Source organism: Bradyrhizobium sp. AUGA SZCCT0176 (assembly GCF_018130145.1).
In the GTDB taxonomy this organism is placed as follows: domain Bacteria; phylum Pseudomonadota; class Alphaproteobacteria; order Rhizobiales; family Xanthobacteraceae; genus Bradyrhizobium.
The window spans coordinates 964,799-1,080,141 of the sequence record NZ_JAFCMB010000001.1; the positions used below are offsets into that span (position 1 = coordinate 964,799).

Genomic DNA, 115,343 nt, shown 5'->3' on the forward strand with positions numbered 1-115,343 from the left:
CGGGCCTTATCCTTCAGCGTCGCGTAGGAGACGTAGGGCTCCCACACCGCCCATCCGTCGATCGAGCCGGCGACCAGCGCGATCTTGGCATCGACTGGACCCAGCGGCGCGAAGGTCGCGTCGTCGACCTTGTAGCCGGCTTTCTCCAGCGTCGCGTCGATCAGGAACTGGCCCCAGCCGCCGCGCGTTCCGGCCAACCGCTTGCCTTTCAAATCCGCCGCCGTCTTGATCGGCGAATCCTGCCGGACCAGGATCGCCTGGGTGCGGGCATCGGAGCGCGTACCGCCAATCGCCCTGATCGGTGCACCGGTGGCATAGACGGTGAGAAACGACAGATCGCCGGTGTAGCCGACATCGAGCGCGCCGGCATTCAACGCTTCGAGAATAGGCGCCGCGGCAGGAAATTCCGACCATTCGATCTTGTAGGGAAGATCCCTCGCCAATCCCGCGATTTCGAGCAGCGAACGGTTGCCGCCCTTCTGGTCGCCGACGCGCAGCGTCACGGTGTCCGCTGCCATGGCCGAAGCTGTTATCGCCAGCCCCAGCGCCGCGCCGACCAGCGTGGCGCCAAATTTACGGATGCGTGAGCGCGTTGTTGATTCGAGTTTGTTCATGCCTTTGTTCTTTCCGGTGTGATCCGCCGCATTGCGTGAGGCAATCAGCGACGCACCAAGCGTACGAGCGACTGCTCCGCAGTCAATGAAATGGCTGACTGAATATTTTGATGCACCGGCAATGATCGCCTCGCTACTCACGCGCGAATAAAAATTGTCTGCTGTGCGGCTTGAACTCGTTCGAAATCGGAAGAATTGAATCGATGCGGAAGCGCTGCATATTTTGCGAGCGCGCAAAAACCGTTTCATCGCACGTCGATATCAATGTGGAGATAATCTCTCCGTTCGCTTTCACATTCAAAATTCCATTTCATTGACGACGGCGTTGCTGCCGCGCATCATTTGAACGTCAGATCAACGGGGCGAGATCGGAGTCTCGCGGGGATTGAACCGAATAACCGATCGCCAGTGTGGAACATAACGGGCCGCAGCATCCACGTGCTGCGCCGACGGCGGCGCCATGCCGTTTTGAGAGCAGGAGTGCAGGATGTCACGAGATGGAAAGAACGACGTAACGCGGCTGGATCGCCGAACGCTGTTGCGCGGCGGAGCTGCCGCGGCGCTCGCCGCGCCGCTAGGCGTGTTTGGCGCGCAAGCCTTCCCGTTTCGTGCGGCCACGCCCGGCATCGACTTCTCGGAGTTTCCGATCTGCAGGACCGCTTCCAACGCGCCGGCGCTCACCGGGGCGCCGCGAAAGCTGAAACTGTCATGGAATGCCGGCGCGGTCTGCCTCGTGCCGGTTCCGGTGGCGATCGACCAGGGCATCTTCAAGAAACACAATCTCGACGTCGAACTGATCAACTACAGCGGCTCGACCGATCAGTTGCTGGAAGCGATCGCGACCGGCAAGAGCGACGCGGGGCTCGGCATGGCGTTGCGCTGGCTGAAGCCGCTGGAGCAGGGGTTTGACGTCAAGATCGCGGCTGGAACCCATGGCGGCTGCATGCGCGTGTTGTCGCGCACCAATTCCGGTGTCGACAAGCTGACCGACCTCAAGGGCAAGATCGTCGCGGTTGGCGATCTCGGCGGGCCGGACAAGAATTTCTTTTCGATCCAGCTTGCCAAACAGGGCATCGATCCCAACAAGGATGTCGACTGGCGCGCCTATCCCGGCAATCTGCTGCAGCTCGCTGTCGAGAAGGGCGAGGTTCAGGCGTTCCTCGCCTCCGATCCGATTGCCCATATCTGGCTGAAGGACAGCGCCTACAAGGAGGTCGCTTCCAACCTCGACGGTGAATACAAGGACAAGACCTGCTGCATCCTCGGATTGCGCGGCAGCCTGGTTCGCGAAGAACCGCAGGTCGCACGCGCCATCACGCAGGCGCTGCTCGATGCCGCCATGTTCACCGCGCAAAACCCCGACGTGGCCGCGGCTTCGTTCCAGCCTTACGCCCCCAAGACGGCGAGCCTGCAGGATCTGCAGGCGATGGTCCGTTACCACACCCATCATCACCATCCCGTCGGCGAAGTGTTGAAGCGGGAACTGAAGGCTTATGCGGACGACCTGAAGAGCGTTTCGGTCTTCAAGGCCAGCACCGACACGGCGAAATTTGCGGAGCGGATCTATGTCGACGTATTCGGCGTCTAAGACGGTCGCGCTGGCGCAATCGGCGGAAGAAGGCGCAGCACTTTCAGGGCGGCCGCTGTCGCTGGCGTTCTCCCTTCCGGCAGGCGGGACTGGCGTGTTCGCAAGCCTGGCGTGGGTCGGGTTTGGCATATCGTGCCTGTGGTGGCCGGATATCGGCGACTGGACGCGCACCCATCAGCTTGCCGCCGCTGCCTTCGTCATCTCCGGCGCCATTTTCCTGGCGACGGTGGCGGGCAGCCGGCTCGGGCGGTTCAATGCCGGCCTGCAACGGCGTGCGCCGTGGCTGCTGGTATCGGCGTTGTTCCTGACGCTGTGGGAAGTCGCGACCGCAAAGTTCGGGTGGCTGCCGCTGCCGTTCTTTCCGCCGCCGCAGTCCATCATCGAGGTCTACACCGATGATCTGCCCAAGCTGCTCGACAGCATTTTTGCTTCCGTAAAGCTTCAGCTCGGCGGATACGTCATTGGCGCCACCGTCGGCTTCCTGACCGGTGTGTCGATCGGCTGGTCGCGCAGCGTCGGTTACTGGGTGCATCCGGTGCTGCGGTTCATCGGCCCGTTGCCGGCGACGGCATGGTTGCCGATCGCGTTCTTCACGTTTCCGTCGAGCTGGAGCGCCTCCACCTTCCTGATCGCGCTGGCGACCGGATTTCCGGTCACGGTGCTGACCTGGTCCGGCGTCGCAAGCGTCAGCAACGCGTATTACGACGTGGCGCGGACGCTCGGCGCGAAGCCGTCGTTCCTGGTGCTGAAGGTCGCGATTCCCGCAGCCTTGCCGCATGTGTTCGTTGGCCTGTTCATGGGCCTAGGATCGTCGTTTGCGGTGCTGGTCGTCGCCGAGATGATCGGCGTCAAGGCCGGGCTCGGCTGGTATCTGCAATGGGCGCAGGGCTGGGCGGCGTATGCCAACATGTATGCCGCGTTGATCGTGATGTCGCTGCTGTGCTCGGGCGCGATCACGCTGCTGTTCCGGACGCGCGACCGCCTGCTGATCTGGCAGAAGGGAGTCGTCAAATGGTAGCGCATGCCTTGGCCGAAGCGGTCACCTATCCGGCCGTCGGCGCCTCGCTCGATGTCGAACGCATCAGCCACGCCTTTGACATCGACGGCAATGTCTTGCCGGTGCTCGACGATGTCAATTTCAACGTCAAGCCCGGTGAGTTCATCGCACTGCTCGGTCCCTCCGGCTGCGGCAAGTCGACCTTGCTGCGGCTGGTCGCGGGGCTCGAGGCGCCGCGATCGGGCGTGCTCCGCGAGGACGGCGATCCCGTCACCGGACCGTTCCCATCCCGGGTCGTGGTGTTTCAGGATCCAACACTGTTTCCGTGGCGAACGGTCTGGAACAACGTCGCGCTTGGGCTGGAGGCGCAGGGCATCCTGAAGAGCCAGCGGCAGCGTGTCGATGCCGCGCTTGACCTCGTCGGGCTGTCGCAATTTCGCAATGCCTATCCGCATCAATTGTCTGGTGGTATGGCGCAGCGTGTCGCGCTGGCGCGGGCGCTGGTGAACGATCCAAAGATCCTCATCCTCGATGAGCCGCTCGGCAAGCTGGATTCCTTGACGCGGATCACGATGCAGGCTGAAATCGTGGCGCTGTGGCAGCGCAAGGGATTTACCACGCTGCTAGTGACCCATGACGTCGAGGAAGCCTTGTTCCTCGCCAACCGCGTCATCGTGTTCAGTGATCGTCCCGCGCGCATCAAGGCCGACATCGCGGTCGATCGGCCGTATCCGCGGCACCGCGGTGATCCCAGGCTGGCGGAGCTGCGCCGTAACATCCTTGGCCTGCTCGGATTGGATGCCACATGGTGAGCGCGATCAACAGTTCGATACGCAAGGAGCCGCCGGCGGAGGCCGCGCCGGTGCCGTACGATTGCGCGCGGGCGCTGGCTTCCGAATTCGCAGCGCGCGCTGCGCAGCATGATCGCGACGCCAGTTTTCCGTTCGAGAATTTCAAGGAGCTTGCCGAGGCGGGATTGTTGGCGCTGACCGTGCCGACGGCGCTCGGCGGCCACGGCGCGGGTGCGCTCGATACGGCGCGCATCCTCGGCATCTTCGGCAAGGCCGATCCATCGACGGCGCTGGTGCTGTCGATGCACTACATCCAGCATCTGGTGATGGCGCGCAGCACACGCTGGCCGGGGCGTCTCTCCCGCAAGCTGGCGCGGGAGGCGGTCGACGGCGTGGCGCTGATCAATGCGCTGCGGGTCGAGCCGGATCTGGGCTCGCCTGCGCGCGGCGGACTGCCGGCGACGATCGCGCGGAGAACCGAGACGGGCTGGCGGCTCTCTGGCCGCAAGGTCTATTCGACCGGTGCGCCGATCCTGAAATGGTATGCGGTGTGGGCGAAGACGGACGAGCCGGAAACGCGCGTCGGTCTGTTCCTGGTGCCTGCGGGATTGCCGGGGACGCGGATTATCGAAACGTGGGACCACCTTGGCCTGCGTGCCAGCGGCAGCCATGACGTCGTGTTCGAAGACGTCGTGTTCCCGCTCGACCATGAGATCGACGTCCGCGCGCCCGAGGATTGGCGGGTGCCGGATTTCACCCAGTCCGTGGTGCATGCGATCTTCGTCGCCGCGATCTATGACGGTGTCGCCCGCGCCGCGCGCGACTGGCTGGTCGAATTCCTCAGGAATCGGAAGCCGTCCAACCTCGGCGCATCGCTGGCGACGCTGCCGAGGGTGCAGGAGATCGTCGGCGGCATCGAGGCGCGTCTTGCCGTCAATGCCCGCCTGATCGACAGCTTTGCGGGCGATTTCGACGATGGCGTGCAGCTCAGCGCCTCCGAATCCAGCATCGTCAAGCTCACGGTCACCAACAACGCGGTCGCGATTCTCGAAGACGCGCTGTCGCTGACCAGCAATCACGGCCTCACGCGCGCCAATCCGCTGGAGCGGCATTATCGCGATGTCCTGTGCGGGCGGGTTCACACGCCGCAGGATGACGCCACCCGCGTCAACGCCGGACGTCTGGCGCTCGGCGTCTGAATATCAACGAACCAATCCCAAACTCTGGAGCAAGCTCATGTCAGTGGAATTCATCGGATACATCGGCAGCAATTATTCGTCCGAAATCGTCGTGCGGAACGGCCCGATTCTCGATCGGTACTATATCGAGGCCGTTGCCAAGGCGCATCAGAACGCAGGCTTTGATCGCGCGCTGCTGGCGTTCCATTCCACCACCCCGGACGGGCTTCAGATCGGCCAGCACGTGCTTGGTGTGACCGACAAGCTCAACGTCCTGATCGCACAGCGCCCCGGCTTCACCGCGCCGACGCTCCTGGCGCGGCAGCTGGCGACCATCGATCAACTGTCCGGTGGACGGGTTGCCCTGCATGTCATCACCGGCGGCAACGCTACCGAACTGCGGCAGGACGGCAACGTCATCGACGACAAGGACGAGCGCTACGCCCGCACCAGCGAGTTCCTGGACGTGGTTCGCGCCGAATGGAGCAGCGAAAAGCCGTTCACCTATGAAGGAAAATATTATCAGGTGCAGAACGGCTTCTCGCAGCTGAAGCCGTACCGCAGCGAGGGCATCCCGATCTTTGTCGGCGGCGGTTCGGACGCGGCAATCGAGGTCGCGGGCAAGCATGCGGATACGTTTGCGCTGTGGGGCGAATCCTATGCGCAGGTACGTGATGTGACGTCGCGGGTCCGCGCCGCGGCTGCGAAACATGGCCGGCCGACGCCGCGCTTCAGCCTGTCGGTGCGTCCGATCCTCGCCGATACCGAGGAGAAGGCCTGGGCCAAGGCCGATGAAATTCTGGCGCGCGCCACCGCGCTGCAGGACAAGACCGGATATCGCAAGCCCGCGGACGGCCATGCCACCGCCGGCGCGAAGCGGCTGCTGGCGCTGGCCGAGCAGGGCACCCGGATCGACAAGCGGCTATGGACCGAGATCGCCAAACTCACCGGCGCCAACAGCAACACCACGGCGCTGGTAGGCACGCCCGAACAGGTCGCCGAAGTCTTTGGCGACTATTACGATCTCGGCATCAGCCACTTCCTGATTCGCGGCTTCGATCCCCTGATCGATGCCATCGACTACGGCCGCGAACTGATCCCGCTGACGCGTCAACTGATCGCCGGACGCAGTGTTGCCCGGGGAGTGGCAGCGGAATGATGCGCGCCATTCTCGTTGCGGGCCTGCTGCTGGGTGCGATTGCCTCGGCGGATGCCCAGACCACCCTGCGGGTCGGCGATCAAAAGGGGAATTCGCAGGCCGTGATGGAAGCTGCCGGCGTCCTCAGGGATGTTCCCTACAAGATCGAGTGGAAGGAATTCCCGGCCGCGGCGCCGCTATTGGAAGCGTTAAGCGCGGGCGCGATCGAAACCGGCCTGGTCGGCGACGCGCCGTTCACCTTCGCCGCGGCGGCCAACGTTCCGGTGAAAGCCATCGCGGCGATCCGGCAGAGCCGCGAGGGTCTCGCGGTGCTGGTCCAGAAGGACTCAGCCGTCCGCGACTTCGAAAGCCTGAAAGGCAAGAAGATCGCGACCGGCCGTGGCTCGATCGGTCATCAACTGATTCTCGCAGCCCTCGAATCGAAGGGCTGGTCGACCAGCGACGTCCAGATCGTGTTCCTCGCGCCATCGGACGCCAAGGTTGCGTATACGCAAGGCTCCGTCGATGCCTGGTCGACATGGGAGCCGTATGTGAGTCAGGAAGAAGTCCTGTTCCAGTCGCGGCGCGTGATCACGGCTGAGGGACTGACGCCGGGACTGGGCTTCCAGGTCGCGACGCCGAACGCGATCCGCGACAAGCGGCCGGAACTGGAAGATTTTGTCAGGCGGCTGACGGCCGCGCGGGCGTGGTCACAGACCAATGTCAGCGCCTACGCCGAGACGTGGGGCAGGCTGATGAGCATTCCGCCCGCGGTGCCGCTGAACTGGCTGAGCCGGGCGAAAATCCGCGTCGCGCCGATCGATGACGGCGTGGTGGCCGACGAGCAGCAAACCATCGATCTCTATTTCCGCTCGGGCCTGATCAAGCAGAAGCTCAACGCCGCCGACATCGTCGACCGCTCGTTCTCCGGGGCGATCGGCAAGGGCGCGGGTCTTTAGGCTGGCGAAGGCGGTCCGCGCAGGAAGTCTTTCTCCGGCAGCCGCTAATTTCGAAACGGCAGCCAGCTTGTGTGGAATTATTTTCTGAATAGCATTGTCGATAGCAATGCATTTGGAAGAAAGTTTTACATATGAGCGAAGTTGTTACGTCTGGCCCGGAACAGACCCGCCGCATCGATGCGATCGACCGCAAGATCCTGCGGGTACTTCAGGAAGACGCATCGCTGTCGGTAGCCGAGATCGGGGAGCGCGTCGGGCTTTCCTCCACGCCGTGCTGGAAGCGCGTCCAGCGCATGGAGAACGAGGGCATCATCACCGGCAAGGTCGCGCTGGTCGACCAGAACAAGATCGGCCTCGGGCTGTCGGTGTTCGTGTCGGTGGAGAGCGACGATCATTCAGATGCGTGGCTGAAGAAATTCGCGGCCGCCGTCAGCGCCATGCCTGAAGTCATCGAGTTCTATCGTATGGCCGGGGACGTGGACTATGTGCTGCGCGTGGTCGTCGCCGACATGCGGAGCTATGATCTTTTCTACAAGAAGCTGATCGGCGCCGTCGCGCTGAAGAATGTGACCTCGCGGTTCGCGATGGAAAAGATCAAGTCGGTCACCGCATTGCCGGTTCCGGCGTTCGAGGCGGCATAGAAGCCGCCTCGCTTAGAGCGTGTTTAGTTTATGTCTGGTTGCGAGCCACGAAGAAGGTGCGCTCCCTCTCCCGCTTGCGGGGGAGGCGCAGGCGGCCTACGGCCGCCGTCCTTGAGCTTAAGAACGCCGATGCGTAGCATCGGCTATGGGTGGGGGTGTCTCCACAATTGACACTCCCCGTGTGGAGAGAGCCCCCACCCGGCGCTTCGCGCCGACCTAAGAGCGAGCTTCGCTCGTCTCGACCCCCGCAAGCGGGAGAGGTGCAGCGAGTCTGCCGCCACACCATTCAACCCAACATCATGCCACCGGTTCGATCAGTCGCGCTTCGGCGTCCAGATCTTCGCATCGCCCGCGTTGACCTTTACTGGCAGCAATCCTTCCGCAAAGAACGCGTCGGCAATGCGTTGCTGTTCGGACAGGCCGGGCGCTGTGACGATTCCGACCTTGTAGGAACGGTGACTGTTGGCTTCCTTCACCGTCGCCGCATCGATGCCCCAGAGCCCCGACAGCAATTTGGCCGCGTCATCCTGATGCGCCTTGACCCATTTACCGGTCTCGTCGAGCTTGCCGAAGATGGCATTGAGCACGTCACCGCGCCGATCGGCAAATGCAGCCGACGACAGATAGTAGCGCTTGTAGCTCGCAAGGCCGTTGCTGCCGTCGGACAGCACCCGCGCGTTGGACTGGCGCTGGGCGCCGGTCAGGAACGGATCCCAGGCCACCCACGCATCGACATTTCCGCCGATGAAGGCGGCGCGGCCGTCGGCCGGCGTCAGATAGGCCGGCGAGATATCCTTGAAGCTCAGGCCCGATTTGGCCAGCGCGGCGAGCAGCAGGAAATGACTGCCGGCGCCTTTTGTCACCGCGACCTTCTTGCCCTTCAGGTCGGCCAGCGTCTTGATGGGCGATTCCGCGCCGACCAGAATGGCCTGCGCCGACGGGGAAGCGGCTTCCTCCGCGATATAGGCAAGCCTGGCGCCTGCGGCCTGCGCGAACAGCGGCACGGTATCGGCGACATCGGCGCCGAAGTCGATGTTGCCGGTGTTGATCGCTTCCAGCAGCGGCAGGCCGCTGGTGAATTCATGCCAGGAGACGCGGACGCCGAGCGGCGCGAGCGCCTTCTCCAGCTCGCCATTGGTCTTCAGGATGGCCGTCAGCGTCGAGGATTTTTGATAGCCGATGCGAATTGTATCGGACGGCGGCGTCTGCGCGGCCACGGATGTTGCTGAAACGACCGCGATGGCTGCGATGGCTCCGATGATCGATGCGGTGCGGTTGCCCATGGAGTTTGATCTGCCTGACATTAAAGGGATCAAAACAAGCTAGAGGCCGCGCAACCGCGGTCAATAGAACCGTTCGTTCTTGTTGTCACGCGATCCGCATGACGATGCTACGCCGGTCGGCATTCGCAGAGAGAAATTCCAGGCGCATATTTGATAGGCGTTCGTCGATCTCGGCGGCGGTCGCTTATGACTTTGGGTGGATCAGGTTCCGTCGCTGCCCAATTCAAGATTAACGAATTGGCTTCGGGTAAGCGTCAAGAAAAATGCGTCGTTGTAAATCGTGTTCCGGCAATAAACGCGTCGTCGCGAGCCAGACTAACAGTGCCGTCATTGCTATTTTTGCGGAGCACTCGACAGCGTTTCAAAGCGCCACCATCATCTCTTGCATCGCATGATCGCGCACCGCCGCGAGCATGATCGTTCAGGAGAATGTGATGAAGCGTCGGGAGTTTCTCGGATTGTCGGTTGCCGGTGCCGTTGTCGCGCTGTCGCCAGGTGCGCGTGCGCAGGCGCCGGTGAAGGAAATCCGTATCGGCTATCAGAAGACCGGGGTGCTCGTGATCGCGCGGCAGCAGGCTATTCTGGAAAAGCACTTCGCCGCGAAACAAATTGCCATCAAATGGATCGAGTTCACGTCGGGCCCGCCGTTGGTGGAAGCGATGAGCACCGGCAGTGTCGACCTTGGCGCGGTCGGCGATACCCCGCCGATCTTTGCCCAGGCCGCGAATGCGAACATCGTCTATGTGGCGGGATCGCCGATCACCAACGGGCAGGGCATTCTGGTTCCCGCCAACTCCTCGATTCGCACAATTGCCGATCTGAAAGGCAAGCGGATTGGATTTGCCAAGGGCACCAGCGCGCATAACGTTCTGATTGCGACGCTGGAAAAGGCCGGTCTCACCTACGCCGATATCACACCGGTCTATCTGTCGCCGCCAGATGCTGGGCCGGCATTTGCCAATGGAAGCATCGAAGCCTGGGCGATCTGGGATCCATACTTCGCGATCGGCGAGAAAAAGCAGAACGGCCGGATCCTGATCAACGCCTACGAGGTCGCCAAGACCAATTCGTTCTATCTCGCCAACCGCGATTTCGCGAACACCAACGTTCAGCACACCCGCGACATCATCGCGGGCCTGGCGGAAGCCGCCCGTTGGGCGGAAGGAAATCGCGACGCCGTGGCAACTGCGCTCGCCGCCGTGACCGGCGTGCCGCTGGAAGTCCAGACCGTCGCGGCCAACCGCGCTTCGTTCGCGATCGGACCGGTGACGGAGCCGATCATCGAGACCCAGCAGGCCGTCGCAGATCGCTTCTTCAAGCTCGGGCTGATCCCGAAGCCGATCGTGGTTCGCGACATCGTCTGGCGCAATACCCAGACCTGAATTCGAGAAAAGCCATTCCATTCAACGCAGAGGATTTCATCATGAAGCGTTTCATCAAACGCCTGATCGCGAGCGCCATGCTGTCTCTCGCCATCGTCGGCTCGACGGTTGGCCTCAGCTACGGCCAGGACAAGGTCGTCCGCATCGGTTTCCAGAAATATGGCAAGCTGGTGCTGCTCAAGAGCAAGGGCACGCTCGAGGGCAAGCTGAAGGCCGCGGGCTATCAGGTGGTATGGACGGAGTTTCCCTCCGGGCCGCCGCTGCTCGAGGCGCTCAATGTCGGCGCCATCGATTTCGGCAACACCGGCGAAGCGCCGCCGATCTTCGCGCAGGCCGCGGGGGCGCCGATCCAGTATGTCGCCTATGAGCCCCCGGCGCCGAAGGGCGAAGCCATCCTGGTGCCGAAGGACAGCAAGCTCACTTCAGTTGCCGATTTGAAGGGCAAGAAGGTTGCGCTCAACAAGGGCTCCAACGTTCACTATCTGCTGGTGAAGGCGCTGGAGAAGGCGGGCGTCAAATATTCAGAGATCGAGCCGGTGTTTCTGGCGCCGGCCGATGCGCGCGCGGCGTTCGAACGCGGTGCGGTGGACGCCTGGGTGATCTGGGATCCGTTCCAGGCCGCCGCCGAAGCTGCGACCGGCGCGCGGACGCTCGCCGACGGCACCGGCATCGTTTCGAATTATCAGTTCTATTTCGCCTCGAAGAAGTTCATTGGCGCCGACCCGAAGATCGTCGATCTCGTGCTGGCCCAACTCAGCGAAGTCGACGATTGGGCCAAGGGCGACATTCACACCGTCGCCGAACAGCTGGCGCCGGCCATCGGTCTTCCGGTCCCGGTCGTCGAGGTCGCCCTGAAGCGGCAGTCCTACGGCATCAAGCCGATCACCGACAGCGTGATCGCCGATCAGCAGCAGGTCGCCGACGCGTTCTTCGCGCTCGGTCTCATTCCCAAACAGATCAAGATTTCCGACGCGGCACGGAGGCCGGGTTCATGAGCAACCAATCGAATGCCAATATCCTCTGGTTCCTGCCGACCCATGGCGATGGCCGCTATCTCGGCACCACCACCGGCGGGCGCGAGGTGAACTTCAATTATCTGCGCCAGATCGCGCAGGCTGCGGACCAGCTCGGCTATTACGGCGTGCTGCTGCCGACCGGGCGAAGCTGCGAAGACTCCTGGGTGGTGGCGTCAGCCGTCGCGCCCTGGACCGAGCGGCTGCGCTATCTGGTGGCTGTACGGCCCGGCCTGCAATCGCCGAGCGTCGCCGCGCGCATGACCGCGACGCTCGACCGGTTGTCGAACGGGCGGCTGCTGGTCAACGTCGTCACCGGCGGCGACCCCGTCGAGAACAAGGGCGACGGGATATTCCTCGATCACGACGCGCGCTACGCCGTGACGCGCGAGTTCCTCAACGTCTATAGCGACCTGCTCGCGGGCAAGACCGTCAATGTCGAAGGCAAGCACATCCGCATCGAGGATGGCCGTCTGCTGTTTCCGCCGGTGCAGGCGCCGCGGCCGCCGCTTTACTTCGGCGGATCGTCGGACGCCGGCATCGATGTCGCCGTCGACACCGTCGACAAATATCTGACCTGGGGCGAGCCGCCGGCGCAGGTGGCCGAGAAGATCAATCGCGTGAAAGCGGTCGCGGAGGCGCGCGGGCGAAAACTCTCGTTCGGCATTCGCCTGCATGTGATCGTTCGCGAGACCAATGCGGAGGCCTGGAAGGCGGCGGATGAATTGATCCAGCATGTCACCGACGAGACGGTGGCCTCGGCGCAGAAGATATTTTCCCGGATGGATTCGGTCGGCCAGCAGCGCATGGCGCAGTTGCATGGCGGCAGGCGTGACAAGCTCGAGATCAGCCCCAACCTCTGGGCCGGCGTTGGTCTGGTGCGTGGCGGGGCAGGGACGGCATTGGTCGGCGATCCCACGACGGTGGCGGCGCGAATCCGCGAATATCAGGATGTCGGCATCGATACCTTCATCATGTCGGGCTATCCGCATCTGGAGGAAGCCTATCGCTTCGCCGAACTGGTGTTTCCGCTGCTGTCGCTGAAGCAGCCGAACAATGTCACGCCGATCCGCGTCAATACCGGCCCGTTCGGCGAGACCATCGCCAACGAACATCGTCCCCTCGTCAAGGCATCGCAATCATGAGTCTGATCGAAAGTCTTCCGCGTGTCCGACGCCTGCGCTTGCCGCGGGCCGATGGCCTCATTCCATGGATCGTGCCGCTTGCGATCATCCTGCTCTGGCAGGTGGCCTGCGTCACCGGCTTCGTCTCGGCGCGGGTGCTGCCGGCGCCGAGCGATGTGGCGCTGGCTGGATGGAAGCTGCTGCTGTCAGGCGAACTGGTGCGCAATATCTGGGTCAGTTTCTGGCGCGCCAGCGTCGGATTCCTGATCGGCGGCAGCATCGGCTTTACTTTCGGCCTCGCCAACGGCCTGTCGCAGCTCTCGAGCAAATTGACCGACACGACGTTGCAGATGGTGCGCAACATTCCGCATCTGGCGCTGATCCCACTGGTCATCCTGTGGTTCGGCATCGATGAATCCGCAAAACTGTTCCTGGTCGCGCTCGGCGTGTTCTTTCCGATCTACCTCAACACGCTGCACGGCATCCGCACCGTCGATCCGCAGCTGATCGAGATGGGCCGCATTTACGGCATGACCGACGGCGAACTGTTCCGCCGCGTGATCTTTCCGGGCGCGTTGCCGTCGATCTTCGTCGGCCTGCGCTTTGCGCTCGGCATCATGTGGCTGACCTTGATCGTGGCGGAAACCATCGCGGCGTCGTCCGGCCTCGGCTACATGGCGATGCAGGCGCGCGAATTCATGCTGATCGACGTCGTGGTGCTCTCCATCCTGATCTACGCGTTGCTTGGCAAGCTTGCCGACAGCGCTTCACGCGCGCTGGAGCGGCTGACGCTGTCCTGGCATCCCGCCTTCCAGAAACATTGAGGCAGAAACCTTGAGGATTGAAATGCAGGAAGCTCTTCGTTTTCGCCCCGCGGATGCCGAGGCCGTGGACCAGCCCGAGTTCGTCAAGCAGGCGCGGCTGTTGCGGCGGGATGCGGACGCCCTGTTGCGCGGGCTTTCGCTGACGATCCGGGGATTGCGCAAATCGTTCGGCGCCAACGAGGTGCTGCGCGGCATCGACCTGCACATTCCGGCAGGGCAGTCGGTCGCCATCGTCGGCCGCAGCGGTTGCGGCAAGAGTACGCTGCTGCGGCTGATCGCGGGCCTTGAAACGATTACCGCGGGTACCATCAGTTTTGGCGAGGAAACGCGCGCGGAAGACGTTCGCGTGATGTTTCAGGAGCCGCGGCTGCTGCCCTGGGCCCGGGTGCTGTCGAACGTCGAGGTCGGCCTCGGCCGGGAGCGGACCTCGCCGGACGCGCAGGCCCGCGCCGACAGCGCGCTGGTCGAAGTCGGCCTTGACGACAAACGGGCACAATGGCCGGCGGTGCTTTCCGGCGGGCAAAAGCAGCGCGTGGCGCTGGCGCGTGCGTTGGTCAGCCGCCCGCGCGTGCTGGCCTTCGACGAACCGCTCGGCGCGCTTGACGCGTTGACGCGGATTTCGATGCAGCGGCTGCTGGAGCGGGTCTGGCAGGATCAGGGCTTCACCGCGATCCTGGTGACGCATGACGTCGCCGAGGCCGTGGCACTGGCCGACCGCGTTCTGGTGATCGAGGACGGCCGCATCGCGCATGACATTGACGTCAATATCCCGCGCCCAAGGCGTCGGGGTTCGGCGGAACTCGCCGCGCTGGAAGGCTCGATCCTGAAGAATCTGCTGCAAGGCACCGAGGACACTTCCGACCTGTGAGGCCATCATGAACTCCGTTGTCCGCCATATCGCGATCGACCGTCAGGTTTCCCAAGAGGTTTCCCAAGAGGTTTCCCGCGCGGTTTCCCAAGAGGTTTCGTCAGACGATTTCCGCGGCGCCATGCGCCAGTTGACGGGCGGGGTGAGCGTCGTCACGGCCGGGCGCGGCCGGGACATTTCGGGCATGACGGTGACCTCGGTGTCGTCGCTGTCGGTCGATCCCCCGGCGCTGATTGTCAGCGTCAACCGGAACGCGTCCTCATGGCCGCTGGTGCAGCGCTACGGCTTCTTCGGTGTCAGTATCCTGACGTCGGACCAGATCGACGTCGCCGAGCGCTTTGCCGGCAAGGACGGGCTCAAGGGCGCCGAGCGGTTTGCCGGCGCGGAGTGGACGACGCGCGCTTCGGGCGTGCCGCTCCTGGTGGGCGCACTGGCCGCGATCGATTGTGAGGTGGAGGAAATCGTCGAGCGGCATTCCCATGCCATTCTGATCGGCCGCGTGCTGGACCTGCAGCTCTCGACCCGCACCGCGGCGCTGGCCTATTGGCAGGGCCAGTATGTCGCGATCGATCAGAACGAGGACGCGGTCAGGCTGGCAGAGGTCAGCCTGCCACCGCCGCGAGCCGCTCGCGATAATGTCAGCCGGTCTAGTTCAGGATCGCGCTGAGGCTCGCCGGTGAGTCGATGATCACTGTGCTGCCACGCACACCTCGCCACAGAGCGGTAATGGTTTGCGCTGCACCGGCCAACGGTATGTTGACGATCAGCGTGGTTGGTACGCGGCCGGTGTTAGGTACGACTGGCGTGCCGCTCGTGAATCCTCCCACGACCGGCGACACGGCGCCATTGATCGCGATGCCGAAGATTCCGCCAGGGGACGCTGGACCCTCGGCGTAAACATAGGGCAAGTTCAGGATAATCAACGCGGAAGTGCCGACGCCTTCCGGAATGCTGAAGGTGAGCCCGGGAATCGGTACGTACGAATCGGACGTTGTCGACTGCGTCCCGCTCGTCTGCGCATATATGGTCATATCGCTCTCCCGTTGCCTGATGGAAATCTATCAACAAAAGGTTGAGCAAGGCAAATGGAATCGCGGACCGGAAAATGTGAAAATTTGGTGACGGCGGACCGGCGCGGACTGGTCGTGGCCATGGCCTTCAGCGCGCGCAGGGATTAGAAGCCTTGGAGTCGTTTTCCTCCCGATTGGGATATCGTGCCTTGGTACGCAAGCTCCTGCAAATCGTCTTACCGACGCAGTCGTTTCGGCAGCGCCACGCCGTGCGTCTGGTCCAATGCGGCGTGTAATCTGATGAAACGTATCGCGATCTGGGCATTCTACGGCGTCGGCGCGCTTGCGATCGGCTATCTCGCGCTTTACGCCTATGCGGTCTTCACCGGGCGCGATCTGCAGCCCGGCGATCCCATCCACATCTTCCGCAAGCCGGACGCACCGAGTTATTCGCGGTGGGGTTCGCAAATTCTGGCGTCATTGCCTGCGACAAACGCAAGGCGTTTGCGCAAGGGAGCGTAAGCGACGAAGCAATCCATACTGCCGTTGCGGCACGATGGATTGCTTCGCTTCGCTCGCAATGACGGTGATGGCGCTTCGGCTAGCCCGCCGCGGCAAAGCGCTGATAGTCGCCGGCGCCGGCCGGCGTGATCGGGATTCCGCCGTCGGCATATTCGTTCAGCTTGTTGCGCAGCGTGCGGATCGAAATGCCGAGGATGTTGGCCGCGTGGGTGCGGTTGCCGAGGCAATGCTTGAGCGTCTCCAGGATCAGGTCGCGTTCGACGTCGGCCACCGTGCGGCCGACCAGCGCGCGGGTCACCTGTTCGGCGGCGAAGGTGGCATGCGCCACGGCCGGTGCGGTCTTGGCAAGGTCGAGACGGTCGCCGTCCGGGGTCAGGATCGCATCGGCGCCGATTTCGTCGCCCTGCGCCATCAGCACCGAGCGGTGCATGGTGTTTTCCAGCTCGCGGACGTTGCCCTGCCAGCGGTTGGAGGTCAGCACCCGCCGTGCGTCGCTGGAGATCGGGCGTAGCGGCACGCCGTTGGCTTCGGAATATTTCTTCGCAAAATGGTGCGCCAGTTCGATGATATCCGCCGGCCGGTCGCGCAGCGCCGGGATCTTCAGATTGACGACGTTGAGCCGGAACAGCAGGTCCTCGCGAAAGGTGCCTTCGCGCACGGCGTCGGCCAGATTGCGGTTCGAGGTCGCGATGATGCGGATGTCGACCGGGACCGGCTTGGTGCCGCCGACGCGGTCGATCACGCGCTCCTGGATCGCGCGCAGCAATTTCGATTGCAGCCGCACGTCCATCTCGGAGATTTCGTCGAGCAGCAGCGTGCCGCCGGTGGCTTCCTCGAACTTGCCGATACGCCGCGCCACCGCGCCGGTGAAGGCGCCCTTTTCGTGGCCGAACAGTTCGGATTCAAGCAGGTGCTCGGGGATCGCCGCGCAATTGATCGAGATGAACGGCCGCTTGGCGCGGGCCGAGCGGGTGTGGACGTAGCGCGCCAGCACTTCCTTGCCGGTGCCGGATTCGCCGGTGACCATGACCGAGGCGTCCGAGCCCGCGATCTGCTGTGCCAGCTTGACGACCTTGCCCATCGCCTCGTCGCGATAGATCAGGTCGCGGGAATCGTTGGCGACGGCGGCGAGCACGGCGGCGATCAGTTCCGGATCGGGCGGCAGCGGGATGTATTCCTTGGCGCCGGCGTGGATCGCGGCGACCGCGGCGCGGGCGTCGTTGGAGATGCCGCAGGCCACGATCGGCACATGGATGTGTTCGGCCTCGAGCCGCATCACCAGATCGCGGATATCGAGCGCGACGTCGACCAGCATCAGGTCGGCGCCCTTGCCGCCGCGCAGCACCGCCATCGCCTGTTCGATCGTCTCGGCGTGAGTCACCGAAGCGCCGTTGTCCATCGCGATCTTGGTGGCCGTGGTGAGCTGGCCCTTCAATGTGCCAACGATGAGAAGCCGCATCATAGTCTCCTGTTCGTCTGTTCGCGCCGCTTATGCGCGTGCCGTTGTTTAGGTGCGTTCCGCCTTGATGATTTCCGTCATGGTGACGCCGAGCTTGTCTTCCACCAGCACGACTTCGCCGCGCGCCACCAGCCGGTTGTTGACGTAGATGTCGATCGCTTCACCGACGCGGCGGTCGAGCTCGAGCACGGTGCCGGGGCCGAGCTTCAACAGCTCGCCGACGTCCATCTTGGAGCGGCCGAGCACCGCAGAGACCTGCACCGGCACGTCGAACACGGCCTCCAGGTCGGCCGCAATGCGCGAGGCCTGTTCGTCTTCATTGTAGGCCAGGTCATCCGCAGGCTCGGCACTGGCGGCGTTGAGGTCCTGCAGCGGGACATGTGTGTCAGTGTCGCTCATGGTTCAGTCCTCACGGCCTTCCGGCCTGATCGCGGGACGCCATGTAGCGCCCGACAAGTTCGTTGATCTTGGCTTCGATGGCGGCTCGCTCCAGCACCACGCCGCCGTCGGCCCATTCGATCCGGCAGTCGCCGGTTGCAATCCCCGGCTCGGCCAGGATCACCAGCCGGCCCTCGAAGCCGCTCTGCGTTGCCTGCCGCTCGATCTTTTCGCGCGCAGCCTCGTAGAGGGAGTCGTTGATGCGGACCACGAGGTGCGGCGTCGCGACCAGATGCGAGAAGCAATCGCCCACCAGTCCCGTGATCTCGCCGAGCGGCTCGGCGGCAATCAGTTCGCCGCACAGTTTGCGGGCCACCGCGACCGCGACGTCGACCGCCTCGGTCTCCATCCGCGCTTCGATGCCGCCAAAGCGCGAGGCGATGCCCTTGATCGCAATGCCGATCTCTTCCAGCGCCAGCGCGGCGCGGCGGTCGCTTTCCGCCTTGGCCTCGCGCTGCGCGGCCTCGTAGCCATCGCGATAGGCACGGGCCTCGGCCGAGGCGATCTTCTGCGCGATCTCGGCAGGCGTGGCAGGACGCTCGCGCGTCTTGTCCGGCGCGCCGAAGTCCATGTCGAACAGGAATTTTGCGGGTGCGGCCATCAGTACACCAGCTCGTCGTCAGCGCGGTTCTTGGTCAAAGTGATTTCACCCTTGGCGGCCATGTCCTTGGCGAGGTTGACGAGCAGCGCCTGCGCCTCGTCGACGTCGCGGAGCCGCACCGGTCCCATCGCGGCCATGTCGTCCAGCAGCATCTTGCCGGCGCGGGAGGACATGTTGCCGAGGAAGAAGCTGCGGACCTCTTCATTGGCGCTCTTCAGCGCAATGCCGAGCTTGTCCTTGTCGATGTTGCGCATCAGCGTCTGCGCCGAGGCGGAGTCGAGCTTGATCAGATCGTCGAAGGTGAACATCAGCGCCTTGATGCGCTCGGCGGACTCGCGGTTTTCCTCTTCCAGCGAGGTGATGAAGCGGGTTTCGGTCTGGCGGTCGAAATTGTTGAAGATTTCGGCCATCACCTCGTGGGCGTCGCGGCGGCGGGTCTGCGACAGGTTCGACATGAACTCGGTCCGCAGCGTCTGCTCGACGCGCTCGATGACTTCCTTCTGCACCGCTTCCATCTTCAGCATGCGCCCCACCACGTCGAGCGCGAGGTCCTCAGGGAGGATCGCCAGCACGCGGGCGGCGTGCTCCGGCTTCAGTTTCGACAGCACCACGGCGATGGTCTGCGGGTATTCGTTCTTGAGGTAGTTGGCGAGCACCTCTTCCTGCACGTTGGAGAGTTTCTCCCACATGTTGCGGCCGGCGGGGCCGCGGATTTCGTCCATGATGCCGGTGACGCGCTCGCCCGGCAGATATTGCTGCAGCAGCCGTTCGGTGGCGTCGAAGGTGCCCATCAGGGCGCCGGAGGCCGACATCCTTGAGACGAATTCGAGCAGCAGGTCTTCGACCACGTCGGCCTCGACGGTGCCGAGTGTCGACATGTGGATCGACAGTTCGCGCACTTCGTCGTCGTCGAGCAGCGCCCAGACCTTGCCGCCATATTGTTCGCCCAGCGCCAGCATCAGGATGGCGGCGCGCTGCGGGCCGCTCAGCGGCTTGCCCTTGGGCCTTGTCGCCTGACGGCTCGCCAGCGCCGAGATGACGGTGGTGATGTCGTTGGCGTTGGTGGTTTGCGGTACGGCCATGTCAGGTCACTCGACAGGTTCGCTGAGCCATTGACGAACAATGGAGGCGGTCTCGTTCGGATTTCGTTCGGCGAGTTCACCGACCCGGTGCACGGCCTGGGCGTGGACCTGGCCCTGAACCTGGGCGACATCGATCAACGCGGCGGCGCCGCCGGCGGGAATCAGGGCCTGGCCGGGCGCGCCTTCGGCGGTGCCGTCGGCCAGCGCCGGCACGGCGGCGCCGCCGGCCAGCGCGGGAACGGCTTCGGCGGCCAGGATGCGCTTGACCAGCGGGCGGATCACCATGAACAGCACGACGAGGCCGAGCAGCATCATGACGCCGAGCTCGATGACGTACATGACGTCATCCTTGGTGAACTGGAACATGCCGAGCAGGCCGGTCGGCTCGGCGACCGGGGGCACCGACGGGGCTTCGGCAAAGCGCAGGTTCACGACCTCGACCTGGTCACCGCGCTTCTGGTCGAAGCCGATCGCCGAGCGAACCAGGGTGGCGATGCGGTCGAGCATTTCCTTGCTGCGGTCGGAATAGACCATCTCGCCTTTTTCGTTCTTGGTGTAGGCGCCGTCGACCAGCACCGCGACCGAGATCTTGTTGACCCGGCCGGCCTCGGTGACTTCGGTCTTGGTGACGCGGGAAATCTCGTAATTGTTGGTTTCTTCGCTCTTCTTGCTCTGGTCGCGCGCCGGGACGCCGGCATTGGCCTGGTTGCCGGGCAGCTCGTTGTTGACCGTGACCTGGCCGGCGTCGCCGGCGGTCGCCGAGGATTCCTCGCGGGACTGGCTGGAGCGCAGCACGCGGCCTTCGGGATCGAACTTGTCCGAGGTCTGGGTGACCTTGTTGTAGTCGAAATCGGCGGTGAGCTGGACACGGGCGCGGCCCTGGCCGACCACCGAGGAGACGATCGCCTCGACCTCGTTGCGCATCCGTTTCTCGAAGGCGGTGCGGCGCTCGTCGCCGCTCGCGCCCTCGGGATTGCTGCTGGCGCCGTCGGCGAGCAGCCGGCCGCCCTCGTCAACGATCGACACCCGCTGCGGCTTCAGGCCGTTGACGGCCGAAGCGACCACGTGGCGGATGGCGCGGATCTGCTGTGGCTCGAGGCTGCCGCGCACCCGGACCACGATCGAAGCCGACGGCTCCGGGATTTCGCGGGAGAACAGCGGCCGTTCCGGCAGCACCAGATGGACCCTCGCTGCCTGAATGCGGTCGATGGCGCGGATGGTGCGGGAGAGCTCGCCCTCCAGCGCGCGCAGATGATTGATGTTCTGGACGAAGCTGGTGGTGCCGAGCGCGTCGGATTTGTCGAAAATCTCGTAGCCGACGCCGCCGCCCTTGGGCAGGCCGCCTTCTGCCAGCTTCATCCGCAGCCGCGTCACCTTGTCCTTCGGCACCATGATCACGGCGCCTTCGTTGCGCATTTCGAAGGGGATCGCCTGGCGCTCCAGATCCTTGATGATGCTGGAGGAGTCTTCAGCCGTGAGGTCGGTGAAGAGGGTGGTCATCTGCGGCGTCGTGACGCGCATGATGACGAACGCGAAGAAGCCGATCAGGGCTGCGGTCACGGCGACCATCGCCATCAGCCGCGACGCGCCCAGGCCTCTCAGGAAAGCAACGAGACTTTGCACCAACCGCCCCCAGGGATTCGGCCCAAGATCCCAAGATTCGTACCCGGGGACCGACTGGGCAATTATTGCCTAGGGGATGGTTTCCATATGGTTAACGACCGTTAAAGTCGGTGAAGGAAGTTTCGGCATGAAAAAAACCAGCTTCGCAAAACGAAGCCGGTTTTCATCAAATCTTCCGGTTTGGAGAGTTTATTGCCGGTATTGCTGGATGCGGGTGGTCCGCAAGCCTGCAAGGCCATGCTGATCGATGGAGAACTGCCAGGACAGGAACTCGTCCACCGTCAGCGTGTAGCGGCTGCAAGCCTCCTCGAGGGAGAGCAGGCCGCCGCGAACCGCGGCAACGACTTCGGCCTTGCGGCGGATCACCCACCGTTTGGTGCCGGGCGCGGGCAGGTCCGCAATTGTTAATGGACTTCCGTCAGGCCCGATGACGTATTTTACCCTCGGGCGATGGGGTTCTGTCATGGCGTACTCACAAACTCTCAACCACTGAACTCACGGTAATAACCTACGCCGTGCGACTTAAAATTTGCCTAAGCTCAAGGGTTCAATACGAATCTCCTTGAATATGCCGGGAACAGGGGCGGCGGGGCGTCTGCGAGAGGGGCTGGGCAGGGCCGGGCGGAGGAGGAGTGGGGGGTAGGCGGATTGGAGCCGACTACATCGGCGGTCACTCCACGAGCGAGATGGAAGGAGTAATCCGCCATTTGGGCTGTTCGCTGCGGTCTCCGCTCTGAGCCTATTGGAGTTGTAACCGTGCGGCGGATTACGCCTACGGCTCCAATCCGCTTGGAGATCAGGTGTGGCGCCGGCTTCGGCTAACGGTCTCCGCTAGCTTCCTTCCGGCGTCGCGCCCTGCTTGCCAATACGCGTTCCTCGTTGAATTAATGGGATCATACTCTGCGGTCTTCAACGTCACGCGAATTCTGATCAGTGGACCGTGCTCCAACGTTATCAGCATATCGAGCAATCCGAATATGAAGCTGTCCGGATAACCCTCCTCCCGCGCTTTACTGGTGCTCTCCACGAGATCAACCACCTCAAAATGATCCGATGGTTCGACGTATATTGTTACCTTGGCGCACTCCCAAAGCGGGCCTAGACGCCTGTTGCGCTCGCCAGTGATCTCGATCCCAGACTCAACGGTCTGCGCCCAGCGCGCAGTGACGTTGTGCTTCCAAAGCTCAATGTAGTCTTTCATTCTTGTTCCATCGACGCACAGAACTCGTAGGGCGGATTGAGCCGAAGGCGTAATCCGCCATCCAGGTAATCGTCAGGTGATCATCTTCGCTAGAATCTCCGCTGGTCGATCGCGTGACGATCATTCGATATAGAGTGTTTGATAGCACAGACCCCGTTTGCGTATGTAACCGGTGCGGCGGACTACGCCTTCGGCTCAATCCGCCCTACCGACGTGCGTCGCTTCGCGCGCAAGCGGAATCTTGCGGCCAGCCTGCGACAAGTCAACCCGACGGGCAAATCAGTTCCGATTATCGGAATTCGTGTCAAGTCCTGAAATGAAAAATATTTCTGTTTACCAGAATACAAATCAGGGGCATATATCTGCCCATCCCGTCCTACTCAGAAGGGCGTCGGCCGTCGTCACGGACGTTGGGCGGGTTGCGGTGGACGCTGGTTTACGCCTAGACGACGGCGTGGACGGGCGTACGGCAAAACCGTGTGGTCCTGGCGCCCGTTGCAGGCGTCAAGCTGTCGGAGAAGCGCAAGCGGGAACGGCAGCGACGGAGTCAACCAAGAACTCGTCTCCGGGGAGAGCACGGCATAAGCCGTAAAGCCATTGCGCAGGGAAGGCCGGGTGTTCTCCGCTGCCCTGTATGCTCGTGTGCATTTTGTTTTGTGCAAACCGCACGCGAGACCGCGGGTGCAGCGCGCACCCGGTCTTCCCTGCGCCCTCTCATTCTGGGGGCAAGGAATTTCTGGCAAAGCTCGGGCGCAGTGCGCCGCAAGAATGCGGACGGTCGTCTTTGCTGTTTGAAAATTGAATCGAAGATTTTTTTCGTCGTCCCGGCGAAGGCCGGGACCCATACGCCGCGGCCTATCGGTGAGAGTGCTGGCGTTAGCGACCCTCTTCAACAACAACGGTCACGGAGTATGGGTCCCCCGATGCGCAATTGCGCATCTGAGCTCAAGGCCGGGACGACGAGGACGAGAGAGCGACCCGTCAGCTCGCAGCGCTAGCTTGTCGTCGACGGGCGCACCACGCGCTTGATCTTGTCGGTCGTGTAGCTTTGTCCGCCGATCGAAAGCAGCGGCGGGGAGGCGCTGAGATCGACCGAATCCACGACGCCCTGGACTTCGGTGGAGATCGCCACGTTGTTGCCGGAACTGTCCTTGCCGGTGGCGGTCAGCGTGTAAGTGCCGGCCGGCCACTGCACGCCGTCATTGCCTTTGCCGTCCCAAACGAAACTGCTACCGCCCTGTTTCAGCGCGTAGTTGCCGCTGTAGGCAGTCTGTCCTGCCGAGTTGGTGATCGTGATGGTTGCCGAGGTGTCCTTGTCGCTCTGGAAATTCCAGGTCGCCGACTTGTCGAACGCCGCCTTGCTGCCGTCGACCGCAACCGTGTTGCCGACATAGACCAGCGCCTGCGTCGCCTGGGCGCTCTTTTCGATTTCGAGCAGCGACTTCAACTGCTCGTTGGACTTGAGCTGCTGCTCGACGCCGGCGAACTGCACCAGCTGCTGGGTGAACTGGTTGGTGTCGAGCGGATCCAGCGGGTTCTGGTTCTGCAGCTGCGTCGTCAGCAGCGTCAGAAAGGTCTGGAAATTATCCGCGATCCCCGTCGTCGCGGTCGAGCTCGTGGAGCTGCTGGAGCTCGAACTGCCCGTTGCGGGCGCCGAGACGATCGTCGTCGGCATGGTTGCATCGACTGCCATAACGCTCTCCGTTAAATCCTGATGTCCACGCCGCCGCTCGCTCCGAGCATGCGGCCATAGTTGCGGCCGGCAACCGCTGCCGGAATGCTGTCTTCTTCGCTGACGACCAGGCGATGGGCGTTGGGATTGGACTGGTTGCCGTCGTTCTGGCCCTGCGAGGATTGATCGCGCAGGCTGAATTGCAGCCCGCTATTGCCGGTCGAAAGCCCGGCATTGTCGAGCGCGCGCTGCAGCTGGTTGGCGTCCTGGCGCAGCATCGACAGCGTCTCCGGCCGCTCCACCGTCAGATGCGAGGTGACCTGGCCGTTGCGATCGACATCGATGCGGACGTCGATGCGGCCAAGCTCGGCCGGATCGAGCCGGATTTCGAAACGGCTCTTGCCGCTCTTGGCCGACGCTGCGATTTCCATCGCAAGCCCGCTGAGCGGCACCGCTGCTGATGTCGCGACGGCGACGTTGAGCTGGGGTGCCGGGACTGGTGCGGTGGAAGATGCCGGCTGCTGCGTCAGGATCGCGCCCGCGGCCTGCAAGCCGTTGTTGGATGCGCCAGCCAGCGTCTGGCTGGCGTCGGCTGTGACCGGATGCGCATGCGTGGCCGCATGGGCCGATGGTGCCGGGGCGCCGTTGCCTGCGACATCAGCTTTGGCGGCGTCGATGACACCGTTCTCGGCTTTCGGTTGGCCTGTGACCTCGGCCTGCGGCGTGACTGATGGAACGATGGTGCCGGGCGCCGGAGCCGCGGGGGCGGCGATCGTGCCGGCTGCCTTGTCCGGTTCGCCCGATGTTGCAGTGGCTTCCTTCGTGGCGACCGGCGTCTTGGCTTGCGTTGCGGTTTTCGACACGCCGGCAGCCGTCGCGGCCGCGGATGCAGCCAATGCGATGCCTGACGTGACCGTGGTGTCGGCGGGAGCGACCTGCGCGGTGACGGCTATGCTGACCTCGGTCTGGGCATCGATCTTCGCGCCCTCTGTCTTGGCGGCGTTGGCGGTCGCAGCCGGATTTGCGCTGGCATCGGCCGCCGGAGCGGTTGCCCCGGTGAGCGTGGCGGTGGCGACAATGGCGGCGGCGGCGATCGCAAGCGGCGCCGTCGCGGTATCGGTGGGAGCTTTTGCGATCGAGGCTTCCACTGTTGCCGTGGCGACAGGAATCACGGTGGCCACGGCGCTGGCCGTTACCAGTGCTGCCGTATCCTGTTTCGCTTCGGTCTGATCGGTGGCCGCAGCGTCCTCGCCGGAAGCGGGCTTGCCTTCCGCCTTGGTCTCATCCGGTTTCGAGGTGTCGGACTTGGAAGAATCCGATTTCGTCTTGGAGCGGCGGGTTGCGTCGGTCCTGGTGTCCGCCTCGGCGTTGTCGCGGGCGTTGCTGCCGGCATCGCGGCCGCTGGAATCCTGGCGCGCGTCGCTGCGCGCGGCCTTGTCGGATGCCGCTTTGTCCGAAGCCACCTTGTCCGATGCGCTGTTGTCGCGCGCCCGGTGGTCCGCCGGGCTTTGCGAATCATCGGCGCGGCGCGGCGCAGTGTCTTGGGGACGGTGGTCGCTGTTGGCAGCGGCCTTGTTGCTGTCGACCAGCGCCGCAAAGCTGTCGTTTCCGGCCGTCTGGTCGGAATCCGGCCGCCCCGACCTCGCCGTCGCGCCTTGAAAAGACACGTTTGCCATTAGTTCTGACGTGACACTAACCACGGCCGACCCTCGCGCTGAAACCTTGGCTACCTCTGAGCAAGGACCGGGCCACGCTGGGTTTCCCAAAAATATCGTTCTATTTCAATATCTTATGGTGGCGCCGGGCCGCCAGCGGAGGCCCTGGACCGGCCCCCTTTTCTGCCCGGCGGCAAGATTTGCCGTCTATTGCCGGCCCAAAACCCGGTCCGGCTGATTGCCTCCCGGGAACGCGGCCTATATTAAAGAGCGGGCTTCCGGTCCGGCCTGAAAGGGCCGAAACGGGCCTTAAGGCCTTAAATATAAAAGGCTTTTTTGAACTCTTGCCGCGCGGCGCTGCCTCGCGATTGAAGCCGATTGACCTGCCATGCCGAACAGTCTGGACCTCGAAGGCCGCCCCCAGGACACACGGATCGTGGTCGCCATGTCTGGCGGCGTCGATTCCTCGGTGACGGCTGCCTTGCTGAAGTCCGAGGGCTACGACGTGGTCGGGATCACGCTGCAGCTCTACGACCATGGCGCGGCCACCCATCGCAAGGGCGCCTGCTGCGCCGGCCGTGACATTCACGATGCCCGCAACGTCGCCGAGCGGATCGGCATTCCGCATTACGTGCTCGATTACGAAAGCCGTTTTCGCGAGTCGGTGATCGACAATTTCGCCGACAGCTACGCGCTCGGCGAAACGCCGGTGCCGTGCATCGAGTGCAACCGCTCGGTCAAGTTTCGCGACCTGCTGTCGACCGCGCGCGAGCTTGGCGCCAGCGCACTCGCCACCGGACATTATGTCGCCTCGCGGCGTCTCGCTGACGGATCGCGGGCGCTGGTGTGCGCGGCCGACGCCGATCGCGACCAGAGCTATTTCCTGTTCGCGACCACGCGCGAGCAGCTCGACTATCTGCGCTTTCCGCTCGGCGACATGACCAAGCCGCAGGCGCGCGAACTGGCGCGGCGCTTTGGGCTCGAGGTCGCCGACAAGCAGGACAGCCAGGACATCTGCTTCGTCCCGACCGGTCGCTACACCGACATCATCGGCCGCCTGAAGCCCGGCGCGATCGAGCCCGGCGACATCGTCGATCTCGACGGCCACGTCATCGGCCAGCATCAGGGCATTGTTCATTTCACCGTCGGCCAGCGCAAGGGGCTGGGCATCGCGTCAGCCGCGCCGCTCTATGTCGTCAAGCTCGATGCCGCCAGCCGCCGCGTCGTGGTGGGACCGCGCGAGGCGCTGCGGATGGACCGTATCCAGCTGCGCGACGTCAACTGGATCGGCGACGGCGCGCTGGAGCGCGTGATCGGCGCAGGCATCGAGATGTTCGTGCGCGTGCGCTCGACGCGCCCGCCGCAGCCGGCGTGGCTGCGCGCGGTCGATGGCGGCTATGAAGTCGAACTCGTCGCCGGCGAAGAAGGCGTTTCGCCGGGCCAGGCCTGCGTGTTTTACGACGCGCCCTCGGGGCAGGCGCGCGTGCTCGGCGGCGGATTCATCAGGAGTGCGACCGCACGGAAGGTTGCGAGGGCAGGGGTGCAGGATATAACGGCGCCACCGCTCGCCGAGGTGATGCGCGGCTAAAAAAATGCGGGGCATAAGGGCGGGGGCTTAAGGGAATGACTGCGGACATCGACCGCGAGGGGGTCGAAAAGGCTTATGGGCGCTGGGCGCCGGTCTACGATCTCGTGTTCGGCAAGGTGTTCGAGCACGGCCGTCAATCGACGATCGCGGAAGCCGACAAGATCGGCGGACGCATTCTCGACGTCGGCGTCGGCACCGGATTGTCGCTGTCGGATTATTCGCGCAGCACCAAATTGTGCGGCGTCGATATTTCCGAACCGATGCTGCGCCGGGCGCAACAGCGGGTTCGCGCGCTCGGCCTTTCCAATGTCGAAACGCTCGCGGTGATGGATGCCAAGAATCTGGCGTTCAAGGATTCGTTCTTCGATGCGGTGGTGGCGCAATATGTCATCACCGCGGTGCCGGATCCCGAACGCACGCTGGATGATTTCATCCGCGTGCTGAAGCCCGGCGGCGAACTCATCCTGGTCAATCACATCGGCGCCGAAAGCGGCCCGCGGCGCGTCTTTGAACTCGCCTTCGCACCGCTGGCGCGGCGACTCGGCTGGCGGCCGGAATTCCCCTGGGAACGATTGACCAATTGGGCCGCCAAACATGGCGGCGTCAGCCTGACCGAACGGCGGCCGATGCCGCCGATGGGACATTTTTCGCTGATCCGCTTCCGCAAGTCCTGAAATTGCAAGTCTTGAAATTGCAAGTCTTGAAATCAGCCGGGAACCTCCGCGGCTGCGGACCGTTTTCCTTGCATGGCAATAAAACGCTCGCTCTTTCTGTCGTGTGTTCTGATGGCGGCCTCCGGCGTGGCGGCGGCGCAAGCCCCGCCGGGTCCGGCCACTCCCCCGGTTCCGACCGCGCCGCCATCGGCTGCGCGGACCGCCAATTGCGCGCCGATGCATCCAGCGCCGCATTCCGGCGCGGCAGCACCGGAAGGCACCACCACCGGCCAGCGGGCCGAACCGCTCGGCGAAAGATTGGCCCGTTCCGATGGTGTGCTGTGCCCGCCCGCCGGCATTGATCCCGAAATGCATGCACCGGCGCCCGGTGGGGGCAAAACGCCGGTGATTCCGCCGCCCGGCAGCCCCGGCGGCGATCCTTCGATCCGGCCCAAATAGCGCCGTTTGCAGGCGCTTTTCGAGCCGGGCGGGTTTGCTTGACAGGCCCCCGACCGACTCCTTATATGCCGCGCGTTCGCGACTGCGGTATGTTGAGCCGTGACGGTGAACCGTGGCGAGGTAGCTCAGCTGGTTAGAGCACGGGAATCATAATCCTGGGGTCGGGGGTTCGAGTCCCTCTCTCGCTACCAACTGCCAGGCAGCTCCAAACTGCCGAAATTCTTCAATGAATTCAACGAAAATGGCTCCGTTTCGTCAGGGCGGCGTGAGCTGTGTCTCATGGTTTGGACACAGTGGGGTTTTTCGTTGTCACGCTCAGCATTCATCTCTCGCCGCGACGGCAGATATCTGTTTAGAGCGCGGCTGCCTGCTTGCCTCTCGCCAAAATCGGGGTCAGCGTTTCGGATCAGCCTGCGTACTGCGGACTACAAAACCGCACAGTTGCGGGCAGCCAGAATTGCCTCGTGGATGCTCAGCGTGAAGGTGGCGGAAGACCCGGAATCGGCTTTGCTCGTGCTGTGGCCCAGGCTGCAGGCGCTGGCGGTCGAGCCGGTTCGCGGCGAGGAGGACCTGGTGGATCGCACCGCGTTCCAAGGGGTCGCGTTCGAGGCGCAGTATCGGGTACGGCTTGGCGGGCGTAAGCCTGACGAGGTGGTACCGGGTTGGGGCGAGCACTTCCTCGCCCTGGTCCGGGAAAACTCACGCGCGAGCCATGAGCGCGAAAAATCGTCCACCGTCTTGTACCGGCTTGAGCAAAAGCGCGCGCTGTCCGCGGCTGCGGTTTCTCCCACTCTTTCGACGCCGGTGACGGTCGCCGCGACCGATATGCGGCCCCCGGCGACAAGCACGGCTTCGGTGGATCGCTACACCCGTCGAACGATGTCCGATGTTTTGACGGAATTCCTCGATGCCCGCGAGCAGCAGGAAGGCGATCGCCGCGCCGACAGTGACATCGAACCGGTGGTACGATTTCTGATCGAATTGCTCGGCGATCCGGTGATGCTCGACTTCAATGGCGAGCACTTGCTCAAGGTGAAGAAGGCGCTGCCCGCGATCCCTACAGCGCGGGGATTTTCGCCGTCGGAGCGTAGCCTCTACTTCCGCTGGCAATGGGCTGCCGAGAACGGCTGGACGCGGGAGAAAAATGGAAAAGCGATCAAGCTGAAGCGTGTCAGCGAAGCTGCACTTCCGCTATGCGCCGCTGTCGATCGATCAGCAGGAAAAGGACCGATTCGATCCGCAGACAGGTGGCACCCGGGGCAAGTCGCCGAGTGCATTTCGCTGGGTCACAATCCACTGGCTCATTGTAAGGCTCGGAATCGTGGAGCGCCGGGACGCCATAGTGGCTGCCTTCATCGACCGCAAAGTCGCCGAGCTCGGCGGTCGCCAGAAGCTTACAGCCGAGCAGCTCGAGGACATTGAAATCGAAGCCCATGAGCAATGGCTGTTTCCGGACTGGAAAGTCTACGTCAAGAACACCGGCGAGATTAAGTGGAGCCACGTCCTGACCAAGGCCTTCACCTACGGCATCGAGAAGCTGGAGATGGATCGCGCGGGTCTCGTCAATTATTCGGGCAGGCATACCTTCAAGGGGTTTCTGGATGACCTTGAAGGCCTCAGCGAGCGCTCGCGGCTTGTTGTCTTCGGGCACTCCACCAAGAAAGACGTCTCGTCGCGGTATGGGCCGAAATTTATTTCTGAAGAGCAATCGGAGATCGTCCAAAAATTGTCGAGCAGGCAAATTTGGCGGCTTGCGCTGATTTTGGTCCGAGCGAAACGAAAAGCAGAACGCGGCGATCTAAAAACAGTTCACGCCTGGCGCGACGATCAGCGAGCGCAAGACGTCAAACTGCAGAAGGCGCTTGCAAAGCGCAAAGAGCAATATTCGTGAGTAGGCTGCAAGTGGGGTAGAGAACGTCTCCCTCTCCGCCAGCTTATTTGTCCATCCGCCACTTTTTCGAACCGCGATAACCCTCGCAAAACAACGCTTCCGGCCTGCCGAGGGCGCAAGCGTCGATCGGGTGCCCGCGGAGATCAATCTCATTCCCTGGGTGGCGGCGCCTCCTAATGACGCACGTCGGCGTGACGACGTCCGACAGCAAGTCACCGAAGTCGGCGTGCGAGCTCTCCGAGGGCGTCGTCGTCCTCTTCAGCATGCAAGCTCACTCCCAATGATGCCAAGCGCTTCCTGATGTTCCTGGCAGTCATGATGAACCCGCCGGACTCTGTATCGTCCCCGGCTTCCAGGGCAGCGAGTTGGGCCACCACTTCGCGGTAGTTCAGATCCTCGATGGATGAACGTACGTGAGACCTAGCGAGGGCCGGCAAAGATTTCTGCAAGGCCAAGGACCAGGATTCGCGGCTCCGTATCGAATACCAGAGAGATCTGGCGAGCTCTCGCTCGCAAAGAAGCACTCCTGTAACCGACCGGCAGTAGCGTCAATCGCGTCGCGGCCTCAGAACTCACAACCGCGATGGCTTTTGGAATAGCCCGCCGACTCAACCCGGCGGGTTTTTCTTGCGCGCTTGGCTGCGCCCCATTTAGGATCGCGCCGGGGCGATACACTGGAGAACGAACGTGGCGATAGGTACTGTGAAATGGTTCAATCCGTCCAAGGGCTTTGGTTTCATCCAACCCGACAATGGCGGAAAGGACGTGTTCGTACATATTTCGGCGGTGGAGAAGGCTGGCTTAAGCAGCCTCAATGAAGGTGCGAAGGTGAGCTATGAGGTCGTGGCAAACCGCGGCAAGGAGTCGGCTGAAAACCTACGGGTAGGGTAGACCGTCAGGTCAGCCTGATAAGCGGCCCGCGGCCCTCACGCGGGCCTAGCAATCATATCTCCACGCCCCGCAGTGGCGATGATCGGCATTGGTGGTTGGTCTGATAGGAACGGACACGGACACCTCAGCCGGCCTCGGCGGACTTTCCCCTTAGAGCGCCGAGGCTGTTTTTTTGGGCCCGCGACCATATCGGCCAGGTGCATCAACCCGATAATTGCGGCGAGGGTCACCACGCCGCAGAGCGTTGCGACAACCGCGAGCATGGGTGCCTCATTCAGTTCGGCATGCGGCTCCTCAGGAATCGCGCCATCGGTCAGAGTTGTTCCGAATGAGGGATGCTGGCCTGCCGGTCAGTTCGCCGGGCAATGCCGCACCGGTTGACGCGAGAAGCAACAGTGCAGCGATCTTTTCGCGAGATCATCGAACGATCCGATACTTCCTCGCGGCCATTTTTGCGGGCCCGCCCGCGCGGCGAGATGCGAACGTCATGAAATTACCATCTAGCCGGACATGCGTCGGATATGTCAAAATCGATGCGATTGACCCGCAGCCGACATTGGCTGATGCTAACGCTCTCTCTTACCTCCGCAAGCGGGAAATAATGGTCGGTCGGGCCGAAACGCCGCCTGGTTCAACTCCTGAGCGCCCACCGATCGGGGCATATTGATCGAGAAGAATCTCCTCGACTTCGAGATGCATGGCGTCGTGGCATTCGCAGGCTGCCGCCGCGAGTCGCGATCGGTCGATCTCGATTCGGCCTCGTTGATCAGACCTGATCGCCCCACGCGCGCGCAGTTTGCGCATTAAGAGCGTCACCGTCGTTCGTCGCACACCAAGTATTTGCGACAACGACTGTTGAGTGAGCGGGAGTACGTCGTGGTCGATGCGGTCGCGAAACTGGAGCAGCCAGCGGGCCATGCGGGCTTCGACCGGGTGCAGCGCATTGCAGGCCGAGCCGAGTTGGAACTGTACCAGCATCGCTCTGGTATATTTCTGGACTACGTGCCGGATCGCAGGGCTGCAGTTGAAAGCGGCGTGAAATCGCGATGCAGAGATCCGCGCGGCGGTGCCCGCCGCATGCACTACGGCGGTAGCGGCTGACGGGGACGGCCCCAGCACCGAGAGCATGCCTACTGCCCCCTCGCGTCCGACTGCGGCTGTGGCAACCGTCTGTCCGTCCGCCATGTCGATCATCAGTGAGATGGCCCCGTCATGAGGGAAGAAGACATACTCTATCGGCTCGCCCGCGCGCGAAAGGACCACGTCCTGATCGAGCGCGACCATCGCTAGCTCGGGCCTCAGCAGATCGAGGTCCGTCGCCGGCAGCGCTGCAAGAAGGACGTTAGAAATTCCGCCTGGAGCGGTCACTGCGAGGAACCAGCGGTGAAACATCCGCAGCCTCCATTTGGAGCGTAGCGGAGCGGCGGTCTCAACATAGGTTTAAATCTGCTTCCTCTAAGCGCACGATATCGAACTCACTTTACCAGACGCTTTCACTCAGAAAAACAAACTCCAAACGCTTGGTCGCGAGGACGGATTTTCTGCACGCAGCATCGCGAGCGGGTTAGATGCAAATGGCTGCCGGACGCAACTATTATATCTGCATGGGTAGTGCCCGAGGCGTGCGAGAACGCACGAGTTTGATGAAGTGAGTGTTTGAAACAGCGTTTGAAACAAAGCGTCTAGCGATGTCTTAGTTCGGCAGGTTGGTCACTCCGTCGCAGGCCATCGAACGGGCAACGCCGGCCGTTGGCACCTTTCGGACGTAGCGCGATGTCCGAGTTAGGACCGGCGAGGAGCGAACATTGATTGATCGTTGTGATCATGCCCCCGCCGCGCGAACTTCTTTGTCCGCACCACGGGCCGTAATCCGCGGCGCGTCTCCGCCAGCGGCCGTTGCAATGCTTCGCCTCATCCCACGGCGCGCGCATCCAGTTATCGCGTTTTCCTGGTGGTCAGGATACCGGCATAGCCTTCGGTATTGGATCGGCGCGCCTATCGCAGACCGGCGCGGGCGCGATTAGCGCTTCATCTGAAGACCTATGTGAACCCGATGCGAAACAACTCGCAACCAAACGCGCCTTCGCCGAGAACCTAAAATTTAGTTCTGAATCATAATCATAATGACTCCGAAGCAAAAATAAAAAATAGGGTGGGAAAACGACAGGGAGGATGGGAATGGAAACTGTACGCCGCTTCCGGGCGATGGCGTCTTTGTGTCGGCAGAGTGCTGCATATCATCCTGACAATAGCTGGAAGCTGCTCGCCGAGGCAGAGTATTGGGAGCATCTGGCAAGTGCCACGGTCGTTGAGCACTTCCAAGATTGCACTAGCTTGAATGACCAGGCGCACAGACAATCAACCGTAAACGCGACGAGGCCGGACGCAAGGCTTTTGCCGGTCGCCTGAGCACTCTCATGCTAGCGGCTAACTTGGCGTGCGGATGCGGCGTTTGCTCTGGCGAGGAGACGAAGAGGGCCGCCTGTCCTTGCTTGTTACCGATGGGCGTTGGCATCATCCGAGCAATCGAACGGCATGCAACGTCGATCTTGCTGCTTGCTGACGAAGTTATTGAGTAACACGTGACTTCCGTTTCGGGCACGAAACGGACTAGCGGCGCCGGTCGGTAAATGTCCGTTCGTCGAAGCAAAGCGGAAGTGGCGTTGCGGGGCTGTCGAGGCAGCTTTTGACCCGCATCAGACATTCGGTAAGCCGCGTAGCGAACGAAACCCGACACACCTGTCATTATAACCCCCCGGCCTCGGATGAAATCCCGAGGCTTACCTCTTCGAACCAGAATTTGTCTTCTTCGATGACAATGAGGCCCAATCCGGATTCCTGCGGTCCGGTTTTCGACTCGATCGTTAGGCCGCCCAGATCCATTTCAAATGTCATGGAAGAACTTTTTGTTGCTATCCATCACCGCACGCCAGTTGGGCCACCTCGCACAGTACATTTGTCCCCGCGGCGCATTTGCTCCGAGATCAACTTTGACACGCTCCCGTTGCTCACGTACGTCGCCATCACGCTTGTGGTAGTAGTAAAAATCGGCGTCGAGCGGGTATGCGTCCAGCGGCATCGCTGCCGCAGAGAGCATCGGCTTGGAAAATCGCCGTCCATAAATCTCTCCTTTGCTGTAGAACGATCCGCCACCACTGCTACGGAGCAGTCCGTTCTCCGTACTGCCCAATACTTAGTGCTCGGACGAAGTCACCGGGTGGAGACAGAACGATAGCGCCTTGCATCCTGTAGGAGCGTTGCGCAACACAGTTCTTCGGCGCCTAGAACCGCGGGCGATCAGCCGGCCAGTTCGCGCGAACATCATCTTTGATTGAATCTGGAATCGGATACCGCACCAATCCGTAGCAGCCGATCGAGCCATACTTCGCTGTGCCAGGATCCTGCCCGGGAGCAACGCGAATATACCGCCAGTCGGTGCTGCTGGCGTCCGCCTCAAACGGATCCTTGCCGCGAACGACGATGTTCCGCGGAGCCGATCGCGTCCACGCCTCGTACTCCCCGACCGAAGCTGGGACGATCGTTACCGAACGAAGTTTCAGGTGCGCCGAGGGGTGTTGATATCCCGCGTCAGACGTGTACGCCGTGAGGAATTCCAGATCATCCGCTTTGTCGGCCCAAAGGATCAGTGGCATAAAATCCGCAGGAATACGCTTGATGATTTCTGCCCCGCAGGCGTTGGGCGTTTGAACAAGAACGGCATGACCAGCTTTTGTCTTGATGCCATAGATGTATGGAATACGGATCGGGAAATAGGCGCAGCCGACCCGAACGGCTGACGAACCGTCCATCCGCATTTCACCACCACATCGATGTCGATAGCTTCGTCGTTGTCCACCACGACCGAGGTTGTCAGGCGGAAGTAAGTATCAGGCGCCTTTGGCAACGCATTCGCCGGAGCCGATCCAATCGCCTGGACGACGAGAACAGCGGCGAGCGATCCGGCGATGATCATTCCTTTAGACAATGGTTATCCTCGCTATGATTTCCGCTTATGGCACCTTTGAGACATGCTCGGCTATGCTGAGAATGTCTGTTCCCTGGGGTAGATCGGAAGTCGCCGTGGTCCGGTCAAACCGACGCGAATGACCCCACAGCGGACTATTAGTCGCGGTCAAGCGGCCTTGAGTCTGTTTTCATCCAGTATCAAAATTGCCCTGTCGCAGCTACCTCAAGCGCTATGTGCTCCTCACGCGTTAAGGGTGGAAGTAATGCCCGTTGAGCAATCTCGCGATCCCGAGCAATTCACCGCTTTCGAGCTATCAGGCTGGGAGACTAATATTGGCGGATACACTGCGGCCTTTGGTGCAGTGGCGCGGCAGACGGTAGGGGCGATGCTCAATGCAGCGGGTGTGGCGCGTGGCATGCGGGTGTTGGATGTATGTTGCGGCCCCGGAATGTTAGGCGCGGGGGCTTTAGAGCGCGGCGCGGAAGCCACCGGACTCGATTTTTCCCTGGAGGCGGTCGAACTGGCCCGCAATTTGGTTCCCAACGGCCATTTTGAGCGAGGCGACGCACAAGCCCTGCCGTACCCGCCGGAGAGCTTCGATGCCGTGCTCTGCGGCTACGGCCTCATGCACTTACCGGAACCAGCCGCTGCACTACGGGAAATGCTGAGGGTATTGCGCCCTGGTCGTCGAGCGGCCGTGAGCGTTTGGGACGCTACCGGCTTTGGTTTTGCCTTGGTTTATGAGGCGGTTCGGGCCCGAGGCAGTATGGAGGTTGGTTTGCCGCACGGGCCAGATTTTTTTCAGTTTGGGTCGCCCGAGCGAATGTTGGCAGCACTGGAGGAGATAGGCTTTACCGACGTCAAAGCGCATTCTTTCCATCAGGACTGGCACGTGGCGAATGCGGACCGCTACATTGAGTCTATACTTACCGGCACCGTCCGTGCGCGCGCGGTCCTTGCTGCTCAATCAGGTGCTGCGTCAGATGGTGTCCGCTCCTACATCGCAGATTATCTGACCCGCTTTCGAACACCAGCCGGCCAATTAGTTGTGCCGATGCCTGCGATCATCGGCAGCGGTGCTCGGCGCGGCTAAGCGTGAGCCAATTGCCGATCGTTTGTATTTTCCGCTATTGGCACATATCTAAGACATGCCTGCCGATCCTGAGAATGTCCGTTCACCGGGGGAGACCGGAGTCGCCGTGGTCCGGCTAAACCGTCGCGAATGACCGAACAGGACATCGAGCAGGATCGGTTGAGGCGGACGTTGGTCAATCTTCGCTAGGCAGTTATCCGCGAGGTGCTAACTCGCGGTTGAGCTTGCCTTTCGTGAGCGGCGTTCTCTTATCGCTTGATTGAGCCTCAGAGTGACTCCCAGTCGACGCCATACTCGTCGACCTGTTGATTGATCCAAACCAGAGCAGCTCTGCTATCGAAGCGGACTAGTCGTTCTTCTTGGACAACGTCGTCGGACGTCATATGCAGGAGAAATTCGTTCTCACCAATTCGCAAGAGAGTATCCCACGCTTGTCGTTCTTCAAGCGTTTGGGTATCGAGAAAGGGATAGGTTCGAGAACAAATAAGCTGCATGACGAATCGATGCCGCCAAATCATGAATTATGCGACTGTGGCGAGCACCTATTAAGAAGTTCTAAAACAGTCCCCGTTCCGCAGGTCGCGTCACCCAACGTCCCGCCCTCGCAAGCCTGGACGTCAGCGGAGTACGGACGAATCTCGAGCGAGCCTAAGAAGTTGTCACAGCCGTTTTCTCGTGCTTTCGACCCGATATTCCACTGATCAGAAGTTCTCGCGTCAACGACAGTAGATCCAACGGAGGTCGTGATTTCTGATCCGAATTGCCACGCAATTCATGATACGCCAGCGCCATCTGCCTCACGAAACGCTCTTTGAAGCAAGGATCTGATTTCGATAACGTTTCCACCATGCAGGCGACGAGTACTGCGGTGCTCTGCTTTAGGTGATCCAGATCGCTAGTTTGGTCGGCCATCTCTTGCTCCGTCATTACCGCCCGGGCCTTCCCCCTCCGCCGCGCGCTGCGCCCCAGATCCCGTGCCATTGCCGCCGCTCTGTCGCGTTCTTGCTGCAGAGATCGTCCCAGTTCCGCCATTGCGCGCTCCGCAGTCTGCTTGACCTGCGCCGTTTCGTCGCCCGCCTTGCACAATTGCGCCGCCTGGCTCTCGATTTCCCGCCGCTCCGTCGCTAGTTCGCTCGCGAGTGCGGAACCGCGCGCGCGTTCTTCCTCGAGCGTTTGACGATATTGCACCGAGCTTGCGGTTAGTTCCTGCAGCACGAGGGCGGCCGCTTTCCCGCGCTCCTTATCGTGCGCTTGAGCGGAATTCGCGATCTCCGTCCGCAACTGCAAAGTGAGCAGGTGGATAGCGCGGCGGGTCTCAGCAAGCTCATTCGCCAAGCTGTCAGTTGGTTGTTCCTGCTCCAGAGAGTGTCGCGCTTCCGGCGCGGACGCCTTCCCAGCTTGCTTGGCCGGTGCGCCTGCAGGGTCTCTGGCCTGATCAGCTTCGGCCTGTTGCTGAACCGCCAATAAATCGGCCGGCGACTTGGTGTCTCGATCGACTTGCAGGCGATCGATGCCGAAGACATCCTGGCCACCGGCGTACTGGCCAACAAAGCCGATGACATCGGCCCTGAAACAAACGCCGATAATCGCCATCGCGATAAGAGACGCTGTGATCGACCAAGCCGCAAATCGCCTCGGCGATCTGTCATTCTCTCGCAGGCGAAATATCTCGTCCGGCATTGGATACCAATGCGTCGGTGTAAGCTTGCTCGGCTCGCCGTTTTCACGCACCCATCGATACGTCTTGCGAGACCAGTGAGCAGTGTCATAGGTGCCGGTCGCGTCATCCTCGAGAATGACGATTTTTCCGTCTCCTGGTGCGGTCTCGATAGTTTTGCGCATACAAAGAGACTTCCTCTGCGCTATCGAGCTCCGTGCTCAAAGTTATGGGTAACACTATGTGATGAACATATGCCTCACGCTGCATCGAAACTACTTAACGCTTCATTTGAAGATTTTCTGAAGGGCCTCCGTAAGAGTACAAGGTCCTGAAATGGATGCGACCAAGGTCCCGAACTCGTCAAGCCGAGCGATGTCCATCGGCTAGTCCATGGCCGCCGGCGGACGACCTCGGCCTACCAACCGGAATGGTGCGTGCGAGAGAAGAATGGCAATCACCCGCGCCCCTCAACGGCTCTCCTAGTTTTCGTGCCGTTATTTGTAAGTTTAGGGAGACACCTTGTGTGCTGTATTGTACATTAAGACTGGAACGAATGTCCGGCTTCAGCAGGTCACCGGACCGGTAGTTTGTGAGGCCACCATCGTGATTGGCAGAGACTATTTCACGCGTCGGGCGGAAACGCTTCTTCAGCTCGCCAGGTCAGCTACTGACCCTCAGGTTGCGGCCAACCTGATTGAGCAGGCCGCCGATCTTCACACTTTGGTTCAAGAGTTGGGAGCGGCGGATACGGCGCTACAGCCGCCAAATGTCGAATGATGGTAAGACCGCTTTGCTGACGCAATATCCGGTCTCGGTCGATCTCAATCAGTGCAGGCCGTCGATGTGATGCCGACGCGAACGAGTTGATTGGCGCGTGAAAGCGAGCAGCGCGCACGCTACAGCCGCGTGACAAGTGCGCGTCAAAGTCGAGGAGGGGGCATTCAGCAATCCGCCCAGGCCGGCGGTTCTCCATCAAAAGAGTTGGCGCGGCTGCGAAGCGTCTACCTCACGATCGCTGAGGGCTTGTGCGGCAATAACAACTTCGAGGCGGTTACGGGCGTTGAGCTTCTGCATCAGGATCGTCATGTAATTTTTGACGGTCTTCTCGCTGATTTTTAGCGAGGTGGCGATCGCTTTGTTGGTAAAGCCCCGCAACAACAATCGAACGATCTGGTCTTCGCGAATGCTGAATCTGACGGCTTCGGCCGCCACTCGCCGCAGCGAGGCGTTTCGCAGTCCTGCGATGACCTGGCTTGCAAAGCTTTGTGTAATGTACGTTTCGCCATGCCGAACCGCTTCAACAGCCTGAATGAGCTCTTTCGCGCTGCTGCCTTTCAGGACATATCCGTTTGCGCCAGCATCCAGCGCGCGGATCGCGGAGTCGACGCCGGTCGCTGCAGTGAACGCGACTATCTTTGTGTTTGGAGAGAGCTTAATAGACGTTGCGATTGCCTCGTAGACGTCGCCCGCCATGCTTAAATCGACGATGATGACGTCTGGATGGAACCGCAAGGAAATGTCGATGATGTCTTTTGCCGTCGAACCCGTCGACAAAATTTCAAGACCCTGAGCGCGCGATAACAGCGAGACGATGCCCTCAATCATCAATGGGTGATCGTCTACCAAGCCAATGGAAACCGTACTCATAACGTCCCCTGCAGTTCACCGCATTGAAAACATAACGCAACCAGAGATATTCATACATCCTTGCTTAAGGGCTACCTCGAATGATCCTATCCTCGCATGTGCGGTAGAGGGAACCGAACTGAAGGTTCCGCGCCAATCATCGCAATTCTAGTTTTCTGTTCGCGCGACGGGCAGCTTTGCTTGTATTTGCGTCCCAATGCCGCGCCGCGATATCACCTCAAACGTGCCCTTAAGGGCCTCAACACGGTTGCGCAAACCCGCGATGCCAAGGCCAGTCCTGCTGCGCCCGTTCGCAGGATTGTTGTCAACCAGCCCCGGGCCGCCATCGCTCACCACAACGACAATCGATTGCGCGTCTGCCCACACCTCGACGCGCTGTTCCATTGCTTTCCCGTGATGAAACGCGTTGTTCAATCCTTCCTGTACGATCCTGTACAGGCATACTGTCACCGGTAGCGTGAGATCGTTGGGCAAGTTTCCAATCTGACGGTCGACCTTTGTTCCGGTCGCATCCTCGTGGTTCTGGACAGCAAGCCGGAGTATTTCATTGGGCGTCAGCCCCTCCAATTGGGGGAGCACAAGTCCGGCCGAGATATCGCGGAGTTCGCTAAGTATCCGTGCAGTCAGGCCTTCGGTGCCGGCATTGTCGGGGCCGCCACAGCCGATCTCGGCTCTGTTCGTGCCGCTCGGTTCGGTCAGCTTGAGCATTAAGAGGCTCACGAGTTGGATCGGCCCGTCATGCAGATCTTGTCCAATCCGCGCAAGGAGATTCTCGTTGGATTTCGCGGCCTCCAGACGGGCAGTATCTGCAGCTCGACGCAATTTTTGGTTCTGCGCGGCAAGCTTCTTCGCCTCCACCACATTCTTCATGAGAGTTGCCTGGTAGTCGGCGACCAGGTTTGCGGCGCGGCGAACCATCAGGAACAGTATCAGCATCATCGGAGCGGTGACCGCACCAACGATCCCCATTGATATGAGACGGATCGAAGCAAGATCATCCGCAAGTCGTCTGCCATCAGCATAGACCTCGCCGACGGCGATGATCGTCCTTGTCCCTTTGCGGAATAGCGGGGCATAGATTTCGACGAGCGGAACTCGCAGGCTGCTACGGGTGGCATTCTCTGCGGCGTCCAGATAATCGAACTCGCTGCTTACCTTGCCTGCGGCGGCTGCTGCGATGTGAGGCGAAGGAAATTGCTGCCCGACTGCTTCCTTGTTGGTCGAGTATACAAGCGTGGCATCCGGCAACCATATCTTGATCAGTTTTACGCGCTCGCCCAATTTCCCTGCAAGCAAGTCATCGAGCTTTTTCACACTCTCTGGAGACAGACTGCGGGAAGTGGCCAGGTCTTGCGCTGATGGACCGAGGAAAACTTCAGTGAAGAGGGCGCCTTCTTCGGCAGCTGTTTGCATCATACTTATTTCGATGCGTTGCGAGATCGCCAGAGCAAGCATAGCCATCGAGGCAGCTATCGTGATCCCGGCAGCCACGAAAAACTGCCGAGCAAGTCCGAATGAAAAGCGTTTGAATCGGATCTTGCTCGACGGCCAGTTCAATGTCGTGTGTCCTTGCGCAAAGCGAGGAGCTACCTTTGACAATCCCGCGCCACTTGACGAGTGCTCCCCGTCTCCATTCATCGTCGAGTAATATGGACCCATCTGTAGCATATTCATCGGCCTGAAATACATCCGACTGACCTGAAGCGCCGTTAACTCTAACGAAGTCGGTCGTAATCGATCAAAGAAAGCACTGCGGCCGGAAGATGTCTCGGGACCTTAGTCCCGAGTTTTTGCGGGACCTTGTTCTCCGTTCATCGGGGGACCTTATGCCTCGTATGTCCCGGGACCTTGTCCCCTTATCCGCGCGCTCCGAAAAATCTCAGATGGCATCGTCGAGGTCTGAGCCAGTGTTGGCATCACATCATGAGCGACATTGGTTTCAACGACCCGGCCGCGGCTGCGGTCTGTTCCAACAACAGGTGAGGGTGTCATGGTTGCCTATATCAAAAGCGATCTGGAATTCATTCTCGAGCAGATCAAGATTGCTGAGGCCCATGCGGCCGGTCAGCCCCTGTATGGGGTCGGCGGCCTGATTCCGGCCTACAATCTCTCGATGGGCTTGCGCACCGTCGACGGCAGCTACAACCACTTGCTGCCGGGACAGGAGCAGTGGGGCGCGGCCGGCAACCAGTTTCCGACCCTGCTGGATCCGACCTACAGGCCCTCGACCGGCCAGGTCGACATGGATGGCCCCGGCCCGGCGCCCGCGATGGGGCAGTTGAACTACAACCCCTCGAACAATCCCGGCTCGCTCGTCTTCGATTCGAGCCTGCGCACCATTTCCAACCTGCTGGTCGACCAGACCCTGGCCAATCCCGCCGCGATCCTGACCGCGCTGCAGCGCGCCGGTTCCGCCGATGCGATGGCCGATCTTCCGGCGGTGACCGCGATCTACCAGACCTTCAAGCCGGCCTTCGACGCCGAGTACCAGGCGCGGGTGGTGATGCAGAACGCGAAGGCCGCTGCGGAGGCGCTCGGCGATGGCGATCCATTGACGATTCCAGAAGCGGCTGAGCAAACCGCAATCGACGCATGGACCGCGGCGACCGCGACCCACGCGGCCGCCGTGGTGGACCTGGAAGCGGCGCGCGTCGTGCGCGACGTGGCCCTTGAGCCCTACGGCATCGAAATGCAGGGCGACAACGTCTACCTGCCCGCAGTAGCGCCGGACGAAGGCCTATCGGCGCCGTTCAATTCCATGTTCACCCTGTTCGGCCAGTTCTTCGATCACGGTCTCGACCTCGTCAACAAGGGCGGCAGCGGCACCGTGTTCGTCCCGCTGGCGACGGACGATCCGCTCTACGTCCCCGGCAGCCACACCAACTTCATGGTCCTGACGCGCGCCACGGTATTGCCGGGTCAGGACGGCCTCATGAACACCGCCGACGACATCAGGCCGGTGAACACCACGACCGCCTACGTCGACCAGAACCAGACCTACACCTCGCATTCCTCGCATCAGGTGTTCCTGCGCGAATACGAGCTCAACGGTGGTGTTCCGGCCGCCACCGGCAAGCTGATCGAAGGCGCCAATGGCGGCATGGCGACCTGGGGCGAGGTCAAGGAGCAGGCCAGGACCATTCTCGGCATCAACCTGACCGACTTCGACGTCGGCAGCGTTCCGCTGCTGCGCACCGACGCCTACGGCAACTTCATTCCGGGAGCGAACGGCTTCCCGCAGCTGATCACCGGCGTCGGCCTTGACGGCATTCCCAACACCTCCGACGACGTCGTCGTACAGGGCAATCCTGCCGCCCTGGATCCCATCACGGGCCTCCCGGCAGGCATCTCGACGGCCGGTGCGCTACGCACCCAAAGCGCCTTCCTCGCCGACATCGCGCACGACGCCGTGCCGGTCGGCAAGATCGCCGACGGCGACATCACGATCGGCCTGGCGAATCCCGGCAACGGCGACACCGAATACGACAACGAACTGCTCGACGCGCACTTCATCGCCGGCGACGGCCGCGTCAACGAGAACATCGGCCTCACCGCGGTCCATCACGTGTTCCATGCCGAGCACAACCGCCTCGTCGGGCACACCATGGAGCAGGTGCTCGCCACCAACGACCTGGCCTTCATCAACGAATGGCTCGCGACCGACATTGCCGCCCTGCCGGCCAACCCGGCGGCGGTGGCCGCCCTGGTGTGGGACGGCGAACGCCTGTTCCAGGCCGCCAAGTTCGGCACCGAGATGCAGTATCAGCATCTGGTCTTCGAGGAATTCGCCCGCAAGGTCCAGCCCAACATCAACGTCTTCCTGGTGCCGGACGGCTTCGACACCTCGATCAATCCCTCGATCGTCGCGGAATTCGCCCATGTGGTGTACCGCTTCGGCCACTCGATGCTGACCGAGTCCATTGACCGCTTCGACAGTTCCTTCGCCGCGAACCACATCGGGCTGATCGAGGGCTTCCTCAACCCGCTCTCCTACGATGGCGGCGGCACCAGCACCGCCCACACCCTGACCGACGAGATCGCGGCGGGCGACATCATCCGCGGCATGACCCGCCAAGTCGGCAACGAGATCGACGAATTCGTCACCACTGCGCTGCGCAACAACCTGCTCGGCCTGCCGCTCGATCTCGCGACCATCAACTTGGCGCGCGGACGCGACACCGGCGTGCCGTCCCTGAATGCCGCCCGTCGTGATTTCTACGAGGCGACCAACCAGGAGGAACTCCTCAAGCCGTACGACAGCTGGACCGATTTCGCCGGCCATCTCAAGCACGAGGCGTCGATCATCAACTTCGTCGCCGCCTACGGCACCCATACGCTGATCACCGGCCAGACCACCCTGCAGGGCAAGCGCGACGCCGCGCTCACCATCATCACCGGGGTCTCGGTCGGCGGCATGGAGGTTCCGGCCGACCGCCTGGACTTCCTGAACGGCCTCAACGCCTATTCCGGGGGCGATCTCGGCGGCCTCGAGAACGTCGACCTCTGGATCGGCGGTCTCGCCGAGGAGATCATGCCGTTCGGCGGCATGCTCGGCTCGACCTTCAACTTCGTGTTCGAAGTGCAGATGGAGCAGCTGCAGAGCGGCGACCGCTTCTACTACCTGCAGCGGCTCGACGGCCTGCATCTGTTCAGCGAGATGGAGAACAACTCCTTCGCCGCCATGATCATGCGCAACACCAACACGACGCATCTGCCGTCGGACGTGTTCTCGACCCCGGGCCTGATCCTCGAGGTCGACCGCGTGACCAGGCAGTTCAACGACCTGGACGGCGACGGAACCCTCGAGAACGACGATCCGACGGGCACGAGCCTCCTCACCCCGCTCGTTCTGCGGGACAATCCGGCCACTCCGGGCGCGGAGGCCAACTACCTGCGCTACACTGGCGACGAACACGTCGTCCTCGGCGGCACCGACCAGGCCGATACTTTGATCGCCAGCATCGGCGACGACACCCTGTTCGGCGACGCCGGAAACGACCGGCTCGAAGGCGGCTTCGGCAACGACATCATCAACGCCGGCGACGGCGACGACATCATCAAGGATATCGGCGGCGACGACAACATCAAGGCCGGCGCCGGACATGACGTGGTGCACGCCGGCCCGGGCCTCGACCTGGTCATGGGCAATTCCGGCCAGGACTTCATCTTCCTCGGCACGGACATGGGCTCGGAGGTCTTCGCCGGCGAGGGCAACGACTTCATCTACGGCAACAGGAACGCCGAACGGATCCTCGGTAACGAAGGAAACGACTGGATCGAAACCGGCACCTTCGACGGCGCTCCGGGCGACAACTTTGACGAAATTTTCGCGCGCGACTCGATCGACGGCCACGACGTGTTCCTCGGCGACGGCGGCTTCGACGAGTTCATCGCCGAGGGCGGCGACGACATCATGGTCGGCAGCCTAGGCCGCGGCAAGATGGCCGGTATGTCCGGCTTCGACTGGGCGACCTACAAAGACAGCAACATGAAGGTGGACGCGGACTTCACCCGCGGCATCGTGTTCGACGAGAACCCGAACCCCCCAGGGTTCGGGACGCTCGATGCCTACGAGTCGGTGGAAGGCCTCTCGGGTTCCAAGTTCGACGACGTGCTGACCGGCGCCGACACTCTTGCGGAGGAACGCGGGCCCGCTTCTGCCGGTGGCTCGGAAGGATTCCGCGGCAGTGCCCTGACCAAGGAAGGCATCGAGCGCATCGCCGGACTGCAGGCCGTCCTCGGCCTCACCAACGCCCAGATGGCGGCCCTGACGACCAACGCCATCGCCTACAATGCCGGCGAGATCATCCTCGGCGGCGCCGGCAGCGACACCATCATGGGCCGCGCCGGCGACGACATCATCGACGGCGACAGCTGGCTCAACGTCCGGATCGCCGTTCATGCGGAGGCTGGTCCCGACGGCGGCATCGGCCCGATCCTGACCTACCACAGCAGCATGACCACGCTGGCCGCCAGCATGTTCTCCGGCGCGATCAATCCGGGTCAGCTCGAGATCGTCCGCGAGATCACCACCGACGGCGTGAATGCGGCGGACGTCGATACCGCCAGGTATCAGGGCAACCGTTCGGAATACGCCTTCTCGGCTACGGCGGCCGGCGAACTCATCGTGTCGCATGCTGTCGAGGACTCGCTCGACGGCACCGATCGGCTGCGCAACATCGAAAGGCTGCAGTTCGCCGACGGCAACCCGCTCAACATCATTGTCGGGACGGCGGGCAACGATACGCTCACCGGCACCGCGCTGGACGACCTGATGCTCGGCCTGGCCGGCAACGACGTGCTCAACGGCGGACTCGGCAACGACATCCTGGTCGGCGGCCCGGGTGGCACGACGACGACGACGACGTCGGCGACGTATGCCGACAACTTCAACACCAACAACTTTGGCAATTCCACCGGCTCAGCCACGTGGGGGCCGGATTGGGCGGAGACGGGCGACAACAACAGCCCAAGCAATGGTCAGATCCAGATCGACGACGACGTCGCCAATGTCCTTGTCTTCGTCACTGGCGACGGCGCGCAAATCCAACGCACCGTCAATCTCGCCGGGGCGGCGACCGCCAGCCTGAGCTATTCGATTGTCGAAAACGGCCTGGATGCGAGCGACGACTCGATCACGGTGTCCTTCTCGCGTGATGGGGTGAACTTCGTTCAGGTCGATCTGATCGACTCTGCGACGAACAACGTCCCCACCCGGACGATCGACCTGCCCCTGTTCGGTACCGGTCCGTTCACGGCAAACGCGGCCATTCGCTTCGTGGCTTCCAGCTTGGAAGCTGGGGACAGTGTCAACATCGACAATCTTGTCGTCAACTTCACCACCGTCAGCGTCGCCACCGGCGTGGATACCCTCAACGGCGGACTCGGCGACGACACCTACTCGTTCAGCCTCGGCGACGGCAACGACGTCATCAACGAAGGCGTCTCCGCCACCAGCGGCGGAGCCGCCGATCGGATCTCGATCCTCGCACCGAGCACCGGCATCGACCCGGTGACCGGCCTGCCGATCCTGACGATCACCTCGCTCAATGCCAGCGACAACAACGGCGGCACCCAGACCGGCGACCTGGTGATCGACTACACCCTGCCCACCGGCACCCAGCAGACCATCACGGTGGCCGGGCACTTCACGGGCGGCAATGCCCAGACTGGCGTCGAGCGCATCAACTTCAACGGCGCCAATTTCGCCGGCTACGCGCTCGGAGCCGACGACTACCTCGTCAGCCGCTCCGATCCGGGCAACCGCGACAGTGGCGGCGTCAATCTAGCGGCCTCGACCGCCAACAACTTCATCGTCGGTGAGACCGGAACCTCCGACGAAATCGTCGGCGGCAGCGGCAACGACCTGATCTTCGGAGGCGCCGGTGCGGGCTCCAACGACCTCGTCGGCGGGCTCGGTGACGACCTCCTGGTCGGCGGCACGGGCAACGACGACCTCGACGCCCGGGACAACGACGATGACGACAATCTGGATCTGGTAGGAGCACTCGGCGCCGACACGATGGTCGGCGGCGCGGGCAACGACACCTACGGCGTTGATGACCTGCTGGACGTCGTGGTGGAAGCCGCGAACGAGGGAACAGACACGGTCGAGACCTTCATGGCCGAACTCTCCATCGCGAACATGGCCAACGTCGAGAACCTGGTCTACAGGGGCGCCGATGCCGACCAGTTCGTCGGCACGGGTAACGACGGAAACAACATCATTTCCGGCGGCGACCTCGCTGACACCCTCAACGGCGGACTCGGCGACGACACCCTGAACGGCGGACTCGGCAACGACACGCTGAACGGCGGGGACGGCATCGATACGCTCAACGGCGGCGACGACGTTGACACGCTGAACGGCGGTATCGGCAACGACAACCTGAACGGCGGCGCCGGAGCCGACGTCATGGCGGGCGGCGCCGACAACGACACCTACGTCGTCGACGACGCCGGAGACGTGGTGACCGAACTTGCTGCCGGCGGCACGGACACGGTCCAGTCCTCGATCTCCTACACCCTCGGTGCGGAGCTCGAGAACCTGACGCTGACCGGCGGCGACGACATCAACGGCACAGGCAACGCGCTCGCCAACACCATCAACGGCAATGGCGACAACAACCAGATCTTCGGCGGTGGCGGCAACGACATCATCGATGCCGGCAACGGCACCGACCTGGTCGACGGCGGCACCGGCGACGACACGCTGAGCGGCGGCACAGGAAACGACACCGACACCATCATCGGCGGAGCCGGCAACGACACCATCAACCTGCTGCCGACCGACGGGGGCAACGACGTCCTCATCTACAACAGCGCCGGCTTCGGCAACGACATCGTCAACAACTTCGATGCGAACGCAACTGGCGGCCAGGACCTGATCAACCTCAGCGCCCTGGGCATCACCGCCGCCAACCTGGCCACCCGGGTCATCGCCACCCAGGTGGGCGCCAACGTGGTGCTCAACGTCCGGGACGCGTCCCTGGCGACGATCGGCACCATCCAGGTCAACAACACGACGGTCGCCGCCATCGACGCGACCGACTACATCCTGTCGGCGGCGCCGACGGGCACGACGATCAACGGCAACGACACCGGTCAGACCCACACCGGGACCGCAAATGGCGAGACGATCAACGCCGCGGGCGGCAACGACATCGTCAACGCCTTGGGCGGAAACGACGTGGTCAACGGCGGCGAGGGCGCGGACACCCTCAACGGCGGCGACGGCAACGACACGCTGAGCGGCGGTGCCGGCAGCAACAGCGGAACCTACGTCGATGCCTTCGGAACGGCGTCGTATTCGAACAGCAACGGCACGGTCGCCCTGGCTACGTCCTGGATCGAGGGCGGCGGCGAGACCACCAGCCCGACGGCAGGCGACATCACCATCTCCGGCGGACGCCTTCAGTTCAACCAGAACGTCGATGGCGGCGAGACGATCGAACGTGCCGTCAACCTGACGGGAGCGACGGCGGCGTCGGTGACGTTCGCCTACGAGGACGACAATCTCGGAGCGGGCCAAAGCGTCATCGTGCAGGCCCGGAACGTCAACACCAATGCCTGGGAGACGCTGACGGGTGGTACGCTCGGAAGCACCACGGGCAACGGCAACGGCACTTTCAATGCGACTTTGACTGCCAATCAGATCGGCTCCAACTCGGCCATCCGCTTCCTGACCGCCGGAGACGGCAACAACTGGGACAATAGCGACAACTTCTACATCGACAACTTCACGGTCAACCTGACCGTGCCAGGCCTCAACGCCGGGGCGGACACGGCCAGCGGCGGAACCGGCGACGACACCATCGTCTGGAACGCCAATGCGGTGGCTCCGACCGATGGCCGCGACATCGTCGACGGCGGCACCGAGGGCGCCGCAGGTGACACCTTCGTCATCAACGGCAACACCTCCAGCGAGGTCTTCAACATCTACACGCTGGCCGCCTGGGATGCCGTGGTCGGCAACGACCTCGCCAGCTTCGCCGGACGGACTCCCGAGATCGTCATCACACGCAACGGCACGGGCTTCGCCAATGTCATCGCGGAACTGAGCGAAATCGAGGAAATCCGCATCAACAGCGTCGAGCCGACCGGAACGAACGGCGGCGCGGGAGCCGGCGATACGTTCAACGTCATCGGCGACTTCGCTCCGACCAGCCTGCGCCTCAACACCATCACGATCGATGGCGACGACGGCGACGACACGATCGACATCTCGGCCCTGACTTCGGCTCATCGCATCGTGTTCAAGTCCAACGGCGGCAACGACACCATCATCGGCGCCCTGCAGGCCGAGGATGTGATCGAGCTTCCGGAGGGGACGGATCTCACGAGCTACCACCTGGTCGAGAACCAGAATGGTACCAAGACCGTCTCGAACGGGACCCATTCGGTCACCTTCACCGGCGTCGTGCCGTCCCAGTTCCAGACCGAGGCACCGGACGAAGACGAGGACGAGGACGAGAACGAGACGCCGCACGACGACGACGACGAGGAAACGCCGACCGCCGGCGGCGACGATGAGGAGACCACGGCAACCGGCGTGATCCGGACCGGAACGGCGCAGTCGGACACGCTGGTCGGCACGACGGGCAACGACAACATCGTCGCCTTCGCCGGAGACGACATCGCCATCGGCGATGCCGGGGAAGACGCGATCGTGGCCGGCGAGGGTGCCGACTTCGTCAGCGGCGGCAGCGGCCGGGACGTGATCTCCGCAGGAGCCGGCGACGACCACGTGTTCGCCGGGGCCGACGCCGACATGGTCTACGGCGATGCGGGAGCGGATCGCATCTTCGGCGAGCAGGGCAACGACCTGATCAATGCCGGCGCCGGCGACGACACGGTGTTCGGCGGTGCCGGCAACGACCTGATCGTGGCCGAGGCCGGCGACGGCAACGACGCCTACTTCGGCGACGAAGGTACCGGAGGTTCCGGCATCGATACGCTCGACATGTCGGCCACGGGTGCGGCCGCCACCGTCAACCTGGGCTCCGGCCCGCTGATGAACGGTAGCGCGTCGAGTTCCCTGACCGGCAACGACACCCTCTGGGGCATCGAGAACGTCAACACCGGCTCCGGCAACGACGTCATCGTCGCCGGCACCGCGGCCAACGTGATGAATGGAGGGCTCGGCGGCGACACCTTCGTGTTCAGCTCGGTGGAGGCGGCGAAGGGCGACACGATCGTCGGCTTCGAGCCCGGCGACCGGATCGACCTCAGCGGCATCGACGCCAACTACGCCACCGACGGCAACCAGAGCTTCACGCTGGTTTCCGACGCGGCCTTCACCGCCGCGGGCCAGCTCGCGGTGACCTATGAGACCCGCAACGGCGAGGACTTCACCGTCGTCCAGGGCAACGTCGACGGCAACGCCGCCGCCGACTTCAAGATCGAGATCGCGGGCCACCAGAACCTCGGCTCCAACGTCACGCTTTAAATCGCGACCTCAGCCGGAACGGGAGAACTCCTCCCGTTCCGGTGCCTTCCGTTTTCCTCGCACCAGACGGCACCCTGAAAAATGGCCAAACCGAAAGAACTCACCCCCGCGAAGCGCCAGCGCCTCGCCGAGCTGACCCAGGGCTTCCGCGGCATCGTCGTGTTTCTCTTCGTGATCTCCGGCATGATCAACGTGCTGGCGCTCACCGGCTCCGTCTACATGATGCAGATCTACGACCGCGCCTTGACCAGCGGCAGCATCCCGACGCTGGTGGTGCTGTCGGCGCTCGCGATCGGGCTCTATCTGTTCCAGGGCGCCTTCGACGTCGTCCGCTCCCAGGTGCTGGTGCGGGTCGGCGCCCGCATCGACCGCAAGATCGCTCCCCTGGCGCATCGCGTCGCCATCGACATGCCCCGCTTCGGTTTCTCCACCTCCGAGGCGCTTGAGCGCGGTCGCGACGTCGACACGGTACGCGGCTTCCTCGGAAGCCAGGGCCCTTCGGCGCTGTTCGACCTGCCCTGGATGCCGATCTATCTTGCTTTCATTTACTTCCTCCACCCGATGCTCGGCGCGCTGACGTTCGCCGGCGCCCTGGTCCTCGTCGTGCTCACCGTCGTCAGCGAGATCATGACCCGGCGCCTCACCGTCTCTACGCGCAAGGCCGCGATGGAACGCAACGGCATCGCCGACTGCAACGCCCGCAACGCTGAGGTCCTCAAGGCGATGGGCTTCGCCGGCCGCGCCGTCGGCCGTTTCAACGAGGCCAATGCCGAACATCTCGACCTGCAGACCAGGGCCAACGACATCACCGGAAGCTTCGCCGCGGTCTCGCGCGTGCTCCGCATGGTGCTGCAATCGGCCCTGCTGGGACTTGGCGCCTACCTCGCCATCAAGGGCGAGCTTTCGGCCGGCGCCATCATCGCGGTCTCGGTCGCCTCGGCGCGGGCGCTGGCTCCCGTCGATCTCGCGATCGGCAACTGGAAGGCCTTTATCGCCGCACGCATGGCCTACCAGCGGCTACGCGACACCGTGATAGCACTCGCCGGCGCGGACGAGCCGATGCGGCTGCCGGATCCGGTCGCGCGCCTTTCGGTGGAGAAGATCACCATCGCGGTGCCGGGATCCGGCCAGGTGGTGCTGAGCGAAGTCGCCTTCGAGCTCGAGGCCGGCCAGGCGCTCGGCATCATCGGTCCCTCCGCCGGCGGCAAGACCACGCTGGTGCGGGCGCTGACCGGCATCTGGCCGGCGTTGCGCGGCAGCGTCCGGCTCGACGACGCCGACCTGACGCAATGGCGCGAGGAGGACCTCGGCAGGCACATCGGCTATCTCCCCCAGGAGGTCGCGCTGATGGACGCCACCATCGAGGACAACATCTGCCGCCTCGAGCCCGAGCCCGACTACCGCAAGGTGATCGGGGCCGCCAAGGCCGCCGGCGTCCACGAGATGATCGTCAAGTTGCCGGACGGCTACCGGACCAGGCTGGGCCCGCAGGGCTGCGCGCTCTCCGCCGGGCAGCGGCAGCGCATCGCGCTGGCGCGTGCGCTCTACGGCAACCCGTTCGTGGTGGTGATGGATGAGCCGAATTCCAACCTCGACGGCGAGGGCGAGGCGGCCCTCACTGCGGCCATCGAGGGCATCCGCGCCCGCGGCGGCATCGCCATCGTGATCGCGCATCGGCCGAGCGCGCTGGTGGCGGTCGATCTCGTCGCCATCGTCCAGGCCGGCCGCATGGTCGCCTTCGGCAAGAAGCAGGACATCATGACTCCGGTCCGGCAGCCTGCCGCGGCCGCACCGGCCGACACCATTCTCGAGACCCAGCTGCGGAGGCCCGCATGACGATCAATGTCCAGGCCACCCGCCAGTCCACCGCCGAGACCGCTCCGGGCCGCAAGGACTACGAGGAGAAGGACGATCGTCGCCGCCGCATCGTGCCGCTGTTCTTCCTGCTGTTCGTGGGATCGTGCTCGGCCTATCTTAAGAGCTTCCTACCCGTGAAGCTTCAGGCCAGCGAGGACCGCGGCCAGGCCCGTAGCTCGGGCAACGAGGAGGAGACCGTCAAGGAGGACGCGCTCGCCGCGGCCGACGAAACCGACCCCGAGGAGCCGGCGGCCAAATCGTCCGGCCGGACCGAGGAAGTCAGGATTTCGGCGCATGGCGACGAGGAGCGCGCCCCGGTCGGATCGACGGATTTCAGCGCCCGAGCGCGCACCGACAAGCCCAAGGCGGACACCGGATCGGGCGAAAGCCCGAAGGTCGCCAACGACAACCGTCCGTCGCCGCGCCAGGAGACCGGTGGCGGCGGTGGTGGCGGCGGAGGCGGAGGCGGAGGCGGAGGAGGGGGAGGCGGTGGCGACAACAGGCATCCCACTCCGCGCGACCCCCCGGCACCCGATCACCGCAACCGCGCTCCCCGCGTCTCGGGGGCCGTGCATCTTCCCGACGTCGTCGCCTGCCATGGGCTGGCGATATCGATGGCGGCGCTGCTGGCCGGCGCCACCGATCCCGACGGCGACCGCCTGACCGTGGTCGGCATCTCCTCGTCCTCGGGCACGCTGACCCGGACCGCGGACGGTGGCTGGGAGTTTGACCGCGCCCAGGACATGCTCGGCGAGGTCAAGCTGACCTACGCGATCAGCGACGGCCGTCACATCGTGATGCAAACGGCCTACTTCAATGTGGTCGAGGCGCCGCCGATCATCGGAACCGAAGGAGACGACATCCTGCTCGGCACCCAATGTGCCGAGACCATCGTGGGGCTCGGCGGCGACGACAACATCGACGCCCGTGGCGGCAACGACCGGATCTCGGGCGGCGATGGCAACGACCACATCCTGGCGGGCGCGGGCAACGACGCGGTCTATGCGGGCGCCGGCAATGACATTGTGTTCGCGGGCGCGGGCAACGACGTGGTGTTCGGAGGTTGCGGCGACGACCGCCTGTTCGGCGAGGACGGCGACGATACGCTGCAGGGCGAGGACGGCAATGACAGTCTCGACGGCGGCGCAGGCCGCGACATCCTGCTGGCGGGAGCCGGGGACGACACCCTCGATGGCGGCACCGGCAACGACACCCTCGACGGCGGCGACGGCGCGGACCGGATGTCCGGCGGCGACGGCAACGACGTTCTGGCCGGGGGCTCGGGTGCCGACATGCTGGCCGGCGACGCCGGCAACGATGCCATTTCGGACGGCGGCGGATCCGACTTCGTGACCGGCGGCATGGGCAACGACCATCTGGTGGCCGCCGCCGATGCCGCAAACGACAGTTTCGCCGGCGGCGCCGGCAACGACACGCTGGACTACTCCTCGGCGGTGCGTGCCATCGACGTGAATCTGGCCACGGGCCAGGCTTCCGGCACCGACATCGGCAACGACACGATTTCGGAAATCGAGGCCGTGGTCGGCGGCGCGGGCGACGACACCCTTGCCGATGGCGGCGGATCCGACGTCGTGACCGGAGGCACGGGCAACGACCTTGTCATGGCTTCGGCCGACGCCGCGGCCGACAGCTTCAACGGCGGCGCCGGAACGGACACCATCGACTACTCCTCGGCTGAGCAGAACCTCGCCCTCGATCTTGCAACTGGCCATGCGTCCGGCGCGGACATCGGTAACGATGTAATTGCGGAGTTCGAGAATGTCATCGGCGGCGCGGGCGACGACACAATCGCCGCCGGCGCGTCCTCGGCCTCGATCGCGGGCGGCTGCGGCGACGACGCCTTGACGGGCGGAGCCGGCGACGACGTGCTGGCGGGCGACGCCGGCAACGACACTATCGCCGACGGCGGCGGATCGGACACGGTCGACGGCGGCTGCGGCGACGACGTCGTGCTGGCGGCGGCCGACGGGACCGACGACAACTATGATGGCAATTCGGGCCACGACACGCTGGACTATTCGGCGACCACCATCACCATCACCATCGACCTGCGCAACGGCACCGCCCGCGGCGTCGAGATCGGTGAGGACCTGATCGAGGACTTCGAGGAGATCATCGCGGGCTCGGGCGACGACATGATACGCGTCGACGGCGGATCGGTGGTACTGACTGGCGGCGCCGGCAACGACACATTCGAGTTCCAGCCGCCGTGCGACGACGGCGGCGGTTCGGAGCAGGACACCGTGAAGAAGATCACCGACTTCACGGTCGGCGACCGGATCGTGGCCGCCACCTACCAGATCACCATCAAAGACGGCGACGAAGCCGTGGAACAGGTCGCCGACCTGTTCCAGCAGCTCTATCTCGACGAGGACGGCGACCATGGCCGGCCCGTTCGCTTCCGCTTCGAGGAACTTGCCGACGGCAAGTACACCGCAATCGACGTTTCCCACGGCTCCAATGCCGAGGACGTCATGACGATTGAGGTCGCCGGCCACCATCATCTGCAATTCGCCGCGATCCATTCCTGAGGGGGAGAGAAGCCATGATGCATGTCGACGCATCCGAATTCGTACCGCAGCCGGCCCCGGCCCGGAGCGCGCCCCGCGAACGGGCTCTGCGCCTGTGGCCCCGTATCCTGGCCGGCCTGGTGCTGAGCGCGCTACTGGTGGCCGGGTGCGGCGGCTGGGCGGCCTGGGCGATGCTGGAGGGCGCGGTGGTCGCAGCCGGCACGGTCAAGGTCGATCAGAACCTCAAGGAGGTGCAGCACCGCGACGGCGGCATCGTCAAGACGCTGGCGGTGCGCCAGGGCGACCAGGTCAAGGAAGGCCAGGTGCTGGCGACGCTCGACGACGTCCAGATCAAGGCCGAGCATCTGATCGTGCGCGCCCAGATGGTCGAGGCGCTCGGGCGTCGCGCCCGCCTGGTGGCCGAACGCGACAACCTGGCGGCCGCCGAGTTTCCCGCCGAGATGCACGCCCTGTTCCCCTCGACCGCTGGCGCCGTGATCCACGGCGAGACCCGGCTGTTCACCGGCAACAAGACTGCGCGCGACAGCCAGAAGGAGCAGCTCGAGCTCTCCATCGCCCAGACCGGCGAGGAGATCAGGGGCATGGGGGCCCGCCTCGCTGCCAAGGAGGAGGAGATCAAGCTCGTCGGCGCCGAACGCGAGAAGTTGCAGTCGCTGTTCGACCGCAAGATAGTCGAGTACCAGCGCGTCTACTCCGCCCAGCGCGACTATGCGCGCATCATGGGCGAACAGGGCGAGATCCAGGCGAGCATCGCCCGCGCCAAGGTGAGGACGAGCGAGATCCGCGTGCAGATCATCGCCGTGGACCAGAACGCCTCGACCGAGGCTCAGAAGGAGCTGCGCATAGTGGAGGCGCGCATCGCCGAACTCCAGGAACGCAAGCTCGCCGTCGAGGACCGCCTGTCGCGCACCGAGATCCGCTCCCCGGCCTCGGGCTACATCAACGAACTGTTCGCCTACACGGTGGGCGGCGTGATCACCCCTGCGGCCAAGATCGCCACCGTGGTGCCGGAGAATGCCGACCTCAAGTTCGAGATCCGTATATCGCCGGCCGACATCGACCAGGTCAGGGTTGGACAGCCGGCGCGCGTCCGCCTCTCCGCGTTCAACCGCACCACCACGCCGGAACTGAAGGGCAAGGTCGCGATGGTGTCGCCGGCCTCGGCCCGCGACCCTTCCAACGGCCAGGAGCACTACATCGCCCACGTCCGCCTGCTTCAGGCCGAGGAGGACCTCATCCAGCAGAAGGGACTGAGGCTCGTTCCCGGAATGCCCGCCGAGGTCTTCGTCTCGACCCAGGAGCGCACCGCGGCATCCTATCTGGCCAAGCCATTCACCGATCAGATGAATCGCGCATTCCGCGAACGCTGATCTGGCAGCGGCCAGAGGGGCGAGATTGTGTCATGTCTCACGGAGGAACAGCTCCAAAGGATTGTGCGAATGCATGTTATGTCCGGCTTCGGATGCCCGATCTCGACTTCGGTGAAGCCTGGGACAAGATGGTCCAGTTCTATCGGGAACGTGGCGAGGCATTGCTCATCGGGTGTTCAGAAGCGCGATCCGATCACGGGGTGTGGATGATTTTCAACTTCCAGAATCTGAAGAATGCGGAAGACTTCGCAGAACGATTTGGCGGAGAAGTGATTGAATTTTAGAGGTGCAGGTCTTGAACGCGAACAAAAAGAATCGCCGTATCGGAAGACCGACAGCGTTGGCCAGCCTTAGTTTGACGTACCGCCGTGTAGCTCACTTCCTGTATCGTCTCGCTTTCACGATTGCCGTCTCTATCATTGGTTACGGATCGCTCCCATCGGTCGCCGTGTCGGAGGAGCAGATGCGCTTGGGCCTGCCGGTTAACTGCAAAATGGGCCTAGACTGTTTTGTCCAGCAAATGCCAGACATTGATCCTGGCCAAGCTACGCTCGATCCCTTGTGCGGTCAGGCGACTTACCAGGGACATACCGGGTGGGATATCCGGTTGCGGACGCTAAGCGATATAGCCCGGGATGTTCCGGTGATTTCCGTCGCCGACGGAACCGTATCCCGAATTAGGGACGGCATCCCTGATCAGATTTTTGATGCTGCGAATGATCGCCACGATCTGCACGATATGGCATGCGGCAATGGGATAATTATCGATCATCAAGGCGGACTTTCCTCGCAATACTGCCATCTCAAGACCGGCAGCTTGGCCGTTCGTTCGGGCATGTTCGTTCGAAAAGGCGAACGTATCGGATCTATCGGTTCTTCCGGCGTCGCGGAGTTTCCGCACGTTCATCTGTCGGTGCGTCAGGATGGCAAGTTGGTTGAGCCACTCACCGGGAAGGCGTTGCGAAGTGAATCCCCTGTTTGTGGCGACCTGTCGGGAAGTCTGTTTGATGCCGCGTCCAAGCGGGCGTTGGTTCAAGCTCCTGTTACGATCCTTGATGTTGGGCTGGCTAATGCTCCGCCCGAGTTGGGTAACCTTGTCCGATCGGGTGGGCCCCCTCTCGCGACGGGCGGGGGCAATTCGACCATCGCATGGGTGTGGGCAATCAATGTAGATCAAGGGTCACGATTCAGAATCAAGCTGGTGGGGCCGGGCGAAACTACCTTGATTGATCACGCAACCACGGAGTTACCGCGCCGCAAGGCGAACTATCTGGCTTACGTGGGTCGGAAAGCGGGCGTTAAAGCAGGGACATATCTGTTGAGTGTAGAAATTACCGACGGCGAGAAACGGATTACATCGAACATTCGCTCGTTCACTGTTTCGGAATAGGGGTTCACTGCCTGTGGCGTGCGTCGGCACGTTTCGGAACATCAAGGAAACTGATTGCTCCGAAGATTGACTCAAATCCGACCTTACGAAAAACCCCACGGCTGGTTTGCGGGTCCGTAATTGTCGCGGGGAGATGTACAGGCGATATGACGCTGTCCGCAAAAGACAGAGAAGCCTGGCGCGTAGTGCCAGCAGACGAGTCCCCGAAGCGGCCCTAGTGTTCCCCCGAGGCTGGGCCGTTTCTCTGGTGGTTGAGCATTTGTAAGCACGCTACTGTCGGTGCATGGGAATTCAGCCGCCAAAAGCGGTACGTATAGCAAGTGTGATCATCCAAGCTAACAAGTCGGCTATCGTCGCGATCATGATGTCATTTTCCCGAAAGGGGCCCACGATCATGCCCTCATGCGCGGCAAGACAAGGTTCAGTTTCTTCGCCTTGGCTTGGACGCCCATAAAAGATCTGCCAAGCTGTTTGCCGATGCTGCGGGCGTCCTTTCCGGCCTGAGCCATTGACCGCAGTGCGGCCAGCTCGGCTTCCGTCCAGCGGCGCGTTTTGTATGGCGCCCGCTGCGTTATCATTTGCCCTTACCTGACATTAATCGAAATCAGGATGGCCAGTTGATGGGCGAGTGCTGCATTCGCCGCTTGATCATTTCTTGACGTAGCTTATCCGCCCGTTGCCGAACGCTCGGGCTAGCCGTGAAATGCTCTTTATGCTTTCGATCGGCGTCGGCTTGTTCGCGTATGCTCTCGTAATAACGTGCGATGCTAGCGTCAGACATTCTCTCGAAACTCATAATCAAGTACCTGCTTTGAGTGGCGGCCGCCGACTGTCACGGGTGAGCGGTTGGGCAGTAGAGTTTACCACTTTTTCCCGATGTGTGAAATGGCACCCAGGGTAACAGCCGACGTGATTATCTTAGCGGCAGGGGCGGCAATTTTGATCGTGCTGGCCTAGGGCTTGGCAATCGCGCCCACTTTTGCGGTTAGGCGAGTAGCTTTGCATCGGGCGCTTCACTGCAGAGACTTCGGGTCCCACTGAAAGATAACCTCGCAAACTGGGCCCTTAGCGGTTCGCACTATTATCGACAAGTGTGCGATTGTCCGCTCTAAGCGCAGATCGTCGCGCGCAATTTCAGCTAACGTTCGGGAAGCCTCTTGTCGAGCCGACCCTACGTCAAGAAGGAGTTCACCCTCTTCATCGACCGTTACATCATCATCTATGACGATGTCGAAGTAGTAGCGGATCATCGCGCACTCTCCGGTTCAGCGGGAGCGCTATCGGGTCGCTTGCAATCTTACACAGCTAAAACGCGCAATGAACTAATTAAGCGCGCCGGTCCTGGCCGGTCTGTTCACTTGTGAACCCTTCGAGTTTGATTCCTTTACCTTTTGAGCGTTCGTTGGCCCAGAGGGAGCAGCGCAGCCATCAGGAAGTTAATTGCCGACGCGGTCGATCGGACCGGGGGGCGGGCTGGCCCGCTATGAGCTGCTGCTACCGGCGGGCTTTATTCGTTAGGACTTAAGCACCGGAGCAAATCACTCAGAAAATGGCGCTGCCCTGGCGTCCCCACAACGGAACTTTTCCTTAATTTCCCAATTTTGGCTTGGGATAAATTAGGAGGACTGGACCAATGCCTCGACCTTGGACGCGCTGGACAGATGAAGATGTTTCAAAGCTCAAGACCATGGCAAAGAAATATCCCGTAGATCAAATCGCTCGGGACTTAGACCGCGGGATTTCTTCTGTTTATACGAAGGCGCACGAACTCGGCATTTCGCTGCGGCGAGTACCAGCATCGCAAACAAATCCATCGGCTCTAGATCCGACTGGCTAAACAGCCCGGTGCCTTCCAGACCCGCGGGCTCTAGCTCAGAGCGCGAGTTCTAGCCAAGACAGCTCGCCGGTTCGCGCCGGCGGTTTTTTCTTTGATATTGGGAACGATCAGGCGCCGGAGGAATCGATTCTGCGCTCCCGGGAATGCCTCTACTCCAACCGGGAGAAAACCCTCCGCAGGGTTGGCGGCCTTGGTTCGTGGCGTTCTCCGCGCCGGGGCCGTTTGCGCGATCCAGAGGCCTTTCGAGAACCGAAGATGTTCGAACTGCTCACGAAACGCGATTGGGCACTGGTGGCTGGAGTTGCAGGGCTAGGGGCTGTAGCTGTTTATTGGATGGCCTTCGCCGACTGATCACGCCGCCGGAGTTCATTTGTGATTTCCACTGTCGGCTAACGAAGCTGAATTACGATCAGCTTCGCTGGCCTCTAATGTCGATAGACTGAGCCGTTCAGGCTGATACAATTCCGGATGGCCCTATCCCCGGGCCACACGCAAGGATGACCCTTTGACTTAGCCCCGCCTTCACCAGGCGGGGCTTTTTCTTGGCGTTAGGAGCAAACCGGCGCCGCAGGAATCGATTCTGCGCTCCCGGTAGACTCCTCAGCCTGCGACCGGGAGAAAACCCCCACTGGGTTGGCGGCCCCGCGTTGGCGTGCACCTACGCGGGCGCCGTTTGCGCGATCGGCCATCGATCTGACACGGCCTCCGATGGTGCGTAGGCGGCCTAGTTTGAGTTGTGTTCACTGCGCGACGGACCTTTTGATGACGGCGTGCGTTAATGAACTACCGCAGACCGGACCCCGGCTTTCATCTGTGATGAGAACGCCACTTGCGCTCCCGCCCTTCCTCTCAGGAGCAGCGCATGTTCAAGCGCCGTTTCAATCAAATGAAGCCCCTCAAAGACCGTCTGCTCGATGAAGCACGTTCCCTTAGGGAGCAGGCCAATCTTCTGCCCGTGGGAGCCGTGCGGGATGCGGCCTTGAGGAAGGCTCGTCAAGCCGAAGCGGCTGCACATATGGATGACGGGCTGGCTTCGCCGGGTCCGCAGCCTCCGAAGCAGACCGACGTGCAGAGTCCGACCTGACGGAACAAGTGAGAGCTGGAACTGTTGCCTGCCATTCGGCCTATACCGGCCAAGGGTAGATTGTAGTGCGCTTTCATTTTCAGGTCCGGACCGGCACCCATGTGATGTTGACCGAGGTGGCGGACTTATCGGATACGGACCATGCGCGGATCGATGCTGCCAAGCGCATCGGATTGCTTCTTCACGAACACGCCAGCAGTCATTGGGTGGAGGAAGACTGGCAGATGGACAACGAGGGTTTTCGTCATCCGCCATGAAAAACTCGGCAACTGCCGCCCGCAGCAAACCTGAACCTGCCGCCTAACTGGCGGGTTGACTCACCGTTCCTGTTTCGTTCTAATTCGGCCCTCACGTTTCTCAGGGCGGAAGAATGCCGGACCTCGACCATGTCAGGGCTGAGATTGAGCACATGCGTGTGCAAGTCAGCCGTCACCGCAGGGAAATGCTCCAGCTTGAACGGGCCGGGATATCGACCGTGGCGGCGGAAGCGTTGCTTCAACGGATGCTCGATAAAATCGACGGGCTTTGTCAGCAGCGCGACAAGCTGAAGAAAGAACAACCCGCAAAGCGTGTCGGGGCGTTGGGAGGGCGGAATTGGTGAGCCAGCCCCTTAGATATTTTCATGAAGACCCGCACGCCGACGCTTGGCTGAAATCATTGGACGAGACCCGCCGTCTCGCGACCCGGCAGGGTTGGTGCTATCAGCATGTCCAAGCGCTCATCGTCGCCATTGACCAATATGCGGAAGCCGCCACCGGCAACCGATCATATTTCTTGGACAAACCAAAAAGCATCGGCGGCAGCCGTAGGAACTCTGATGTCCCGTGATTGTTAGAGACTCATAACCTCGCAGAGGTTTAAACTGCGCCCTGTCGTCCGCTCCCCCTGCGGCGGCGGGGCTTTTTGTGAGTTGCGTGTGATTAAGCGTATCGAAATGCCGGGGTTCATTAAGCCCCAGCTTGCGACCTTGAAGAGCAAGGCTCCCAAGGGCGAGCAATGGATTCACGAAATCAAATACGATGGCTACCGCGTCCAGCTCCATGTGAATGGTGACAAAAGGCGCGTGTTTACCCGGAATGGGCTGGATTGGACCAAGCGGTTCTCCACCATTGCCGGTGCCTTCGATATCTCCGGGCAAGCCATCATCGATGGTGAAGTTGTCGTCATCCATGAGGGCCGCACCAACTTCTCGAACTCCAGGCCGAACCCGCCGCTGGAAAGCAAGGAAGGCTGGTCTATTACGCCTTCGACCTTCTCTGGCGTGATGGCGACCTGCGCAAACTGCCTCAGCTTGAGCGTAAGCAGCTTCTGGGGGATTTGATTGGCGAGAACGATATCGGCCTCCCGGTGCTCTACAGCGGGCATCTGACCGGTGACGGGCGGGAGATGTTTGAGCATGCCGCGAAGCTGAATTGGGAAGGCATCATCTCCAAGAACGGCGACGCGCCTTACCGCTCCGATCGCAACGAGGGCTGGCTCAAAATCAAAACCGTGATGAAGGGAAAATTCCCCGTCATTGGTTTCGTCAAAGATCCTACCGGTGTCGCCGCGCTCTACCTCGGCAAGCGCGAAGGGAAGGATTGGGTTTACATGGGAAAGGTTGGGACGGGATGGTCCCGCACGGTCTCCAGCCAAATCCGCAAGCAGCTCGATACGGTCGTTAGCCCAAAGTCGAAGTTAACCAAACAGGTGAAGAAGCCCCGCGCGACCTGGGTGGACCCGGTTTTCATGGCCGATATCGAATACCGACACATTACCTCGGAAGGCTTGCTCCGGCAAAGCTCATTCAAGGGGCTGAAAAAGGAACGATAGAGCCTAAGGTGTGTTTGAGATTCATGACCGAACCTCTTCCAGCTCTCATCGAAAACTCGCTCCAAATCGCCTGGGATTACCTGGACGGGATAGGTGAGCTTGCTGACCAGCAGCAGACCGCCGAATTCCTTCTCAGGGACATTCAATCTCAAATGCTGAGGGGCGAGCGGCGGCCTCTGATGCTTTCAAACCGCGCGATCGAGAGCTTCCGCAAACAGCCAAACCATCTGCAACTCGTCAGGTGGGGCTAATGGAATACATTTACAAAGACAGGCAGCCGTCCACTAAGGAAGAGCGTGTGGCGAAGAAGGAAAAGCCCGCTGGGACGCTGAAGTAAACCTGACCGCGCGCAAGAAGGTGGACGATGCCTTTCGGTCCAACTTTGAAAGATTGAAAGCGGAGCGTTTTGCTCGGGAAAATAAGGAATAGAGGTACCGGCCTTAACCTCCAAGGAGGCCGTCATGAGGGCGCGCGGAATGCCTGCGGTCTTTGGAGCAGGGGTCGCGCGTTCCTCATAACAGGACGACCCATGCTGCCAGTCCGATCAGAAACGCTATGCACACTGCAACGACCGCCAGGCAGGCCTTACCTATCACTTCTCACGTCTGACGCCCTTAAACTTCTTCGCGCTCTTCTTAACGGCCATAAACTGCCCGCCCGCCTTATTGCGCTTGGTGGATGTCTTCGTCAGCGGATTCTTGAGCTGCGTACGCTTCTTCACGGCTCTCTTGCGTGCGTTGTCGCCTTTGGGTTTGTTGACTGCCATTGGTGTCTCCAAAGAAACACCAAGTGCTGAATCAGCAGGTAAGTTCCAGATGGAGCGCGCGATTGCATATCTGAGGGTCTCTACGCAACGCCAGCACCGCTCTGGTTGATAGGAACACTAGTTCCGCCAACTGGTTTGTTTCTCAGTGAAACCCTCACGGAGGAAGCCATGGGCTTTTTTACCAAAGACATCAAAACCCTCGACGATCTCTTTGTCCATACTCTGCGCGATATCTATTACGCAGAGCAGCAGATCGCGAAAAATCTTCCGGACATGATCGAGAAGGCGACTGACCAAGCCCTCAGGAACGGCTTTGAGACCCATCTTGCCGAGACCGAGGAACAGATCGTCCGCCTCGAGAAAGTATTCCAAATGCACGGCGTCGAAGCCACGGGCGTCGATTGCCCTGCCATCGATGGCATCTTGGACGAAGCCAGCGAAGTTGCTGGCGACGTTGACGACAAGAGCGTGCTGGACGCAGCCCTGATTGCTGCAGCCCAGGCAGTCGAGCACTATGAAATCACACGATACGGAACGTTGATCGCATGGGCGAATATGCTCGGCCGCAGTGACTGCGCGTCAGTTCTGCAGCAAAATCTCGATGAGGAAAAGGCGACTGACAGCAAGCTGAACACGATGGCACTCAAAAGTGTGAACCGCAAGGCAGCGTAATTTTTAATGAGGCGCAGGAGTACAAGGGCTGTCAGATTCCAGTCGGGCAGCCCTCTTGCAAGAGATCGCGTAAGCTCTCTGCCCCGGAATTGGGTGACATTATCCGCAAGACCGGCAACTCGCTTGCTGCGATTACCAAAGAAGCAGCCGCCACCCGGCCTCGTTAGAACGCTTCTTGCATCATCCAGCCCGGCGGCGTGCATTGGGTTGGGATACGCACGTCAGTGGGAGGCCGGCTTGCACAACCGCCTAGAAAGCGAGGTAAGAAAGGCTCGCGAGGACATGGCGAAGCTCCCGCCCAGCATCGAGAGAGACGCTCTGCTCTATAAGATTAAGGAGATCGAGGGGCGATCTATTTTAATTAGGACGCTTGCCGCGCCGAAGTTCTAGGCGGCAAATCCAGCAGGGTGCCTAAAACGGCCGGCGAATTAAGGGTGGCAAGTTTCTCGCGTGGGCTAAGGAATGTGGCCGCCTCGTCGAAGGTTTCGGCGTCTTCGATCTTGGCGCGCGCGATCGCGAGATGCGGATCGACCTCACCGCGATTCCGCGGCCTAGGGCCGGACAGATTGTCGAGATGCGCCTCGCGCAGGTCGGCGTCACGGCGGAGTTCGAGAAGCGGGCAGGATACCGTCCGGTGCGAGGCATTGGCCAGTTCGTTGGCCCGCAGCATGACCTGCGGTGGCGAGGTCTCCTCCGGTGTCTTGAACAGGCTGGAAGCAGCCCCTTCGCTGGCCGAGGAAGACAGCGTGGCAAGCGGAATGGCAAGCAGGAGGCCGAGAATGACTGGCATCATCCATAGCAGCAACGGCAACGACACCGCGTAGGCGCTGATAGCCATCGCGACGCCAAAGAATGTCGGAACCGAATATTTGCGAAGTGTCTCTTTACGCGACACCACGCCGTCGTCGCGGCGTTGAACCTGCCAGCCCGCATCGCGTCCCAGCAGGATCTCTCCGACCGCGGACGATTGGAAGACCATCATCACCGGTGCCGTCAGGCCCGAAAGGAATGTCTCGGCGACAATCCCCGCAAGGGCCCGAAAGCCGCCGCCGAACTTTCTTCGCTCGTCACGACGGGTGAGCATGACGATGTAGGCGAGCAGTTTGGGCAGAATCAGCATGCCCATCGTGGCGACGAATACCCAGGCCGCCAAGATCGGATCCTGTGCGGGCCATGTCGGAAACAGCGAGAACCCCTTCGGAAAATATTCGGGCCTGACAAACTGCGCCTGCAACGAGACCAGGATGCCGAGGCCCAGAAAGATGAACCAGAGCGGCGCCGTCAGGTAGGATCCGATCCCGGTCAGGAGATGGAGCCGCGAGACCCAGTGCAGGCCGCGCGACGGCAGCACCGCCAGATGTTGCAGGTTGCCCTGACACCATCGCCGGTCGCGGGCGGCAAAATCCAGCAGCGATGGCGGGCATTCCTCGTAACTGCCGCCGAGCGTGGGCGCCATATGGATGGCCCAACCGCCACGGCGCATGAACGCGGCCTCGATGAAATCATGGCTGAGGATGTGCCCGCCGAACGGCTTGCGGCCCCTCAGTTCCGGAAGGGCGGCGTAGCGGGCAAATGCGCTGACGCGGATGATGGCGTTGTGGCCCCAGTAATTGCCTTCGGATCCATGCCACCAGGCAATTCCGGCCGCAATCAACGGGCCGTACAACCGCCCGGCAAACTGCTGCCACCGCGCGAACAACGTTCTGGCGTTGACCACGATCGGCAGCGTCTGGATCAGCGCAACGTGTCGGTGTTGCTCCATCGTAGCGACCAGCCGCACGATGGTATCCCCTGTCATCAGGCTGTCCGCATCCAGAATGAGCATACATTCATAGTCGGAGCCGAACCGCCTGACCCAATCCTCGATATTGCCGGATTTGCGCGCGGTGTTTTCCGGACGGTGACGATAGAAAATCCTGGCTGCTGGCCCGGCTTCATGTCGGAGTTGAAGAAAGCACTTTTCCTCGGCGATCCAGATCGCGGGATCGGTCGTGTCACTCAGAACGAACCAGTCGAACTGGCCAGCGTATCCGGTTTCCTCGACCGATTCGCAGATCGCGCGCAGCCGGGCCAGAACGCGATAGGGATCCTCATTGTAGGTGGGCAGCAACATCGCGGTGCGGCTTTCGATCGCCGGCAGGGCCGCGCTGGCATCGATGCCGAGTTCGTCCTTGCGTCGAAACAGCAGCACGAAGAAACCGGCAATCGCCGACGTGAAGGAAAAGGCGATCCAAGCAAACAACAGGACGAACAGCACCAGGATCATCCACTCCAGGATCGTCACGCCTCCGACCTGGAGCACCTGGTACATTTCGTAGCAGCCGGCCAGGGTCAGCAAGACGGTGCCGGCAAGGATGCATGCGCGCCTGGGCCATGCCGTCGTGAAATCCGCGGCTTGGGGTTGCGGTTGGCGCTGCTGCTGCCGGAGCGCCATTTCCATTGGCGCCTCCCGGGGCAGGAATTGATTGAAGGGATCGCTGCGCTGAAGCGATCCGTGGACCTTCCCTAAGGTGTCCATCGATAGACCCAAACCTCCGATACCGCCTCGTTCTCCTGCATCAGCGACGCGCGAAGCTCGACGGGATTCTTCTCCTTCACAAGTTCGAAACTCAAACGCCAGCCGCCCGATGCCGGATTCGGCTGGGTGACGATGTTCTGGATCTTGGCCTTCTCCGCGGTCACAACGCCCCGCAGGGTTTTTGGGTCGACGGACTTCAACCTGTCGCCGATCAGGTCCAGCACGAACAGCGTCGCGTTATCGCCTCTTGCGCCGATGCCGGTTCGGGAAAACCGCGCCAGCGGGGTCGGCTTCGGAATGTCCGGGCCCCAATTCAGCCGGTACGTGTAGGTGTGTTCACCCTTGGCCTGCAAAGCGGCCTTGGGTTGCCAAAAGCTCGCAATATTGTCGTGCACTTCTTCCTTGGTCGGAATTTCGATCAGCTTGACCGAACCTTCGCCCCAGTTTCCGATCGGCTCCGCCCACAGACTTGGCCGGCGTTCGAAACTGGATTCGAGGTCCTGGTAGGCGAGAAAATCCCTCTGGCGCTGCATCAACCCGAAGCCATGCGGGTTGAGGTCGGCGAAGGCGCTGATCTGAAGATCCGTGGGATTATGAAGCGGTCGCCAAAGCTCCTCGCCACGGCCGTTGGCCACGAACAGCCCGTCGGAATCATGGACGGATGGCCTGAAGTCGTCGACGTCCTTGCGGTCGTTCGATCCGAAAAAGAACATGCTTGTCATCGGCATCAGGCCGGCACGCTCCAGATCCACTCTTGGATAGATCGCCATTTCCACGTCGAAGACGGTGGCGTCGCCGGGTCGGATGGTGAAGCGATAGGCCGCCGCCGCGCTTTCACTGTCGAGCAAGGCGTGCACCACGATGGATTTGGCGTTGGCTGCCGGCTTCTCGATCCAGAATGCCTTGAACGACGGAAACTCCTCGCCCTTGGCTTCGCCGGTGTTGATCGCAAGCCCGCGCGCCGAAAGCCCGTACAACTGGCCCTTGGCGACGGCCCGGAAGTAGCTCGCGCCGAGAAATACACAAACCTCGTCATAATAGTCGGGCTTGTTGATCGGCGCATGAAGCCGAAAGCCCGCAAAGCCGAGATCGACACCGGCGCCGGGCGGCGGCAGCTTGCCGAATGAAAAAAGGTCGGGTTGATAGGCGATCTTCGCCGCCTGGCCGTTCTTCACCTCGAAGATATCGACCCGGTTGGCGTAGAAGAAACCGCGATGAAAGAACTGCGCTTCGAAAGGCAGCTTTTCGCCGCGCCAGAGCGCGCGTTCCGGCAAGAACCGTATCGCCCGGTAACGATCGTAATCCAGATCTTTCAAATTATCCGGCAGCTTGTTGTCGGGCGCCTTGAACGCTTTGCCGGCCAGATCACGCGCCATTTGCCGCACAAGGGATCGGTCGAACGGCACCGGCTGCGCGTGCGCGGAAGTCAGGAGTCCTGGCGCCGCGATCGATACGAGCGGCAAGGCGGAGGCTGCGAGGAAGTGTCTGCGGTTCACAATATCACTCGTGGTTACTGGCGGCGACCATGAGCAACGCAGTGCAGCATCAGGGGTTCCTGCCCCAGGAACTCTATTGCCATTTTTTCCCGAGTAGGTCGGAATTTAGGCATCTGCGCGGGGCGCTCGCGAATGCTAGTTGGCCAATGTGTGGCTTATTCGCGTGACCACGCGATCCCATTGCCGTTTTTCCGCGGCGGGATAATTGATCAGGACGCAATTCATATAGCCGGCCGAACGGTTACAGCGGTTGTACCAAATCCGGTCGTTGCGGATGCTAGACACCACGAAGAAGTTCGGCGTCACCCTTTTGTAGACGATACCGGGCGGCGGATTCTTCTTCGCCAGGAACGCCGCGGGCGAGTCGTTCTCGGGATTTGCAACCGATTGGACGGTCAAATCAGCGCGGCGATCGTCGGTGTAGAAACGCCGCCCGGTTCCACCATCCGGCAGTTCGGCGTCCCTGCTGAAAATCGTCACCGGAATTTCTACATTCGTCCCGGTGCTCGGTATTACATATCTCTGCCACTGGATGCTGGCCGCAACGACCGTTGCCGGCACCAAGCTAATAATAACGACAGCGAGCAGCCGAAACGTAGCCACGTCCAAATCTCCGGTTAGATCGACACAACCGCACTCGATCCGGATTCGTTCCAAGAAGGACGGCGTTGCGCCCTGAAATGCCTCGCCTTCACGCAGGGCGTCAATCCGGCTAATTCAAAGTGCGCGCGCGACACGTCGTTGCGCGATATATCCAAGCGTCAGCCCGGCCCCAGCGCGATGCTGGCGCCGGGATAGTTGCCTCCTGACGCTTTAGTTATAGGCCTCCGCATTCATGTCGCCTGTTGGCACTTTTCGGACATTTGGAAGGTGCGAGGCGCCGACGAAGCTGAGAATGGTGACGGCTGCGATCGCAAACACCAGGCGCGCTGCGGCCGCCTTTCCGCGGCTAATGCAAGACGCAGGGCGGCACGCTGAGAAGTTGGAGTCCTTCTAGTTGCTTAGTGCCTGTCGTTCGAGCCGTGTAATCTGAAGGGGCAACAAGAGCTATCTGCGCTCATCGGCTTTCCCCAGCCGCTCCCGGGTCATAGCCAGCTCGCGGTTGTATTGGTGTGTATTTTTAGATCGATTGATCCTTTGACGGGCTCCTTGGCAGACTGCGATTCCATAAAAAGGTGCGAAGCGACCAGCAAAACAGCCGCACATGCCACCACCAAACCAGCGGTGGCTAGTTCTGCACCTTCATTCATGTCACCACCTCTTTCTCTTGCGCAACGCCCAATAAAAGGCGGAGTTCCAAAACAACGGGAAAAAGTGGCAACTTCTTTCCAAGAGCGGAAACTTGGAACGACAAACGCGTTGCTTCGGCAAGCGACGTAGCCGCGGTATTCAAAATCCACTCTGTTGCCGAGCCAGGTTGCGCAGACATTTTGTAGAGCATTGATGCGCCCTACCGATGAGGATCCGTGAACGATGCCAAGCACCGGTCTTATAGTCGGCATCATTATAGCGATCATCGTGTGCGGCGTTACCGCCGCTGCAATGATGCTTCGCTTGCCTGTATGAGCGAAACCCGTGTGATCGCGAGGTTGGCGGGTTGCCAAGTCGGTACTGGAAAACAGGCCCAAACCCCCGTCCGGGGGCTGGCGCGGACGCTCGTTCAAGATTCCGCGGCGCATTCTGATCCTCGACCAACTGCCAAAGGGGGCGCTGTGACGATCGACGATGATTTTTTCGCCAGCGGTGGTGACTCCCTTCTAGCGATGGAAATGCTCATCGAAGTCGAGCGGCTCATCGGCCACCGCTTACCGGAAACGACTCTGTATGGGGCAGAAACCATCCGCCAACTTGTCCCAAAAATCGCCATGCAGACAGGCACCCCGGCGACGCCGTTCTTCCAGTTCGGTGCCAGTTGCGATCGGCCCCCCTGTTCTTTTTTCAATGGGAACCTCGTTGGCGGCCACTCGGGTATGCGGCGGATGGTAGAGCTTCTCGGGCTCGATTATCCAATCGTTTCGATCGATCCCCATGGTCTTCATGGGGAGCGGATTCCGCCGTCGATCGAGCAGATGGCCGCCGACCGCCTGCCGCTTGTTCTGCAGAGGCAGAGCAGCGGTCCTTTCCTCCTGGGCGGCAAATGCAACGGCGCCATGGTGGCGTTTGAAACAGCCCGCCTGCTGATGGCAGCCGGCCACAAGGTTGATATGGTGGCGATGGTCGACCCGCCGACCGTCAGTGCCCGTCCGGTGCCGCGGGCGATCATCGGGCTGATGAAGCCCCTGCTTCCGCTTTACCCTCTGCGCTGGGCATTTGAAAAAATGGCGGAGCTGGAGCGTTACTTCAAGGCGCCGAAGAGCGCGCCGATTACGATCGCCGAACTGGAGATTCCACCGGTGTTGTGGCAAGCCTATTCAATCGCAATGTCGCAATATCTTCCCGCACCGCTTGAGGTCCCTGTGGCTTTTTACGCGGCCGAACACGACGGCCGGGCGTGGCGGCATCTCAGTTCTCAACTCGACGTGGTCGAGGTGCCTTGGGGACATCATGGCTGCCTGACTATCGGCGCTGAACAGCTGGTTGGTCATCTGCGGCAAAGAATTGACGCTCTGGTTGACGGCTGGCCTTCGGCCACCGCATACGTTGCCGATGTGCCCCCCCAGCGGGCGAAAAAACGGCCCCAACGCCTAAGAGGATAGCGCGCTGAGGACGATGAAGGCACAATTGTCTAAACGGGGGTATAACTCGGATCGGTTGGCACTATTCCCGGTACAGATACCAAGTTTTCCCGAATCCTCTTTCCGCATTGAAATCGGCTGTTAGCTTTTCGATTGGCGTTCGCACAACCGCCGCCGGGAGCGCCTTTCGTTGGAAATTAGATCTCTGACACCCCCGTCCGGGGTGGCCGCCACGGACGGCTTCTTTTTTAAAAGAGCAACCGCCTTCGTTCTTCAGTTTATTTCAGTTCATCTGTCACCGAAACAGGGTCGCTTGCCCAAGTGTTGGCGCGAGAAGAGCTTTGAATGTCGCGACATGATTCGAGAAACGGGCGCCATACGACCGAACAAGGACGGCATGAAGCTCTTCACCGCCCGCTCGAACAGACTTTTCGCCGTCCGGTTTGAAAATAATCGCCGGCTCTAAGGCTACAGGATAAGGTCAGCCTCCCGCAGGCCGCGATCCTCGGCGTTCGTCTTGATTTCAAAACCTAGACCCTCGCACATCTTTAGCATGACAGCGTTTTCTTGGAGGATCTCGCCATGCAGGCGTTTCAGGCTTTCTGACTTGGCATACTCGATGATCAGTTGCATCAGCAGCCACCCCAATCCCCGTCCCTTTAGATCCGATCGAATAACAATCGCGTACTCTGCCGTTTCGTCGGCCTCATCAGTGTGCAGCCGAACAACACCGAGCGTATGGCCATCCGATTCGTCGATTGCAACAAAGGCCATAGCGCGTGAATAGTCTAGCCGAGTCAATTTGTTCATGAGTGCAGGCGATACTTCCTTGATCGAATCGAAGAAGCGAAGTCGCCGATCCTCATTGCTTACGTGCGCAAAAAGATCGCGAATAAGACCATCGTCGCTTGGTCGAACAGGTCGCAGAAATATTGGCCAATTATCGTCAAGAACCACATGCCTCTCCCATTCAGAAGGATACCGGCGAGCGCTCTCTTTCCTAGCTTTGCCGTTCACATAACCCTCCAGTGCGAGAAGGCCGCATTGGCGGCATTTGGGGTGTCACCCCTCGGTAGCCGCTTGCCGAAGTTGGATGGCACCCCCGGCCTTCGTCCGTGTTCGAAAAATCGGACGCCTCCGTCAACATGACGTGAGTCCCGGTCCGAACTTGGAAATGAAAGCGCACTGTCTTCCCACCCCGTAGGCCAGTTAGGCCCTTATGGAACAGTTCTAACCTATCCTAGTTCCGTCAAAAGGCGCGCGTGAGCACTGTAGCGAGCAACGCTGTGCTGAGGATTGCAACGCCCAGACAGATGCGTGCTGCGGCTGAATACCAGTCGAGATGGGGTAGTCCGTTCATGGCTCTCGCTTCCTTTATGGGCAGGCGGGAGCACGATCGACTCTCAGTCACCGACGCCTACGGACAGCGCCTTGGCCCGTGATGCAGGACAATGAGCCTGTCACCGGATGGTTGCTAACGATCGAGACACCTTCCGTAAGCGCGGCCGTCAAGTGAGGCGGGCCTCAGTTCAACCATCGCGGCCGGGCTTCCTTTTCGAACGCTTCCGCAAGCGTCGTCCAATCGGACGCAAGCTCTAGCCATGCGTCTGTGGCCAGCAAAGTCACAGACGCGGCAGCATTGGTACGGCAGTGGTCCGCGGCCTTGCGGCAGTAAGCTGCATCGTCTTTGCGCATGTCCGTCAGCTTCTAAGTTGCGCTAATGGGACGGTCCGGAGATGGTTTGTCTCAAATTAGTTCCGGCGGGATCGCGCCAGCAGCTACCAACCGTTCCCGGTCTCTAGCTAATAGCCGGTACACGCCGCGATGTCAGCGAACCGCTTTTGCATACACTCGTCGATGATGTTGCCGCAAACGCCTCGAATTTGTCTGCCTTTTCGAGGTACTGTTCAACGGTTCGCATAACCTCACTCCGGCGCTTGCAGGCCGGGCGATGAAAGCCACTCATCAACGTGTGTCGCAGTCTCCGCTTGGCGTGCCTTGCGAAGAATCTGTTCCCGCTCCGGGCCATGCGGCAATTTTTCAGCTCGGGCGCGTAGGCGCCGGGCTTCCTGTTCGAGACGCTCGGAGAGGGATAGCAATTGCTTGAATCGACGCCGCTGTACCAGCGCTCCTTTCCATTAAGGAAGGCGGGAGCGCTACCAGGCGTTCTCATCACCGATAAAAGCCACTGACCGGGCGGTGATGAACCAGTCTGACATGGCTGTAGCTGTCTCGCTGGTCAAAACAGCTCACATCACAAAACTTAACACGATATCGCCGCCGTGGGTGTTCGGGAACAAGTGGCGATGGCCGGAGTTTTGACTGCGCTGCCTGTCCCCAATTACCCGGCAGTATATGCGGCCCCAGTGCTCCCCGAGGCTGGGGCCGTTTCTTTGCTAATTACGGGCGATCAGGAACGATAGCGATCGGCTGGATTTTGCTTTCCAATGCGTCGTGCCAGACGCATGAGGCTACCTAATCCCTAGCCGATCGGCCCCAGTTTCCTCCTCAGGGCTGGGGCCGTTTTAGCGGCGCGTCTTCCTGCCCGAAACAACGAAACTGCCCTCAGGAAAACGCATCCTTGGCCCTCGAAGGCGTAGAACTGCACCTCGTAATTGTGCTTGCGGCTGTGCAGACCGTCGAAATCGGAGATGCCATCGACGGCAAGCAGCACGGCCCTCACCATCTAGAACCGCAAGGGCATCCAGATCACCCACGCGCCGGGCACGATGTACAAACTAGAGGGTCGGACTTCAAAGCTAGGCGGGGGCCTAGATCGCAAGGCAAAGAGGCCGCCAGATGAGGCGGCCTCTTTCATTTGTCAATGTGGTCCATGTCGCCTTTTGGCACTTTTGAGACATCCGATGGCCTCTGCCGAAGTCCGTTATTGAGGGCAAAGCCGACTTCCCGGTTGAACGCCCGGACTTCTCACTTTGACCCAAGCCGACAAGAGCTGGCTCAAAATCCCGCAGTGCGGGTGCCGCTGCGGCACCGGTGGGCAAAGCACAGAAGAGGGCAGTGGCGCCCATCTCCCAACGGACACGATTGGCGGTCCCATGGTAGGCTGAGAGGTTAATTGTTCGAACTGGCGGCGGCGCTATCTCTGGTGTGCCCGGAGGGAGATGCCCGATGATCGGAATGAGGCGTCGGCGTTTCATTGCGCTTTGCGGGGGCGCTGCAGCCTGGCCGCTCGTGGCGCGGGCCCAGCAGCCAATGACAAAGCTGTCTCGGATTGGCTGGCTAGTGACCGGCTCTCCTGCGTCGTACCGGTATTCGCTCGCTGCGTTTCTGGATGGATTGAAGGCTCTTGGCTACGTTGAGGGAGGAAATATCGGTATCGAATACCGATGGGCCGAGGGCGATGTTGCACGACTTCCCAAATTGGCTAACGAACTCGTTGAACAGAAGGTCGATATCATTTTGGCGGGAGGATCACCTGGCGCAGAGGCCGCGAAGCAGGCGACCTCTCTCATTCCTATCGTAGCTGCAGGCGTTGGAGACCTTGTCGAACTTAGGCTGGTAACGAGCCTCGCGCGGCCGGGTGGTAATCTAACCGGATTTGTCGCAAACGCGCCGGAGACCGTAGCAAAACGTCTTCAAATAATGAAGGAGATCATGCCGCAAGCCAAACGCGCGGCGGTTCTATGGAACTCTATCAGCTCCAATGCCAAACTTGAATGGGCAACGGCCAAAGAATTCGCCGCCGCAAACGGCATTGTGGTCGCGCTATATGACGCTCGCGGTATCGATGAATTAAGCAACGTATTGGCGACGGTACCGCAATCTGATCCCGGCTTCCTTGTTGTTTTGAATGATCCTTTTATGTTCACGTATCGCAAGGTCATCGTGGATGCTGCTACTCGCTTTCGGCTTCCATCGATCTACGGATTCCGCGAATTTGTCGACGATGGAGGAATGATCAGCTATGGCGTGAGCATCTCCGATACCTATCGTCGGGCAGCCAGCTACGTGGATAGGATTCTCAGGGGCGAAAAACCCGCCAATCTCCCTGTCCAATTACCAACCAGGTTCGAACTCGTTGTCAATCTCAAGACTGCTAAGGCACTCGGTTACGCCTTCCCCGACTCATTCCTCGTACGCGCAGACGAAGTGATTGAATAAGGAAGCTATCTGTTTGCACTGCATGAGTCCGCATTTGGCCGAACCGGCTGTCGAAGGGCGGGCAGAGCATGTCCGCTCTGCCCGGGTATTTCAGACATCAACTTGTTCAGCTATTGCCAGCGCGTCATCGACCTCAATGCCGAGATATCTCACCGTGCTTTCGATCTTGGTGTGCCCGAGCAAGAGCTGGACAGCCCTGAGATTTCCGGTCCGTCGATAGATCAGGGTCGCTTTTGTGCGTCGCAGTGAGTGCGTGCCAAACAGTCGGGAATCTAGCCCGACGCTTCCGATCCACTCCGACACGAGCCGGGCATATTGGCGCGTTGTCATATGGCGGTCAGGACCACGACGGCCGGTGAACAAGACCTCGCCGGGCCGTTTGCCGGTGGCCTTTAGGTAATCATCGACCGCCTGGCGAGTCTGTTCGCTCAATTCAAATCTGACGGGTCGCCCAGTTTTCTTTTGTCGGACCGTTGCGCGATCGGCCGTGTAACCGCCTGCGGCGACATCCTCGACCCGAATGGCGACGACATCACAGCCGCAAAGCTTGCTGTCGATTGCCAAATTGAACATGGCCAAGTCGCGAGCGCGGCCTTCGATCTAGAGTTTCGTCCGGATCGACCAGACATGCTTGGGTCGCAGCGGCGGCTTTGCTCCCGTGAGCTTACCCTTGTTCCACGGCACTCGCTTGGGCGCGGGGGTCGCATTCACTTGATCCTGCATGGCCATACTCCTCGGCTCGGTTACAGAGGACGAGAAGCATGTGCCACCGGATTAGGCTTTGGAATCAGGTCAGTTTCCGGGTCAGACTTCGCGTCCGGCCCAGCGGCAAACCAGCTGTAGCGTTTGACCCACAACGGACGTCGCGATCCGCCCGCCCCCGAGCGGGCTCCCTCTATTCTTGTTGACCTGCCATTTGGCTCCATTTTGCCGTTCTATTTGAAATGGTGGAGGCGTATAATAGCTGCGCTGCGCACCTTCCACGGGCCACGACATGGCAAATGAGCGCACCAAGAACCCGTTTGACCCTCTGGCGTTTCTCGCCAAAGTTGGGACGGGAAAAACGATATCGGTTTATCGCAAGGATCAGATCATCTTCTCTCAAGGAGAAGTCGCCGATACGATTTTTTACCTTCAGAAGGGCGGCGTCAAAATTGTCGTGCTATCTGACCAAGGCAAGGAAGCGGTCGTCGGTATTTTAGAACCCGGCCAGTTCTTCGGCGAAGGGTGTATGAATGGCCACTCGCTACGGATCGCAACGAGCACGGCGACGGAAGAAAGCCTGATCACCTCGATATCAAAGTCTGCAATGATTGCGGTCCTGCATGACGAACCGAAATTTTCGGAGCTATTTGTAGCTTATCTATTGACCCGAAACAGCCGGGTTGAAGACGATTTGATCGACCAACTATTTAATTCGAGTGAGAAACGACTTGCGCGGCTGCTGCTTCTGCTCGCGAAATTCGGCAAGGAAGGCAGCCCAACACCTATCAGCCCAAATATCAGTCAGGAAACCTTAGCCGAAATGATCGGCACGACGCGATCTCGCGTAAGTTTCTTCATGAACAAATTCCGCAAGCTGGGCTTGATCAGTTACAACGGAAAAATAGAGGTTCACAATTCGTTGTTGGATGCGGTCCTGCGTGAAAAGCCCCAACTACAAAGGGATGGGGAAGCAGATACCCCTGAGAAACGCGGCGCGTGACCCTCCGCTACGCGGGCTCTTTCCGGCCCGGCCCAACTGCGAAGTCTCTGCGAGACTTTTTCAAAAATGAGCGTTGGCGCTCATACCCGCACACTACAGTCTATCGGGGTGGCGGCTGAGAATGTCTGTTTATCGGGGAAGACCGGAAGTGGCCGGTAGACAGCCAAAACGGCGCTTTTGACCCAGAACGGACGTTGCGCCTCACCGTCTCGCCCGGCCACAAAAGGGCTTTATGATCAGAAGTAGCAGCGTCATTGTCCTATCGGAATGGACGAGCGGGGTTGAAGTTTCATAACAACGGTCCTCACTATCCAAGCCGGGCTGGCGCGGTGATCCCATGCCTCTGGCATCCTTGACAGTGTCTGAAATCTTCCCGTGGGAGTTTCGCAATGATCTCCAGCCAACCGGGTTTGACGAGCGCCTACCTGAGAACTCCAAAGGCCGCAGCCTTCGCGGGCATCATATTTTCTGTGTTGTGGGTCGCTGTGTTCGGACTCATGCGGCTTTCGGTGCCATCTGATCCCTTCGAGGAAGGCGCTTGGCTCGCGGGGGATACGACGTTTGTGGCGCTTGCCCTAAATCTTGTGCCTGTCGCTGGCGTAGCCTTTCTCTGGTTCATCGGAGTACTTCGTGACAGACTTGGGGCTCGCGAGGACCAATTTTTCGCGACCGTGTTCTTGGGCAGCGGAGTCTTACTGCTGGCGATGCTGTTCGTTGCCGCCGCGGTCTTTGGCGCGATCATAGTCGCACTTCGGGCGGCACCTGACGCGCTCGTCCACTCCGCCACTTTTCATTTCGGGCGCGGCTTGGCCTACGGGATGATCAACATTTACGTGGTAAAGACGGCGGCGGTCTTCATGATCACGACGTCGACAATTGCCATCTATACCCGTTTGATGCCCCGTTGGCTCGCAATCGTGGGATTCATCATCGCGGCGGCGCTCCTGATCGGAAGCTCCTATTTCGAATCGAGCCTGCTTGTGTTTCCGTTGTGGGTCTTGTTGGTTAGCCTGACCATCCTACGAGACAGGACAGTTGTCCCAATTTCGACGGATCCGCTGCCATAGCGGTTACGGCATCCCAGCTGAGCTGAACTCCCCGTGTTTCGGTCGCACCAACTTGAACACGGAAATCGTCAAAGACGAGACGAAGTAGGCCGCCTCAGTTGGCGGCCTCTTTCATTTATCGATGCGAATTCCATGTCGCCTATTGGCACGAAACGGACCCGCCGACCGGCTCTGACGATGTCCGTTCACCGGGATAGACCGGAAGTCGCCGTGGTCCGGTCAAACCGACGCAAATGACCCAAAGCCGACATTTGTTCGAGTACGTCGCTGTCCCGGCGCGTTATACAAGTGATGATCAATTAGGTTGGCTTTTCGTCTCTTTCTAGCTGAGGTTTTTCATACAAGACTGCATTCAGCAAAGAACGATGCACCTCGATCTTTCCGTTGTAGCTGATAAATCCCAGCTTGCGAAATTTGTTCAGGAAAAAGCTCGTCCGGGATCGGGTCGTGCCGATCATTTCCGCCAAGGTTGCTTGATTGATCGAAGCATCGATTGGTATTGGCTTTCCAGTTTTCCCGAAATTGGCCAGCAGAAGCAGCAGGCGCGCGAGCCGCTTCTCACTCGAATTGAATAGTTGGTCGATCAAATCCTCTTCAATGCGATTGCTCCGGGTCACCAGGTAAGTCACGAAGAGTTCCGAAAACTTTGGTTCCTTGCGAAGCGCGGCCAGCATCGCCCTCCGCGTTATTGAGGTGATAAGGCACTCCTCCATTGCTCTCGCGGTTCCGACGCGGACCGCCTGACCATTCAGACATCCCTCGCCAAAAAACTGCGCGGTGTCCAATATGCCGACGACGGCTTCTTTGCCTTGCTCGGAAACAACGGTCACCTTGACCTTGCCCGACTGGATGTAAAAAACCTTATCGGCCTCTTCGCCCTGGGCGAAAATGATCCGGCCTTTACGGTATTTCGAGATAGCTTTTCCGGTCCCGACTTTGGCTAGAAAAGCTTGAGGATCATATTTTCGCTTGGCTGACTTCATAAGTCCCTCCTTTGGGCCAGCGAAAAGCTAGAATAATAATGGTGCGTTGTGGTCAATATTGACCAGCGGACCAATTTCCAGGGTGACAACATCACCCGTCAGTAGCCGGTGTACGGCAGCGTGTCGTGCCCCGCTGGCCCAAAGGGGTGCCCTCACTTGCCCGGCTTTCATACATTACCAACCGGTCCACCGCTTAGCGCCATAGAGCGCCCGCACTGTCCGCACTGCCAGACCCACACCATGCTGGCTGGCATTGCGCCCGGCCCAGCCGGTTACGAACTCCGCACTTTCGAGTGCCCCAAATGTGATCGCGCACAACGAACCCTAGTGGTGAGCGATCCCATGAGCGGCGACGGGACGGGGTGGCTCAGCGGCGAGCTTAAATCTCCGGACTAGATTTTGGCAATCTCCTGGGAGTTTAAAATGACCGATCAAGCCCCCTCGCCAGGCCGGGTCCTAGAGTTCACGATGCGACCGTTGCCGGGGCGCTACCACGGTGCAGCGGATCACGCCTTCGCGACCTGGGTTCGAGCACTGGACGCTGCGCTGCACAGGCTGCGGCCATATCGATCGAAGGCAAGTCGTATCCGGCCCGTCGCAATCGGAATTGCTCGATTGGTTTGATCGCAATTTGTACTCCCGAATTGAGGCTCCGCATGCGTAACAGGAACAAGGTCGTATTTTTGACGGCGGACCATCTGGATGAGCAGGCAGACGCGCGTGAGGCGAAGCAATTGCCTGATGGAGAGGCGAGACAGAATGCGCTGCGTAACGCAGCACAATTGAGGGTGTATGCTTCCATGAAGCGCGCACTCGCACCACAAACCGCCAAGGCGAAATAACCGACGCGGATCCGGAGGGTTGCAGAATGTCGAATTTTGACTCCGAGATAGTCCAAATCCTGAATTCGATACGGGATACAGCACAATGAGCGATGCATCTTCCGACGTGCTACGTTTCTTCCGGCGCAAGCCCGTGAGAACCTCCAGCGAGGTGGACGCGCTCGCGAACGAAGCCGGCGTCGTCCTTGATATGCGCCAAGATGAACAGGCCTTCGAATTACCTGGGCGACTGTTCGAACAACTGCCGTTTGCCGTTTATGTTTGTGACCGCGACGGTCTGGTTCTGCGATACAATCGCCGCGCTGCCCAATTATGGGGCCGGTCGCCTAAACTCGGCGATGCTGATGAACGGTTCTGTGGATCGTATCGAATGTTTAGCCCCGACGGCAGTCTGCTCCCGCACCATCAATGCCCCATGGCAGATGTGCTGCGCACCGGTATTTCCGTGCGCGAACAGGAAGTACATATCGAGCGACCTGACGGCTTGCGCGGCATCGCGCTCGTCGACATCGAAGCAATCAGGGATACCGATGGAAACATTGTCGGCGCCGTCAACTGCTTCCAGGATATAACGGAACGCAAACACAATGAGGAGACTACGCTACGGCTCGCCGCTATCATCCAATCCAGCGACGACGCAATCGTCAGCAAGGACCTCGATGGCATCATCACGAGTTGGAACGGCGGCGCGGAGCGCATTTTTGGCTACCTTGCTGAGGAAATCATCGGCAGGCCGATTACGCTTCTGATTCCGCCCGATCATCAAAAAGAGGAAGAAACGATCATGGGGCGAATTCGGCGCGGCCAGCGCGTCGAACACTACCAAACCGTTCGGCAACGAAAGCATGGGAGCTTGATTGACGTTTCGCTGACCATCTCACCGGTCAGAAACACGCAAGGCAAGGTCATCGGCGCATCGAAAATCGCTCGCGACATAACCGAGCACAAGCGCAGCGAAGCTCAAATGGTCAATCTCGCACGCGAAGCCGAGCATCGAACCAAGAACATCCTGGCCACGGTGCTGGCGACGGTGCGTCTCTCTCATTCCGACACGCCTGATGATCTCAAGCAAGCGATCGAAGGGCGAATCAATGCCTTGGCAAAGGTCCATACGCTGTTCGTGGAATCCCGCTGGGCGGGAGCCGAGCTTCACCGTCTGGCCACGCAGGAGCTTTTGGCTTACGGCGGGGAGAGAGAAGCGCGGGTGCGAATTGACGGGCCAGCCGTTATGCTGGAGCCGAGTACGGCTCAGACTACTGCAATCTCCTTGCACGAACTTGCGACCAACGCGGCAAAATACGGATCGCTATCGGCAGCGGGTGGCCGCGTTGAAATCTCATGGTCTCTTACAGCAGATGGAAGGCTCAGCTTGCGCTGGATCGAGTCGGGTGGGCCAACCGTTACGCCGCCCACGCACCGCGGGTTCGGCACGCGCATTGTGGAAAACATGATTGGCCAGCTCAGGGGTGAGGTACGTTTTGATTGGCGCGACCAAGGGCTAACCTGCGAAATCGTTCTGCCGCTTGCATAAGCCAGGCAGCCCAAGGTGGGGATCGCATCCATTGGCGGCACTTTCAGTTCAAGCCAAGCCTGCAATGTTGCCAAAGGCATCGCGCAATTTGGGTCGTTTTCACAATCGGGACCCAAAGCGGACATCAGGCTTTGAGCCTATCTTTGGTCAAGTGAAGCGTTACGATGACGCCCTCCGCGCTCCAAACGCAGGAAATTGAGCCACCAAGCTCGATTGTCATGGCACGGTTGAGCAGCTTGCTGCCATATCCTCCCTCACCAGCGGGTGAGGCGACTGCCGGTCCGCCGCGCTCAGTCCACACCACGACCACCTCCGTATCGTGGGCGGCGCAGGCTATATCCAAATAGGGGACGCGCCGCGGTCCGTTGATGAGGAAGGCGAGCGCTTTCCCGACCTCGATGCCGCTCGTGTGGAAGCCGGTTTGGCACTTTGCAACTTAGGGCGGGATTTGATGCAGTCTGGTCAGACGGTCTCGGCAATCACGATTTGGGTCAGAGACGAGCTTGGCGAGGTAATGCATGCCAAGCTAGAGTTCAGAATAAGCCGGCTGAATTGACCTAATTCAGGGCACTGGGGCGTAGATCGTTTCCATCATCGTCGATCACGACAAGGCAACAGAGTTTCCCCGAAACAGCTATCGCTTCGCAATCAGGCGCGCCTTGGCGAATCCTCGCGGGCGGACCGGATTGTTAGCAGTGGGGGCTCCGAGGACTTTCCAATCCTGAGCTCCAACTGGACGAAAAAGGAATAGATGGCGGGGGCGATGGCGCTGTGTGGTCCGGTGTACGAGTTTTTTCGATCTTCGACATATGAAGTCCTCTATGATGCAGTGCAACATTTGAGGATCCGTTCCGTTCCTATCAGTGCCTGCCATTTAAATGCGCCTATAGGCTTTCAGGCACAGAGATGGTTCCTCCGTGCAATTTTAGGCGCGGATTGGAACAACCGATGGGTCATCAGGTTCTCCTTGTGCAACGCAACAAGGATTAAAATGCCAGCTACAACTCATTCGTTTCGTCCGCCATCTAAGATTCTTATGATGCTTGAGGGGCGGCGCGCTCTCACCGAATTCGGGGCTTTTCTGGGTGCGCTTCCGATTTTAAACTTGGTCCCAAAGGGGGACGGACATCCGGTGTTAGTGCTACCCGGCCTCATGGCCGGTGACGACTCAACATTACCGCTGCGCAAATTTTTGGAAGGCCGTGGCTACAGGGCCAGTGGCTGGGGGCAGGGGCTAAATCGAGGTCTTCGTGAAGGCGTCCAGGGTCGCATGCTCGATTTGGTTCGTGAACTTAGCGACCTGCACGGTGGAAAAATCAGCATAGTCGGTTGGAGCCTTGGCGGGATTTATGCGCGGGAACTGGCAAAGATGTTGCCGGATCGCGTCCGCTCGGTGATTTCGCTTGGAAGTCCCTTCGGCGCCAGTCCCAAATCCACAAATGCTTGGCGAGTTTATGAGTTCGCCAGCGGCCAATCGGTCGACGACGCGCAGGATGTTGCGGTTGCACCACCAGTTCCTTCGACCGCGATTTATAGCCGTACGGACGGAATTTGCGCGTGGCAGGGTTGTGTAGAGACAACCTCCGCTCAGTCAGAAAGCATTGAGGTGCAAGGAAGCCATTGCGGACTGGCCGTGAATCCAGCCGCCGTCTATGCGGTTGCCGACAGATTGGCGCAGCGGGAGGGAGCGTGGAAACCCTTTGATCGCAGGGGCTGGCGAAGCCTCATCTTCCCCGATCCCTCGCTTGGCGCTCAAAGCGAGAAATGCATGAGGAACACCTGAGCGGTTGGTGAATCCAGTGGGGGGCGAAGTCGCGGCCGCGCCAGTTCTCAAGGGCATCCTGGAAGCAGACTTATGAATTGGGGACATATTGTTAGAAGCGTCGCCGTCGCGATTGGCATAACGTTCGTTACAGCGGTCGTCGCCTACCTTGCTCTGAGGTTTTTCGCGTCGCTAACTTAGGCCACGCCAATTGGGACTACGAGCAGTTATGACTGATGAGCATCAAATAAACGCGATCATAGCAACGGCGATACTCGATAGCTTTGGCGACCATCCCGAGCTCAAGGTAGATTCTGAGGAGGCGAAAATAATTGCGAAGCGCATCCTTGGAGCTCTTGGGGATGCTGGCCTTCAAGTCACAGTGACGGAAGTGCCAGCACGGTAACGAGCTCTGCTATAACTTAACTTTGAGCGTCAGGCCGCGGGGCCGACCTACCGCTTCACTCAAAATCAACTCGTCGCCCTTCGCCCCGGAAATGTTAGTTGGCACCGCGATCTCGAATGCATTGAAGGCTGGGTCATACACCATAGCGCTCGCTTAATGCCGGCACTATTTGCGCCCGGCGAACGGCGAGTAATGGTGCCGGACGCGAATCAAACCCTTGTCCCATGAAAGGCCCGGGTGGTTCTCGCAGTCCCAGCCCAGGCCCTCCGGCCAGTCCAGATCGCGGTCCATGCACAAGCGAAGAAGGAAAACCGGGAAAAAATGTCGGCGGAGAATTTGAGGGTCGGCTAGTTCTGCGAGACTATCGTAAGAGGCCGCCCATTGAGACAGCCTTACTTCTTTTTCGTTAGACGTTTCGCCTGCTTTGCACCCGCTTAAGCAGCGGCATAGCTATTGGCTAGGCCTTTGGCGATCACTTCTTTCCTCTGCATCGCGCAGACGCCACTCGTATTCATTTCGGTGTTTCCAAAACACCTCCACCTCGACTTCCTGTCTAACCCTCTTCGGTGCCTTGCTCATTAATTTCGCGGAGTTGCCGCCCCATTTCTGCGATCTGCTCATTGATGCGACATACAAACTCTTCGTCTGCGATCCGGCTCGCTATTTGCCGGTACCGCATGATCTCCCTTTGGAGTTCGACACGTTTCTTTTCTGACGGCACGGCACCGGTTCCAGCGTCTCTCTTTAGAACGTGGGATCGGTACGATTGTTCAAATCGGGACGAACGGTTCAACACAAAGCTTGTGAGCCGTTTCTATTTACACCCCGCCGCCAAGCCTGAAATACGATTGCTTGGCGACGAGGGCTTTAGGCCTGGATTAGCAATTCCTCCAGCGCATCGAGTTACGTTCGCCTAACGGGACAGGTTTTGATGAGCACTATGCGCGCACTGCATGGAACTCATGTTGAGATCGCGCCGGCGAGATTGTCGTCCTCAGGAGTACGCATCTTTGGCCCGCAGCATGGCAGGAGAGGCGGGGTTTTTGACCTTCACCCAGTTGGGGGACCGCCCCGGCCGTACGGTCGATCGACCAGCTTCGACACCAGGCCCTCAAGCCCCGCGCCGACGCTGACATGGGCCGGCGGTGGGACATGCGTTTCCGAGATCGTCCAATATACTTGGGTTGACCCAACCACGCCGTTGGTTGCGGGCACAAAGAACGGCGCTCAGACCGGCACCGCCCACACGTGCGCGACGGTCAACTCATCCGTGGACCAGAGTATCGTCGGCTTCTATCAGAACGCCTTCGGTAGCTTGCGGCTCAGCTCTGTCCAGATTGCAACGTTCGGATCGACCTCCGGAGCCGTGAGTTCTACCGGCACCTCGGTGCCCTGGGGGACGTTTCCTCTTCGAGATGAAGTCTCCCGCGGCAGCCAAGCGATCGTCAAACAGACTGCTGATGGGGATGGGCTAAGATGTGCAATAGACCGAAACCAGATCCCGATCCGCACTCACCGGTCCCGACGCCGGTTCGCCCTGGTGGCAAGCTGAATCGTGACGGCGCTTTGCTAAGCCAAAGGAGGCGGGGCGTCCCTTACCCAGCTGGGAAGGGCAGTGACCACCCTCTCCAGATTGGATTGCTCTTCGCTCAGGCGCCTTTGGACAAACTGACGCTCAAGGTCTGTCAGACTGGTCTGCAATAGGTTGCGATAGCGTTGAATATTGCTGCGATGCGTATGCAGGCGAGCCAACTGTTGATCAATCATTTGTCGTCCCTTGACGAGGGGTCCAATTCCGTCTCACCGCAACAACGCCGGCCAGAGCGGAGTATATTCGCTCTGGCGGCATCGGCATTTCCCCGGCCGGGTCTTTAAATCCCGGCGGGCTAAGCCTGCCGCACGTCTGTGACGCTTTGATTACAATGGGGGTGGTGACTCTGAGCTAGGGCCGGCGGAGCTATCTCGTCGAGTTGTTCGGCCCGGCGCCGATGCCGATGAATTACGCGAAATTGGGGTGATAAAATCCCTGTGCAGGCAAGTTGGTCTTTTGGCACCATCGAACAGTACGGTGACGCCTGTATTGCTTCGAAAAACCTCGACCACGATCCCCGTCTTGCCGGCCAGCGATCGCAATCGAGTGGCTCCGAGTTCACTGATCTTGAAGCGAACGCCGACGGCCAACCTATTAAATTCTTGCACGTCACTCACAATTTTACTCCCCGATAAAACAACCGCGTAGAAACTCCTCTCCCGGCCCAGCGTTCCAACGGCCGGCTTGTTTACGAAAGCGCCGCGGAGGTACTCCAAAGTAGCTGGGAACGATTCAACCAAGCTGCGTTAGCTTTGGTCGCCGTTGGCGCTTCGGCGTTTCGGTTGGAATGAGCGGCCCCAGGCGCAGGCTCCCGCCGCTGCTGGGGCCGCTTTTTTGCGGCTCGCGAAATGAAAAGGCCGACAACTGAGGCGGCCCTGGAGCGGCAGAGCCATTCCGGGGAAAAGAAGTAGCATGGCTAGCGCTATAGGCCGTCGCTATCGTTCGCGATAATTGATGAAAACTCGTCAATCGAATAGCGCTTGATGCCGTCGCTAATAGTAACGTCGGCGAGCTTGCGGACGACCTGCCATTCGACCGCTTTGGCAAATGCTTCTTTCGCGGTTTCGGCAGTCGCGGAAACGAGATGATCGTCAACGTCGGCAAACACTGTAAATGGCATGGGGCAGTGATTCCGAATCGAAACTCCAGCGCCTTCAATGAAATGAAACCCCCGTCCGGGGGGCTGACGCGGACGGGGGCATTCCAAAGCGCTCCCGGCGGCGGTTTGGTGAGCGCCAACCGAAAACCTAACAGCGGAGTTCATTGCCGGAAAGGAGATTCGGGAAAACTTGGTATTTGCGCTTGAGTGCGGCGCTCCGATGGAAACTAAAATGTTTCGCGTCTCTCCGCCGGGCTTCCTCCACGGTTCTCCAACGCTTTCTCGATGGTGAATTCGGCATCCGATACCGCGTCGGCCCGTGTAAGTGCGATACCAGTTTGCATCCTGGTTGCGTCGAGAAAGACGATCCATTTCCAGCAAAATGGATTTGTCGAATGAACGATTTCAAACTGAACAGCTTTGTATTCCATGGCCGCATCTCAAATCGCGACCACAGCCGCTGTTGCAGTTACGGCATGAGTCACGATTGCAAAGGCAAGTCCGATCAGTTTCAACCCGTTAGTGTCCGCCATTTTGATCCACCATGATTTACATAATAAGTCGTGTAGTTTCGGGTCAGGCCCTTTATCCACAAGCGTATCGAAGCGATAGGCTGATACCGGCAGCCATGAGACTTGCGATCGCGCCCAGCGTCCACTCGGGTCGAGCGCTTCGAGCAGCTAGGCGGATCAAACCCATTGCGAAGTTTGCCATCCTCCTTCACCAACTCTCAGAACCTAAGCGAGCTAGATAGGAAAGGCCGCAGCACGTCAGTTCTTCTGGATCGCTTTCACCTGCTTGCCATTTTCCGCTTAGGTACCTCTCAAGCGAGCAACGACGCGAATCGGCAGCATCGACATCGTCGTGCGTCGCCAAGTGCAAGTTCCACGCTCGCTGCACGGCAACCTTCAGCGGAAAATCGTCGTCCATCTTTTCCAAGATGCGTTCTGACATTCCAATTCATTTGCCTTGAAAAGGTTGCCACTTTTTCCCGATGCATGAGATTGGGTGGAGTCGATGTCGGTGACGGTAGCGACTTAAAAAAACGGCCCCAGCGCATAAGGGGGGATACCGCGCGCTGAGGCCGTGAAGGCACGATGTCTAAAATCCATTAGACGGGGATTCTAACTCGGAGCGGTTGCCACTTGTTCCCCCTCGATCGTGCGCAAAAGAAGAAAGTGCCCCAGCTGCGGGGCGCCGCCAACTGCGGTACTCCAGAATAGTTCGGAATGATTAAAACGGGTTGCGGTAACTTGGCAAACCTGCTGGCAACCGCCATTGCCATGCGGTATGGCGGCCCTAGTGCATCCCCAGGCGCGCTGGGGCCGCCTATCCGCGGCTAATTCGAGACGCAGGGCGCCGTTCCAAATGGACGGATTTTCCGCTTTTTCCCGACTCGGTTGTAGTGGAGTAAGTCGATGGGCAGGCGTTGGACTGACGAAGATATTCGGGACCTCCAACAGCTTGCGCAGCGATACCCTGTTCCGAGAATTGCGGAGATTATGGATCGAACGGTGGGCGGTGTTGTTTTCAAGGCCCATAAACTGAAGGTCTCGCTCAGGAGCCGCCATCAGGACAATGCGAGAATTTCGTGTGTCGATCCAAGAACCGCGGGCTTTGAGAATTGGCCACCTGAGAGTTAGCTGGGGTAGCAACCTTCCCAAATGAAAGGCGGAACTGCGTTGCGTACTGGCGCTGGGGCCGTTTGCGTGATCGCAAGCCACTCGATCTGTACCCCGTGCCGATGGTGCGCAGGCGGGTCATACTCTTTGGGTCGGAATGTCGCCACCTTACGCGCCTCCTGCCATAGCTCGATCGCGGACCGCGTCGTGACCACCATCCGGCGGGCGGGCGTCCTGCGCGACACTTTCGAAGCCAAAACCGAGTAGAAATCCAGAGGCCGAATAGTGCCAAGCCCGCCGGTCCAGGTCGGCCGGTTTTTCTTTGCCCGCGAAAACGGCGCCTTATACGAGGCTGACAACGGCGAGAGCAAGTTCGGGGCCGAATTCGCTCGATGCCAGCGCGATCAATATTCCGGCACAGATGGCCAAAATAGCGGTGATTTTAAGAGTAAACATTTTGAAAATCACCCTGTCATTGGGGCGAGACCATTCCCGCCGCCAGTAACCGGGGAAATACGCGGGGATCAGGTTGGCGTATGTGATTTTTAGCACATGGCTCTGCACGGATTTGAACCCTGCACGCAGTTGGAACGACGTTCCCGGTCTACGCATCGGTCTTTAGCGAGGTCTCGCCCGGGCCCGTACAATACTCAGACGACCTCTAATCGCAGAGACCGAACGTCTCATGGCCACCGCTATCGAAAGATAAGATCTGCCGCGGTCTCGTAATTCAAGCAGCCGGCGATCATCTAGCTCCGTCCAAGGCCTGTTCCTACTTCCAACCATCGCAAGGTTCACAGCGTCAGGGGCGTATACGACATAGGTTAATTCAAGACGCTGGGCGCTGTCCAAACGGAGGCAAGCCTCGGAACGAATTCCTGGGTCGGGGTCTTGCCTTGCATGGGTCAATATCATTTCGACATTCAAATAGGGGACGCGCCGCGGTCCGTTGATGAGGAAGGCGAGCGCTTCCCCGACCTCGATGTCGCTCGTGTGGAAGCCGGCTTGGCACTTTGCAACTTAGGGTGGGATTTGATGCAGTCTGGTCAGACGGTATCGGACATCACGATCTGGGTCAGAGACGAACTTGGCGAGGTATTGCATGCCAAGCTGGAGTTTCGAATAAGCCGGCTGAATTGAACTAACCACTCATGGCGCTGGGGCGATTGGCACTTTGCCGAGATCGTTTCCTTCATCGTCCACTACGACAAGGCAACGAGGCGTTTCGCCGACTTCAACAGCCATCGCATTCGCAATTTGGTGCGCCTTGGCGATTGCATCCTCGTTATCTTTACAATTGAGGCCCCGCGGGTCAGGAATCCGATGTCCATTCGCTAATTCAAAACGATAGTGCGGCATTGAGGGTAAATACCCCAATATGCGGTTCGTTCCCCAGGGGGACCTCGTCTGTGCCGATGGTGCGAGGCGGGGCAACTTCATTTAGCGGTGCCGCGCTTCGGCTTCCTGCGCCATCTTGGCCCAGTCTCCGGCCAGCTTCAGCCAGCGTTCTTGATCGAGCGGGTTTATCGCGCGATCGGCCTGATCGCGGCATTCATCAGCTAGCTTGCGAAATCTGGCGGCATCGTCGGACATGTTGGTGAGGATACAGGAGAGTGGAGAGCAATCTCACCTCTGCCAGATCGGGGTACTCCCAACTAGTTCGGAGGGGCAACCGACTTGCGGTAACAATGCCCTGCGTTTTTCGAAACGCACCAACCCCACTAGCCCCGCCGGGTGAAGGCTGGGCTTTTTCTTTGTTGCCGTACTTATACGAGGCTGACAACGGCGAGGACTAGTTCCGGGCCGAAATCGCTCGATGCCAGCGCGATCAATGTTCCGGCACAGACGGCTAAAATGGCGGTGACTGTGAGAGCAATCATTTTGAAATCCCCTGTTGTCAGCGACGAGGAGACTGCTCCGGCTTCGTTTCCGGACGACTGCGTGGAGGAAGGCAATCGGTTTCGTTCACCGAGACGTTATCTTCCGTAGGAATGTCGAAATGAGCCGACCGCTAAGGGAGCGGAACGATTCCTGACCGGATCGCTTAGTTGGTGCACGACCGAATGATGCAACGTCCCCCCCGCGCTTCATTCGAGGAAATGTCGGCCCCAGTGTTCGCCCACCGCGCGGCGCTGGGGCCGTTTCTTTGGAACTCCTTAAGCGTCCCAAGAATCGATTCTGGCGCTCCCGGTATGCCCCTAACCTCCAACCGGGAGAAACCCCCACGGGGTTGGCGGCCTTGGTGCAGCGTGGCGTTCTCCGCGCCGGGGCCGTTTGTGCCGATGGTGCGCAGGCGGCATTATTATGTCGGGACGCATGCGGGATAAGTAGGCAAGCATGCGGGAAAGGCGGTCGACTATACCGACCGGATCGTTACTCTGTCAGCAGCCCTCACGCGGGCTAGAGAAGCGATGCTACCTCGACTTAGCCCCGCCCTAACCGGCGGGGTTTTTCGATCTCCGGCAAGCTACCAACTCAGTAGTTCTTCTGATAAAAATTCGGGAAAAACTGGCAACGGCGGGATTTTTCGTCAAGCGCCGCAATTGTTTTGATTTAGGTCAAGAATCCCTGGGTTTCTCACGATCAGCGTTCCGGTATGAACCGGCGCATCGATTGGCTCGGTATCGCAGGATATAGCTCGCTGGCCCTAGCCGCGCTGGCTCTCATTACCCTTCTATTGTCTTAGGGCCGATGGTGCGGACAGGATATTCGAACGCCACGCCCTCAGGATCGTGATCTCGAAACCAAGCCTCGGCTGCGGCCTCGCTGGCGAATATTTGTAGATGGTCGAGGTCTCCCACCTGTCTGCTCGTATCGACGTAGACCCAGACATTCATGAGAAGGCATCCTTAGCGCGATTCATCGCTACGGAGCGTTACAAAGAACGGCCCCAGCACGCGGCGGGTGTACTGGAGCCGTCACTTGGAGTTGCCCGCCGGCCCACGGGGGCGAAGACCGGAAGGCGTAGAGTCCGACTCGGCGCACGCTAAAAGGTTCCTGAAAGAACAAAGCGGCGGCACTTGGTCACGATATTCCGCCGATCGAGTTCGGCAACGAGCTTGTTGAACGATCCTAGCTCCAAATAGAGACGAAAAATGGTCCGAACAGTCTCAGCCTCCAATTTGCTGATGACTAGCTTCTTATTCCTGGCATCGTAGCCGAGTGAGTGGGGCGCGGACGTACGGGCCCAAGCCGATGCCGGGACCGGACGAAGGTAATTACCCGCTGCCTGAAGGACTACGGAAGGAACGAAAAAGCCCGCTCAATAAGGATACGGGACGGCGCTCGAAGACTTAGTTTGGATAACGCTGCCAATGTTCGTGATACACTGCATGAATACGCAGCATCAAAACATGTTCGAGTGGATGCATCAGCAGATCAAACGTTCACGCCTATAACTCTGCTAGGGGCGGTGGCACGAGATTGGCCGCGCAGAGTTCTTCTTTCGGCGAAGAAAAAGCCCGCATCGCTGCGGGCTTCTTATTTCTAGTACCAGCCCGGGCCACCGCCGAACCCGAACGAAACGCTCGGGCCACCATAACCATAGCCTCTGCCATAGTACGGTCCGCCGCCGTATCCGCCACCATAGTAGGGACGGGGGGCGTAATAGCCGTAGCTGTTGCCGTAATACGGACGATAGGCACGATGCCCGTAGTGACGATGATGCCGACGCTGAGAACTGATGTCGGTAGACGGCTGCGTTACGACGGTTGACGCTTTCGCCTTCGCCGTATTGTCCGCAGCATTTGCGGCAGAACCGGCGAGCACCGCTGCTGCACCGACGGCAAATATGATAGCTAACTTATTCATTTGAACACTCCAGTTACATGTGGAGTGCTAATTGATGCGCATATCTTACGTTCCGATGTGCGACATTAAATTGGCGTAAGTTATTGAACAGCCGTTCATATTCACGTCCAACCGGCCCATTATTACTCTACTGGCATAGTTTTCGGAATCTCACGAGTTCCGGGCCAGGCGACGTCAGTTGAGCCGGTAAAGGGAATAGTTGAGAAGGGAAGCGAAGGCGACCCAACCCGCATAGGGAATAAACAAGGCAGCGGCCACTCGATTCTCATGCCATTGCACCCAGATAAAACTTGACCGCCACGATGGGATCATGCGGTAGCCTAGCAGGGAACAAACGCGGCGGTTCGAGAACGTTTCCCCGACCTAGGACGCCGCACCTCTTTCATCTCTTCTAACGCGCGATTGCCCCTCAGGCACAGGAACGAAGGACAGTTTTGCTCGTTCAACCTGCGCTGCAACATCTCCCTGGTCTTTCAGGATATCGTGCATGCACTGTCGAGCGCCCCGATGACCATAGCCCACCGCAGAGAGTGCACTTTCTCAACTTTCTTGAATCAAGGCCGGCAATTGGCCCGCATGGCTCACAGTATTCATTGGAGTTCTTGCAACGGACGTATGGTCCATCAAACGACAACCGGCCCAGTAACGTCAGCCATCAAAGACATTGTTCTGGCCGTCTCATCGGAAAAGTTCAGCGGGATAGAAGACGGTCCGAAGCCCGGACCAGTCTTCTGGCGTTAAACAGAGGTCAAGATGGCCAATCAGCCATTCAAGGCGCGCACCTCAGAGGAATTGATTGCACTGCAAAGTGCGGTAGCAACCGCGGTTCTGGCTGTAATCATCGTGATGACGCTCTATTTCGGACGCGACATCGTCATCCCGATTGCGCTGGCAATTCTGCTTAGTTTTGTCCTGGCCCCCCTTGTGGGACTGCTTCAACGAACGCGCGTTCCTCGCGCAATTGCGGTCGTAAGCGTCGTCGTCCTTGCCTTTGCGTTGCTCTTTGCAATAGGCAGCCTCCTTGCATCGCAATTAACGCAACTCGCTAGTGAGTTGCCGCGCTATCAATCTACGATAAGTGAGAAGATACAGCTGTTTCGAGACACCACGGCTGGCCGGGGCACACTCGAACGCGCCTCTGGGATGCTGAAGGACTTGAGCAAAGAACTCGATAAGCCGAAAGACGCCGGGTCCGCACTCGGTGCGAATACGATAGTCAACCCCAAAGCGCCACTTACTCCAGTGCCCGTAGAGGTGCGGCAACCGGATCCAGGCGCTCTGGAAAGTTTGCAGGCGTTAATCTCGCCACTCCTGCACCCACTCGCTACGACGGGTATCATTATCATTTTTGTGATTTTCATCTTGCTTCAACGGGAAGACCTCCGTAACCGGCTCATTCGGCTCGCAGGGTCGCATGACCTCCAACGCACAACGGCAGCACTCGACGACGCGGCCAGGCGCCTCAGTCGGCTTTTCCTAATCCAACTCCTATTGAACGGAGCGTTCGGCGTAGTCATTGGCGCTGGCCTATGGTTCATAGGTGTTCCAAGTGCCATCCTCTGGGGAATCTTAGCGGCTGTTTTGCGATTCGTGCCCTACATCGGTGCAGCTATCGCCGCGGCCTTTCCATTGGCTCTTGCCGTTGCCGTGGATCCGACGTGGTCGATGCTGCTCTGGACTCTTGGCCTCTTTCTAATAGTGGAGCCGATTGTTGGGCACGTGATCGAGCCGATGGTCTATGGTCACAGCACCGGGCTTTCCCCAGTGGCCGTTGTCGCGTCTGCCACGTTTTGGACCGCGCTTTGGGGTCCAATCGGGCTAGTGTTGGCGACTCCCTTAACTGTCTGCCTAGTGGTGCTCGGGCGGCATGTGGAACGCTTAGCATTTCTTGACGTAATGTTTGGTGACCGGCCCGCGCTTTCCCCACCTGAGATTTTCTATCAGCGGATGCTTGCGGGAGATCCAACCGAAGCTTCCGATAAGGCGGAAGAGTTCTTGAAGGAGAGATCCCTTAGTTCCTATTACGATGAAGTAGCGTTGAAGGGCTTGCAATTGGCTCAAGCTGATGCAGATCGCGGCGCTCTCGATCAGGAACGTTTGACAAAAATTAGAGATGCGGCGATCGAGTTTGCTAACAACCTTTCTGATCAGGACGATCGTCCGGCGCCAAAAGTCCGCTCAACTTCGGACGCAGAAGCGACCTCGGCGGTGGAGAGCGTGGCTGAAGACGCGCCAAACGCAAATCTGCCAATCGTCAGCAAGGAGGATCTGCCAAGCGAATGGCAGAGCGAACGTCCGATTTTATGCATGGGTGGGCGTAGTTTAATTGATGAAGCCGCCGCCATTATGCTGGCGCAGCTTTCTTCTGCACATGGGCTGGCGGCTCGCGTCGAGGGACCCGAAGCGCTGACAACCTCCAATATCTTTCGGCTCCAGACAGACGGTGTCTCGATAGTATGCCTAGTCTATTTGGATGGGACTGGACCCGCTCATATGCGCTATGCCGTTCGACGTCTTCGTCGAAAATTGCCGAAAGCAGCCATAATTCTGTGCTGTTGGCTTAAGGACATTGATCAGGCAGAGTTGGAGCGGCTCCGCGAGGCAGCAAAGGCGGATCTGATCGCGAGCAACCTCGGCGAAGCGATCAAATTGGCAATTGAGGCCACGGGCTTGAACGTCGACAGCCTGAAGACAAAGCACGACGAATTATCTGCAACAACGGCGGCTTAACTCCGGCAACGTCTGCCGCAGCATCGACCTTTCGGTTGGCAGAGTATCTTGCGCGGCACCGCTCGTCCTTTCCACCGAAAATGCGATTGTATCGATCGGGCTAGTTGGGCGCTGTTCGCCGTTATGGGCGGATACCAATTTTGCTTGGCAGGATGTTCGCACTGGCGAAACTCCTGACGGCGGTGATGTTAACGTTGGCCATGGTCTGATCGGTTGCTGTCTGCGAACTACAGCGCAGCTCGGGCAACGGCGCGGCGGGCGTTTTAGTCGTAATTTTACCGCGCATATATTCTTGCTTGGGTCGGAGGTGCCAAAGTCGTCGCCGATGGGCGATCGGCTAGAACCGAGCCTGCGAGAAACGCTCAGACGCTTCAGCACGTCCAGTCCGCACGTTGACACGCATATGCCCATGGTCGGTTGCGCTGGATAATTCGCTACCTATAAGGAACTCGCGGATCAGCGTCGAAGTTGAACCGGGACCGGATCGAAGGGCGCAGGTATGTCAGGCTCCGGACAATTCCGGAGCCTTTTTAACGACCCTGAATCCTATCCACCGTACAACTGGACTCGATCAATGGCGCGTAAAAGGAATACGAAATGGTCCCAGGAGGACGACCGGCGGCTTCTCGAGTTGCGAGCGGCGGGGAAGTCAGTCCTCTCGATTGGGCTCATGCTTAGGCGATCGTCGTCAGCCATAGAGGGCCGCTTGGGGGTTCTAAAAGTAAAGGCGCGGGGCATAAAGTCGGAGCAGTTGATGGCAAACGGCGCGGCCGCCGGCGATTAGTCTTGACTTGCTTAAAGAGGCGCGCTGTCAAGTTGCGACTGTGAATCGTCTTGCTGCATTTGGAACGTTTGGGGCATGAGCGCTGTTGCGCTCAGACGACATGGACCAGGGTTGTGCATGCCGTTTCCGCAATGGAGAACGACCATGCGCGCATTGTGTTGGCACGGCAAAGGCGACGTTCGCGTCGACACGGTGCCCGATCCCAAGATTCAGCACCCGCGAGATGCGGTGATCAAGATTACCGCCTGCGCAATTTGCGGCTCCGACCTCCATCTCCTTGATGGCTATCAGCCGACCATGGAAAGCGGGGATATCCTCGGCCATGAGAACATGGGCGAGGTGATTGAACTCGGGTCCGAAGTCAAAAATTTAGAGATCGGCGATCGCGTCGTCGTCCCTTTCACCATCAGCTGCGGCCAATGCTGGTTCTGCCAGAAGGGCCTGTTTTCGTGCTGCGACCGGACCAATCCGAATGCCGAAATCGCCGCAAAAGCCATGGGTCAATCGCCCGCTGGGCTATTCGGCTTCAGCCATATGCTGGGCGGATACGCCGGCGGGCAGGCCGAGTATCTCCGCGTTCCGATGGCTGATGTGGGGCCGCTTAAGGTACCGGACAACGTGACTGACGAGCAGGCGCTGTTCCTGTCAGATATCTTCCCGACCGGCTATATGGCCGCCGTGAACGCGCAGATTGAGCCGGGCGACACCGTGGCAATCTGGGGCTGCGGTCCTGTAGGGCAGTTCGCGATCCGCTCCGCGCTGCTGCTTGGAGCCGGACGCGTGATCGCAATCGACGAAGTCTCCGAGCGGCTGGCCATGGCAGAAGCCGGCGGTGCCGAGACTATCGATTTCTCGAAAACCGATGTCTACGACGAACTCATGAAACGGACCAACAAACGTGGCCCGGATAGCTGCATCGACGCGGTCGGCTGCGAGGCATCCGGTCACGGCGCGACCGACGCCGTACTTGACAAAGTGAAGGCTGCAGCATTTTTGGCGACGGATAGGGTTCACGTTCTCCGCGAGACGATCATGTGCTGCCGCAAGGCGGGTACGGTCTCAATACCCGGCGTTTACGTAGGCATGGGCGACAAAATACCGCTCGGCGCAGCCATGAATAAGGGGCTGACGATCAAGACCGGCCAGACCCACGTGCAGGCCTATACGAAGCCGCTTCTGAAGCTCATTGAAGCTGGCGATATCGACCCGAGCTTCGTCGTAACGCATCCTGCGAGCCTCGAAGACGCGCCGGAAATGTATAAGAAGTTCCGGGACAAGAAGGACGGTGTGATCAAGGTCGTGTTGCGGCCGGGACGATAGTTTCCAGCTTGAGGTTGAAGTCACATGTTTTTCTTCTTTTCAAACCGGATTGGCTGCTTTGGCTCGCTCATCCTCTCGGCCGTCGTTACGGTGGTCCTTCTCCTCATCTTCGGAGTTCTTCGCTTCTGACTCAATAATGCCTGTGCATGGAACGCTTCTACCGGCCTCCCTTGAATTGCTGACTAGGTCAGCTCTTGAACCTTCGTTCGCCCCGTTTCCCGGCAACAGTTTTCAACCACGCCAAACCGATAAAAATGAGCGCGACGTTCGACGTTACCGCTGACCTCGAGAATTGCGTGAAAGTAGCCGTTAGCCAAGAGTCGCTCTGAGCAGATCTGTGACCACCCAAGCCAGAAACGTCGCTATTGCGGCCAAAATCATTGTTGGATGGCGAGTACTGGCAATCTGGCGCCTGACGTTATCCCAAAAATTGCTCAAGGTCCCTCCGCCAAAGTCAACTGTCCGGCCCGATCTGGAGCTCAAGCAACGCTAACCGCTGCAAAGCGAGTGGATCGCATTCGCCATCCCGGACGAGTCGAAGGATTGTTTCCGCCAAGCGATGGATGATGTGTGAACTGACCGGCTCCGGAAGTGCGTTGATGGCATCCTGGAGCGCGATATCCATCATCTGTATCGCTTCCGGAGAAAATGACGCATCCGCAAAGTCCTTCATGTTTCTGCACGGCAAGGGGTTGAAGCATGCCGGTAACGGGAAAAAATGGCAATCGTTCCAAAATCATCGTTGGGACCGTGTGGGGGTCGCAAGACGAGGGGCTTCAAGGTTTCTGGACAGGGACGCGGACATGCGACCAGCGCGATAGGGTAGTCGGGGACAGCGACGAGCAGTTCCGATGCCGACGGGACGAAGAGGGGGCAGTTGTCTCCGACAAGCGCCCTTAGCCGAACCGGTCTTCCGTGCCTCGTCGACCATTTCAGCGAGCTTTTTGAAATGCCGTCTGTGGAACCTGCACCGTGCCGAAGGGTTTTCCCAGCCTCTTGGACGGGTTGGACCACTGTCCTCGCTTGTGCTGAAGGGACAAAATGGACGCCGCCGTCAACAACCGAAAAAAGCTGAAAAATGGTACTGCGGGCGACTTTGTTCGTGTTTTTGGCGCCCGTGTGCACAATCTAAAGAACGTCTCGCTTGAAATTCCTCGCAACGCTCTTGTGGTATTCACAGGCGTCTCAGGATCCGGCAAGTCATCTTTGGCGTTTGGTACGCTCTATGCGGAAGCGCAACGCCGCTATCTTGAATCAGTTTCACCCTACGCGCGCCGGCTGTTTCACCAGATGGCGGTGCCCGAGGTCGATGAGATCGAGGGTCTGCCCCCGGCGGTGGCGCTGCAGCAACAACGCGGATCGCCCACCACGAGGTCGTCGGTGGGAAGCGTCACGACATTGTCGAACCTGCTGCGAATGCTGTATTCGCGCGCTGGTGACTACCCGGCTAACCAGCCGTTGCTGTACGCGGAGGCGTTCTCGCCGAACACGCCAGAGGGAGCCTGTCCGAATTGCCATGGCATCGGCCGCGTCCACGAGGTCAGTGAGCGCTCGCTGGTGCCTGATGACAGGCTGACCATTCGGGAACGGGCCGTCGCCGCGTGGCCGACTGCATGGCAAGGGCAGAACCTGCGGGACATTCTGGTCACCCTCGGCTACGACGTCGATAGGCCATGGCGAGAGCTTCCGAAGAAGGACCGCAATTGGATCCTCTTTACTGACGAACAACCGACAGTGCCGGTCTACGCCGGATATACTCCCGCCGAGACAAAGCGAGCGCTCAAGCGCAAGGAGGAGCCCAGTTATCTGGGGACCTTCACCGGCGCCCGCAAGTATGTGCTGCAGACCTTCGCCACGACGCAAAGTGCGATGATGAAACGTCGTGTGACGCAGTTTCTGTCCAGTACCGACTGCCCAGTCTGCAACGGCAAGCGATTAAGGCCGGAGGCGCTATCGGTTACCTTTGCCGGAATGGATATCGCCGAAATCTCACGGCTGCCGCTGAAGCGACTTGGCGAACTTCTTCAACCCTATCTGAATGGCAGAAGCAGTGTTTCCGACACTCATCCTGAGAAGGCTCTCGTCGTCCAGCGTATTACGGAAGATTTTCTCGGGCGTTTGGACGTGCTGCTCGATCTCGGGCTCGGTTATTTGACCCCTGAGCGCAGCACGCCGACGCTGTCTCCCGGCGAACTACAGCGACTTCGTCTGGCGACACAGGTTCGATCCAACCTGTTTGGGGTGGTCTACGTATTGGACGAACCGTCGGCTGGACTTCACCCGGCTGACACCGAGGCATTGCTTCGCGCGCTGGAGCGTTTGAAAGCTGCGGGAAATTCGCTTTTCGTCGTCGAGCACGAACTTGACATCATCCGACACGCGGACTGGATTGTCGACGTCGGCCCGGGTGCCGGAGAGCAGGGCGGCGAGATACTGTATTGCGGTCCATTATCAGGCCTCGCCGAAGTGCGAGAATCTCAGACGCGGCGCTACTTGTTTGCGGAAGGTCAAACGGCCACGAGGTCGCCTCGGCATCCTCAAAAATGGGTCAAGCTTCGGGGAGTTACCCGCAACAACCTCGACCGTCTCGACGTCGACATTCCGCTGGCAGTATTTACGAGCGTCACCGGAATTTCGGGGTCCGGGAAGTCGAGCCTGATCAGTCAGTTTCTGGTGGAGGCCGTTGGCGACAAACTGGGTCAGCGAAAGGAGCCTGGCGAAGATGATGACGCACTTGATGCGGGCGTAGAAACGTTTGGTGGCGACATTGTCGAAGGTCTCGACGGCATAAAGCGGCTGGTTGTGGTCGATCAGAAGCCGATTGGCCGAACGCCGCGCTCGAACCTTGCGACTTATGCAGGTCTCTTCGATCATGTCCGCAAGCTGTTCGCAGCCACGAAGCAGGCTCGCGCCAGGCGCTATGATGCTGGTCGTTTCTCATTCAATGTTGCGAAGGGACGCTGCCAAACCTGCCAGGGGGAGGGATTTGTAAGCGTTGAACTGCTCTTTCTTCCGAGTGTGTACGCACCTTGCCCGACCTGCAAGGGGGCGCGCTACAACGCGAGGACGCTGGAGATCAAGATTCGAGACAAGTCGATTGCTGATGTGCTCGCCATGACGGTAAATTCAGCATTTGAGTTTTTCACCGACGACGCATCTCTCCGTCGGTCCTTGGGCGTTCTTCAAGAGGTCGGCCTGGGATACATTCGGATCGGTCAATCAGCCACGGAACTATCAGGCGGCGAGGCACAGCGCATTAAACTCGCCACCGAATTGCAACGTTCGCAACGTGGCGAGACACTCTACGTGCTTGACGAACCCACCACGGGCTTGCACCCGTCGGACGTGGCGAAACTGATGGTTCAACTTGACGGTCTCGTCGAGTCTGGAAACACCGTAGTCGTTGTCGAGCATGATATGGGGGTAGCGGCAGCCAGCGACTGGATCATCGACATTGGGCCGGGAGCGGGCGACGAGGGCGGCCGGATCGTTGCATCAGGGCCGCCAGAACGGGTTGCGTCCACGCCTCAAAGTCGGACAGCTAAATATCTCGCCCGAGTTCGGTAAACGACCGTTGCCCGTGACGGCAAGTGGCAAAGGGCTGGTCATCGCAGAGCGCCCGCCACGCCGGTGCCAAGGGCGAGTATCACAGGAGCAGATGCCAAATGCTGAGTCCTTCCTCCAGTTTCATGATGCATCGATGAAAGTGCAATGTTCAGATTTGGTTCCGTTGAGGGTCAGCGGAGGAGCAACGAGGGCACCGACGATTGCCACTTCGTCCCGGTGACTATTGCAGGCACCCAACATCTGTGGAGACGCATCGAGACAACGTCTCATGTTGTTGGCTATTGGAACCTTCCAATAGGATTTCCATTAAGTGGCTACGCGGCGCACTCCCGTGCTGGGTTGATTCGCGCATCGGTAGATAGAGGTGTTGGTCCCAGCTGGCTTGGCATTTTCAAACTTCTTGATCGGCGCACTTGTGGTCGCCGCCCTCTATTTCACGCGTGAAATCCTCGTCCCGATCGCAGTCGCCATCCTCTTGAGTTTTGTCTTGTCGCCCCTTGTGAGGGCATTCCAGCGCATGAAAGTGCCGCGGTCGATAGCGGTGCTCAGTGCGGTCAGCCTGGCGCTGGCCATCGCCCTCAGTCTTGCGGCGATGGTGATGATCGAGGTCAACCAACTCGCGAGCGACCTGCCGCGCTATCAATCCACGTTGGGCGAAAAAATCCATAACCTGCGGGACAGGATTGGCAGCGTGGGCGTGCTCAAGAACGCCTCCAGCCTGTTGAAGAACCTGGACAGGGAGCTGAAGTCGCCCGGAAGTGGCGATGCTGAAACGGCGAAGCCATCGTTGTCGGACGGCCCGGCAAAAACGCCTATCCCTGTCGAAGTCCATCAGCCAGACCCGGGTGCGTCGGAGGCACTGATCGCAATGTTGCGACCGCTCGCAGCTCCCTTCACCACCACCGGAATCGTGGTGATCTTCCTCATCTTCTTCCTTTTTCAGCGGGAGGATCTGCGCGACCGGTTCATTCGGTTGCTCGGCAGCGAGGATTTGGAGCGCACCACGGCGGCGCTCGATGACGCAGGGCAACGGTTAGGCAGGCTGTTTCTGACGCAACTCATTCTGAATGCGACTTTCGGCGTCGTGATCGGACTGGGCCTGGCCGTCATCGGCGTCCCGAGTTCGCCGCTCTGGGGACTGCTGGCAATGATCCTTCGCTTCGTGCCCTACATCGGCGCGATCCTCGCTGCCGGCTTGCCAATTGCCCTGGCCGCCGCGGTCGGGAGCGACTGGACCATGACCTTGTGGACGATCGCCTTGTTCGCAATGGTGGAACCGCTGACCGGCCATGTTGTAGAGCCGCTGGTCTGTGGGCGAAGTGCCGGCCTGTCCCCGGTCGCCGTGGTCGTAGCCGCATCGTTCTGGACTTGGCTCTGGGGACCCCTGGGGCTTCTGCTCTCCACTCCGCTGACGCTGTGTCTGGTCGTGTTTGCCAGGCACGTCGACCGTCTCCAGTTTATCGACGTCATGCTGGGAGACCAGCCGGCGTTGACGCCGCAGCAGACCGCATACCAGCGCATGCTGACGGGCGATCCGATTGACGCGATCGAACAGGCGCGGTCGTTCCTGAAGAGGGGGTCCGCTTTGGCCTATTACGAAGAAATCCTGCTGGGCGCCCTGAGATTGGCTGAGGCCGATGCCGCCCAGGGCCGGCTTGACGACGTCAGGCTCGAGAATATCCACGAGACGGTTTCCGAAATCATCGAGGATATCGCCGCGCACGAGACCGCTGAGGGGAGCGCGGGTGCGGAAGTGCCCGCCAGGAAGGGGAAGATCGTCAACATCGACGCGCGCAAGCTGGGCAAGCCGGTTTTCTGCATACCCGGACTGGGTCGGCTCGACGATTGCGCCGCGCTGATTGTCGCAGATGCGTTGAAACGTGAGGGATTCAACGCCCGTGTTTCCGGTGCCGATACCGAGATTGACGCCGGCAACGCAGAGACGATCTGCGTCTGTTTTCTGGAGGAGGTATCGGAGGCGAGGTCGTCGTTCACGGTTCGCAAGTTCTCCCGACGGGCGGCTTCGGCCAGGATCATCGTTTGCCGGTTGGGAAATTTCGAAGCGGACAAGGAGCAGCGGAGTGATGATGTAGCGCCGCAGTCGCTCGCGACCGTGATCGCCGCCGTAGCCAAGAGTGCCAGCGTCAAAACGCGTCGGGAACAATAGGCAATGTCCGAGAGTTCAGGTTTGGTACAGCAAGGAATCAAGGTCATGCAACAGACGGCCGATCGATCGCTCCGAGAGCTACAGCGCGAGACCGAACAGACGCGCGAAGGTCTGACCCAAACGGTAGATCAGCTCAAAGCGAGCGTGACCGACACCGCGAGCGAAATTCGCCAGCGCATCAGTCCCGAAAACATAAAGGCGGAGGTCACGAGCTACGTCCGCTCCAAAGGCGAAAGCATGTTGGAGGACATAACGGCGGCCGCGCGCCGCAACCCGATGCAGGCGGTGGCCGTGGGCGCAAGCCTCGCCTATCCGCTTTTCAGGTTCGCAAGGGTTATTCCCTTGCCCGTGCTGATGGTCGGCGCGGGAATCTTTTTCGCCGGCACAAAGAGCGGCCAATCGATCACCCAAAAAGCCTCCGACATGGCCTCCGATCTCTCGGACGAACTCGGCCGGCGTGGCCAGGATATGTCGGCACAGGTTGGAGAGGCTGTCAGCTCGGCAACGGGTGCGGTTTCGGATGCCGCCGGACGCGTTAGCGACGTGCTGTCCGCGGGCGCGGACCAGGTTCGCCGCACCGCAACGTCCTCGACGCCTGAGCTCAGTCTGGCAGACCGGCTAAGGGACTCGGCCGCCTCGGCAGGCGACGCGATCAATACGCGTGTCTCCGATATGAAAGACAGTGCGTCTGAACTGGCTGGTTCCGCGATGGATTCGTCGCGTGATATCGCCGCTGGTGCAGCCGCCGCCACGCGAAGCGCCGCCTCGTCGGCGGCGAATGCGGGGCTGGAAGCGGCCCGGGATGTTCGGGACAGGGCAGCGGATTATTCCAATCGCGCCGGAAAGACCATGTTGGATACGATCCAGCAGAATCCACTTCTGGTCGCCGGCGTCGGCCTGTTGGTCGGAGGTCTGATTGCGAGTGCGCTTCCCAAGAGTGAGTTGGAGGAAGATCTCGTCGGCGACGCAGCCGCGGCCGCCAGAAGGCGGGCGAGCGAAGCGGCTTCCAAAGGCTTCGACGCTGCCAAGGGCGTAGCGGGCGAAATTTTTGAAAACGTGGCGCGGCAGGCCGGCGCGGAAGGCCTGACCCCGGACAAGCTGGACGGGTCGGCAAGCGAGATCCTGCAACGAGTCAGGCGCGTGGCGGAAAGCGCTGTCACGACCGCGTTCGATCCGGACAAGACACCCCATTCACATACCGGCGCAGGAAACTGACATGGCTGATCTCATTGGAACTGCACATCAAGGCACGGCGTCCTCCGGCCAGGACTCCGCAAGAGCGAAGTTTGACGACGCGGTTGCATCAACGAAAAGTTTGAGCGAGCAGGCCATGTCGGCTGGCCGAGACCTCACCGACAAGGCGAAGGATCTTGCTGAAAGCTCGACCGACGCCATCAAGGGCCAAGCCTCCGATCTCGTCGATGCGGCCAAGGATGTTGCATCTCAGGCTACTGACAAGCTCAAGGACGCGGTCAACAGTCAAAAATCGTCCGGCGCGGAATACGTCGGCAACCTGGCGGATACAATGCGGCGCGCGGCACGGGAGTTCGATACGGATCTCCCGCTCGCGGGCACCTACATCCGGAAGGCGGCCTCCCAGATCGAGGGAGTTTCTGATCACATCCGCAACGGCAACCTGAACGACGTGGTCCGGAAAGCGCAATCCTTTGCACGCCGTCAACCCACGGCCTTCCTTGGGTTGGCGGTCCTGGCGGGTTTTGGAGCCGTTCGGTTTCTCAAGAGCTCCTCCAGTGACGACGGCCCGAGTTCGCAAGCCATGAGAACGGACAGCCGCTCCTCCGCAGCAGACAACCGAGGGTACCGCGATGACTTCTCGAACTGATCGTTCGATCCCGGAACTGTTCAGCGATGCGGTCGGTCAGCTTGCAAAGCTGATCGGAAACGAATTTGCGCTGGCTCGCGCCGAACTGTCCGAAAAGGCCGGGCAGGCCGGGAGAGCTGCCGCAATGATGGGTGCTGGGGCAGTCATCATGATTCCAGCGCTTGTCCTGCTGTTGTTTGCCGCGGCGGCTGCCCTCGTACAAGGCGGCTTTTCGGAGCCCATCGCATATCTCATCGCCGGTGGCGGCGCAGCGGCCCTATCGGTCGCCCTCATCGTGGTGGGCCTTAACCGCCTGTCGGGCGATGCGTTGAAGCCGACGGCAACGATTAAAGAAGTACAGCGCGACAAAGCGGCGGCGAGGGAGATGGTTCGATGATCGACATGACTGAAAAAGGCTCGGACTTTATCAAGGACCTTGGCAACGCGGCGCGACGCAATCCGGTCTCTGCGGCACTCATCGGAATGGGACTGGTATGGCTGTTCGCCGGCAAAGCCGGGGGGGCACCGGGCGATATCCTTCAGAAGACCGGCCTCGATCGCCTCCCAGACGCGGCAAGGAATGCGATGAGCGCCACACAGGACCGGGTTGCATCTGCTGCCGAAGCCGTCCGTGAGACGGGCAGCGACGGTATTGAAACCGCGACCCGCATGGCCTCGGAATACGCAAAGGCCCTGCCCGATTCTGCCGATGTTCTTGGCACCGTGCGAGGCAACCTGGCCGATCTGTTCAAGGCACAGCCCCTGGCGTTGGGCGCCATCGGATTGGCCATCGGCGCCGGCATCGCCGCGGCCTTGCCCAACACCGACATCGAAAAATCATACCTTGGCGAAACCAGCGAGACCCTGAAAAGCAAGGCTGCCGAAATCGCAGGCCAGCAGATCGAGAAGGCGGCCACGGTTGCGGCGACCGTCGTCGAAACCGCGGCGGACGAAGCGCGCAGGCAGGGCCTCACGATCGATAACGCAAAGGCGGCGATGGACGACCTTTCAGGCAAGGTCAGCCGGGTGGTCGACGCGGCGGGAAAGAGCGCGTCGCAAAGCGCAACATGAACTCTAAGTGCGATCTGTAGCAAAACGAAGAGAGAAAAATGAATGGTATAATTTATCTGGTTGGTTTGGTCGTCGTCATCCTGGCCGTATTGTCGTTCTTCGGACTGCGCTGACATGGTGAAACAGATCGAACCCGGCGCGGCTCCCATTGGGGTCCCCCCGAGGTATTTGAATTGGACGCCGGCGATCCTGGGTGCGCTGGTGGCAACTGCGCTGTCGTCGATCCTGTTGGCATTCGGTGCGACCATCGGGTTGGGGATTTCGTCGACGGCGCCAACGTGGCGGGACGCGTCCGCCGCACTTTGGATTTTGTCGGGACTCTATCTCATTATCCAGGCCGCACTGTGTTTCGGCGTGGGAGGGTACATTGCGGGGCGAACGAGTGTCGCGCCGGCGGCTTTGGATGCTGACGAAATCGAACAGCGCGACGGCTTGCATGGCCTCGCCGCCTGGGCGCTTGCCGTCGTTCTCGGGGTGGCGCTTGCGGCGTTGCTTGGAAGCGCGTCCCTGACACGGTCCAACAGCAACATGTCCTCGGCACGAACCAGCGCTGCAGAGCCGCTGTTGAGCTATGAGATCGACCGGTTGTTCAGGCCATTGCGCCGCGCCGCAAACGTGGACCTTTCGCAGGAGCGGGCGGAGGCCGGACGAATCCTCCTAACATCGTCGAGCCACTCGGGAATGAGCAGTGAGGACCGATCCTATCTGGCGCAACTCATTGCGGCGAATACCGGCCTTGCCGGGCCGGAAGCAGAAAAACGGGTCGATGGCGTGATCGCAAATTCTCGGGCCGCGATAGCCAAATCTCGCCGGAGCTCGGTGATCCTCGCGTTCTCCGTCGCCGCGGCTCTGTTGTTGGGTGCTGTCATCGCATGGGCAGCGGCCGGTATAGGCGGACGCCACCGTGACGGTGCGCCGATGCCGCATTGGATGGGCGCTCGCGGGTCTGGAGTTGCGCATCGACGCGAAGCCGTGTGAACGGGCGGGGTGAGGTGGATCGGATGAGAACCCCCAACCTCGCCCCCGATGCCGTATTGATCCCATGTCCAAAATGCAAGGCGTGGCCGATGGCGTTGAACATCGTCAAGCCGTCCTGGTCGTCTCGGCCGATGATTCAATTTACCTGTCCGAAATGCCATTTTACCTCCGAGGCAGAAAGGCGCGGATACGCGAGATCGGGCTCCGACTAATCCTTGCGCCGCCCATTCTCATATCGCGCGGCGGCTAGGGCACGAGACGAGGGCACTCGAGAGCAAAGCCATGTCCGAGATGTGCAAGATTCTTAAGGCTGCCGTCCCAAGTAACGCCGCCGAACTTGCACAAACTGGAAAGTTCCCATTATGTTGCGGATTTAACGCGCTTGGGAAAAATCGGCAATCCCGTCCCGTTTCTTGATCGTAACCAGATGGACCAGAATTCATCCTGCCCTTAGCTTTCACCACTATACTCGGTCTCGGTTGCGGGGCGTGGCGTGAATTTTCAGATCACAGTCTTGAAGGTCTTAGCAGGACACCCTGAAGGGCGCGCCTCGCTTGCGGACCTTAAGCAATACGTTGCGGTTCTCACTTGTAGCGGCGCAGATTGGTCACAAAGGATGAAGAAGCTGGCCGCACGCGCGCCTGGATTGGATATTTTCTCCAGCGGCTACGTGCTACGAGAGCCTAGCGGGTGGCAGATATCGGAGAAAGGCCGTGAGTTTCTAATCATGATTGAAACGCCATTGGCTGAACCGCTTCTCACGCCGGTCGCGTTTACGCCGCCGGTGGATTCCGAAGCGACGGACCTTCCGCCGAATGTTGTTCAGTTGGTAGGTCATAAGATCCAACGCCGGCGCCGGCGCGCCGCTGCTTGAAATTGGGCAATTAGGTCGCCGCGTTCGGGTCGGTCTATGCGAAAAGTGCTCGCGGACGAGTCCGCGACCGGCTCTGTCGAGTATTTCAATCCCGGTGTGCCGTTTCCCAATCTTTTGCAGCCAATCACCGGGCCTTCGAAAGCTGCGCAGCTTTCAAGTAGCGCACGTTTGAGCCCAGGTTCGAGTGGCTGTTCGGCGCCGGTTATCGTCCAGCGGCATCCTGTCCTCACGCGCCGCCGTCATTAACCGTGCAATCTTGCCTACCGCGTGGGCCGGTGTGCGCATAAGCACCAAGCGGCGCATCGGCATGGGGTTGTTCGGCCCACCAAGTGTTCGGCGCACCGTTGTGTCAGTTCGCTCGGGATGCCGCCCCGCAAAGGGACGCGGCGGCACGCGGCCTGACTAATGTCCCTTTCGGATGGGCTGAGCGAGGGAATAGATCGTTTTGTCGCCAGCTTCCGGCAGGCCGCTTTCGAACAACGTCTTGCACCCGCGGAACTCTGGAGCTCTAGCGTTGTTCCCAATAGTTGCGCGGGCGATAGCTAATGCGAGATGAAATGACTGCCTCTTATAAAGAGATCAATAGGTATTTCGAAATGATCAATCGGCGAGTGCCGGCCAGGATCTCTCGGTTCATTCAGTGGTTGCGAAAGCCGTCCTCATTCGCGGCTCGTCTAACTGTCGCTTTATTGCTGATTCTTGGCGGTGTCTTTAGCTTCTTACCTGTGTTGGGTATCTGGATGTTGCCCCTCGGTCTCCTGTTCATTGCGCAGGATGTCCCATTCTTGCAAAAACCTCTCATTAGATCTCTGACCTGGATGGAAACAAAGTGGGAGCGGCTAAGGTTGGCATGGCAGAATCGGTGATGCTTTCGCAGCAATCGGTATGGCCGGTCGGCAGGACCGAAACAGGCTCAACTGTGAATACTAAGAGTCTGTGGTCTGAGAGGATCGTCGTTAGTCGAGCTGCCATCGAAGCCAAAGCGATCGCAGAAGTCGTTACGCGACGTCCTGCTCTCTAAGCAATGTCTAGTATCCTTCGAAAGGCGCAATTTCATGGCCATAAAGGCAGCGTCGCGGAAGTCTAGACGGCGGAGAAACGAACATCGACGCAAGATTCTGTACGCTTTGGCTGCGGCGGGCTTGTTCGTTGCAATGATCGCTAGTGGAATACTGTTTGTCACCTTGAGGCCCATGACCCTTCGTATCGCTGTGGCCTTCTCCAGCGAGGATGCTAGGATCGTCGAAGCTATAGCTCGTGTTCTTACTCGTGAACGAAGCTCTGTACGTCTCTCAGTAACCGTCGTGGACCAAGGCCAGGCGCAAGAGCTCTTGAGCAGAGGCGGCGCAGACTTAGCGACCGTTCGAAGCGATGTAATGTCCGCCGATCTGCTTTCTATTGCTGTGTTACGAAAAAGTGCACTTTTTCTTTGGACGGCGCACATACCTGGTCAAAAGCCTTCTCGAGCGACAGAGTGGAAGAACCTCGTCGGTTCAAGAATCGCTCTGCTAAACGGCACATCTGCTGACCTTGCTTTACTCAATGTTGTCCTATCCTCAGAGGGCGTTCCGCCCAACAAGGTTGAAATCGTGCCAGTTGGCAGCATGGATGCCATGGCAGGTGACAAAAGTTTTAATTTCTTTGCGACCATGGGTGCAATCAAGAGCAAGGCGGTTGCGGAAATCTTCCGATCGTTCTCACGGCTTCGGGAAGCGCCAAATTTTCTTGGCCTGGAAACAGCCGAAGCGATCGTCCTCCGACAGCCGACGATTGAGGCTGCAGAGATACCAAAGTCTGCTTTCGGTTCTAACCCAGCATTGCCGCCAGAAGTACTAAGTGTGGTCGCGGTTAGCGATCTTGTCGTCGCTGGTAAAGCCCTCTCGGAGCAAGCTGCTGCGGCCTTTTCCCGTGAGCTATTCGCTCATCGTCAAATGATATTGCGCGAGATACCTGATACAGCGACCATCGAAAAACCTAGTACTGAAAAGGATGCGGCTATACCCGCGCATCCTGGCGTAGCTGCGTACATTGATGGAACAGAACGAACATTCCTTGAGCGCTACGGCGATTACTTTTGGGGCGGTATCCTTGTGCTGTCGGCGTTAGGTTCGTTTGGTGCAGGTCTTCGCGCTTTTCTTTATCCGGACGAGCAGGAAAACGTATCGTCGCTCAGGGATAGAGTGCTGGATCTAGCAGCTAAGGTCCGTGATTCCGCGGATGAGGATATGGTGCAGATCGAAAATGAAATTGACCACATCGTACGCGAAACGCTCGACAAATATGACCACGGGGTCATTGAAGAAGGCGCCCTCACGGCGCTAGGAATAGCCATCGAACAATTCCGCTCCGCGGCTGCGAGCCGAAACTTCAATAAGCGTCGCTCCGTTACCAAGCGGACTTCGTAAACCCGCATTCTGCTCTCGGCCCGGCTTTCCGGCACGCTGCCACCGCGGGCTTAGAGCTCCTGGCTTTCCCCTGAAACTTTGGCGCATCCAGGAGTTATTAAAAGTGCCGCTGACTTGACGGCCGACGGACGCAGGGTTGTCGAAACAAGCTTTTGAAAGCGACGAGGACCAGACATGAACCAAGAATCGTTATCTTTGGAAGATATTTCGCAACGAATGGCGGGGATTGACGTTGCGATCTTATCGACTCACACGGAAAACGGCCAAATCGCCAATCGACCGATGAGCAACAATGGTGACGTAAAGTATGACGGCACCTCCTACTATTTTACATTTGAGCAAGCACGGACGGTTGCTGACATACAAAAGAACCCTAAGGTGGCACTTGGCTTTACCAGCCACGGGGGCATTTTTTCCGATGCCATCTATGTAGCGGTCGAAGGGCAGGCCGAGCTAATCCGAGACAAAGCAATATTTAAAGCTCATTGGACCAGCGACTTGGACCGGTGGTTCGGGAATGGCGTTGATACTCCCAACATCGTACTCATTAAAGTGAAGGCTTCTCGTATCACGTACTGGGACGCAGAGGAGGAAGGTGAGTTTATCGTTTGAGCTACTTCAATGCGAGGCGTGTTGCACGCGAAAAATTCCGCCCAGTCTTAAGTAGCATACTTTTAGGGCGCCGGAGTTAGACTTCTTCTGCGCGCCGACGAGTGGAAGCCGACGGGACGGGCCGAGGTAAAATTGTCGCTTGTCGAAGCCCGAGTCTGCCTCAGGTCAGTGGACAGAGCTCAGCGAACGTCTCGCCGTGGGCCTTTACGCCATGAAGACCGCCGGATGGAGCCAGTGCGCCATTAACCCGTGCCCCAACCTGAAATGAGGCTTTAGCAGGATTCAAAACTGAAACGGATCAACGGAGACGGAAGTCTGGCCGTCGGACGACTGCTGGACGGTGAAAGTCACTTCTTTCGTCGCTTTAATATCGCCAACGGCGGCCGAAATCCCGCCACTGCATTTCACCGTCAGCTTGTCCTTGCTCGTTGAGGTCGTAACTATCCTCTGACCGAGCTGATACAGAGGCTTTTCGCTTTTTGAATGTTGCGAGGTCGCGTCAGGCGATGCCTTACCGGCCGTTGAATTCTTGGCCGCATAAGTGACCAATGGATTGTTGCCATCGCCCAAGACAAATTGGAGAACGGCCTTCCGGGTTTCGATTGAGTCGCACTCTGGCGCAGCGATCTCTTGCGCGCCGCAAGCCCGGCCATTAGGTCCGGCTATTCAGCGGCGGCAAGTTCAGTCGACTGGCCTGCGACTTCCCGGATCGCCGACATCACCTGATCGGTGGCAGTCTGTTGGATCATGTGGCCGTTGGCCGCGAGCCTATGAAACTTGCTCTGGGTAACGTCGGAGTGCAGCCGGGCCGACTGAGTGTGGATATCGATGAGCTTGTCTTGCTCGCCAGCAATGATGACAACTGGCATTTTCAGGTCCGCATACTGATTGCGTAGTATGAACGCGTCCGGGATCATTAGCGCCGACTCCGCGGCCGATGCCCTTATCTGAGATGGCCGGAGTGCCATTTCCTTCGGAAATGCTTCAAACTTCTTCGGTACAGATCTTGGGCCAAAGATCTTCGCCATCATCAGCGGCCATATGGCTCGGCTTAGTAGGGGCGACAAGGTATGACTGAGGATGTCTCCGACAAGGGGCAGGGACGGCGCGGCCAACGCAACCACGTCTGGCCTTAGGGTCGGATAGTAGTATCCAGAGGCGAGAATGAGTCCCCGGACGAGGCTGGGATACTTCAGAGCCATCGCGACCGCAACGGAGGCGCCCCAAGAGTGTCCAAGGACGGTTGCGTTGGAAACGCCAAGCTGCGCGAGGGCGAGCTTGATCAATTCCGCCTGGGCATCCGGCGTCCACACGACATTGCGCGGCCGATCGCTATGGCCGAACCCTGGACGATCGAAAACGATAACCCGGTAATCCTTGGCAACAAGATCGATCAGACCGCTTGAGTCAAAATTCTGGATCATGCTTCCGTTGCCGTGCAGAAGAACTACAGGATCGCCTGCGCCACGTTCAACGTAATGCAGTCGGACGCCGTTCACTTCTAAGAACCGACCGGAAGGTGGGTTTTCGCGTTCGGCTTTCCTCGCAAGGTGCTGATTGAGCAAGGCGATGGCGGCCAAAGCTCCAATCGCAACCGAGGCAGCCAGGATGGAAGTTGAATTGGTCGTGCGCCGGCCTGGAACAGATCGGCGAAGGCGTTTGATAGGATGGACTGCGGTCATAGATCACTCTCGTTTCGGCGCGTGCACGAAATCCGGATGATCCTAAGGAAATGTTGCAGCACTGAGTGAACCTGCGGTAGCGCGGATCGTTCCGACGCATTTTTCTTGTGGTCGAGAACATTGCGCCGGATCGCACAAATCGGCTGCGCGTCCAAGCCTATGCGGACGCGAAGGGAGCAAAGCGTTTGCTCAAAGCGCTTAAGGCGAACATCGCCATATTGGATGACGATGAGGACGAAGAGGCCATCAACTGAGGCGGGCTCGAACGAATTAGAAACGGTCGTATGACCGTTTAGAGGAACATCGTTCACGGTCGGAGAACTACGGGTGCTTGCGAGCTTCGATCCGGTCGGCGAGATGCATCAAGCCAATCATCGCGGCAAGGGTCGCCAAGCCTAAGAGTGTCGCAATGACCGCGAGCATGTTTTTACCGTGGCGGTTTTAGACCGGGGGGAAGAAAGCCACTCTTCCATATGGGAAACGATTTCCGCCTGCCGTGCCCTGCGCAGAAGCTTATCGCGCTGAGCCCCAGGTGGGGTGCTTTGGGCTTCCTTGAGAAGTTGCTCGGCTCGCTCCTTGGCGCGCTCATCAAGTGAGATTGTTTGTGGTTCGAAACGGCGTCGTTGCATGGCGCTGCTCCATTTTTCGATGGAACAACTCACAGACGGCCACCCCGGTTCTGTCCACTTGTGCACCTAGTGCAAATTCGGTCCCGGCGCGACCTACCCCCTTCGGAGTATGAACAGAGCGCGGCAAGATCGAACAAGGCTTGTCGGGCTCGCGGCCAAATTAGGACACCCCCAAATTCAGGGTCAAATACGGACAGTACCCATCTTGAATTAGAACATAAAGAGAACAGTAGTCGAGTCCTGCTGGGCCAGCGTGTCTGAGAAAAATGATCTTCTGGGGAAGCCACCCCTGTCGGAACCAAGGTTGCCCGTTCGTCTTGAACCCAGCAACAGTATATGGAGTTCCTCGCCATGGCCCCCCGCGCTAACTGGAAAGGCTTCCTGCGTCTTTCCCTCGTCACCTGTCCGGTAGCGCTCTATCCCGCCACGTCGGAATCCGAAAAGGTTTCGTTCAACCAGCTCAACCGAAAGACGGGCCACCGGATCAAGTACGCGAGGGTGGACGCGGACACGGGTGAGGAAGTTGAGAACGAAGATATCGTCAAGGGCTACAAGGTCGATACCGATACGTACATTGAGGTGACCAAGGAGGAGCTCGAGAATGTCGCGCTGGAATCGACGCGAACCATCGAGATCGACGAGTTCGTCGACCGCAGCGAGATCGATCCGCGATATCTGATCCGTCCCTACTACTTGGTACCGGACGGGAAAGTCGGCCACGACGCCTTTGCCGTCATTCGCGAAACCATCCGCGAGATGAACAAGGTCGCGATCGGCCGCGTGGTGCTGACTAATCGGGAGCACATCATCGCGCTCGATCCGCTGGACAAGGGCTTGATGGGAACGTTGCTGCGCTATCCCTACGAAGTCCGGTCGGAAAAAGAGTATTTCGACGATATTCAGGACGTCAAAGTCACCAAGGACATGCTTGATCTCGCCAAGCACATCGTCAATCAGAAGGCGGGTCACTTCGAGCCGGACAAGTTCGAAGACCAATATGAAACGGCCCTCGTTGACCTCATCAATCAGAAACGCGCCGGCAAACCAATCATTGCGAAAGAACGCCCCCGTGGGGAGAACGTCGTGGACCTGATGGACGCGCTGCGCAAGAGTATTGGTGGCGCAGAGGCTTCAAAGGACTCCAAGCCGGCCAAGAAGCCACGCAAGGTCGCAAGCGGTCAGAAGGAAATGCTCATGCCGATCGCCGGCAAGAAGTCGGCGAAGGAAGCTGCGGCGAAGAAGCCGTCGGCGAAACCTCAGCGGAAGTCGGCCTAGATCGGCTTTTGGCCATGAAGCCTGGCCTGAAGGTGCTGTTGGCTACACGCGGAACGCCATTGTCCACCAATCGCGTTCTGGATGTCGGTACACATCTTTGCCGAAGCGCTTCAGCATAGGGGACTTGGCGGCCAAAGTGCGGTTCATACTAACGGATCTGAGCGGGTAACGTTCCGTGCCACAGGAAGCGAACTCGCTCGCCTCGACTATGGAGGATTGTGAGTTGCCGAGAGCCGCTATCTTCGACCTGGACGGCACGCTTCTGGACTCGGTCGATCTCCACGCGCTCGCATGGCAGGAAGCCATGCTTAAGTTCGGCCATGATGTGAGTTTCGAGCAAGCTCGGAGCCAGATAGGCAAGGGAGGTGACAAGCTCATTCCCGTCTTCCTTTCCGCTGACGAACAACGGGACCACGGCAAAAAATTGGAAGAGTGGCGCGGCAATCGTTTCAAGACCGAGTATCTGCCGCTTGTGCGTCCCTTTTCCGCGGTCCCGGACTTGCTGCGACGCGTGCGCGCCGCTGGACTTCGGATTGCCGTCGCCTCTTCCGCTAAGAAGGATGAAGTTGAGAAATATCTTGAAATCGCTGGCATTACCGAACTGGTGGAGTTGACGACGTCGTCTGACGACGTCGAGGAATCGAAACCTGCGCCGGACATCTTCGAGGTAGTTCTAGAGAAGCTCGGGATCCAAGGCGCTGAGGCCGTCGCCATCGGCGACACGCCCTACGACGCGATCGCTGCGGGGAAGGTGAAGATCGCAACCATCGGCGTGCTGTGCGGCGGATTCACGGAGAGTTCGCTGCGGCAGGCCGGGGCCGCCGAGATCCATCCTGGCCCGGCCTCGCTGTTCGCTTGTTTCGCAAACTCCCTACTTGCGAGGTAACGATCCGGCTGACCCACGGCAGTGGCCAGTGGAAGGTGCGGGGAAGCGTTGGTCCATGGCGAGAAAACTGAAAACCTATCAGACTTCGCTGGGCTTTTTCGATCTGGCAATTGCCGCTCCGTCGATGAAAGCGGCTCTGGAGGCGTGGGGCGCCGACAGCAATCTCTTCCACCAGGGCGCGGCGAAGGAAACTGACGATCCGGACGTACTCTCGGCGACCATGGCGAAGCCGGGCGTCGTTCTCAGGCGGCCTGTCGGCTCCGACGGACCCTTTGGCGAGCATGCTGAACTACCCACCAATCTGGGTGACGGCGAAAGACCGAAGACTGTCCGCAAGTCGAAAAGCCACAAGGTGAAGAAGCCTTCCCCGCGCGCCGTCGACAAGGCGACGGAGCGCAAGGCCTCAGTTGCCTTCGAAAAGGAGCAGAAACGGCGCGAGCGTGAACGGGCGAGGGAAGAGGCTGCCAAACAGAAGGAGCGTGAACGCCGGCGAGGGGCGGTCGATAAGGCGCAAGCGGCGCTGGACGCGGCCGAGCGTGAGCATGAGGAGAACGTTGCGGCCATCCAGGCCGAGGTGGCCGCTCTCGAGAAGAGATCGCGAACCGAAAACGTCCGCTGGGATAAGGAGAGGGAGCGATTGGAGGCTGCGCTGCAGCGCGCACGAGGCTAGGCACCCCGGATTGTTTCAAACAATCGACGTGGCGGCGGGCGAACCGGGGTCATTCGGGCGGGCACTCGGGGCACGTATCTCCTATCGAATCGAGAACTTGTGCGACGGCTCCAGCAGCCACCTGCGGTGATACTCCAGGCGGCGCACTTTTGCGGGCGATTTCCAGAGCGCGCTCGCGGGCATGCGGATTGGCGCCGTCCTGCATCCATCCGTGCTCTTCGCACTCTCGAATAGCGCCGACTTCCTGCAGCACTTCGATAGCCCATCCCTGAAGTGTGCGGGTCGGTGGCCTTGGCGTGTCAGTCATCAGCACCGGAAATCTCCTCGTCAGGGATGAATCCTCAGACCATCCAGTTGTTCCGGTTCGTGACTGTAACGGGAATGCAGGATCAGGCTGGATTGGCGTCACGTGATGTTATCCAAGAAGCGTTTGTTGTCCGGTCCCCATGCCCACCGGCTGCGCCGATTTACGCACTGAACAGGCATCGTTTTCTGATCGCGGAACTTGTCAAAGGTTCGGTTGTCGGACCCATAGCCACGGTCGCTGTGCGGGCAACGCCGGCCCGTTCGATCGTCAGCTTTACCCGGTCGCCAATACACGCGAGGCCGATCCTGTTCCTAAATGCGAATCGGGCAATTGGAGGTGCCAGCGCATAAAGACGCGTACAGGAACGTTCGACGTCGTCGGGGATTTAGACTCCTTAACGGAGGATTTGCAGATGGAGATTTTGCCTCGCGGCGTAGCGGCTACCTACCTATCCGGCACAGCCACGGGCATCTTCGGGTCGCTTTTCTTGCTTTACTTACCGGATCATGCCGTGGCTCAAGGATTACCGGTTGAG

General features: G+C 60.1%; 101 protein-coding genes, 1 tRNA gene and 1 pseudogene (2 of these 103 running past the window's edge). 62 read left to right on the plus strand and 41 right to left on the minus strand.

Annotated elements, in window-relative coordinates:
- Positions 1–614, minus strand: partial view of an ABC transporter substrate-binding protein gene (locus JQ600_RS04500; protein ID WP_212390423.1) — the 5' portion only. It extends 370 nt beyond the left edge of the window; the window shows 614 of its 984 coding nt (coding positions 1–614); the start codon lies at positions 612–614; the stop codon falls past the left edge of the window.
- Positions 615–1,101: 487 nt separating this feature from the next.
- Here JQ600_RS04500 and JQ600_RS04505 point away from each other — a divergent pair, with 487 nt between their 5' ends.
- The 7 genes from JQ600_RS04505 to JQ600_RS04535 all read left to right on the plus strand — a co-directional run bounded on the left by JQ600_RS04505 (position 1,102) and on the right by JQ600_RS04535 (position 7,906).
- Positions 1,102–2,202, plus strand: a complete 1,101-nt coding sequence (locus JQ600_RS04505; protein ID WP_212489702.1) for an ABC transporter substrate-binding protein — start codon at positions 1,102–1,104, stop codon at positions 2,200–2,202.
- Positions 2,180–3,220, plus strand: a complete 1,041-nt coding sequence (locus JQ600_RS04510) for an ABC transporter permease (RefSeq protein ID WP_212390421.1) — start codon at positions 2,180–2,182, stop codon at positions 3,218–3,220. The genes JQ600_RS04505 and JQ600_RS04510 overlap by 23 nt, the downstream gene beginning before the upstream one ends.
- Complete coding sequence (locus JQ600_RS04515) at positions 3,214–4,011, plus strand: ABC transporter ATP-binding protein (RefSeq protein WP_212468603.1); 798 nt, start codon at positions 3,214–3,216, stop codon at positions 4,009–4,011. Before JQ600_RS04510 ends, JQ600_RS04515 begins: the two co-directional genes overlap by 7 nt.
- The gene (locus JQ600_RS04520; protein WP_212390419.1) at positions 4,005–5,189 is read left to right on the plus strand and encodes an acyl-CoA dehydrogenase family protein; all 1,185 of its coding nucleotides are present in this window, start codon (positions 4,005–4,007) and stop codon (positions 5,187–5,189) included. Before JQ600_RS04515 ends, JQ600_RS04520 begins: the two co-directional genes overlap by 7 nt.
- A 37-nt stretch (positions 5,190–5,226) precedes the next feature.
- A complete protein-coding gene (locus JQ600_RS04525) occupies positions 5,227–6,327 on the plus strand; it encodes an LLM class flavin-dependent oxidoreductase (RefSeq protein ID WP_212489703.1) in 1,101 nt (366 codons plus the stop codon).
- Positions 6,324–7,265, plus strand: a complete 942-nt coding sequence (locus JQ600_RS04530) for an ABC transporter substrate-binding protein (RefSeq protein ID WP_212390417.1) — start codon at positions 6,324–6,326, stop codon at positions 7,263–7,265. The genes JQ600_RS04525 and JQ600_RS04530 overlap by 4 nt, the downstream gene beginning before the upstream one ends.
- Before the next feature lie 131 nt (positions 7,266–7,396).
- Positions 7,397–7,906, plus strand: coding sequence for an Lrp/AsnC family transcriptional regulator (locus tag JQ600_RS04535; protein ID WP_212262763.1), 510 nt, complete (start codon positions 7,397–7,399; stop codon positions 7,904–7,906).
- Positions 7,907–8,220: 314 nt separating this feature from the next.
- Here the strand turns inward: JQ600_RS04535 and JQ600_RS04540 are convergent, their stop codons facing one another.
- A complete protein-coding gene (locus tag JQ600_RS04540) occupies positions 8,221–9,189 on the minus strand; it encodes an aliphatic sulfonate ABC transporter substrate-binding protein (RefSeq protein WP_212390416.1) in 969 nt (322 codons plus the stop codon).
- Between the two features lie 434 nt (positions 9,190–9,623).
- On the opposite strand from JQ600_RS04540, the gene JQ600_RS04545 reads away from it, so the two are divergent.
- The 6 genes from JQ600_RS04545 to JQ600_RS04570 all read left to right on the plus strand — a co-directional run bounded on the left by JQ600_RS04545 (position 9,624) and on the right by JQ600_RS04570 (position 15,067).
- Positions 9,624–10,571, plus strand: a complete 948-nt coding sequence (locus JQ600_RS04545) for an aliphatic sulfonate ABC transporter substrate-binding protein (RefSeq protein WP_212390415.1) — start codon at positions 9,624–9,626, stop codon at positions 10,569–10,571.
- A gap of 41 nt (positions 10,572–10,612) precedes the next feature.
- A complete protein-coding gene (locus tag JQ600_RS04550) occupies positions 10,613–11,566 on the plus strand; it encodes a sulfonate ABC transporter substrate-binding protein (RefSeq protein ID WP_212390414.1) in 954 nt (317 codons plus the stop codon).
- Positions 11,563–12,729: an FMNH2-dependent alkanesulfonate monooxygenase gene (gene ssuD, locus JQ600_RS04555; protein WP_212390413.1), complete on the plus strand. Its 1,167-nt coding sequence runs from the start codon at positions 11,563–11,565 to the stop codon at positions 12,727–12,729. Before JQ600_RS04550 ends, ssuD begins: the two co-directional genes overlap by 4 nt.
- The gene (locus JQ600_RS04560) at positions 12,726–13,532 is read left to right on the plus strand and encodes an ABC transporter permease subunit (RefSeq protein ID WP_192737553.1); all 807 of its coding nucleotides are present in this window, start codon (positions 12,726–12,728) and stop codon (positions 13,530–13,532) included. Before ssuD ends, JQ600_RS04560 begins: the two co-directional genes overlap by 4 nt.
- A gap of 22 nt (positions 13,533–13,554) precedes the next feature.
- Positions 13,555–14,400, plus strand: a complete 846-nt coding sequence (locus JQ600_RS04565) for an ATP-binding cassette domain-containing protein (protein WP_212262751.1) — start codon at positions 13,555–13,557, stop codon at positions 14,398–14,400.
- A 121-nt stretch (positions 14,401–14,521) separates the two neighbouring features.
- The gene (locus JQ600_RS04570; protein WP_249135707.1) at positions 14,522–15,067 is read left to right on the plus strand and encodes a flavin reductase family protein; all 546 of its coding nucleotides are present in this window, start codon (positions 14,522–14,524) and stop codon (positions 15,065–15,067) included.
- On the opposite strand, the gene JQ600_RS04575 is transcribed toward JQ600_RS04570, so the two are convergent.
- The gene (locus JQ600_RS04575) at positions 15,048–15,431 is read right to left on the minus strand and encodes a hypothetical protein (RefSeq protein WP_212390411.1); all 384 of its coding nucleotides are present in this window, start codon (positions 15,429–15,431) and stop codon (positions 15,048–15,050) included. The genes JQ600_RS04570 and JQ600_RS04575 overlap by 20 nt on opposite strands.
- A 279-nt stretch (positions 15,432–15,710) precedes the next feature.
- Here JQ600_RS04575 and JQ600_RS04580 point away from each other — a divergent pair, with 279 nt between their 5' ends.
- The gene (locus JQ600_RS04580) at positions 15,711–15,932 is read left to right on the plus strand and encodes a hypothetical protein (protein WP_212390485.1); all 222 of its coding nucleotides are present in this window, start codon (positions 15,711–15,713) and stop codon (positions 15,930–15,932) included.
- Positions 15,933–16,011: 79 nt separating this feature from the next.
- On the opposite strand, the gene JQ600_RS04585 is transcribed toward JQ600_RS04580, so the two are convergent.
- From JQ600_RS04585 to JQ600_RS37365, 9 genes are all read right to left on the minus strand, one after another.
- Positions 16,012–17,391, minus strand: a complete 1,380-nt coding sequence (locus JQ600_RS04585; protein ID WP_212262745.1) for a sigma-54-dependent Fis family transcriptional regulator — start codon at positions 17,389–17,391, stop codon at positions 16,012–16,014.
- A gap of 48 nt (positions 17,392–17,439) precedes the next feature.
- On the minus strand, positions 17,440–17,790 hold the full coding sequence (gene fliN / locus JQ600_RS04590) for a flagellar motor switch protein FliN (RefSeq protein WP_212262743.1): 351 nt from the start codon (positions 17,788–17,790) through the stop codon (positions 17,440–17,442).
- A 10-nt stretch (positions 17,791–17,800) separates the two neighbouring features.
- Positions 17,801–18,430, minus strand: a complete 630-nt coding sequence (locus JQ600_RS04595; RefSeq protein ID WP_212390410.1) for a FliH/SctL family protein — start codon at positions 18,428–18,430, stop codon at positions 17,801–17,803.
- Positions 18,430–19,512 carry a flagellar motor switch protein FliG gene (gene fliG / locus JQ600_RS04600; protein WP_212034367.1) on the minus strand — a complete coding sequence of 361 codons (1,083 nt, stop codon included), beginning with the start codon at positions 19,510–19,512 and terminating at the stop codon, positions 18,430–18,432. The genes JQ600_RS04595 and fliG overlap by 1 nt, the downstream gene beginning before the upstream one ends.
- Before the next feature lie 6 nt (positions 19,513–19,518).
- A complete protein-coding gene (gene fliF, locus JQ600_RS04605) occupies positions 19,519–21,135 on the minus strand; it encodes a flagellar basal-body MS-ring/collar protein FliF (protein WP_212390409.1) in 1,617 nt (538 codons plus the stop codon).
- Positions 21,136–21,324: 189 nt separating this feature from the next.
- The gene (locus JQ600_RS04610) at positions 21,325–21,600 is read right to left on the minus strand and encodes a DUF1153 domain-containing protein (RefSeq protein WP_002714638.1); all 276 of its coding nucleotides are present in this window, start codon (positions 21,598–21,600) and stop codon (positions 21,325–21,327) included.
- A 331-nt stretch (positions 21,601–21,931) separates the two neighbouring features.
- Positions 21,932–22,336, minus strand: a complete 405-nt coding sequence (locus JQ600_RS04615; RefSeq protein ID WP_212390408.1) for a hypothetical protein — start codon at positions 22,334–22,336, stop codon at positions 21,932–21,934.
- A gap of 994 nt (positions 22,337–23,330) precedes the next feature.
- Complete coding sequence (locus JQ600_RS04620; protein WP_212390620.1) at positions 23,331–24,029, minus strand: flagellar hook assembly protein FlgD; 699 nt, start codon at positions 24,027–24,029, stop codon at positions 23,331–23,333.
- A gap of 11 nt (positions 24,030–24,040) precedes the next feature.
- Complete coding sequence (locus JQ600_RS37365) at positions 24,041–25,675, minus strand: flagellar hook-length control protein FliK (RefSeq protein ID WP_212390621.1); 1,635 nt, start codon at positions 25,673–25,675, stop codon at positions 24,041–24,043.
- A 376-nt stretch (positions 25,676–26,051) separates the two neighbouring features.
- Between JQ600_RS37365 and mnmA the strand changes: the two genes are divergently transcribed.
- From mnmA to JQ600_RS04660, 8 genes and pseudogenes are all read left to right on the plus strand, one after another.
- Entirely contained in the window at positions 26,052–27,251 is a 1,200-nt protein-coding gene (gene mnmA, locus JQ600_RS04630) for a tRNA 2-thiouridine(34) synthase MnmA (RefSeq protein WP_212390622.1), read from the plus strand.
- Positions 27,252–27,286: 35 nt separating this feature from the next.
- Positions 27,287–27,925, plus strand: coding sequence for a class I SAM-dependent methyltransferase (locus JQ600_RS04635; RefSeq protein WP_192737539.1), 639 nt, complete (start codon positions 27,287–27,289; stop codon positions 27,923–27,925).
- Between the two features lie 72 nt (positions 27,926–27,997).
- Positions 27,998–28,363, plus strand: a complete 366-nt coding sequence (locus tag JQ600_RS04640; RefSeq protein WP_212390623.1) for a hypothetical protein — start codon at positions 27,998–28,000, stop codon at positions 28,361–28,363.
- A 114-nt stretch (positions 28,364–28,477) separates the two neighbouring features.
- A tRNA-Met gene (locus tag JQ600_RS04645) sits at positions 28,478–28,554 on the plus strand.
- Positions 28,555–28,642: 88 nt separating this feature from the next.
- Positions 28,643–28,813 (plus strand): annotated as a pseudogene (locus JQ600_RS37520) (DUF6538 domain-containing protein); the annotation flags it as partial.
- An 18-nt stretch (positions 28,814–28,831) separates the two neighbouring features.
- On the plus strand, positions 28,832–29,785 hold the full coding sequence (locus tag JQ600_RS04650) for a hypothetical protein (protein WP_212489704.1): 954 nt from the start codon (positions 28,832–28,834) through the stop codon (positions 29,783–29,785).
- A complete protein-coding gene (locus tag JQ600_RS04655; protein ID WP_212489705.1) occupies positions 29,706–30,254 on the plus strand; it encodes a hypothetical protein in 549 nt (182 codons plus the stop codon). Before JQ600_RS04650 ends, JQ600_RS04655 begins: the two co-directional genes overlap by 80 nt.
- Positions 30,255–30,941: 687 nt before the next feature.
- Positions 30,942–31,145 carry a cold-shock protein gene (locus tag JQ600_RS04660; RefSeq protein ID WP_212269829.1) on the plus strand — a complete coding sequence of 68 codons (204 nt, stop codon included), beginning with the start codon at positions 30,942–30,944 and terminating at the stop codon, positions 31,143–31,145.
- Positions 31,146–31,724: 579 nt separating this feature from the next.
- On the opposite strand, the gene JQ600_RS04665 is transcribed toward JQ600_RS04660, so the two are convergent.
- The 3 genes from JQ600_RS04665 to JQ600_RS04675 all read right to left on the minus strand — a co-directional run bounded on the left by JQ600_RS04665 (position 31,725) and on the right by JQ600_RS04675 (position 34,954).
- Positions 31,725–32,537: a Crp/Fnr family transcriptional regulator gene (locus JQ600_RS04665; protein WP_249135662.1), complete on the minus strand. Its 813-nt coding sequence runs from the start codon at positions 32,535–32,537 to the stop codon at positions 31,725–31,727.
- A 1,492-nt stretch (positions 32,538–34,029) separates the two neighbouring features.
- Complete coding sequence (locus tag JQ600_RS04670; RefSeq protein ID WP_212391929.1) at positions 34,030–34,335, minus strand: hypothetical protein; 306 nt, start codon at positions 34,333–34,335, stop codon at positions 34,030–34,032.
- 91 nt (positions 34,336–34,426) lie between these two features.
- Positions 34,427–34,954 carry a hypothetical protein gene (locus JQ600_RS04675; protein WP_212391927.1) on the minus strand — a complete coding sequence of 176 codons (528 nt, stop codon included), beginning with the start codon at positions 34,952–34,954 and terminating at the stop codon, positions 34,427–34,429.
- A gap of 420 nt (positions 34,955–35,374) precedes the next feature.
- On the opposite strand from JQ600_RS04675, the gene JQ600_RS04680 reads away from it, so the two are divergent.
- A complete protein-coding gene (locus tag JQ600_RS04680; protein WP_212391925.1) occupies positions 35,375–36,205 on the plus strand; it encodes a class I SAM-dependent methyltransferase in 831 nt (276 codons plus the stop codon).
- 648 nt (positions 36,206–36,853) lie between these two features.
- Here JQ600_RS04680 and JQ600_RS04685 read toward each other — a convergent pair.
- The 3 genes from JQ600_RS04685 to JQ600_RS04695 form a co-directional block, all read right to left on the minus strand.
- Positions 36,854–38,047 (minus strand): hypothetical protein, encoded by a 1,194-nt coding sequence (locus tag JQ600_RS04685; protein WP_212391923.1) that lies wholly within the window; start codon positions 38,045–38,047, stop codon positions 36,854–36,856.
- A 790-nt stretch (positions 38,048–38,837) separates the two neighbouring features.
- Complete coding sequence (locus JQ600_RS04690) at positions 38,838–39,512, minus strand: response regulator transcription factor (RefSeq protein WP_212391921.1); 675 nt, start codon at positions 39,510–39,512, stop codon at positions 38,838–38,840.
- A gap of 147 nt (positions 39,513–39,659) precedes the next feature.
- Positions 39,660–41,069 (minus strand): sensor histidine kinase, encoded by a 1,410-nt coding sequence (locus JQ600_RS04695; RefSeq protein WP_249135664.1) that lies wholly within the window; start codon positions 41,067–41,069, stop codon positions 39,660–39,662.
- A 433-nt stretch (positions 41,070–41,502) separates the two neighbouring features.
- Between JQ600_RS04695 and JQ600_RS04700 the strand changes: the two genes are divergently transcribed.
- The 6 genes from JQ600_RS04700 to JQ600_RS04725 all read left to right on the plus strand — a co-directional run bounded on the left by JQ600_RS04700 (position 41,503) and on the right by JQ600_RS04725 (position 57,629).
- Positions 41,503–50,460, plus strand: coding sequence for a peroxidase family protein (locus tag JQ600_RS04700; protein ID WP_212391919.1), 8,958 nt, complete (start codon positions 41,503–41,505; stop codon positions 50,458–50,460).
- An 81-nt stretch (positions 50,461–50,541) separates the two neighbouring features.
- The gene (locus JQ600_RS04705; protein ID WP_212391917.1) at positions 50,542–52,296 is read left to right on the plus strand and encodes a type I secretion system permease/ATPase; all 1,755 of its coding nucleotides are present in this window, start codon (positions 50,542–50,544) and stop codon (positions 52,294–52,296) included.
- Positions 52,293–54,869, plus strand: coding sequence for a cadherin-like domain-containing protein (locus tag JQ600_RS04710; protein WP_212489706.1), 2,577 nt, complete (start codon positions 52,293–52,295; stop codon positions 54,867–54,869). The genes JQ600_RS04705 and JQ600_RS04710 overlap by 4 nt, the downstream gene beginning before the upstream one ends.
- A gap of 14 nt (positions 54,870–54,883) precedes the next feature.
- The gene (locus tag JQ600_RS04715) at positions 54,884–56,239 is read left to right on the plus strand and encodes an HlyD family type I secretion periplasmic adaptor subunit (protein WP_212391913.1); all 1,356 of its coding nucleotides are present in this window, start codon (positions 54,884–54,886) and stop codon (positions 56,237–56,239) included.
- Between the two features lie 92 nt (positions 56,240–56,331).
- Entirely contained in the window at positions 56,332–56,523 is a 192-nt protein-coding gene (locus JQ600_RS04720) for a hypothetical protein (protein WP_212391912.1), read from the plus strand.
- 11 nt (positions 56,524–56,534) lie between these two features.
- Positions 56,535–57,629 (plus strand): M23 family metallopeptidase, encoded by a 1,095-nt coding sequence (locus JQ600_RS04725; protein ID WP_212489707.1) that lies wholly within the window; start codon positions 56,535–56,537, stop codon positions 57,627–57,629.
- A 1,013-nt stretch (positions 57,630–58,642) separates the two neighbouring features.
- On the opposite strand, the gene JQ600_RS37525 is transcribed toward JQ600_RS04725, so the two are convergent.
- Positions 58,643–58,879 (minus strand): DUF6894 family protein, encoded by a 237-nt coding sequence (locus JQ600_RS37525; protein ID WP_212468088.1) that lies wholly within the window; start codon positions 58,877–58,879, stop codon positions 58,643–58,645.
- A 1,449-nt stretch (positions 58,880–60,328) separates the two neighbouring features.
- Between JQ600_RS37525 and JQ600_RS04730 the strand changes: the two genes are divergently transcribed.
- The 7 genes from JQ600_RS04730 to JQ600_RS04755 all read left to right on the plus strand — a co-directional run bounded on the left by JQ600_RS04730 (position 60,329) and on the right by JQ600_RS04755 (position 62,613).
- On the plus strand, positions 60,329–60,550 hold the full coding sequence (locus JQ600_RS04730) for a hypothetical protein (RefSeq protein ID WP_212391910.1): 222 nt from the start codon (positions 60,329–60,331) through the stop codon (positions 60,548–60,550).
- A 65-nt stretch (positions 60,551–60,615) separates the two neighbouring features.
- A complete protein-coding gene (locus tag JQ600_RS04735; protein ID WP_212391909.1) occupies positions 60,616–60,807 on the plus strand; it encodes a DUF6894 family protein in 192 nt (63 codons plus the stop codon).
- Positions 60,808–60,920: 113 nt separating this feature from the next.
- Complete coding sequence (locus tag JQ600_RS04740; protein WP_212391908.1) at positions 60,921–61,151, plus strand: hypothetical protein; 231 nt, start codon at positions 60,921–60,923, stop codon at positions 61,149–61,151.
- Positions 61,148–61,378 (plus strand): hypothetical protein, encoded by a 231-nt coding sequence (locus JQ600_RS04745; protein ID WP_212391907.1) that lies wholly within the window; start codon positions 61,148–61,150, stop codon positions 61,376–61,378. The genes JQ600_RS04740 and JQ600_RS04745 overlap by 4 nt, the downstream gene beginning before the upstream one ends.
- 88 nt (positions 61,379–61,466) lie before the next feature.
- On the plus strand, positions 61,467–61,871 hold the full coding sequence (locus JQ600_RS36700) for a hypothetical protein (RefSeq protein ID WP_312011135.1): 405 nt from the start codon (positions 61,467–61,469) through the stop codon (positions 61,869–61,871).
- Positions 61,823–62,362, plus strand: coding sequence for a hypothetical protein (locus tag JQ600_RS37185; RefSeq protein ID WP_283814772.1), 540 nt, complete (start codon positions 61,823–61,825; stop codon positions 62,360–62,362). The genes JQ600_RS36700 and JQ600_RS37185 overlap by 49 nt, the downstream gene beginning before the upstream one ends.
- A 23-nt stretch (positions 62,363–62,385) precedes the next feature.
- Positions 62,386–62,613 carry a hypothetical protein gene (locus JQ600_RS04755; protein WP_212391905.1) on the plus strand — a complete coding sequence of 76 codons (228 nt, stop codon included), beginning with the start codon at positions 62,386–62,388 and terminating at the stop codon, positions 62,611–62,613.
- A gap of 341 nt (positions 62,614–62,954) precedes the next feature.
- Here JQ600_RS04755 and JQ600_RS04760 read toward each other — a convergent pair whose 3' ends face one another.
- Positions 62,955–63,128: a hypothetical protein gene (locus JQ600_RS04760; protein ID WP_212391903.1), complete on the minus strand. Its 174-nt coding sequence runs from the start codon at positions 63,126–63,128 to the stop codon at positions 62,955–62,957.
- A 168-nt stretch (positions 63,129–63,296) separates the two neighbouring features.
- Between JQ600_RS04760 and JQ600_RS04765 the strand changes: the two genes are divergently transcribed.
- Positions 63,297–63,800, plus strand: coding sequence for a ferritin-like domain-containing protein (locus JQ600_RS04765; RefSeq protein ID WP_212391901.1), 504 nt, complete (start codon positions 63,297–63,299; stop codon positions 63,798–63,800).
- Between the two features lie 361 nt (positions 63,801–64,161).
- On the opposite strand, the gene mdoH is transcribed toward JQ600_RS04765, so the two are convergent.
- The 4 genes from mdoH to JQ600_RS36710 all read right to left on the minus strand — a co-directional run bounded on the left by mdoH (position 64,162) and on the right by JQ600_RS36710 (position 69,442).
- Positions 64,162–66,318 (minus strand): glucans biosynthesis glucosyltransferase MdoH, encoded by a 2,157-nt coding sequence (mdoH, locus tag JQ600_RS04770; RefSeq protein WP_212391899.1) that lies wholly within the window; start codon positions 66,316–66,318, stop codon positions 64,162–64,164.
- The gene (locus tag JQ600_RS04775; protein ID WP_212391897.1) at positions 66,306–67,814 is read right to left on the minus strand and encodes a glucan biosynthesis protein G; all 1,509 of its coding nucleotides are present in this window, start codon (positions 67,812–67,814) and stop codon (positions 66,306–66,308) included. The genes mdoH and JQ600_RS04775 overlap by 13 nt, the downstream gene beginning before the upstream one ends.
- A gap of 135 nt (positions 67,815–67,949) precedes the next feature.
- Positions 67,950–68,417: a hypothetical protein gene (locus tag JQ600_RS04780; RefSeq protein WP_409363350.1), complete on the minus strand. Its 468-nt coding sequence runs from the start codon at positions 68,415–68,417 to the stop codon at positions 67,950–67,952.
- 482 nt (positions 68,418–68,899) lie between these two features.
- A complete protein-coding gene (locus tag JQ600_RS36710) occupies positions 68,900–69,442 on the minus strand; it encodes a hypothetical protein (protein WP_249135666.1) in 543 nt (180 codons plus the stop codon).
- Between the two features lie 84 nt (positions 69,443–69,526).
- Here JQ600_RS36710 and JQ600_RS04795 point away from each other — a divergent pair, with 84 nt between their 5' ends.
- Complete coding sequence (locus JQ600_RS04795) at positions 69,527–70,510, plus strand: thioesterase domain-containing protein (RefSeq protein WP_312011134.1); 984 nt, start codon at positions 69,527–69,529, stop codon at positions 70,508–70,510.
- A 447-nt stretch (positions 70,511–70,957) separates the two neighbouring features.
- On the opposite strand, the gene JQ600_RS04800 is transcribed toward JQ600_RS04795, so the two are convergent.
- Positions 70,958–71,446, minus strand: a complete 489-nt coding sequence (locus JQ600_RS04800) for a GNAT family N-acetyltransferase (RefSeq protein ID WP_212489708.1) — start codon at positions 71,444–71,446, stop codon at positions 70,958–70,960.
- A 2,172-nt stretch (positions 71,447–73,618) separates the two neighbouring features.
- Here JQ600_RS04800 and JQ600_RS04805 point away from each other — a divergent pair.
- Entirely contained in the window at positions 73,619–74,611 is a 993-nt protein-coding gene (locus tag JQ600_RS04805) for an ABC transporter substrate-binding protein (RefSeq protein WP_212391889.1), read from the plus strand.
- A 90-nt stretch (positions 74,612–74,701) separates the two neighbouring features.
- On the opposite strand, the gene JQ600_RS04810 is transcribed toward JQ600_RS04805, so the two are convergent.
- Positions 74,702–75,211 carry a tyrosine-type recombinase/integrase gene (locus tag JQ600_RS04810; protein ID WP_312011140.1) on the minus strand — a complete coding sequence of 170 codons (510 nt, stop codon included), beginning with the start codon at positions 75,209–75,211 and terminating at the stop codon, positions 74,702–74,704.
- Positions 75,212–75,605: 394 nt separating this feature from the next.
- Between JQ600_RS04810 and JQ600_RS04815 the strand changes: the two genes are divergently transcribed.
- Together JQ600_RS04815 and JQ600_RS04820 are read left to right on the plus strand one after the other, a co-directional pair.
- Positions 75,606–76,316: a Crp/Fnr family transcriptional regulator gene (locus JQ600_RS04815; RefSeq protein WP_212391887.1), complete on the plus strand. Its 711-nt coding sequence runs from the start codon at positions 75,606–75,608 to the stop codon at positions 76,314–76,316.
- Between the two features lie 389 nt (positions 76,317–76,705).
- Entirely contained in the window at positions 76,706–77,383 is a 678-nt protein-coding gene (locus JQ600_RS04820) for a hypothetical protein (protein WP_212391885.1), read from the plus strand.
- Positions 77,384–77,682: 299 nt separating this feature from the next.
- Here the strand turns inward: JQ600_RS04820 and JQ600_RS04825 are convergent, their stop codons facing one another.
- The gene (locus JQ600_RS04825; protein ID WP_212391883.1) at positions 77,683–78,366 is read right to left on the minus strand and encodes a Crp/Fnr family transcriptional regulator; all 684 of its coding nucleotides are present in this window, start codon (positions 78,364–78,366) and stop codon (positions 77,683–77,685) included.
- A gap of 656 nt (positions 78,367–79,022) precedes the next feature.
- Between JQ600_RS04825 and JQ600_RS04830 the strand changes: the two genes are divergently transcribed.
- From JQ600_RS04830 to JQ600_RS04840, 4 genes are all read left to right on the plus strand, one after another.
- Entirely contained in the window at positions 79,023–79,208 is a 186-nt protein-coding gene (locus tag JQ600_RS04830; RefSeq protein ID WP_212391881.1) for a hypothetical protein, read from the plus strand.
- Positions 79,209–79,293: 85 nt separating this feature from the next.
- A complete protein-coding gene (locus JQ600_RS04835; RefSeq protein WP_212391879.1) occupies positions 79,294–80,739 on the plus strand; it encodes a PAS domain S-box protein in 1,446 nt (481 codons plus the stop codon).
- Between the two features lie 319 nt (positions 80,740–81,058).
- Positions 81,059–81,295 carry a DUF6894 family protein gene (locus JQ600_RS37530; protein WP_409363349.1) on the plus strand — a complete coding sequence of 79 codons (237 nt, stop codon included), beginning with the start codon at positions 81,059–81,061 and terminating at the stop codon, positions 81,293–81,295.
- A 435-nt stretch (positions 81,296–81,730) separates the two neighbouring features.
- Positions 81,731–82,522: a triacylglycerol lipase gene (locus tag JQ600_RS04840; protein WP_212391933.1), complete on the plus strand. Its 792-nt coding sequence runs from the start codon at positions 81,731–81,733 to the stop codon at positions 82,520–82,522.
- 2,898 nt (positions 82,523–85,420) lie between these two features.
- Here the strand turns inward: JQ600_RS04840 and JQ600_RS04845 are convergent.
- The 4 genes from JQ600_RS04845 to JQ600_RS04860 form a co-directional block, all read right to left on the minus strand.
- Entirely contained in the window at positions 85,421–85,618 is a 198-nt protein-coding gene (locus JQ600_RS04845; RefSeq protein WP_212489709.1) for a hypothetical protein, read from the minus strand.
- Between the two features lie 206 nt (positions 85,619–85,824).
- On the minus strand, positions 85,825–86,028 hold the full coding sequence (locus tag JQ600_RS04850; protein ID WP_212391875.1) for a hypothetical protein: 204 nt from the start codon (positions 86,026–86,028) through the stop codon (positions 85,825–85,827).
- A gap of 289 nt (positions 86,029–86,317) precedes the next feature.
- A complete protein-coding gene (locus JQ600_RS04855) occupies positions 86,318–86,551 on the minus strand; it encodes a hypothetical protein (RefSeq protein ID WP_249135668.1) in 234 nt (77 codons plus the stop codon).
- A gap of 1,010 nt (positions 86,552–87,561) precedes the next feature.
- Positions 87,562–87,783 carry a hypothetical protein gene (locus tag JQ600_RS04860; RefSeq protein WP_212489710.1) on the minus strand — a complete coding sequence of 74 codons (222 nt, stop codon included), beginning with the start codon at positions 87,781–87,783 and terminating at the stop codon, positions 87,562–87,564.
- 336 nt (positions 87,784–88,119) lie between these two features.
- Between JQ600_RS04860 and JQ600_RS04865 the strand changes: the two genes are divergently transcribed.
- Complete coding sequence (locus tag JQ600_RS04865; protein ID WP_212392418.1) at positions 88,120–88,359, plus strand: DUF6894 family protein; 240 nt, start codon at positions 88,120–88,122, stop codon at positions 88,357–88,359.
- Positions 88,360–88,368: 9 nt separating this feature from the next.
- On the opposite strand, the gene JQ600_RS37535 is transcribed toward JQ600_RS04865, so the two are convergent.
- From JQ600_RS37535 to JQ600_RS37195, 6 genes are all read right to left on the minus strand, one after another.
- On the minus strand, positions 88,369–88,659 hold the full coding sequence (locus JQ600_RS37535) for a DUF6894 family protein (RefSeq protein ID WP_409363362.1): 291 nt from the start codon (positions 88,657–88,659) through the stop codon (positions 88,369–88,371).
- Complete coding sequence (locus tag JQ600_RS04870) at positions 88,660–88,812, minus strand: hypothetical protein (RefSeq protein WP_212392419.1); 153 nt, start codon at positions 88,810–88,812, stop codon at positions 88,660–88,662.
- Positions 88,813–89,885: 1,073 nt separating this feature from the next.
- Positions 89,886–90,056, minus strand: coding sequence for a hypothetical protein (locus JQ600_RS04875; RefSeq protein ID WP_212489711.1), 171 nt, complete (start codon positions 90,054–90,056; stop codon positions 89,886–89,888).
- A gap of 149 nt (positions 90,057–90,205) precedes the next feature.
- Complete coding sequence (locus JQ600_RS37190; RefSeq protein WP_283815718.1) at positions 90,206–90,340, minus strand: recombinase family protein; 135 nt, start codon at positions 90,338–90,340, stop codon at positions 90,206–90,208.
- Positions 90,341–90,705: 365 nt separating this feature from the next.
- Positions 90,706–91,029, minus strand: a complete 324-nt coding sequence (locus JQ600_RS04885) for a hypothetical protein (protein WP_212387361.1) — start codon at positions 91,027–91,029, stop codon at positions 90,706–90,708.
- A 174-nt stretch (positions 91,030–91,203) separates the two neighbouring features.
- A complete protein-coding gene (locus tag JQ600_RS37195) occupies positions 91,204–91,341 on the minus strand; it encodes a tryptophan-rich sensory protein (RefSeq protein WP_212387363.1) in 138 nt (45 codons plus the stop codon).
- 441 nt (positions 91,342–91,782) lie between these two features.
- Here JQ600_RS37195 and JQ600_RS04895 point away from each other — a divergent pair, with 441 nt between their 5' ends.
- A complete protein-coding gene (locus tag JQ600_RS04895; protein WP_212387369.1) occupies positions 91,783–93,759 on the plus strand; it encodes an AI-2E family transporter in 1,977 nt (658 codons plus the stop codon).
- 928 nt (positions 93,760–94,687) lie between these two features.
- Positions 94,688–95,863, plus strand: a complete 1,176-nt coding sequence (locus JQ600_RS04900; protein WP_212387373.1) for a zinc-dependent alcohol dehydrogenase — start codon at positions 94,688–94,690, stop codon at positions 95,861–95,863.
- Between the two features lie 454 nt (positions 95,864–96,317).
- Here the strand turns inward: JQ600_RS04900 and JQ600_RS04905 are convergent, their stop codons facing one another.
- Entirely contained in the window at positions 96,318–96,536 is a 219-nt protein-coding gene (locus tag JQ600_RS04905) for a hypothetical protein (RefSeq protein ID WP_212387376.1), read from the minus strand.
- Positions 96,537–96,904: 368 nt separating this feature from the next.
- On the opposite strand from JQ600_RS04905, the gene uvrA reads away from it, so the two are divergent.
- The 10 genes from uvrA to JQ600_RS04955 all read left to right on the plus strand — a co-directional run bounded on the left by uvrA (position 96,905) and on the right by JQ600_RS04955 (position 109,359).
- Positions 96,905–99,430 carry an excinuclease ABC subunit UvrA gene (gene uvrA / locus JQ600_RS04910; RefSeq protein WP_212489712.1) on the plus strand — a complete coding sequence of 842 codons (2,526 nt, stop codon included), beginning with the start codon at positions 96,905–96,907 and terminating at the stop codon, positions 99,428–99,430.
- A 400-nt stretch (positions 99,431–99,830) separates the two neighbouring features.
- A complete protein-coding gene (locus JQ600_RS04915; protein WP_212387382.1) occupies positions 99,831–101,597 on the plus strand; it encodes an AI-2E family transporter in 1,767 nt (588 codons plus the stop codon).
- A gap of 45 nt (positions 101,598–101,642) precedes the next feature.
- Positions 101,643–102,812 carry a hypothetical protein gene (locus JQ600_RS04920; protein ID WP_212489713.1) on the plus strand — a complete coding sequence of 390 codons (1,170 nt, stop codon included), beginning with the start codon at positions 101,643–101,645 and terminating at the stop codon, positions 102,810–102,812.
- Between the two features lies 1 nt (position 102,813).
- Entirely contained in the window at positions 102,814–103,440 is a 627-nt protein-coding gene (locus JQ600_RS04925; RefSeq protein WP_212387386.1) for a YtxH domain-containing protein, read from the plus strand.
- The gene (locus tag JQ600_RS04930) at positions 103,424–103,816 is read left to right on the plus strand and encodes a phage holin family protein (RefSeq protein WP_192740480.1); all 393 of its coding nucleotides are present in this window, start codon (positions 103,424–103,426) and stop codon (positions 103,814–103,816) included. The genes JQ600_RS04925 and JQ600_RS04930 overlap by 17 nt, the downstream gene beginning before the upstream one ends.
- Entirely contained in the window at positions 103,813–104,490 is a 678-nt protein-coding gene (locus JQ600_RS04935) for a hypothetical protein (protein WP_212387388.1), read from the plus strand. The genes JQ600_RS04930 and JQ600_RS04935 overlap by 4 nt, the downstream gene beginning before the upstream one ends.
- A 114-nt stretch (positions 104,491–104,604) precedes the next feature.
- Complete coding sequence (locus JQ600_RS04940; RefSeq protein WP_212387391.1) at positions 104,605–105,468, plus strand: hypothetical protein; 864 nt, start codon at positions 104,605–104,607, stop codon at positions 105,466–105,468.
- 493 nt (positions 105,469–105,961) lie between these two features.
- Complete coding sequence (locus JQ600_RS04945) at positions 105,962–106,342, plus strand: hypothetical protein (RefSeq protein ID WP_212489714.1); 381 nt, start codon at positions 105,962–105,964, stop codon at positions 106,340–106,342.
- 1,376 nt (positions 106,343–107,718) lie between these two features.
- Positions 107,719–108,747, plus strand: a complete 1,029-nt coding sequence (locus JQ600_RS04950; protein WP_212387397.1) for a TRAP transporter substrate-binding protein — start codon at positions 107,719–107,721, stop codon at positions 108,745–108,747.
- 174 nt (positions 108,748–108,921) lie between these two features.
- The gene (locus JQ600_RS04955; RefSeq protein ID WP_212387400.1) at positions 108,922–109,359 is read left to right on the plus strand and encodes a pyridoxamine 5'-phosphate oxidase family protein; all 438 of its coding nucleotides are present in this window, start codon (positions 108,922–108,924) and stop codon (positions 109,357–109,359) included.
- A 282-nt stretch (positions 109,360–109,641) separates the two neighbouring features.
- Here JQ600_RS04955 and JQ600_RS04960 read toward each other — a convergent pair whose 3' ends face one another.
- Positions 109,642–109,929 (minus strand): hypothetical protein, encoded by a 288-nt coding sequence (locus JQ600_RS04960; RefSeq protein ID WP_212489715.1) that lies wholly within the window; start codon positions 109,927–109,929, stop codon positions 109,642–109,644.
- A 92-nt stretch (positions 109,930–110,021) separates the two neighbouring features.
- The gene (locus tag JQ600_RS04965) at positions 110,022–111,041 is read right to left on the minus strand and encodes an alpha/beta fold hydrolase (protein ID WP_212489716.1); all 1,020 of its coding nucleotides are present in this window, start codon (positions 111,039–111,041) and stop codon (positions 110,022–110,024) included.
- 980 nt (positions 111,042–112,021) lie between these two features.
- Between JQ600_RS04965 and JQ600_RS04970 the strand changes: the two genes are divergently transcribed.
- The 3 genes from JQ600_RS04970 (at position 112,022) to JQ600_RS04980 (ending at position 114,501) form a co-directional block, all read left to right on the plus strand.
- Positions 112,022–112,945, plus strand: coding sequence for a Ku protein (locus tag JQ600_RS04970; RefSeq protein WP_212387879.1), 924 nt, complete (start codon positions 112,022–112,024; stop codon positions 112,943–112,945).
- Between the two features lie 208 nt (positions 112,946–113,153).
- Positions 113,154–113,831, plus strand: a complete 678-nt coding sequence (locus tag JQ600_RS04975; protein WP_212468428.1) for an HAD family hydrolase — start codon at positions 113,154–113,156, stop codon at positions 113,829–113,831.
- A 55-nt stretch (positions 113,832–113,886) separates the two neighbouring features.
- Entirely contained in the window at positions 113,887–114,501 is a 615-nt protein-coding gene (locus tag JQ600_RS04980; protein WP_212387411.1) for a cell envelope biogenesis protein TolA, read from the plus strand.
- Between the two features lie 49 nt (positions 114,502–114,550).
- Here JQ600_RS04980 and JQ600_RS36725 read toward each other — a convergent pair whose 3' ends face one another.
- Positions 114,551–114,814 (minus strand): hypothetical protein, encoded by a 264-nt coding sequence (locus JQ600_RS36725; protein WP_312010934.1) that lies wholly within the window; start codon positions 114,812–114,814, stop codon positions 114,551–114,553.
- 406 nt (positions 114,815–115,220) lie between these two features.
- Between JQ600_RS36725 and JQ600_RS04985 the strand changes: the two genes are divergently transcribed.
- Positions 115,221–115,343, plus strand: the 5' end (the start) of a protein-coding gene (locus JQ600_RS04985) for a hypothetical protein (RefSeq protein ID WP_212270031.1). Its footprint extends 168 nt past the window's final position; only the first 123 of its 291 coding nucleotides appear in the window; the start codon lies at positions 115,221–115,223; its stop codon lies beyond the right edge, outside the window.

Coding starts and splice junctions, on each gene's coding strand:
- JQ600_RS04925 (WP_212387386.1), top strand. CDS start 102,814: ATGGCTGATCTCATTGGAACTGCACATCAAGGCACGGCGTCCTCCGGC.
- mdoH (WP_212391899.1), bottom strand. CDS start 66,318: ATGGACACCTTAGGGAAGGTCCACGGATCGCTTCAGCGCAGCGATCCC.
- JQ600_RS04575 (WP_212390411.1), bottom strand. CDS start 15,431: ATGACCATATATGCGCAGACGAGCGGGACGCAGTCGACAACGTCCGAT.
- JQ600_RS04805 (WP_212391889.1), top strand. CDS start 73,619: ATGATCGGAATGAGGCGTCGGCGTTTCATTGCGCTTTGCGGGGGCGCT.
- JQ600_RS04815 (WP_212391887.1), top strand. CDS start 75,606: ATGGCAAATGAGCGCACCAAGAACCCGTTTGACCCTCTGGCGTTTCTC.
- JQ600_RS04935 (WP_212387388.1), top strand. CDS start 103,813: ATGATCGACATGACTGAAAAAGGCTCGGACTTTATCAAGGACCTTGGC.
- JQ600_RS04510 (WP_212390421.1), top strand. CDS start 2,180: ATGTCGACGTATTCGGCGTCTAAGACGGTCGCGCTGGCGCAATCGGCG.
- JQ600_RS04950 (WP_212387397.1), top strand. CDS start 107,719: ATGTCCGCCGATCTGCTTTCTATTGCTGTGTTACGAAAAAGTGCACTT.
- JQ600_RS04965 (WP_212489716.1), bottom strand. CDS start 111,041: ATGACCGCAGTCCATCCTATCAAACGCCTTCGCCGATCTGTTCCAGGC.
- JQ600_RS04900 (WP_212387373.1), top strand. CDS start 94,688: ATGCGCGCATTGTGTTGGCACGGCAAAGGCGACGTTCGCGTCGACACG.
- JQ600_RS04640 (WP_212390623.1), top strand. CDS start 27,998: ATGGCAATAAAACGCTCGCTCTTTCTGTCGTGTGTTCTGATGGCGGCC.
- JQ600_RS04530 (WP_212390417.1), top strand. CDS start 6,324: ATGATGCGCGCCATTCTCGTTGCGGGCCTGCTGCTGGGTGCGATTGCC.
- JQ600_RS04680 (WP_212391925.1), top strand. CDS start 35,375: ATGCCCGTTGAGCAATCTCGCGATCCCGAGCAATTCACCGCTTTCGAG.
- JQ600_RS04570 (WP_249135707.1), top strand. CDS start 14,522: ATGCGCCAGTTGACGGGCGGGGTGAGCGTCGTCACGGCCGGGCGCGGC.
- JQ600_RS04970 (WP_212387879.1), top strand. CDS start 112,022: ATGGCCCCCCGCGCTAACTGGAAAGGCTTCCTGCGTCTTTCCCTCGTC.
- JQ600_RS04675 (WP_212391927.1), bottom strand. CDS start 34,954: ATGGACGGTTCGTCAGCCGTTCGGGTCGGCTGCGCCTATTTCCCGATC.
- JQ600_RS04610 (WP_002714638.1), bottom strand. CDS start 21,600: ATGACAGAACCCCATCGCCCGAGGGTAAAATACGTCATCGGGCCTGAC.
- JQ600_RS04955 (WP_212387400.1), top strand. CDS start 108,922: ATGAACCAAGAATCGTTATCTTTGGAAGATATTTCGCAACGAATGGCG.
- JQ600_RS04920 (WP_212489713.1), top strand. CDS start 101,643: ATGCAACAGACGGCCGATCGATCGCTCCGAGAGCTACAGCGCGAGACC.
- JQ600_RS04720 (WP_212391912.1), top strand. CDS start 56,332: ATGCCCGATCTCGACTTCGGTGAAGCCTGGGACAAGATGGTCCAGTTC.
- JQ600_RS37525 (WP_212468088.1), bottom strand. CDS start 58,879: ATGATCCGCTACTACTTCGACATCGTCATAGATGATGATGTAACGGTC.
- JQ600_RS04615 (WP_212390408.1), bottom strand. CDS start 22,336: ATGAAAGACTACATTGAGCTTTGGAAGCACAACGTCACTGCGCGCTGG.
- JQ600_RS04650 (WP_212489704.1), top strand. CDS start 28,832: ATGCTCAGCGTGAAGGTGGCGGAAGACCCGGAATCGGCTTTGCTCGTG.
- JQ600_RS04635 (WP_192737539.1), top strand. CDS start 27,287: ATGACTGCGGACATCGACCGCGAGGGGGTCGAAAAGGCTTATGGGCGC.
- JQ600_RS04975 (WP_212468428.1), top strand. CDS start 113,154: ATGGAGGATTGTGAGTTGCCGAGAGCCGCTATCTTCGACCTGGACGGC.
- JQ600_RS04710 (WP_212489706.1), top strand. CDS start 52,293: ATGACGATCAATGTCCAGGCCACCCGCCAGTCCACCGCCGAGACCGCT.
- JQ600_RS04835 (WP_212391879.1), top strand. CDS start 79,294: ATGAGCGATGCATCTTCCGACGTGCTACGTTTCTTCCGGCGCAAGCCC.
- JQ600_RS04895 (WP_212387369.1), top strand. CDS start 91,783: ATGGCCAATCAGCCATTCAAGGCGCGCACCTCAGAGGAATTGATTGCA.
- JQ600_RS04855 (WP_249135668.1), bottom strand. CDS start 86,551: ATGTCAGAACGCATCTTGGAAAAGATGGACGACGATTTTCCGCTGAAG.
- mnmA (WP_212390622.1), top strand. CDS start 26,052: ATGCCGAACAGTCTGGACCTCGAAGGCCGCCCCCAGGACACACGGATC.
- ssuD (WP_212390413.1), top strand. CDS start 11,563: ATGAGCAACCAATCGAATGCCAATATCCTCTGGTTCCTGCCGACCCAT.
- JQ600_RS04665 (WP_249135662.1), bottom strand. CDS start 32,537: ATGTTTCACCGCTGGTTCCTCGCAGTGACCGCTCCAGGCGGAATTTCT.
- JQ600_RS04755 (WP_212391905.1), top strand. CDS start 62,386: ATGACCGAACCTCTTCCAGCTCTCATCGAAAACTCGCTCCAAATCGCC.
- JQ600_RS04580 (WP_212390485.1), top strand. CDS start 15,711: ATGAAACGTATCGCGATCTGGGCATTCTACGGCGTCGGCGCGCTTGCG.
- JQ600_RS04525 (WP_212489703.1), top strand. CDS start 5,227: ATGTCAGTGGAATTCATCGGATACATCGGCAGCAATTATTCGTCCGAA.
- JQ600_RS04840 (WP_212391933.1), top strand. CDS start 81,731: ATGCCAGCTACAACTCATTCGTTTCGTCCGCCATCTAAGATTCTTATG.
- JQ600_RS04620 (WP_212390620.1), bottom strand. CDS start 24,029: ATGGCAGTCGATGCAACCATGCCGACGACGATCGTCTCGGCGCCCGCA.
- JQ600_RS04685 (WP_212391923.1), bottom strand. CDS start 38,047: ATGCGCAAAACTATCGAGACCGCACCAGGAGACGGAAAAATCGTCATT.
- JQ600_RS37195 (WP_212387363.1), bottom strand. CDS start 91,341: ATGATCCCATCGTGGCGGTCAAGTTTTATCTGGGTGCAATGGCATGAG.
- JQ600_RS04870 (WP_212392419.1), bottom strand. CDS start 88,812: ATGTCCGACGATGCCGCCAGATTTCGCAAGCTAGCTGATGAATGCCGC.
- JQ600_RS04535 (WP_212262763.1), top strand. CDS start 7,397: ATGAGCGAAGTTGTTACGTCTGGCCCGGAACAGACCCGCCGCATCGAT.
- JQ600_RS04865 (WP_212392418.1), top strand. CDS start 88,120: ATGGGTCAATATCATTTCGACATTCAAATAGGGGACGCGCCGCGGTCC.
- JQ600_RS04885 (WP_212387361.1), bottom strand. CDS start 91,029: ATGAATAAGTTAGCTATCATATTTGCCGTCGGTGCAGCAGCGGTGCTC.
- JQ600_RS04930 (WP_192740480.1), top strand. CDS start 103,424: ATGACTTCTCGAACTGATCGTTCGATCCCGGAACTGTTCAGCGATGCG.
- JQ600_RS04820 (WP_212391885.1), top strand. CDS start 76,706: ATGATCTCCAGCCAACCGGGTTTGACGAGCGCCTACCTGAGAACTCCA.
- JQ600_RS04585 (WP_212262745.1), bottom strand. CDS start 17,391: ATGCGGCTTCTCATCGTTGGCACATTGAAGGGCCAGCTCACCACGGCC.
- JQ600_RS04700 (WP_212391919.1), top strand. CDS start 41,503: ATGGTTGCCTATATCAAAAGCGATCTGGAATTCATTCTCGAGCAGATC.
- JQ600_RS04980 (WP_212387411.1), top strand. CDS start 113,887: ATGGCGAGAAAACTGAAAACCTATCAGACTTCGCTGGGCTTTTTCGAT.
- JQ600_RS04845 (WP_212489709.1), bottom strand. CDS start 85,618: ATGCCATTTACAGTGTTTGCCGACGTTGACGATCATCTCGTTTCCGCG.
- JQ600_RS04830 (WP_212391881.1), top strand. CDS start 79,023: ATGCGTAACAGGAACAAGGTCGTATTTTTGACGGCGGACCATCTGGAT.
- JQ600_RS04825 (WP_212391883.1), bottom strand. CDS start 78,366: ATGAAGTCAGCCAAGCGAAAATATGATCCTCAAGCTTTTCTAGCCAAA.
- fliG (WP_212034367.1), bottom strand. CDS start 19,512: ATGGCCGTACCGCAAACCACCAACGCCAACGACATCACCACCGTCATC.
- JQ600_RS04705 (WP_212391917.1), top strand. CDS start 50,542: ATGGCCAAACCGAAAGAACTCACCCCCGCGAAGCGCCAGCGCCTCGCC.
- JQ600_RS04515 (WP_212468603.1), top strand. CDS start 3,214: ATGGTAGCGCATGCCTTGGCCGAAGCGGTCACCTATCCGGCCGTCGGC.
- JQ600_RS04850 (WP_212391875.1), bottom strand. CDS start 86,028: ATGGAATACAAAGCTGTTCAGTTTGAAATCGTTCATTCGACAAATCCA.
- JQ600_RS37535 (WP_409363362.1), bottom strand. CDS start 88,659: ATGAAGTTGCCCCGCCTCGCACCATCGGCACAGACGAGGTCCCCCTGG.
- JQ600_RS04595 (WP_212390410.1), bottom strand. CDS start 18,430: ATGGCCGCACCCGCAAAATTCCTGTTCGACATGGACTTCGGCGCGCCG.
- JQ600_RS04765 (WP_212391901.1), top strand. CDS start 63,297: ATGGGCTTTTTTACCAAAGACATCAAAACCCTCGACGATCTCTTTGTC.
- JQ600_RS04905 (WP_212387376.1), bottom strand. CDS start 96,536: ATGAAGGACTTTGCGGATGCGTCATTTTCTCCGGAAGCGATACAGATG.
- JQ600_RS04715 (WP_212391913.1), top strand. CDS start 54,884: ATGATGCATGTCGACGCATCCGAATTCGTACCGCAGCCGGCCCCGGCC.
- JQ600_RS04560 (WP_192737553.1), top strand. CDS start 12,726: ATGAGTCTGATCGAAAGTCTTCCGCGTGTCCGACGCCTGCGCTTGCCG.
- JQ600_RS04520 (WP_212390419.1), top strand. CDS start 4,005: ATGGTGAGCGCGATCAACAGTTCGATACGCAAGGAGCCGCCGGCGGAG.
- JQ600_RS04550 (WP_212390414.1), top strand. CDS start 10,613: ATGAAGCGTTTCATCAAACGCCTGATCGCGAGCGCCATGCTGTCTCTC.
- JQ600_RS04730 (WP_212391910.1), top strand. CDS start 60,329: ATGTTCAAGCGCCGTTTCAATCAAATGAAGCCCCTCAAAGACCGTCTG.
- JQ600_RS04740 (WP_212391908.1), top strand. CDS start 60,921: ATGCCGGACCTCGACCATGTCAGGGCTGAGATTGAGCACATGCGTGTG.
- JQ600_RS04540 (WP_212390416.1), bottom strand. CDS start 9,189: ATGGGCAACCGCACCGCATCGATCATCGGAGCCATCGCAGCCATCGCG.
- fliN (WP_212262743.1), bottom strand. CDS start 17,790: ATGAGCGACACTGACACACATGTCCCGCTGCAGGACCTCAACGCCGCC.
- JQ600_RS04875 (WP_212489711.1), bottom strand. CDS start 90,056: ATGAATGTCTGGGTCTACGTCGATACGAGCAGACAGGTGGGAGACCTC.
- JQ600_RS04545 (WP_212390415.1), top strand. CDS start 9,624: ATGAAGCGTCGGGAGTTTCTCGGATTGTCGGTTGCCGGTGCCGTTGTC.
- JQ600_RS04565 (WP_212262751.1), top strand. CDS start 13,555: ATGCAGGAAGCTCTTCGTTTTCGCCCCGCGGATGCCGAGGCCGTGGAC.
- JQ600_RS04505 (WP_212489702.1), top strand. CDS start 1,102: ATGTCACGAGATGGAAAGAACGACGTAACGCGGCTGGATCGCCGAACG.
- JQ600_RS04690 (WP_212391921.1), bottom strand. CDS start 39,512: ATGAGTACGGTTTCCATTGGCTTGGTAGACGATCACCCATTGATGATT.
- uvrA (WP_212489712.1), top strand. CDS start 96,905: ATGGACGCCGCCGTCAACAACCGAAAAAAGCTGAAAAATGGTACTGCG.
- JQ600_RS04940 (WP_212387391.1), top strand. CDS start 104,605: ATGGTGAAACAGATCGAACCCGGCGCGGCTCCCATTGGGGTCCCCCCG.
- JQ600_RS04760 (WP_212391903.1), bottom strand. CDS start 63,128: ATGGCAGTCAACAAACCCAAAGGCGACAACGCACGCAAGAGAGCCGTG.